The 113,816-nt window shown below is 51.6% G+C and carries 113 protein-coding genes, 2 tRNA genes, 1 other RNA gene and 5 pseudogenes; 51 read left to right on the forward strand and 70 right to left on the reverse strand.

The annotated features are described in order from the left end of the window. Positions 1-135: 135 nt before the first annotated feature. From fabF to yceD, 8 genes are all read right to left on the reverse strand, one after another. A complete protein-coding gene (gene fabF / locus ACLJRU_RS17530; RefSeq protein ID WP_000044664.1) occupies positions 136-1,377 on the reverse strand; it encodes a beta-ketoacyl-ACP synthase II in 1,242 nt (413 codons plus the stop codon). An 85-nt stretch (positions 1,378-1,462) separates the two neighbouring features. Further along, positions 1,463-1,699, reverse strand: coding sequence for an acyl carrier protein (acpP, locus tag ACLJRU_RS17535; protein WP_000103754.1), 237 nt, complete (start codon positions 1,697-1,699; stop codon positions 1,463-1,465). Between the two features lie 155 nt (positions 1,700-1,854). Then, positions 1,855-2,589, reverse strand: a complete 735-nt coding sequence (gene fabG, locus ACLJRU_RS17540; RefSeq protein ID WP_000007236.1) for a 3-oxoacyl-ACP reductase FabG — start codon at positions 2,587-2,589, stop codon at positions 1,855-1,857. A 12-nt stretch (positions 2,590-2,601) separates the two neighbouring features. Continuing rightward, the gene (gene fabD, locus ACLJRU_RS17545; protein WP_000191343.1) at positions 2,602-3,531 is read right to left on the reverse strand and encodes an ACP S-malonyltransferase; all 930 of its coding nucleotides are present in this window, start codon (positions 3,529-3,531) and stop codon (positions 2,602-2,604) included. Between the two features lie 15 nt (positions 3,532-3,546). Continuing rightward, on the reverse strand, positions 3,547-4,500 hold the full coding sequence (fabH, locus tag ACLJRU_RS17550) for a beta-ketoacyl-ACP synthase III (protein ID WP_000288148.1): 954 nt from the start codon (positions 4,498-4,500) through the stop codon (positions 3,547-3,549). A 79-nt stretch (positions 4,501-4,579) separates the two neighbouring features. Continuing rightward, positions 4,580-5,659 carry a phosphate acyltransferase PlsX gene (gene plsX / locus ACLJRU_RS17555; RefSeq protein WP_001518286.1) on the reverse strand — a complete coding sequence of 360 codons (1,080 nt, stop codon included), beginning with the start codon at positions 5,657-5,659 and terminating at the stop codon, positions 4,580-4,582. A gap of 133 nt (positions 5,660-5,792) precedes the next feature. Next, positions 5,793-5,966, reverse strand: a complete 174-nt coding sequence (gene rpmF / locus ACLJRU_RS17560; protein WP_000290727.1) for a 50S ribosomal protein L32 — start codon at positions 5,964-5,966, stop codon at positions 5,793-5,795. A gap of 51 nt (positions 5,967-6,017) precedes the next feature. Beyond that, positions 6,018-6,539, reverse strand: a complete 522-nt coding sequence (yceD, locus tag ACLJRU_RS17565; RefSeq protein ID WP_001174492.1) for a 23S rRNA accumulation protein YceD — start codon at positions 6,537-6,539, stop codon at positions 6,018-6,020. 197 nt (positions 6,540-6,736) lie between these two features. Here yceD and ACLJRU_RS17570 point away from each other — a divergent pair, with 197 nt between their 5' ends. After that, positions 6,737-7,321, forward strand: coding sequence for a Maf family protein (locus ACLJRU_RS17570; protein WP_001137607.1), 585 nt, complete (start codon positions 6,737-6,739; stop codon positions 7,319-7,321). A gap of 71 nt (positions 7,322-7,392) precedes the next feature. Here ACLJRU_RS17570 and ACLJRU_RS17575 read toward each other — a convergent pair whose 3' ends face one another. The 3 genes from ACLJRU_RS17575 to rluC form a co-directional block, all read right to left on the reverse strand. Then, positions 7,393-7,617: a hypothetical protein gene (locus ACLJRU_RS17575; RefSeq protein WP_000528428.1), complete on the reverse strand. Its 225-nt coding sequence runs from the start codon at positions 7,615-7,617 to the stop codon at positions 7,393-7,395. Positions 7,618-7,822: 205 nt separating this feature from the next. Continuing rightward, entirely contained in the window at positions 7,823-8,566 is a 744-nt protein-coding gene (locus ACLJRU_RS17580; protein WP_077905922.1) for a DUF3053 domain-containing protein, read from the reverse strand. A 155-nt stretch (positions 8,567-8,721) separates the two neighbouring features. Continuing rightward, positions 8,722-9,681 carry a 23S rRNA pseudouridine(955/2504/2580) synthase RluC gene (rluC, locus tag ACLJRU_RS17585; protein WP_038393978.1) on the reverse strand — a complete coding sequence of 320 codons (960 nt, stop codon included), beginning with the start codon at positions 9,679-9,681 and terminating at the stop codon, positions 8,722-8,724. 573 nt (positions 9,682-10,254) lie between these two features. On the opposite strand from rluC, the gene rne reads away from it, so the two are divergent. Then, positions 10,255-13,461, forward strand: a complete 3,207-nt coding sequence (rne, locus tag ACLJRU_RS17590; protein ID WP_000827455.1) for a ribonuclease E — start codon at positions 10,255-10,257, stop codon at positions 13,459-13,461. Between the two features lie 256 nt (positions 13,462-13,717). On the opposite strand, the gene flgL is transcribed toward rne, so the two are convergent. The 11 genes from flgL to flgB all read right to left on the reverse strand — a co-directional run bounded on the left by flgL (position 13,718) and on the right by flgB (position 23,568). Then, complete coding sequence (gene flgL / locus ACLJRU_RS17595; RefSeq protein WP_001223032.1) at positions 13,718-14,671, reverse strand: flagellar hook-associated protein FlgL; 954 nt, start codon at positions 14,669-14,671, stop codon at positions 13,718-13,720. Positions 14,672-14,685: 14 nt separating this feature from the next. Beyond that, complete coding sequence (gene flgK / locus ACLJRU_RS17600; protein WP_000096425.1) at positions 14,686-16,347, reverse strand: flagellar hook-associated protein FlgK; 1,662 nt, start codon at positions 16,345-16,347, stop codon at positions 14,686-14,688. A 64-nt stretch (positions 16,348-16,411) separates the two neighbouring features. Beyond that, positions 16,412-17,362 (reverse strand): flagellar assembly peptidoglycan hydrolase FlgJ, encoded by a 951-nt coding sequence (gene flgJ, locus ACLJRU_RS17605; protein ID WP_000578685.1) that lies wholly within the window; start codon positions 17,360-17,362, stop codon positions 16,412-16,414. Next, complete coding sequence (locus tag ACLJRU_RS17610; protein ID WP_023234863.1) at positions 17,362-18,459, reverse strand: flagellar basal body P-ring protein FlgI; 1,098 nt, start codon at positions 18,457-18,459, stop codon at positions 17,362-17,364. Before ACLJRU_RS17610 ends, flgJ begins: the two co-directional genes overlap by 1 nt. Positions 18,460-18,470: 11 nt before the next feature. Beyond that, positions 18,471-19,169, reverse strand: coding sequence for a flagellar basal body L-ring protein FlgH (flgH, locus tag ACLJRU_RS17615; RefSeq protein ID WP_001174897.1), 699 nt, complete (start codon positions 19,167-19,169; stop codon positions 18,471-18,473). 54 nt (positions 19,170-19,223) lie between these two features. Then, the gene (flgG, locus tag ACLJRU_RS17620; protein ID WP_000625851.1) at positions 19,224-20,006 is read right to left on the reverse strand and encodes a flagellar basal-body rod protein FlgG; all 783 of its coding nucleotides are present in this window, start codon (positions 20,004-20,006) and stop codon (positions 19,224-19,226) included. A 13-nt stretch (positions 20,007-20,019) separates the two neighbouring features. Then, entirely contained in the window at positions 20,020-20,775 is a 756-nt protein-coding gene (locus tag ACLJRU_RS17625) for a flagellar basal body rod protein FlgF (RefSeq protein WP_000349278.1), read from the reverse strand. Positions 20,776-20,795: 20 nt separating this feature from the next. After that, complete coding sequence (gene flgE, locus ACLJRU_RS17630; protein ID WP_000010567.1) at positions 20,796-22,007, reverse strand: flagellar hook protein FlgE; 1,212 nt, start codon at positions 22,005-22,007, stop codon at positions 20,796-20,798. A 26-nt stretch (positions 22,008-22,033) separates the two neighbouring features. Continuing rightward, positions 22,034-22,732: a flagellar hook assembly protein FlgD gene (gene flgD, locus ACLJRU_RS17635; RefSeq protein WP_001539703.1), complete on the reverse strand. Its 699-nt coding sequence runs from the start codon at positions 22,730-22,732 to the stop codon at positions 22,034-22,036. 11 nt (positions 22,733-22,743) lie between these two features. After that, complete coding sequence (flgC, locus tag ACLJRU_RS17640) at positions 22,744-23,148, reverse strand: flagellar basal body rod protein FlgC (protein WP_001196448.1); 405 nt, start codon at positions 23,146-23,148, stop codon at positions 22,744-22,746. A 3-nt stretch (positions 23,149-23,151) separates the two neighbouring features. Further along, positions 23,152-23,568, reverse strand: a complete 417-nt coding sequence (flgB, locus tag ACLJRU_RS17645; protein WP_000887043.1) for a flagellar basal body rod protein FlgB — start codon at positions 23,566-23,568, stop codon at positions 23,152-23,154. A 156-nt stretch (positions 23,569-23,724) separates the two neighbouring features. On the opposite strand from flgB, the gene flgA reads away from it, so the two are divergent. From flgA to flgN, 3 genes are all read left to right on the forward strand, one after another. Further along, a complete protein-coding gene (flgA, locus tag ACLJRU_RS17650) occupies positions 23,725-24,384 on the forward strand; it encodes a flagellar basal body P-ring formation chaperone FlgA (protein ID WP_001539702.1) in 660 nt (219 codons plus the stop codon). Between the two features lie 91 nt (positions 24,385-24,475). After that, positions 24,476-24,769, forward strand: a complete 294-nt coding sequence (gene flgM / locus ACLJRU_RS17655) for a flagellar biosynthesis anti-sigma factor FlgM (RefSeq protein ID WP_000020893.1) — start codon at positions 24,476-24,478, stop codon at positions 24,767-24,769. A gap of 4 nt (positions 24,770-24,773) precedes the next feature. Then, a complete protein-coding gene (gene flgN, locus ACLJRU_RS17660) occupies positions 24,774-25,196 on the forward strand; it encodes a flagella biosynthesis chaperone FlgN (RefSeq protein WP_000197547.1) in 423 nt (140 codons plus the stop codon). Between the two features lie 81 nt (positions 25,197-25,277). Here flgN and murJ read toward each other — a convergent pair whose 3' ends face one another. The 4 genes and pseudogenes from murJ to rimJ all read right to left on the reverse strand — a co-directional run bounded on the left by murJ (position 25,278) and on the right by rimJ (position 29,310). Then, positions 25,278-26,813, reverse strand: coding sequence for a murein biosynthesis integral membrane protein MurJ (murJ, locus tag ACLJRU_RS17665; RefSeq protein ID WP_023236505.1), 1,536 nt, complete (start codon positions 26,811-26,813; stop codon positions 25,278-25,280). Between the two features lie 303 nt (positions 26,814-27,116). Beyond that, positions 27,117-28,041, reverse strand: a pseudogene (locus ACLJRU_RS17670) (Gfo/Idh/MocA family protein). A gap of 1 nt (position 28,042) precedes the next feature. Beyond that, on the reverse strand, positions 28,043-28,690 hold the full coding sequence (locus ACLJRU_RS17675; RefSeq protein WP_000873046.1) for a YceH family protein: 648 nt from the start codon (positions 28,688-28,690) through the stop codon (positions 28,043-28,045). 35 nt (positions 28,691-28,725) lie between these two features. Beyond that, positions 28,726-29,310: a ribosomal protein S5-alanine N-acetyltransferase gene (gene rimJ / locus ACLJRU_RS17680; protein WP_000468204.1), complete on the reverse strand. Its 585-nt coding sequence runs from the start codon at positions 29,308-29,310 to the stop codon at positions 28,726-28,728. 236 nt (positions 29,311-29,546) lie between these two features. On the opposite strand from rimJ, the gene mdtH reads away from it, so the two are divergent. The 10 genes and pseudogenes from mdtH (at position 29,547) to ACLJRU_RS17730 (ending at position 36,957) form a co-directional block, all read left to right on the forward strand. Beyond that, the gene (gene mdtH / locus ACLJRU_RS17685) at positions 29,547-30,755 is read left to right on the forward strand and encodes a multidrug efflux MFS transporter MdtH (RefSeq protein ID WP_023234860.1); all 1,209 of its coding nucleotides are present in this window, start codon (positions 29,547-29,549) and stop codon (positions 30,753-30,755) included. Positions 30,756-30,818: 63 nt separating this feature from the next. Beyond that, a complete protein-coding gene (grxB, locus tag ACLJRU_RS17690) occupies positions 30,819-31,466 on the forward strand; it encodes a glutaredoxin 2 (RefSeq protein WP_000780893.1) in 648 nt (215 codons plus the stop codon). Between the two features lie 134 nt (positions 31,467-31,600). Beyond that, a pseudogene (locus ACLJRU_RS17695) lies at positions 31,601-32,152 on the forward strand (lipoprotein); the annotation flags it as partial. Between the two features lie 103 nt (positions 32,153-32,255). Next, on the forward strand, positions 32,256-33,302 hold the full coding sequence (pyrC, locus tag ACLJRU_RS17700; protein WP_000126597.1) for a dihydroorotase: 1,047 nt from the start codon (positions 32,256-32,258) through the stop codon (positions 33,300-33,302). Between the two features lie 73 nt (positions 33,303-33,375). Continuing rightward, positions 33,376-33,621, forward strand: coding sequence for a DNA damage-inducible protein I (gene dinI / locus ACLJRU_RS17705; protein ID WP_001217763.1), 246 nt, complete (start codon positions 33,376-33,378; stop codon positions 33,619-33,621). Positions 33,622-33,910: 289 nt separating this feature from the next. Beyond that, positions 33,911-34,165, forward strand: a complete 255-nt coding sequence (bssS, locus tag ACLJRU_RS17710) for a biofilm formation regulator BssS (RefSeq protein WP_000414441.1) — start codon at positions 33,911-33,913, stop codon at positions 34,163-34,165. Between the two features lie 112 nt (positions 34,166-34,277). Beyond that, positions 34,278-35,396 carry an N-methyl-L-tryptophan oxidase gene (solA, locus tag ACLJRU_RS17715; RefSeq protein WP_001539698.1) on the forward strand — a complete coding sequence of 373 codons (1,119 nt, stop codon included), beginning with the start codon at positions 34,278-34,280 and terminating at the stop codon, positions 35,394-35,396. 40 nt (positions 35,397-35,436) lie between these two features. After that, the gene (locus tag ACLJRU_RS17720) at positions 35,437-35,550 is read left to right on the forward strand and encodes a YceO family protein (protein ID WP_001253282.1); all 114 of its coding nucleotides are present in this window, start codon (positions 35,437-35,439) and stop codon (positions 35,548-35,550) included. Between the two features lie 262 nt (positions 35,551-35,812). After that, on the forward strand, positions 35,813-36,385 hold the full coding sequence (locus ACLJRU_RS17725; protein WP_001159779.1) for a cytochrome b: 573 nt from the start codon (positions 35,813-35,815) through the stop codon (positions 36,383-36,385). After that, the gene (locus ACLJRU_RS17730; RefSeq protein WP_000739886.1) at positions 36,382-36,957 is read left to right on the forward strand and encodes a YceI family protein; all 576 of its coding nucleotides are present in this window, start codon (positions 36,382-36,384) and stop codon (positions 36,955-36,957) included. Before ACLJRU_RS17725 ends, ACLJRU_RS17730 begins: the two co-directional genes overlap by 4 nt. Before the next feature lie 51 nt (positions 36,958-37,008). On the opposite strand, the gene ACLJRU_RS17735 is transcribed toward ACLJRU_RS17730, so the two are convergent. Next, the gene (locus ACLJRU_RS17735; RefSeq protein ID WP_001144626.1) at positions 37,009-38,061 is read right to left on the reverse strand and encodes a rhodanese-related sulfurtransferase; all 1,053 of its coding nucleotides are present in this window, start codon (positions 38,059-38,061) and stop codon (positions 37,009-37,011) included. Between the two features lie 219 nt (positions 38,062-38,280). Here ACLJRU_RS17735 and ACLJRU_RS17740 point away from each other — a divergent pair, with 219 nt between their 5' ends. The 3 genes from ACLJRU_RS17740 to ACLJRU_RS17750 all read left to right on the forward strand — a co-directional run bounded on the left by ACLJRU_RS17740 (position 38,281) and on the right by ACLJRU_RS17750 (position 41,026). Continuing rightward, positions 38,281-39,201, forward strand: coding sequence for a Kdo(2)-lipid IV(A) acyltransferase (locus ACLJRU_RS17740; protein WP_000163973.1), 921 nt, complete (start codon positions 38,281-38,283; stop codon positions 39,199-39,201). A gap of 154 nt (positions 39,202-39,355) precedes the next feature. Continuing rightward, the gene (gene mdtG, locus ACLJRU_RS17745; protein ID WP_000075053.1) at positions 39,356-40,570 is read left to right on the forward strand and encodes a multidrug efflux MFS transporter MdtG; all 1,215 of its coding nucleotides are present in this window, start codon (positions 39,356-39,358) and stop codon (positions 40,568-40,570) included. An 81-nt stretch (positions 40,571-40,651) separates the two neighbouring features. After that, on the forward strand, positions 40,652-41,026 hold the full coding sequence (locus ACLJRU_RS17750) for a MysB family protein (protein ID WP_000180050.1): 375 nt from the start codon (positions 40,652-40,654) through the stop codon (positions 41,024-41,026). Here the strand turns inward: ACLJRU_RS17750 and ACLJRU_RS17755 are convergent, their stop codons facing one another. The 3 genes from ACLJRU_RS17755 to mdoG all read right to left on the reverse strand — a co-directional run bounded on the left by ACLJRU_RS17755 (position 41,027) and on the right by mdoG (position 45,399). After that, on the reverse strand, positions 41,027-41,254 hold the full coding sequence (locus ACLJRU_RS17755; protein ID WP_001217832.1) for a YceK/YidQ family lipoprotein: 228 nt from the start codon (positions 41,252-41,254) through the stop codon (positions 41,027-41,029). Positions 41,255-41,327: 73 nt separating this feature from the next. Beyond that, positions 41,328-43,871: a glucans biosynthesis glucosyltransferase MdoH gene (mdoH, locus tag ACLJRU_RS17760; protein WP_023234858.1), complete on the reverse strand. Its 2,544-nt coding sequence runs from the start codon at positions 43,869-43,871 to the stop codon at positions 41,328-41,330. Beyond that, positions 43,864-45,399 (reverse strand): glucans biosynthesis protein MdoG, encoded by a 1,536-nt coding sequence (gene mdoG, locus ACLJRU_RS17765; protein WP_023236501.1) that lies wholly within the window; start codon positions 45,397-45,399, stop codon positions 43,864-43,866. Before mdoG ends, mdoH begins: the two co-directional genes overlap by 8 nt. Positions 45,400-45,670: 271 nt before the next feature. Between mdoG and mdoC the strand changes: the two genes are divergently transcribed. After that, complete coding sequence (mdoC, locus tag ACLJRU_RS17770) at positions 45,671-46,825, forward strand: glucans biosynthesis protein MdoC (RefSeq protein WP_000100071.1); 1,155 nt, start codon at positions 45,671-45,673, stop codon at positions 46,823-46,825. Positions 46,826-46,841: 16 nt separating this feature from the next. On the opposite strand, the gene ACLJRU_RS17775 is transcribed toward mdoC, so the two are convergent. From ACLJRU_RS17775 to csgB, 6 genes and pseudogenes are all read right to left on the reverse strand, one after another. Next, positions 46,842-48,329, reverse strand: a complete 1,488-nt coding sequence (locus ACLJRU_RS17775) for a phospholipase D family protein (protein ID WP_023234856.1) — start codon at positions 48,327-48,329, stop codon at positions 46,842-46,844. Continuing rightward, positions 48,265-48,772 (reverse strand): annotated as a pseudogene (ymdB, locus tag ACLJRU_RS17780) (O-acetyl-ADP-ribose deacetylase). Before ymdB ends, ACLJRU_RS17775 begins: the two are co-directional and overlap by 65 nt. A gap of 89 nt (positions 48,773-48,861) precedes the next feature. Further along, positions 48,862-49,182: a type 1 fimbrial protein gene (locus ACLJRU_RS17785; RefSeq protein WP_000111257.1), complete on the reverse strand. Its 321-nt coding sequence runs from the start codon at positions 49,180-49,182 to the stop codon at positions 48,862-48,864. 130 nt (positions 49,183-49,312) lie between these two features. Then, on the reverse strand, positions 49,313-49,639 hold the full coding sequence (gene csgC, locus ACLJRU_RS17790; RefSeq protein WP_000557258.1) for a curli assembly chaperone CsgC: 327 nt from the start codon (positions 49,637-49,639) through the stop codon (positions 49,313-49,315). A gap of 61 nt (positions 49,640-49,700) precedes the next feature. Next, complete coding sequence (gene csgA / locus ACLJRU_RS17795) at positions 49,701-50,156, reverse strand: curli major subunit CsgA (RefSeq protein WP_000771416.1); 456 nt, start codon at positions 50,154-50,156, stop codon at positions 49,701-49,703. A 41-nt stretch (positions 50,157-50,197) separates the two neighbouring features. After that, positions 50,198-50,653: a curli minor subunit CsgB gene (gene csgB / locus ACLJRU_RS17800; protein WP_000791655.1), complete on the reverse strand. Its 456-nt coding sequence runs from the start codon at positions 50,651-50,653 to the stop codon at positions 50,198-50,200. Positions 50,654-51,407: 754 nt separating this feature from the next. Between csgB and csgD the strand changes: the two genes are divergently transcribed. Genes csgD through csgG form a run of 4 tightly spaced genes read left to right on the forward strand, consistent with a single transcriptional unit; the run spans position 51,408 to position 53,761 of the window. Next, the gene (gene csgD, locus ACLJRU_RS17805) at positions 51,408-52,058 is read left to right on the forward strand and encodes a biofilm master transcriptional regulator CsgD (protein WP_000481517.1); all 651 of its coding nucleotides are present in this window, start codon (positions 51,408-51,410) and stop codon (positions 52,056-52,058) included. Between the two features lie 4 nt (positions 52,059-52,062). Then, entirely contained in the window at positions 52,063-52,458 is a 396-nt protein-coding gene (gene csgE / locus ACLJRU_RS17810) for a curli production assembly/transport protein CsgE (RefSeq protein ID WP_000833307.1), read from the forward strand. A 26-nt stretch (positions 52,459-52,484) separates the two neighbouring features. Continuing rightward, positions 52,485-52,901 carry a curli production assembly/transport protein CsgF gene (gene csgF / locus ACLJRU_RS17815; protein WP_001264073.1) on the forward strand — a complete coding sequence of 139 codons (417 nt, stop codon included), beginning with the start codon at positions 52,485-52,487 and terminating at the stop codon, positions 52,899-52,901. 26 nt (positions 52,902-52,927) lie between these two features. Further along, the gene (gene csgG / locus ACLJRU_RS17820; RefSeq protein ID WP_001137620.1) at positions 52,928-53,761 is read left to right on the forward strand and encodes a curli production assembly/transport protein CsgG; all 834 of its coding nucleotides are present in this window, start codon (positions 52,928-52,930) and stop codon (positions 53,759-53,761) included. A gap of 37 nt (positions 53,762-53,798) precedes the next feature. Here csgG and ACLJRU_RS17825 read toward each other — a convergent pair whose 3' ends face one another. From ACLJRU_RS17825 to ghrA, 4 genes are all read right to left on the reverse strand, one after another. After that, positions 53,799-54,281 carry a DUF1097 domain-containing protein gene (locus ACLJRU_RS17825; protein ID WP_187790665.1) on the reverse strand — a complete coding sequence of 161 codons (483 nt, stop codon included), beginning with the start codon at positions 54,279-54,281 and terminating at the stop codon, positions 53,799-53,801. 100 nt (positions 54,282-54,381) lie between these two features. Further along, positions 54,382-54,936, reverse strand: coding sequence for a molecular chaperone (locus ACLJRU_RS17830; RefSeq protein ID WP_001001883.1), 555 nt, complete (start codon positions 54,934-54,936; stop codon positions 54,382-54,384). A 23-nt stretch (positions 54,937-54,959) separates the two neighbouring features. After that, entirely contained in the window at positions 54,960-55,697 is a 738-nt protein-coding gene (locus tag ACLJRU_RS17835; protein ID WP_000283643.1) for a phosphatase, read from the reverse strand. A gap of 84 nt (positions 55,698-55,781) precedes the next feature. Beyond that, positions 55,782-56,720, reverse strand: coding sequence for a glyoxylate/hydroxypyruvate reductase GhrA (ghrA, locus tag ACLJRU_RS17840; protein WP_000402556.1), 939 nt, complete (start codon positions 56,718-56,720; stop codon positions 55,782-55,784). Positions 56,721-56,955: 235 nt separating this feature from the next. On the opposite strand from ghrA, the gene ACLJRU_RS17845 reads away from it, so the two are divergent. After that, positions 56,956-57,043 (forward strand) — tRNA-Ser (locus ACLJRU_RS17845). Positions 57,044-57,092: 49 nt separating this feature from the next. After that, positions 57,093-57,229: non-coding RNA, RtT sRNA (locus tag ACLJRU_RS17850), on the forward strand. A 151-nt stretch (positions 57,230-57,380) separates the two neighbouring features. On the opposite strand, the gene ACLJRU_RS17855 is transcribed toward ACLJRU_RS17850, so the two are convergent. The 4 genes from ACLJRU_RS17855 to ACLJRU_RS17870 form a co-directional block, all read right to left on the reverse strand. Continuing rightward, positions 57,381-58,487, reverse strand: a complete 1,107-nt coding sequence (locus ACLJRU_RS17855; protein WP_077916178.1) for a Gfo/Idh/MocA family protein — start codon at positions 58,485-58,487, stop codon at positions 57,381-57,383. Positions 58,488-58,497: 10 nt separating this feature from the next. Next, positions 58,498-59,778: an MFS transporter gene (locus ACLJRU_RS17860; protein ID WP_000560758.1), complete on the reverse strand. Its 1,281-nt coding sequence runs from the start codon at positions 59,776-59,778 to the stop codon at positions 58,498-58,500. Positions 59,779-60,060: 282 nt separating this feature from the next. Continuing rightward, positions 60,061-60,753, reverse strand: a complete 693-nt coding sequence (locus tag ACLJRU_RS17865; protein WP_000700610.1) for an oligogalacturonate-specific porin KdgM family protein — start codon at positions 60,751-60,753, stop codon at positions 60,061-60,063. A gap of 45 nt (positions 60,754-60,798) precedes the next feature. Next, positions 60,799-61,959, reverse strand: coding sequence for an N-acetylneuraminate epimerase (locus ACLJRU_RS17870; RefSeq protein ID WP_000525756.1), 1,161 nt, complete (start codon positions 61,957-61,959; stop codon positions 60,799-60,801). A 505-nt stretch (positions 61,960-62,464) separates the two neighbouring features. Between ACLJRU_RS17870 and ACLJRU_RS17875 the strand changes: the two genes are divergently transcribed. From ACLJRU_RS17875 to ACLJRU_RS17885, 3 genes are all read left to right on the forward strand, one after another. After that, positions 62,465-63,145 carry an N-acetylmannosamine-6-phosphate 2-epimerase gene (locus ACLJRU_RS17875; RefSeq protein WP_000054241.1) on the forward strand — a complete coding sequence of 227 codons (681 nt, stop codon included), beginning with the start codon at positions 62,465-62,467 and terminating at the stop codon, positions 63,143-63,145. A gap of 336 nt (positions 63,146-63,481) precedes the next feature. Then, positions 63,482-64,978, forward strand: coding sequence for a sodium:solute symporter (locus ACLJRU_RS17880; protein ID WP_000628085.1), 1,497 nt, complete (start codon positions 63,482-63,484; stop codon positions 64,976-64,978). 285 nt (positions 64,979-65,263) lie between these two features. Continuing rightward, complete coding sequence (locus ACLJRU_RS17885; RefSeq protein ID WP_000433673.1) at positions 65,264-66,145, forward strand: MurR/RpiR family transcriptional regulator; 882 nt, start codon at positions 65,264-65,266, stop codon at positions 66,143-66,145. A gap of 105 nt (positions 66,146-66,250) precedes the next feature. Here ACLJRU_RS17885 and phoH read toward each other — a convergent pair whose 3' ends face one another. Both phoH and putP read right to left on the reverse strand, forming a co-directional pair. Further along, positions 66,251-67,039, reverse strand: coding sequence for a phosphate starvation-inducible protein PhoH (phoH, locus tag ACLJRU_RS17890; RefSeq protein ID WP_023234850.1), 789 nt, complete (start codon positions 67,037-67,039; stop codon positions 66,251-66,253). 892 nt (positions 67,040-67,931) lie between these two features. Continuing rightward, positions 67,932-69,440, reverse strand: a complete 1,509-nt coding sequence (gene putP, locus ACLJRU_RS17895; RefSeq protein WP_001018463.1) for a sodium/proline symporter PutP — start codon at positions 69,438-69,440, stop codon at positions 67,932-67,934. A 421-nt stretch (positions 69,441-69,861) separates the two neighbouring features. Between putP and putA the strand changes: the two genes are divergently transcribed. Together putA and ACLJRU_RS17905 are read left to right on the forward strand one after the other, a co-directional pair. Then, a complete protein-coding gene (gene putA / locus ACLJRU_RS17900) occupies positions 69,862-73,824 on the forward strand; it encodes a trifunctional transcriptional regulator/proline dehydrogenase/L-glutamate gamma-semialdehyde dehydrogenase (protein ID WP_038393977.1) in 3,963 nt (1,320 codons plus the stop codon). A 58-nt stretch (positions 73,825-73,882) separates the two neighbouring features. After that, complete coding sequence (locus tag ACLJRU_RS17905) at positions 73,883-74,278, forward strand: lysozyme inhibitor LprI family protein (protein ID WP_000821059.1); 396 nt, start codon at positions 73,883-73,885, stop codon at positions 74,276-74,278. On the opposite strand, the gene rutR is transcribed toward ACLJRU_RS17905, so the two are convergent. Together rutR and ACLJRU_RS17915 are read right to left on the reverse strand one after the other, a co-directional pair. Then, complete coding sequence (gene rutR / locus ACLJRU_RS17910; RefSeq protein WP_000083128.1) at positions 74,275-74,913, reverse strand: HTH-type transcriptional regulator RutR; 639 nt, start codon at positions 74,911-74,913, stop codon at positions 74,275-74,277. The two genes, ACLJRU_RS17905 and rutR, sit on opposite strands and share 4 nt — an antisense overlap. Before the next feature lie 136 nt (positions 74,914-75,049). After that, the gene (locus tag ACLJRU_RS17915; RefSeq protein WP_001273663.1) at positions 75,050-75,217 is read right to left on the reverse strand and encodes a general stress protein; all 168 of its coding nucleotides are present in this window, start codon (positions 75,215-75,217) and stop codon (positions 75,050-75,052) included. Positions 75,218-75,601: 384 nt separating this feature from the next. On the opposite strand from ACLJRU_RS17915, the gene wrbA reads away from it, so the two are divergent. Together wrbA and ACLJRU_RS17925 are read left to right on the forward strand one after the other, a co-directional pair. After that, a complete protein-coding gene (wrbA, locus tag ACLJRU_RS17920) occupies positions 75,602-76,198 on the forward strand; it encodes an NAD(P)H:quinone oxidoreductase (RefSeq protein ID WP_001062899.1) in 597 nt (198 codons plus the stop codon). Positions 76,199-76,218: 20 nt separating this feature from the next. Next, entirely contained in the window at positions 76,219-76,446 is a 228-nt protein-coding gene (locus tag ACLJRU_RS17925) for a YccJ family protein (protein ID WP_001143125.1), read from the forward strand. A gap of 33 nt (positions 76,447-76,479) precedes the next feature. On the opposite strand, the gene agp is transcribed toward ACLJRU_RS17925, so the two are convergent. The 5 genes and pseudogenes from agp to ACLJRU_RS17950 form a co-directional block, all read right to left on the reverse strand. Next, positions 76,480-77,721 (reverse strand): bifunctional glucose-1-phosphatase/inositol phosphatase, encoded by a 1,242-nt coding sequence (gene agp / locus ACLJRU_RS17930; RefSeq protein WP_000749201.1) that lies wholly within the window; start codon positions 77,719-77,721, stop codon positions 76,480-76,482. Positions 77,722-77,853: 132 nt separating this feature from the next. After that, positions 77,854-78,360, reverse strand: a complete 507-nt coding sequence (locus ACLJRU_RS17935) for a protein disulfide oxidoreductase (protein WP_000907522.1) — start codon at positions 78,358-78,360, stop codon at positions 77,854-77,856. Further along, positions 78,350-78,973 (reverse strand): DsbA family protein, encoded by a 624-nt coding sequence (locus ACLJRU_RS17940; protein ID WP_023234848.1) that lies wholly within the window; start codon positions 78,971-78,973, stop codon positions 78,350-78,352. The genes ACLJRU_RS17935 and ACLJRU_RS17940 overlap by 11 nt, the downstream gene beginning before the upstream one ends. After that, a pseudogene (locus tag ACLJRU_RS17945) lies at positions 78,970-80,856 on the reverse strand (protein-disulfide reductase DsbD family protein). The gene ACLJRU_RS17940 and the pseudogene ACLJRU_RS17945 overlap by 4 nt, the downstream one beginning before the upstream one ends. Before the next feature lie 48 nt (positions 80,857-80,904). Then, positions 80,905-81,267 carry a copper resistance protein gene (locus ACLJRU_RS17950; protein WP_001118902.1) on the reverse strand — a complete coding sequence of 121 codons (363 nt, stop codon included), beginning with the start codon at positions 81,265-81,267 and terminating at the stop codon, positions 80,905-80,907. A 235-nt stretch (positions 81,268-81,502) separates the two neighbouring features. Between ACLJRU_RS17950 and cbpA the strand changes: the two genes are divergently transcribed. The 3 genes from cbpA to ACLJRU_RS17965 all read left to right on the forward strand — a co-directional run bounded on the left by cbpA (position 81,503) and on the right by ACLJRU_RS17965 (position 83,744). Then, the gene (gene cbpA / locus ACLJRU_RS17955) at positions 81,503-82,423 is read left to right on the forward strand and encodes a curved DNA-binding protein (protein WP_001539671.1); all 921 of its coding nucleotides are present in this window, start codon (positions 81,503-81,505) and stop codon (positions 82,421-82,423) included. Further along, complete coding sequence (gene cbpM / locus ACLJRU_RS17960; protein WP_001284251.1) at positions 82,423-82,728, forward strand: chaperone modulator CbpM; 306 nt, start codon at positions 82,423-82,425, stop codon at positions 82,726-82,728. Before cbpA ends, cbpM begins: the two co-directional genes overlap by 1 nt. 653 nt (positions 82,729-83,381) lie before the next feature. After that, positions 83,382-83,744 carry an anti-adapter protein IraM gene (locus tag ACLJRU_RS17965; protein WP_001537781.1) on the forward strand — a complete coding sequence of 121 codons (363 nt, stop codon included), beginning with the start codon at positions 83,382-83,384 and terminating at the stop codon, positions 83,742-83,744. A 407-nt stretch (positions 83,745-84,151) separates the two neighbouring features. Here ACLJRU_RS17965 and ACLJRU_RS17970 read toward each other — a convergent pair whose 3' ends face one another. The 9 genes from ACLJRU_RS17970 to hpaG all read right to left on the reverse strand — a co-directional run bounded on the left by ACLJRU_RS17970 (position 84,152) and on the right by hpaG (position 93,191). After that, on the reverse strand, positions 84,152-85,090 hold the full coding sequence (locus ACLJRU_RS17970) for an MBL fold metallo-hydrolase (protein WP_000976561.1): 939 nt from the start codon (positions 85,088-85,090) through the stop codon (positions 84,152-84,154). 13 nt (positions 85,091-85,103) lie between these two features. Continuing rightward, positions 85,104-86,000 carry a 4-hydroxyphenylacetate catabolism regulatory protein HpaA gene (gene hpaA, locus ACLJRU_RS17975; protein ID WP_000336602.1) on the reverse strand — a complete coding sequence of 299 codons (897 nt, stop codon included), beginning with the start codon at positions 85,998-86,000 and terminating at the stop codon, positions 85,104-85,106. A gap of 9 nt (positions 86,001-86,009) precedes the next feature. Then, positions 86,010-87,386: a 4-hydroxyphenylacetate permease gene (gene hpaX, locus ACLJRU_RS17980; protein WP_001539666.1), complete on the reverse strand. Its 1,377-nt coding sequence runs from the start codon at positions 87,384-87,386 to the stop codon at positions 86,010-86,012. A gap of 71 nt (positions 87,387-87,457) precedes the next feature. After that, positions 87,458-88,249 carry a 4-hydroxy-2-oxoheptanedioate aldolase gene (gene hpaI / locus ACLJRU_RS17985; RefSeq protein ID WP_000785083.1) on the reverse strand — a complete coding sequence of 264 codons (792 nt, stop codon included), beginning with the start codon at positions 88,247-88,249 and terminating at the stop codon, positions 87,458-87,460. Positions 88,250-88,259: 10 nt separating this feature from the next. Further along, positions 88,260-89,063: a 2-oxo-hept-4-ene-1,7-dioate hydratase gene (gene hpaH / locus ACLJRU_RS17990; RefSeq protein WP_000884795.1), complete on the reverse strand. Its 804-nt coding sequence runs from the start codon at positions 89,061-89,063 to the stop codon at positions 88,260-88,262. A gap of 132 nt (positions 89,064-89,195) precedes the next feature. Then, positions 89,196-89,576, reverse strand: a complete 381-nt coding sequence (locus ACLJRU_RS17995; RefSeq protein ID WP_001119849.1) for a 5-carboxymethyl-2-hydroxymuconate Delta-isomerase — start codon at positions 89,574-89,576, stop codon at positions 89,196-89,198. Positions 89,577-89,585: 9 nt separating this feature from the next. Further along, positions 89,586-90,437 (reverse strand): 3,4-dihydroxyphenylacetate 2,3-dioxygenase, encoded by an 852-nt coding sequence (gene hpaD / locus ACLJRU_RS18000; protein WP_001539663.1) that lies wholly within the window; start codon positions 90,435-90,437, stop codon positions 89,586-89,588. Position 90,438: 1 nt separating this feature from the next. Then, on the reverse strand, positions 90,439-91,905 hold the full coding sequence (gene hpaE, locus ACLJRU_RS18005) for a 5-carboxymethyl-2-hydroxymuconate semialdehyde dehydrogenase (protein WP_000723524.1): 1,467 nt from the start codon (positions 91,903-91,905) through the stop codon (positions 90,439-90,441). Further along, entirely contained in the window at positions 91,902-93,191 is a 1,290-nt protein-coding gene (gene hpaG / locus ACLJRU_RS18010) for a 4-hydroxyphenylacetate degradation bifunctional isomerase/decarboxylase (RefSeq protein ID WP_001539661.1), read from the reverse strand. The genes hpaE and hpaG overlap by 4 nt, the downstream gene beginning before the upstream one ends. A 274-nt stretch (positions 93,192-93,465) precedes the next feature. On the opposite strand from hpaG, the gene hpaR reads away from it, so the two are divergent. From hpaR to ACLJRU_RS18025, 3 genes are all read left to right on the forward strand, one after another. Next, on the forward strand, positions 93,466-93,906 hold the full coding sequence (gene hpaR / locus ACLJRU_RS18015; RefSeq protein ID WP_000543920.1) for a homoprotocatechuate degradation operon regulator HpaR: 441 nt from the start codon (positions 93,466-93,468) through the stop codon (positions 93,904-93,906). 217 nt (positions 93,907-94,123) lie between these two features. Then, positions 94,124-95,686: a 4-hydroxyphenylacetate 3-monooxygenase, oxygenase component gene (gene hpaB, locus ACLJRU_RS18020; RefSeq protein WP_001539660.1), complete on the forward strand. Its 1,563-nt coding sequence runs from the start codon at positions 94,124-94,126 to the stop codon at positions 95,684-95,686. Positions 95,687-95,703: 17 nt separating this feature from the next. Beyond that, positions 95,704-96,216 carry a 4-hydroxyphenylacetate 3-monooxygenase reductase subunit gene (locus ACLJRU_RS18025; protein WP_001195556.1) on the forward strand — a complete coding sequence of 171 codons (513 nt, stop codon included), beginning with the start codon at positions 95,704-95,706 and terminating at the stop codon, positions 96,214-96,216. A gap of 332 nt (positions 96,217-96,548) precedes the next feature. Here ACLJRU_RS18025 and hiuH read toward each other — a convergent pair whose 3' ends face one another. Further along, on the reverse strand, positions 96,549-96,959 hold the full coding sequence (gene hiuH / locus ACLJRU_RS18030; protein ID WP_000833188.1) for a hydroxyisourate hydrolase: 411 nt from the start codon (positions 96,957-96,959) through the stop codon (positions 96,549-96,551). Between the two features lie 135 nt (positions 96,960-97,094). On the opposite strand from hiuH, the gene hprR reads away from it, so the two are divergent. The 5 genes and pseudogenes from hprR (at position 97,095) to sigE (ending at position 102,351) form a co-directional block, all read left to right on the forward strand. After that, positions 97,095-97,775: a response regulator transcription factor HprR gene (hprR, locus tag ACLJRU_RS18035; protein WP_000698207.1), complete on the forward strand. Its 681-nt coding sequence runs from the start codon at positions 97,095-97,097 to the stop codon at positions 97,773-97,775. After that, the gene (locus ACLJRU_RS18040; RefSeq protein ID WP_000240026.1) at positions 97,768-99,132 is read left to right on the forward strand and encodes a heavy metal sensor histidine kinase; all 1,365 of its coding nucleotides are present in this window, start codon (positions 97,768-97,770) and stop codon (positions 99,130-99,132) included. Before hprR ends, ACLJRU_RS18040 begins: the two co-directional genes overlap by 8 nt. 172 nt (positions 99,133-99,304) lie before the next feature. Next, positions 99,305-100,201, forward strand: a pseudogene (locus ACLJRU_RS18045) (C69 family dipeptidase); the annotation flags it as partial. 106 nt (positions 100,202-100,307) lie between these two features. Further along, positions 100,308-101,993 carry an SPI-1 type III secretion system effector inositol phosphate phosphatase SopB gene (sopB, locus tag ACLJRU_RS18050; RefSeq protein ID WP_001166946.1) on the forward strand — a complete coding sequence of 562 codons (1,686 nt, stop codon included), beginning with the start codon at positions 100,308-100,310 and terminating at the stop codon, positions 101,991-101,993. Positions 101,994-102,009: 16 nt separating this feature from the next. Further along, on the forward strand, positions 102,010-102,351 hold the full coding sequence (gene sigE / locus ACLJRU_RS18055; RefSeq protein WP_000444724.1) for a type III secretion system chaperone SigE: 342 nt from the start codon (positions 102,010-102,012) through the stop codon (positions 102,349-102,351). Between the two features lie 9 nt (positions 102,352-102,360). On the opposite strand, the gene ACLJRU_RS18060 is transcribed toward sigE, so the two are convergent. Beyond that, positions 102,361-102,684, reverse strand: a complete 324-nt coding sequence (locus ACLJRU_RS18060) for a hypothetical protein (protein ID WP_077905920.1) — start codon at positions 102,682-102,684, stop codon at positions 102,361-102,363. A gap of 214 nt (positions 102,685-102,898) precedes the next feature. Between ACLJRU_RS18060 and pipB the strand changes: the two genes are divergently transcribed. Further along, positions 102,899-103,774, forward strand: a complete 876-nt coding sequence (gene pipB, locus ACLJRU_RS18065; RefSeq protein WP_001123044.1) for an SPI-2 type III secretion system effector PipB — start codon at positions 102,899-102,901, stop codon at positions 103,772-103,774. Between the two features lie 221 nt (positions 103,775-103,995). Further along, positions 103,996-104,676 carry a type III secretion system effector protease PipA gene (pipA, locus tag ACLJRU_RS18070; protein WP_023236455.1) on the forward strand — a complete coding sequence of 227 codons (681 nt, stop codon included), beginning with the start codon at positions 103,996-103,998 and terminating at the stop codon, positions 104,674-104,676. 136 nt (positions 104,677-104,812) lie between these two features. Here the strand turns inward: pipA and ACLJRU_RS18075 are convergent. Beyond that, positions 104,813-104,900, reverse strand: a tRNA-Ser gene (locus tag ACLJRU_RS18075). A gap of 394 nt (positions 104,901-105,294) precedes the next feature. Between ACLJRU_RS18075 and yccA the strand changes: the two genes are divergently transcribed. Both yccA and tusE read left to right on the forward strand, forming a co-directional pair. Continuing rightward, positions 105,295-105,954 carry an FtsH protease modulator YccA gene (gene yccA, locus ACLJRU_RS18080; RefSeq protein WP_023234843.1) on the forward strand — a complete coding sequence of 220 codons (660 nt, stop codon included), beginning with the start codon at positions 105,295-105,297 and terminating at the stop codon, positions 105,952-105,954. 86 nt (positions 105,955-106,040) lie between these two features. Then, on the forward strand, positions 106,041-106,370 hold the full coding sequence (gene tusE / locus ACLJRU_RS18085; RefSeq protein WP_001539655.1) for a sulfurtransferase TusE: 330 nt from the start codon (positions 106,041-106,043) through the stop codon (positions 106,368-106,370). Here the strand turns inward: tusE and yccX are convergent. From yccX to ACLJRU_RS18100, 3 genes are read right to left on the reverse strand one after another with little or no spacing between them, the layout of a single operon-like run. Beyond that, positions 106,367-106,648, reverse strand: a complete 282-nt coding sequence (gene yccX, locus ACLJRU_RS18090; RefSeq protein WP_000072884.1) for an acylphosphatase — start codon at positions 106,646-106,648, stop codon at positions 106,367-106,369. The genes tusE and yccX overlap by 4 nt on opposite strands. Before the next feature lie 48 nt (positions 106,649-106,696). Beyond that, positions 106,697-107,476, reverse strand: a complete 780-nt coding sequence (locus ACLJRU_RS18095) for a helix-turn-helix transcriptional regulator (RefSeq protein WP_000548082.1) — start codon at positions 107,474-107,476, stop codon at positions 106,697-106,699. Between the two features lie 25 nt (positions 107,477-107,501). Further along, positions 107,502-108,050, reverse strand: coding sequence for a YbhB/YbcL family Raf kinase inhibitor-like protein (locus tag ACLJRU_RS18100; protein ID WP_000859416.1), 549 nt, complete (start codon positions 108,048-108,050; stop codon positions 107,502-107,504). Between the two features lie 214 nt (positions 108,051-108,264). Between ACLJRU_RS18100 and rlmI the strand changes: the two genes are divergently transcribed. Together rlmI and hspQ are read left to right on the forward strand one after the other, a co-directional pair. Then, positions 108,265-109,476, forward strand: a complete 1,212-nt coding sequence (gene rlmI, locus ACLJRU_RS18105) for a 23S rRNA (cytosine(1962)-C(5))-methyltransferase RlmI (protein WP_023234842.1) — start codon at positions 108,265-108,267, stop codon at positions 109,474-109,476. Positions 109,477-109,533: 57 nt separating this feature from the next. Beyond that, positions 109,534-109,851 carry a heat shock protein HspQ gene (gene hspQ, locus ACLJRU_RS18110; protein ID WP_001539653.1) on the forward strand — a complete coding sequence of 106 codons (318 nt, stop codon included), beginning with the start codon at positions 109,534-109,536 and terminating at the stop codon, positions 109,849-109,851. A 44-nt stretch (positions 109,852-109,895) separates the two neighbouring features. Here the strand turns inward: hspQ and ACLJRU_RS18115 are convergent, their stop codons facing one another. Next, complete coding sequence (locus ACLJRU_RS18115) at positions 109,896-110,309, reverse strand: CoA-binding protein (RefSeq protein WP_001537782.1); 414 nt, start codon at positions 110,307-110,309, stop codon at positions 109,896-109,898. 173 nt (positions 110,310-110,482) lie between these two features. Between ACLJRU_RS18115 and ACLJRU_RS18120 the strand changes: the two genes are divergently transcribed. After that, entirely contained in the window at positions 110,483-111,145 is a 663-nt protein-coding gene (locus ACLJRU_RS18120; RefSeq protein WP_000847732.1) for a DUF2057 family protein, read from the forward strand. A 94-nt stretch (positions 111,146-111,239) separates the two neighbouring features. After that, positions 111,240-111,698, forward strand: a complete 459-nt coding sequence (gene mgsA / locus ACLJRU_RS18125) for a methylglyoxal synthase (protein ID WP_000424187.1) — start codon at positions 111,240-111,242, stop codon at positions 111,696-111,698. 35 nt (positions 111,699-111,733) lie between these two features. Here mgsA and helD read toward each other — a convergent pair whose 3' ends face one another. After that, complete coding sequence (gene helD, locus ACLJRU_RS18130) at positions 111,734-113,788, reverse strand: DNA helicase IV (protein ID WP_001539652.1); 2,055 nt, start codon at positions 113,786-113,788, stop codon at positions 111,734-111,736. Between the last annotated feature and the right edge of the window lie 28 nt (positions 113,789-113,816).

Genomic DNA, 113,816 nt, shown 5'->3' on the forward strand with positions numbered 1-113,816 from the left:
GGCGTTTGAACTCAGTCATCATTACGTTCTCCGGATTTAAGTCTGGAACGTGTCAACGCTATTCAGGACGGGTCATGCCTGATAAAAAAGGCCCGACAAGCGGACCTTTTTATTAATGTCTGTCTCTGGCTTAACTTAGATCTTTTTAAAGATCAAGGAACCGTTAGTTCCGCCAAAACCAAAGGAGTTACACAGAGCGTACTCCAGATCGCTGACCTGGCGCGCTTCATGCGGCACGAAGTCCAGATCGCAACCTTCATCCGGGTTATCCAGATTAATGGTTGGCGGAATGGCCTGATCGCGTAGCGCCAGAATAGAGAAAATAGACTCTACTGCGCCTGCGGCGCCCAACAGATGGCCGGTCATCGATTTGGTCGAGCTCACCATCACTCGGCTTGCAGCATCGCCAAAGACTGACTTAACCGCCTGCGTCTCAGCTTTGTCGCCGGCAGGCGTCGACGTGCCGTGCGCGTTGACGTAGCCAATCTGAGCAGGCTCAATCGCGGCATCACGCAACGCGTTAACCATCGCCAGCGCAGCGCCTGCGCCATTTTCCGGCGGCGACGTCATATGGTAAGCATCGCTGCTCATACCAAAGCCGACGATTTCGGCATAGATTTTCGCACCACGCGCTTTTGCATGTTCGTACTCTTCAAGCACCAACATACCGGCACCGTCGCCCAGTACAAAACCATCGCGTTCTTTATCCCACGGACGGCTCGCCGCCTGTGGGTTATCGTTGCGGGTCGACAGCGCGCGCGCTGCGCCAAAACCACCTACGCCCAGCGGCGTACTGGCTTTTTCTGCGCCACCTGCCACCATCGCGTCCGCATCGCCATAGGCGATGATACGCGCGGCATGGCCGATGTTATGCACGCCTGAAGTACAGGCAGTCGCAATAGAGATGCTTGGCCCACGCAGGCCATACATGATAGTCAGATGGCCTGCTACCATGTTAACAATCGTCGACGGGACAAAGAACGGGCTAATCTTACGCGGTCCGCCTTTTACCAGCGAACTGTGGTTTTCTTCGATCAGACCGAGACCACCGATACCGGAGCCGATAGCGGCGCCAATACGGCTTGCGTTCTCTTCCGTCACTTCAAGGCCAGAATCCTGCATGGCCTGTACGCCAGCGACAATTCCATATTGAATGAAGGCATCCATCTTGCGCTGTTCTTTGCGCGAGATAATGTCATCACAGTTAAAATCCTTTACTAAGCCAGCAAATTTCGTTGCATAGGCGCTAGTATCGAAATGGTCGATCAGGCTGATGCCACTCTGACCGGCAAGGAGAGCTTTCCAGGTAGACTCTACGGTATTGCCGACAGGAGACAACATGCCCAGTCCGGTCACAACTACACGACGCTTAGACACGGTTGTCCTCCAGGGAGGGAAAATGATTCTAGTGGGACAAAAAGATAAAACTCAGGCGGTCGAACGACCGCCTGGAGATGTTCACTTACGCCTGGTGGCCGTTGATGTAATCAATGGCAGCCTGAACGGTGGTGATTTTCTCAGCTTCTTCGTCCGGAATCTCAGTATCAAACTCTTCTTCCAGAGCCATTACCAGCTCAACGGTGTCAAGAGAATCTGCGCCCAGGTCTTCAACGAAAGAAGCATTGTTGGTTACTTCTTCCTGCTTAACGCCCAGCTGTTCGCCGATAATTTTCTTAACGCGTTCTTCGATAGTGCTCATACTCTTAAATTTCCTATCAAAACTCGCTTTCGCGATGGTTTTCGTAGTGTATAAAATGTTGAAAAATTTGCAACTAAATCCCGGCAGGTCTTACCACGATTTTACGTTATTTTGCGGCCTTTCGCCCTAATAACGCAAATATTTTTCAATCGTGATTAAACCATGTACATTCCGCCATTGACGTGCAGAGTCTCACCAGTGATGTAACTCGCTTCGTCAGAGGCTAAAAATGCAACCGCACTGGCGATTTCCTGAGCGCCGCCGAGGCGACCCGCAGGCACCTGCGCCAGGATACCCGCACGCTGATCGTCAGACAGCGCACGCGTCATGTCCGTTTCAATAAAACCCGGAGCCACAACATTGACAGTAATACCACGGGACGCAACTTCACGCGCCAGTGATTTACTGAAACCGATCAGGCCCGCTTTCGCCGCAGCGTAGTTTGCCTGACCTGCATTTCCCATGGTACCAACCACAGAACCAATAGTGATAATGCGACCACAACGCTTTTTCATCATAGCGCGCATTACCGCTTTTGACAGGCGGAAAACGGATGATAAATTGGTTTCGATAATATCGTTCCACTCATCATCTTTCATTCGCATCAACAGATTATCACGAGTGATACCGGCATTATTAACCAGGATATCCACTTCACCAAATTCTGCGCGAATATTTTCCAGAACAGATTCAATAGATGCAGGATCGGTCACATTCAGCATCAAACCTTTCCCGTTAGCACCTAAATAGTCGCTAATGTTCTTCGCACCATTTTCACTGGTCGCAGTCCCGATAACTTTCGCGCCGCGGGCAACGAGAGTCTCTGCAATTGCGCGGCCTATGCCACGGCTTGCACCAGTCACCAGCGCAATCTTTCCTTCAAAGCTCATGGTTTTCCTCTTTTATTGCGTAAGTGCCGCAGACAGCGCCGCCGGCTCGTTCAGCGCCGACGCTGTCAGGGTGTCGACAATACGTTTCGTCAGACCAGTGAGGACTTTACCTGGACCCACTTCATAAAGATGTTCAACGCCCTGCGCCGCGATAAATTCCACGCTCTTCGTCCACTGTACCGGATTGTACAACTGGCGAACCAGCGCATCACGGATAGCGGCGGCATCGGTTTCACATTTCACGTCAACGTTGTTTACTACCGGCACCGTTGGCGCGCTAAAGGTAATTTTGGCTAATTCAACCGCCAGCTTATCTGCCGCTGGTTTCATCAGCGCGCAGTGCGACGGTACGCTCACCGGCAGCGGCAGCGCGCGTTTCGCGCCAGCGGCTTTACAGGCTGCGCCCGCACGTTCTACCGCCTCTTTATGCCCGGCGATAACCACCTGTCCCGGCGAGTTAAAGTTAACCGGCGAAACAACCTGCCCTTCGGCAGATTCTTCACAGGCTTTAGCAATAGAGGCATCATCCAGCCCGATGATCGCAGACATGCCGCCAGTGCCTTCCGGAACCGCTTCCTGCATGAATTTACCGCGCATTTCCACCAGACGAACGGCATCAGCAAAGTTGATGACGCCAGCGCAAACCAGCGCGGAATATTCGCCCAGGCTGTGACCTGCCATTAACGCAGGCATTTTACCGCCCTGCTGCTGCCAAACGCGCCAAAGCGCGACGGAAGCGGTTAATAACGCCGGCTGCGTCTGCCAGGTTTTATTCAGTTCTTCCGCTGGACCTTGCTGGGTGAGCGCCCACAGATCATATCCCAGAGCCGCAGAAGCTTCAGCAAACGTTTCTTCTACGATAGGGTAATTTGCCGCCATTTCGGCCAACATCCCAACGCTCTGAGAACCCTGACCGGGGAACACAAATGCAAATTGCGTCATGTTTAAATCCTTATACTAGAAACGAATCAGCGCGGAGCCCCAGGTGAATCCCCCCCCGAAGGCTTCAAGCAATACCAGCTGACCGGCTTTAATTCGCCCGTCACGCACGGCTTCATCCAGCGCGCACGGCACAGAAGCCGCGGAGGTATTGCCGTGCCTGTCCAGCGTGACGACGACATTGTCCATCGACATGCCGAGTTTTTTCGCTGTCGCGCTAATGATACGCAGGTTAGCCTGATGCGGCACCAGCCAATCGAGTTCTGAGCGATCCAGGTTATTAGCCGCCAGCGTCTCATCGACAATATGCGCCAGTTCAGTGACCGCCACTTTAAAGACTTCATTGCCCGCCATTGTCAGGTAAATCGGGTTATCCGGATTTACGCGATCGGCATTCGGCAGGGTCAGTAATTCACCGTAACGGCCATCGGCATGAAGATGAGTGGAGATAATACCCGGTTCTTCAGAAGCGCTCAGTACGGCCGCGCCTGCGCCATCGCCGAAAATAATGATCGTACCGCGATCGCCAGGATCGCAAGTGCGGGCTAATACATCGGAACCGACCACCAGCGCGTGTTTAACCGCGCCGGATTTAACGTACTGGTCGGCGATGCTTAACGCGTAGGTGAAACCTGCGCACGCTGCCGCGACATCAAACGCCGGGCAACCTTTAATACCGAGCATACTTTGAATCTGACATGCCGCGCTTGGAAATGCATGCGTTGCTGATGTGGTAGCCACCACAATCAAGCCAATTTGGTCTTTATCGATCCCCGCCATCTCAATCGCGCGATTCGCAGCGGTAAAGCCCATCGTCGCGACAGTTTCATTCGGCGCGGCGATATGGCGTTCACGAATACCTGTACGAGTGACAATCCACTCGTCAGAGGTCTCAACCATTTTTTCCAGATCGGCGTTAGTCCGCACTTGTTCGGGCAGATAGCTGCCAGTACCAATAATCTTCGTATACATGTACGCTCAGTCACTTTTCGGTTATATACCGTTACCTGTAAACGTCTGGCACGCTGGCGGCGCCGGGGAGACAACGATATTATCTGTGCGCCCGCAGGTTTACGCCTTTGCCATCGTCCAGCGGTTCAAATCCGGCTGGGTATACAGATTCCAGGCGAGCGGCAATTCGCTGAGGAACTTGTCGCTGCACCGCCTGCACTGCCTGTTCAATCGCGACTGCAAATGCTCGCTGATTGGCCGCACCATGACTTTTTATCACCGTGCCGCGCAATCCTAACAGACAGGCGCCATTATACTGGTCGGGGTTGAGGTGACTGAATCGCCTCGTCAGGCTTTTTTGTAACCAACGTTTTAATAACAGCAGCCACCACGACCGTTTTTTCCCCTCGCCCTGTGATTTCAGCAGTGAAAGGAACATTCTGACAACCCCCTCCATCGTTTTAAGTGTGACATTGCCTGTAAAGCCGTCACACACCAGTACATCGGTTTTTCCCGTCAGTAACTCATTCGCCTCAAGGTAGCCGATGTAATTGATGGTTGGGACTGTTTTTAACATTAAAGAGGCTTCGCGAATACTGTCGAGGCCTTTGGTTTCTTCTTCCCCGATATTGAGTAGCGCCACGCGGGGATTTTTGATCCCGACGACCTCTTCCGCCAAAACGGCGCCCATCACGGCAAACTGCACCAGCATGGTACTGTCACAGTCGACGTTGGCACCCAAATCAAGCACTACCGTTTTGCCCTTTTGCTGGTGCGGTAATACCGTCACCAACGCCGGACGCTCAATCCCCTCAAGAGGCTTGAGCAATAATTTCGCCAGCCCCATCAGCGCCCCGGTATTACCGGCGCTAACGCAAGCTTCGGCTCGGCCTTCTTTCACAAGCTCTAGGGCCACACGCATGGATGTCCCGCGACTGGCGCGGATCGCCTGCGAAGGCCGGGCATCACTGGCAATAACTGACTGTGCAGGGATAATCTGCAGACGCGAACGTTGTTCAAAGTCAGCTTTGGCAAGTAATGGCGTGATAATATCGGGATTCCCGACTAAAAGAAGAGTGAGCTGCGAATTAGCGTTCAGTGCCTGCAATGCCGCAGGCACCGTCACGGAAGGACCAAAATCGCCCCCCATGACATCTAACGCCAGGGTTAGACGTGTCAAGGTATCGTCGCTGCCTGGTTCGGTGTTCTCCGCTTACGCGGAGAAATCCTCACTAAGCTTTATCACGCTTGTACTCTTCGGCTTTTACACCACAGGCACGCCTGTGATGCAAAAGGCATCGAGTATCGCGCGATTACTTAGCGATGACCTTACGGCCGCGGTAGTAACCGTCGGCAGTGATGTGGTGACGCAGGTGTTTTTCACCAGAAGTTTTGTCTACAGACAGGCTGGTGACTGCGGTCAGAGCGTCATGGGAACGACGCATGCCACGTTTGGAACGGGTTGGTTTATTCTGTTGTACGGCCATGGACCTTACTCCTCAATTACGGTTTATCCCTGCGTCCGCGGGGAAGACCTATTACTTACGCTTTAAGCTGGCTAATACGGCAAATGGGTTTGGCTTTTGCGCTTCATCAGGCAGTTCGCCAAAGACCATGTCCGCCTCGGACACTTCACAGTGTTCAGAATCATGCACCGGAACTACCGGCAAGGCGAGGATGATTTCATCTTCAACCGTCGCCAGCAGATCGATTTCGCCGAATTCGTTTACCTCAATCGGCTCATACGCTTCCGGCAGTGCTTCAGCCTGCTCGTCAGAACGGACAGGGCTAAAACAATACGTTGTGTGAACCTGATGGGTAAACGGTTTCCCGCAACGCTGGCATTCGAGCGACACCGTAACGACCGCATCGCCGGTTAAAACGGCGAGACGCTGGTTATCGATAGCGAACGACATGGAGCATTCCACATCACTGTCCACACTGACTACAGATTCGGCAACGCGCTCAACCTGATCGGGGGTATAGATACCCTGGTAATCAAGGCGTTTTTGAGCGGTACGAACCGGATCAAGAGTCAGGGGTAATTTTACCTTTTGCATAGGGCGCGCATATTAACTTCGTAACGTCATATAGTCAAAGAAAAAGGCAGCCTGCGGTTGCCTTTTGCCAATAATTCGCACACATTGCGGGTTACAGACTTATTTTCGCTCAAGACGAGTCAGTATGACAGGCTTGAAGACCGAAGAGCATAGTTTAAGATGGCTCTCATCATTACGCTATATCTGAGGGAAAAAATATGCCCCGTCTCATCCTTGCGTCTACCTCTCCCTGGCGTCGCGCGCTGCTGGAAAAGCTGACGATTCCTTTCGAATGCGCCGCGCCGGATGTTGATGAAACCCCCATGCCGGGCGAAGCGCCGCGTCAGTTGGTGCTGCGGCTGGCGCAGGCGAAGGCGCAATCACTCGCCGCGCGTTTCCCGAATCATTTGATTATTGGCTCCGACCAAATTTGTGTTCTGGACGGCGAAATCACCGGCAAACCGCTGACGGAAGAAAAAGCGCGTCAGCAATTAGCCAAAGCCAGCGGAAATATTGTGACGTTTTATACCGGACTGGCACTGTATAACTCCGCCTCCGGGCAATTACAAACCGAAGTGGAGCCTTTTGACGTTCATTTTCGCCATTTAAGCGAAGCGGAAATAGACGACTATGTCCGTAAAGAGCATCCGCTGCACTGCGCGGGAAGTTTTAAAAGCGAAGGTTTAGGCATTGCATTATTTGAGCGCTTAGAGGGCCGCGATCCGAACACGCTGATCGGCTTGCCGCTTATTGCCCTGTGCCAGATGCTGCGACGGGAGGGCTTCAACCCGCTACAGCAGTAAACGGCCTACTCTGTAGGCTTTTCAAATACCCCTAAAAGCCGTTTCTGCACGTGTTGGTAGTTATCTCCCGTTTATTGGGGAGCAGTTTCGACCGCTTCCAGTTCTAACCAACTGGAAAGCGCTTGTTGTGAACAATTTAGCGCCTGCCGATCTTCACTCTCTTCGTGCGGGCCCGTTTCCTGGTCAATCCATTCACCGACCAGAAAAAAAGCATTGGCATTACGAACCGATGTACGGTGCGTTTTATCCCATAGGGTATCAACAGCGGTATACGTGCGCGTTAATGAATTCCCCATCTCAGTTCAGTTTTGTAAAAACACGTGTTCTCAATACTCGCCTGACGCGCTCTACGGCGTCAAAAGCGGCTTACGAACTTATTCTCGCGAACAACTCTCAGGACGTTTACTGTCCTGAAACCTTCCCTTTGCGACTCGTTAAATTCCATCTCGCGATGAGTTTACGCCCTCCCCCGAACATTGCTTCACCTCACGACACATTCCTTTAATTAACGCCGCCAGCATCAGCCGCATCTTGTTGACTATTTATAAATTCAACCATCTGCTGAGTAAGATGGTTTATATCATTCTGCGTAATGAAAAAATTAAATTGTTGATCCTGAAAGTGTTCTTTTGCTGCCAGGTCGGCAAAAACCGCTTTTCCATTCGTTTCAAAGCGGACTTTATTTCCCTGTTTTTGCAGAAACTCGCCCATTGCGACCAGTTGGTCGAGCCGCTTTCCGCGCAGAAAATAATAGCGAGTCATCGTCTCATCCAGCGGTGTTACGGTTTTATTCCACGCAGCGTCAAAGACAGGCTTCACATCAGCGGGGAGCTTTAAAGCAGAATATTTTTTTCTGTTTTCACTACTCACATTTTTCAACCGAAGGATAAATCGATTGTTTACGTCACGAGCCACACGTAGCTCGTTCAGGAAAACCAGATTATCACGCTCAGACTGGATAACACCGGTGATCTTATCCTCCTGGCCAGTCTCATACACCACAGCAAAGATTTGCCCGTAGGCAGCTAATAGTACATCGTAGTCATCGGCGTAATGACCAAAAGCCTGACGTTGGGCTGGCGTCAACTCACAGACGCCCACCACGGGAGACGTAATGACTTGCGTATTCAAATACTCAACGAAAGCCCGTCGTGAACTATCGCCCTTCCCTTCGCAACCGGTCAGCATCGCGATCACGAGCGGCACGATAACGTATTTTCCCCAACGCTGAGTAAATGAGCGCATCCAGCTAGTATTGGCCATCTGTTCGTCCTTAAACGCGCCGAAATCCGGATCGCAAGAATAAACAGTGCACAACGGTAAAAATGCGTCGGATACAGCAAAACAAAAATATTATGAGAAAAGTGAGATTCGGGCAGATAACCTGCCCGAGAGAGGAACTATTTTGCGTTACGCAGCACCTGCAGACAGCGCTTCAGGGCGTTATCCATTGGCGCTTCAATGCGCATGACATCGCCCGTTCCCGGATGCGTGAACTTCAGCGCCGCGGCGTGCAGAAAGAGACGTTTAAGACCGGTTCCCGCTTCGGTAAGCTGTTGATCAAACTCACTGTCGCCGTAGCGATCGTCGAACGCAATAGGGTGACCGGCATATTGGGTATGTACGCGAATCTGATGCGTACGGCCCGTGACCGGGCTACAGCGCACCAGCGTGGCGAAGGCATAGCGCTCTTCCACCTTGAAGCGCGTTTCTGACGGTTTGCCTTCCTGGCTCACGCGAACAATGCGTTCGCCGCTTTGCAGAATGTTCTTTAATAATGGCGCCTGTACGGTTTTAACGTGTGATTGCCACTGGCCGCGCACCAGCGCCAGATAATCTTTCTGCATTCCCTTTTCGCGCAGTTGCTCATGCAGCGAACGCAGCGCGGAGCGTTTTTTCGCCACCAACAGCACGCCGGAGGTATCGCGGTCAAGACGATGCACCAGTTCCAGGAATCGCGCTTCCGGACGCAACGCCCGCAGCCCTTCGATGACGCCAAAACTTAACCCGCTCCCGCCGTGTACGGCGGTGCCGGAAGGCTTATTCAGCACCAGAATATGGTCGTCTTCATACAAAATGACGTCCGCCAACGCCGCCACTTTTTGCAAATGCGGCGACACGGCCTCTTCTTCGCGTTCAGCAACGCGAACCGGCGGAATGCGGACTTCATCGCCCGCTTCCAGTTTGTATTCCGGTTTAATGCGTTTTTTGTTCACCCGCACCTCGCCTTTACGCAAGATGCGATAAATCATACTTTTTGGTACCCCTTTCAGTTGGGTGCGCAAAAAGTTATCAATGCGTTGCCCCGCTTCGTCAGCGGCGATAGCAACAATTTTTACGGATGGCGTTTCTGTTTTCATGGGGGGCGATTCTAAATAGCCTGTGAGATTCGCGCCACACATTTTTCTATGCTTATAGAGACGTCTACGCCAGTGGATGAACATTTTTCACTGCGGTTTTGCTGGTTATTAAAGCGATTGGCTCACGCTGGTGAAAAAACTGTGAGTAAGCGGGTGATAAATGGTAAAAGTCATCTTGCTATAACAAGGTTAGCAGTGGAATAATGATGCGGTTTCCGCACCGAAACTTGTTAAAACAAAAAGTTTAGCGGAATAACCCATTTTGTCTGACCGATCATCAACGCAGCAATGGCGTAAGACGTATTGATTTTTCAGACAGTTAGCGGGCTGCGGGTTGCAGTCCTTACCGGTAGATAGGATCTTCTCTGGAGAGTAATGCCCAGGCTGCTTCCCTGATAATTGCGCTGTGTTTCCGTATGAAATACAGGCAACCGACACTCTGCGCCTCTTTGAGCTGACGATAACCGTGAGGTTGGCGACGCGAAATAGTCACGAGGCCATCGGTTCATGCCCGGTAAGGCGTCACCATGCCCGCAGCTTAGTCGTCAACGTAAGAATAATGAGTAAGTTACGATGAAAAGAATGTTAATCAACGCGACTCAGCAGGAAGAGTTGCGCGTCGCCCTTGTAGATGGGCAGCGTCTGTACGATCTGGATATAGAAAGCCCCGGACACGAGCAGAAAAAAGCGAACATCTATAAAGGCAAAATTACCCGTATTGAACCGAGCCTGGAAGCGGCTTTTGTTGATTACGGCGCAGAACGCCACGGTTTCCTCCCGTTAAAAGAAATTGCCCGCGAATATTTCCCCGCTAACTACAGCGCTCATGGTCGCCCGAACATTAAAGACGTGTTACGCGAAGGCCAGGAAGTCATTGTTCAAATCGATAAAGAAGAGCGCGGCAACAAAGGCGCGGCGTTAACCACCTTTATCAGTCTGGCGGGCAGCTACCTGGTGCTGATGCCGAATAACCCGCGCGCGGGTGGTATCTCCCGTCGCATTGAAGGCGACGATCGTACCGAGTTAAAAGAAGCGTTGGCCAGCCTGGAACTTCCTGAAGGGATGGGGCTTATCGTACGTACCGCGGGCGTGGGTAAATCCGCCGAAGCGTTGCAGTGGGATTTAAGCTTCCGCCTGAAACACTGGGAGGCCATTCAGAAAGCCGCTGAAAGCCGTCCCGCGCCGTTCCTGATCCATCAGGAAAGCAACGTCATCGTACGCGCGTTTCGCGACTATCTGCGTCAGGATATCGGTGAAATCCTGATCGACAATCCAAAAGTGATGGAAATGGCGCGTCAGCATATCGCCGCGTTGGGCCGCCCGGATTTTAGCAGCAAAATTAAGCTGTACACCGGTGAAATCCCGTTGTTCAGCCATTACCAGATCGAATCGCAGATCGAGTCAGCGTTCCAGCGTGAAGTGCGCCTGCCCTCCGGCGGCTCCATCGTCATTGACAGTACCGAAGCGTTAACCGCCATCGATATCAACTCCGCCCGCGCGACTCGCGGCGGCGATATCGAAGAAACGGCGTTTAATACCAACCTGGAAGCGGCCGATGAGATTGCCCGCCAGTTGCGTCTGCGCGACCTGGGCGGCCTGATCGTTATCGACTTTATCGATATGACGCCGGTACGTCACCAGCGCGCGGTAGAAAACCGTCTGCGTGAAGCGGTGCGTCAGGACCGGGCGCGTATTCAGATTAGCCATATTTCCCGCTTCGGCCTGCTCGAAATGTCGCGTCAGCGCCTGAGCCCGTCTCTGGGCGAATCCAGCCATCACGTGTGTCCGCGCTGTAGCGGTACCGGCACCGTGCGCGATAACGAATCTCTGTCGCTGTCCATTCTGCGCCTGATTGAAGAAGAAGCGCTGAAAGAGAATACGCAGGAAGTCCATGCCATTGTTCCGGTGCCGATCGCCTCTTATCTGCTTAACGAAAAACGGACGGCAGTGAACGCTATTGAGACGCGTCAGGATGGCGTCCGCTGTGTCATCGTCCCGAACGATCAGATGGAAACGCCGCACTATTCCGTGCTGCGCGTACGCAAAGGGGAAGAAACGCCGACCCTGAGCTACATGCTGCCAAAGCTGCACGAAGAAGCGATGGCGCTGCCTTCTGAAGAAGAGTACGCCGAGCGTAAACGCCCGGAACAGCCTGCGCTGGCGACATTCGCTATGCCAGATGTGCCTCCGGCGCCGACGCCTGTCGAACCGGCGGTTAGCGTCGCCACGGCGAAAAAGGATAATGTTGCCGCCGCGCAGCCTGCCCAGCCGGGTCTGTTTAGCCGCTTCCTTAACGCGCTGAAACAACTGTTCAGCGGTGAAGAAACGAAAGCCGTCGAAACAGCCGCGCCGAAAGCGGAAGAAAAAGCGGAGCGTCAGCAGGATCGTCGCAAGCCACGGCAGAACAACCGTCGCGATCGTAACGAACGCCGCGACACCCGTGATAACCGTGCCGGACGTGACGGCGGCGAGAGCCGCGACGATAATCGTCGTAACCGTCGCCAGACGCAGCAGCAAAATGCGGAAGCGCGCGATACCCGCCAGCAGGAAACGGCGGAAAAAGTGAAAACCGGCGATGAACAGCAACAGACGCCGCGTCGCGAACGCAGCCGCCGCCGCAATGATGACAAGCGCCAGGCGCAGCAGGAAGTAAAAGCGCTTAACCGCGAAGAACAGCCTGTCCAGGAGACCGAGCAGGAAGAACGCGTTCAGCAGGTTCAGCCGCGCCGCAAGCAGCGTCAGCTTAATCAGAAAGTCCGCTTTACCAACAGCGCAGTGGTTGAAACGGTTGACACGCCGGTCGTCGTCGACGAACCACGCCCGGTTGAAAACGTTGAACAGCCCGTTCCAGCGCCGCGTACCGAGCTGGCGAAAGTTGATTTACCTGTCGTCGCCGATATCGCGCCGGAGCAGGATGATAGCGTAGAACCTCGCGATAATACCGGTATGCCGCGTCGCTCCCGCCGTTCTCCGCGCCACCTGCGCGTAAGCGGTCAGCGTCGCCGTCGCTATCGTGACGAGCGCTACCCGACACAATCGCCGATGCCGTTAACCGTCGCCTGCGCGTCGCCGGAAATGGCGTCCGGTAAAGTCTGGATCCGCTACCCGATTGTCCGTCCTCAGGAAACGCAGGTTGTTGACGAGCAGCGTGAAGCAGATCTGGCGCTGCCACAACCGGTTGTCGCTGAACCGCAGGTTACCGCTGCGACCGTAGCGTTAGAACCACAAGCGTCGGTACAGGCGGTAGAAAACGTTGTCGTTGAGCCGCAGACTGTCGCCGAACCACAGACGCCGGAAGTCGTCGAGGTCGAGACAACGCATCCGGAAGTGATTGCCGCGCCGGTTGATGAACAGCCGCAACTGATTGCCGAAAGCGATACGCCGGTGGCGCAAGAGGTTATTGCTGACGCCGAACCGGTAGCAGAAACCGCCGACGCGTCCATTACGGTGGCTGAAAACGTAGCTGATGTTGTCGTTGTCGAGCCAGAAGAAGAGACAAAAGCGGAAGCGGCTGTTGTGGAGCACACGACAGAAGAAACCGTTATCGCACCGGCCCAGGTGGTGGAAAAGCCGCAGGACGTTGTCTGCGTTGACGACGACCATAACCACGCCAGCGCGCCGATGACGCGTGCGCCAGCGCCGGAATATGTGCCGGAAACCCCGCACCATAGCGACTGGCAGCGCCCTTCCTTCCACTTTGAAGGTAAAGGCGCGGCAGGCGGACACAGCGCTACACGTCATGCCAGCGCCCCGGCGACACGCCCACAGCCGGTAGAATGATGTAAATACCGATACAAAGCCGACCGCCAGGTCGGCTTTTTTATGCCCCTTACAGGGCGATGCCTCACTCCATGGCGTCTTTTAGTCACTCCAGGCGTTTATGAGATTGGGCGGGATAATACGTACGGATGGCGTCGCTACGGGCGCGACAATATGACCACTAACTCAATGACGACTAAAAAAATGCCCGCGCCGGGGTCGATGGCGCGGGCAGACAAAACATATCCAGTTTCGTGATATGTTTCAAAAAAAGGTGTTACCGGTTCAACTGGAAAAGCGACATTCCCTGCATGTCGGTAAACGTTTTATAGGACGCCTGTAATGCCGCCTGTTGCATGACGTAGGAGGAAATGACCGAGTTCCAGTCCACATCTACCAGGTTGCTCATCTGTAGCTTCTGTCCCAGCGCACGGTCGCTTCCCAGTGAATCCAGCGTACTGAGTTCGCTCAGTTGCGTTCCCAGTTCCGCACGAACGGTCAGGACGTTATTAAGCGAATTTTTTAAGCCGCGATTGGTTTTATCAATGGCGGCAGCGGCCTTTTCTTTTTCCACGTCATTGCCTTCCACCGGGGTCTTGAGTGCGGCAATTGCCGTATCGAGCATGACAAACAGATTCTTTTCGGAGTCCGAGCCATCCGGTTCCGGCACCGCATTGCTGGTGATGCTATTAAAAATTTGCGCTCCCGTATGGCCAATTACCATCGTGCGTGCGGAATCCACCTGCTGGGTAACACTTTTCTCGCCGCCATGATAACCACCTGTCGCCTGGTCGAATGGCGCCGCTTCCGTTTTATACCCGGCAAAGATATAGCGACCATTGCCGTCAGTGCTGTTTGCCAGGTTCATCAGCTGATCGCGGATGCCCTGTAAATCCGTCGCCAGCGACGCGCGGTCATCGTCACTTAACGTGCCGTTTCCGGCATAGACGATTTTTTCCTGCGCGGTTTGAATCGCCGTCGTCACCTGACTGAGTACGCTTTCTTCCAGCGACACTTTTTGGGTGGCAAACGTACGCGCCAGGGCGTACTGGCTATTCTGCGCCTGCGCCTGAGAGAGTACTACCGCCTGCGACGCGGCGATCGGATCGTCAGATGGGTTGGTAACGCGCTTACCGGTAGACATCTGCTCGCCCAGCTTCATCCATTCGGCCTGAGAATTAGTGATGCCGCTCATATTTTGTTCGTACATCATCTGGGTACTGATACGCATGTCATCCTTCTCCTTTAGCGAATATTCAGTAACGCATCAAACAGCGCATTCGCGGTCTGCAATACTTGCGCATTCGCCAGATAATACTGCTGATAACGCTGCAAATTGCCGTACTCTTCGTCGAGGTTAACGCCGGAAACCGACTGTTGCTGTTTATAAAGCTGTTTAACCACATTCGCCTGCGTGGTGCTGCTGGTTTTCAGCGTTGACGTTTTGTTACCCACATCGCTGACCAACGTGGCGTAAGCATCGTTAAAAGTTTTGTTGCCGCCCACTACATTGCTGTTTTGTAAGTCCAGCAATGCCTGACCATTGCGGTTATCGCTGTCGCCGGTATCCACGTCAGGATCGAGTTTTGACTCAGACGCCATCGCAATCTCGGCTTCATTCGTCACTTTAACGTTCATGTCGACGATAGCATTGCTGACCGGCTTGAGAAGAAAACTGTCGTTTTTCTGTGCGCCGGTCCCTACCGTCACTTTCAGACCGTCAATCTCCAGTTTTCCGTCAGCATCTTTTGTCGCCGTGAAGGTGGTGTTATCCGCAGTGCGAGTAACCTGCCAGTCTGTACCGTCAAAAACAATCTTATAATCCGTTGCCTGAACCTTCGTGCTGTCGACCACCTTAGCGGTTAGCGATACCGTTTTATCGGCATTATTACTGTTGCTATATACCACCGGCGAGCCAATGCTAAAGAAGTCTTTCCCTTTATTGCCGTCGGCGTCATAACCTTTGGTATGCTGCGCGTTAAACGCATCGGCAAACGCCAACGCCAACTGGCCCAGCGTATTACGAGTCTGATCCAGATCCTGAGAACGGAACGTCAGTAGCCCGCCGAGCGAACCGGTGTTCAGCAACTTTTCCGGAATTTCGATGTTACCGGCGGCCTCATCGACATAAGCGACAGTCGTTCGCGTCGGGTCGGCGCTGGAGGGAACCGCCGCCAACTGACGCGCCGTCGACCCCTGCACCAGCGTATAGCCATTGGCCATCGTCAGGTTATAGGTGCCGCCGTCCTGTACACTCACCTCGACGCCAACGATCTTGTTAAGCTCGCTGACCAACTGATCACGCTGATCGAGCAGGTCGTTCGGCGATGCGCCCGCGCCTACGCCCGTCATACGGGAGATTTGATCGTTCAGGTTAGCTATCTGCTTCGCGTAATTGTTGATTTGCGCCACGCTGGAGCCAATCGCGATATTGACCTGTTTATCCTGATCGCGCAGATACTGATCGGTGGTTTTGAACTGGTTTACCAGCCCTTCCGCTTTACCAATCAGCGCCTGACGCGCCGCAGGATCTTCCGCGTTACTGACTAACGTTTGCAGGCTGGTAAAAAAACTCTGCAACGAACCAGACAGTGAGCTGGATTTATCGGCCAGCAGGTTGTCGATTTTCGACATTTGTTCATAGCGCGTGGTTAAGCCGCTGCTCTGGTTTTGCGCGCCGCGTAGCTGATTAGTGATAAACGCATCATATTCGCGCTGTACGCCTGAAACGTAAACGCCATTACCTATCCAGCCGCCAGCCCCTAACGTACTGTTTGCCTGCGCCAGAATAGTTGTCTGCCGGGTATAACCCGCAACGTTATAATTGTTGATGTTATTACTGACCGTATTTAACGCGGCCTGCGCGGCGTTAAGTCCGCTCATGGCGTGATTAATCAAGCTGGACATGATGGTTCCTTTTAATCCTTCAATACTCGTTGTTATCGGCAGCGACTACGTGGACTTGAGCAATTTAAAAGAGATTGTCGAGATTCGCGCTGTAGGTTTTGCTGACCTTTTCACTCATCGCTTTCAACTGCTGAATCATGCTGGTCAATTTACGCGCGTAATTCGGGTCAGTGGCGTATCCGGCGTTTTGCAGAGCCACTGCGCCCTGCTCTGCCGTGGCGGCAGTGGTCACGGCAGCGTAGCGTGGGTTACGCGTTAACAGCGCGACATAATCCGATAATGCCTCCAGATACGAGCTATAGACGCGGAATTTCGCTTTCACTTTTTTCGCTTCGCCATTTTCGTATTCAGTGGTGGTGATTTCCGTCACCGGCCCTTTCCAACTGGCGGTCGCTTTCACGCCAAATACGTTATAGCTGGGTTCGCCATTCTCCCGCAGGATTTGCCGCTGCCCCCAGCCGGACTCCAGCGCCGCCTGCGCCAGAATCAGATGATGCGGCACCCCGCTTTGTTCGCTGGCCAGCCTCGCCGGGAGCGAAAGCCGGGCCAGAAAGTCTTTACTGTCGCCGGAGAGCGGCGCATCGCTGCTGTCCGGCGTTTTCGGTATGGCTTTGCGCACCAGTTGGGTCAGCGCCTGATTTTGATAGCTGTTTACCGTCTCCAGGGAGAATTTAAGCGGTACTTGCGGCGCATCATCCGCAGGCATCGTCTGCCCGCCCGTCATCTGTTTAACCATCATATCCGCCAGCCCCAATCCCTTACCGGCGGTCATCTGCTGGGCGATCTGTTGGTCATACATGCTGGTATACAGACGCGTCTGATCGCTGCTGAATAAACCATCTTTGGGTAAAGCCTCGCGCATACTTTTCAGCATCATCTGCACAAACATCCCTTCCACCTGACGGGCCACAGGACGGATATTCGCCGCCGGGTCCTGGCCCGCTTTCGCTTTCAGTTCGTTCAGAGATTGCGCATCCCAGGCCGCGCTGGCCAGCAATTTACCGTCTCCGATCATCAGATGATTTCCAGTTTGGCGCGTAGACAGCCCGCGCTCTGCATGGACTGCAAAATCGACATCAGGTCCATCGGCGTCGCGCCAAGCGCATTCAGCGCACGCACTACGCTGTTCAGATTGGCGCTGGAACGCACGCTCTGTAGCGATCCGCCGCTCTGACGCAAATCTATCTGAGTCTGTGGCGTCACCACGGTCTGCCCGCCGCCAAATGGCGTATTCGGCTGGTTGACGTTGAGCTGGCGATTGACTGTCACTGACAAATTGCCCTGCGCCACAGCGCAGCTATCCAGCGTGACTTCCCGATTCATGACCACCGAACCGGTACGCGAGTTGATCACAACTTTTGCATCCTGCGGCGTCACGTTGACTTCCATATTTTGAATGTCCGCCAGAAAACGCACCTGCGAGCTGTTGCCGCTGGGCACGCGTACCTGTACCGTTCGCGCATCAAGCGCAGTGGCGCTGCCGTAACCGCGGGCGCGGTTGATGGCGTCGGTAATTTGCTGCGCCATCGTAAAATCTTCGTCGTTCAATTGCAGATTAATGGTGTTGCCAGCGCCGAACTGAGTCGGCAACTCGCGTTCGATAATCGCGCCATTAGTGATGCGCCCGCCATTAAGCTGGTTAACCTGCACGCTACTGCCGCCTGCGGAAGCGCCCACGCCGCCGACCAGAATATTGCCCTGCGCCAGAGCATACACCTGGCTGTCCACCCCTTTTAACGGCGTCATTAATAACGTCCCGCCACGCAGACTTTTAGCGTTCCCCATTGAGGAAACGACGACATCGATCGTTTGTCCCTGTCGCGCAAAAGGCGGATACGACGCCGTCACCATCACCGCCGCCACGTTTTTCAACTGCATGTTGGTGCCGGTGGGGACCGTAATCCCCAGTTGTGACAGCATGTTATTCAGCGTCTGGGTGGTAAATGGCGTCTGGGTCGTCTGGTCGCCCGTACCGTCCAGCCCGACCACCAGCCCGTAGCCGATCAGCGAGTTTTCCCGTACTCCCTGGACACTGGTCAGATCCCGGATACGCTCGGCGTGCGCCAGAGTGGCAACCAGTGCCAGAACGATTCCTGCAAGAGCTTTAAACACATACACCTCGCTTACATCGGCGACAAATTAAGGAAGAAACGTTGCAGCCAGCCCATATTTTGCGCTTCGTTAATATAGCCGTTCCCGACATATTCAATCCGCGCATCCGCCACCTGTGTCGAGGGAACGGAGTTGCTGCCGCTGATGGTGCGTGGATTTACCACGCCGGAGAAGCGGATGAATTCCGTTCCCTGATTAATCGCGATCTGTTTTTCCCCCACGACGTGTAAATTGCCATTGGCCAGAACCTGATCGACGGTCACGGTCAGCGTGCCGCTAAAGGTATTGCTGGCATTCGCGCCGCCTTTGCCGTTAAAAGAGTTGCCGCCGGAGGCCTCCATATCCGCGCGGGAATTACCGAATAATCCCTGCAGATAACGCGGTACCGTATCAAAACCAAAACTGGTTTTGCCGTCGCGACTGGCATTTGCCGACGAGCTTTTACTGGCGCTGACGTTTTCCTGTAACACAATCGTGAGCGTATCGCCGATATTACGCGGTCGACGATCTTCAAAAAGCGGCTGATAGCCATAATTAATCGGCTGCGCAGACTGAAATATGGAGCCATTCGCCACCGGTACCGGGCCAGGTATCGGCTGCGCCGTGGTCGCCCCCTGCACGAGCGGTTTAGCGGGTATCCAGGCGCATCCTGTCAGCGTCGCGACCATCAGGGCCATAACTGGGTAAGCGTGAAGCGCGTATTTTTGCATTACCTTCATCTTCAAAATCAGGGAGCCGGTGGCGTATCCCCCACCGGCGGCCCCTTAGAGTTGCGTCAGTTTCTGCAGCATCTGATCGGTCGTCGATACTGCTTTACTGTTAATTTCATAGGCGCGTTGAACCTGAATCATGTTCACCAGCTCTTCCGCCACGTTAACGTTCGACGTTTCGACATACCCTTGATACAACAACCCCGCGCCGTTGAGCCCCGGCGTGCTTTCGTTCGGCGCGCCGGACGATTGCGTTTCGATATAGAGGTTCTCGCCGATGCTTTCCAGCCCGGTGTCGTTCATAAAGGTGGTCAGGTTAAGCTGCCCGACCTGAACCGGCGCGGCCTGCCCCTGCTGGGTCACGCTGACCACGCCGTCGCGGCCAATCGTGATGCTTAACGCGTTGGCCGGAATGGTGATTGCCGGCTGCACCTGAAAACCGCCCGCCGTCACCAGTTGACCATTCTGATCCACCTGGAAAGAGCCATCGCGGGTATAAGCAGACGTACCGTCCGGCAGCATGACCTGGAAAAAGCCCTGCCCTTTAATCGCCACATCTTTACTGTTGTTGGTCTGCGACAGGTTCCCCTGACTGTGCAGACGCTCCGTGGCGACCGGACGCACGCCGGTACCGATTTGCAGCCCTGAAGGCAGCGTCGTCTGCTCGGACGACTGCGCGCCCGGCTGGCGGATGGTCTGATACAACAGATCTTCAAATACCGCGCGCTGACGCTTAAAACCATTGGTGCTGACGTTTGCCAGGTTATTGGCAATCACATCCATATTGGTTTGCTGCGCGTCCAGACCTGTTTTGGCGATCCATAATGAACTGATCATAAAATGTCCTGTATTAACTCATCGACAGCAGTTGGTTAGCTCGCCCTTCGTTCTCATCTACGCTGGTGATAACCTTCATCTGCATTTCAAAACGACGTGCGTTGGCGATCATGTCGGTCATCGCTTCAACCGGCTTGACGTTACTGCCCTCCAGCACGCCCGACATAATGCGAATTGACGGGTCGGCGGCCAGTACCGCCCCGCGTTCAGCCTGTGCCTCGGCGGTAAGGCGGAATAAACCGTCATCGCTCCGCTGCACCTCATTGCCTTCCGCTTTGACCAGCTTCAGTCGCCCAACGGGCGCCACCGTGTTTGGCGGGTCGCCGGGATTGAGCGCGGAGATCGTGCCGTCTGCCGCAATGGTGATTTCCGACCCTTCAGGAACGGTAATCGGGCCGCCTTCGCCGATAACCGGATGTCCCTGAATGGTTAACTGCCCGGTCGGGCCCACCTGGATATTCCCGTTACGGGTATATCCTTCAGCGCCATCCGCCGCTTGCACTACCAGCCAGCCGTCCTGCTGTAACGCGACATCCAGCGGACGGGAGGTGTAGTCCAACTGACCCGGGGTCATATCAGCCCCGGGCGTCGACGCCGTAACCAGCGTGCGCGTTGCTAAAGAGAGGCCATCAACGGGCACCGCGCGTAGCGCGTTAAGCTGCGCGCGAAAGCCCGGCGTTGAGGCATTAGCCAGGTTGCTGGCCGTTACCGCCTGCTGGTTAAGCGTCTGGCTGGCCGCCCCCATGGCGGTATAAATTGCGTGATCCATTAAGCTATCCCGTCAGGCGCTTAGCGCAGGTTAACCAGCGTATTGAGGATCTGGTCCTGGGTTTTGATGGTCTGCGCATTCGACTGGTAGTTACGCTGCGCGACGATCATATTCACCAGCTCTTTACTCAAATCCACGTTAGAGGCTTCCAGCGCGCCGTTCGTCAGCTTACCGAAGTTGCCGGAACCGGCAGTCCCCAGCAGCGCAACCCCGGAAGCCTGCGTCGCCGCCCAGACGTTATCGCCCTGGGATGCCAGACCTTCGTTGTTGGCGAAGTTAGCCAGCACAATCTGCCCCAGCACCTGCTCCTGCTCGTTGGAGTAGTTGCCAACTACGGTGCCGTCGTTGTTAATCTGGTAGCTCACCAGGTCGCCCGGCTTATAGCCGTTCTGATTGGTGGCGACGATGTTGTTAGCCCCGGTGTTCTGCTGCATGGAGTTAAGGAAGCTGAGGGAGAAGGTGGCCGCTGTCGCGCCATTAATCGTACCGGTGGTGATGTTCACCGTACCGCCAGACTCCAGAATCCCGTTTTCATTGAATTTCAGCGTAGTGGACGCCGTTGTTGGCGCAGTGGCTGCAGGATCGCTGCTGTCATGGGTGTACACAGCCCATTCATTATCTTTGGTTTTCACAAAATAGACGTTCATGTCATGGGCATTACCCTGGCTGTCATAAACGGTGACGGTGCCTTTTTTGTTATACGAATCCGCATCACTCACGCTAAAGGGCGTTTTAGACGGTACAGGGTCCGTTGAGTTCAGGTTGATCTGCATTGACGCGGTGGTGGTCGATTTCGCCGCCATCAGCGTGTTCGGAATGGTGATCGGTGCAGGATTCGCCCCCTGCTGAATGGTCGGCGGCGTACCGGTGGCCGGATAGCCGGTCAACTGCATCCCCTGCATATTGACCAGGTTACGGTTCTCGTCCAGTTTGAACTGGCCGTTGCGGCTATAGAACACGGAACCGTTGCTGTCTACCAGGCGGAAAAAACCGTTCTGGCTAATCGCGACATCCAGCCCGCGCCCGGTGTTCGTTGTCGTACCGTCGGTAAAATCCTGGGTAATCCCCGCCACTTTTACGCCCAGCCCCACTTTGGAACCGGCGAACATATCGGCAAATGATGCCGTACCGGACTTAAAGCCATAGGTGGCGGAGTTGGCGATGTTATTACCGATAACATCAAGGTTGGTGGCCGCAGCGTTCAGGCCGCTAACCGCTTGAGAAAAAGACATGACTGACTCCTGATAAGTGTAAGGGCTTAGATTATTTGCCGAACTTCGTCGAGTGTGGTGGTGCCGTAGGTACCCAAATCCAACAGGTTGCCGTTACTGCCCTTCGTCACGCCCTGTACCAGAGCGAATTGCAGCGGCTGCGCCACCAGTTGCGTTCCGCCATTGCTGGCGGTAATCGCAATGTTGTAAGAACCATTCGGTACCGTTGTTCCGTCCGTTTGCTTACCATCCCAAGTAAAGGTGTGTACCCCGGCTCGCAACTCACCGATCTCCAGCGTCCGTACCACCCGGCCATCTTTATCGGTAATGGTTGCCGTCACTTTGTCCGCAGGCTGTTGCAATTCCACGCCAAACGGCGTCGTGGACGTCACGCCCCCTTCTTCCGCGCCTTTACCCGCCAGAATTGTGGTGCCAGGCACCATAACGCCATGTCCAATCAGCGTGGTCGCCTGTAGGGACTGACTATTATCGATTTGCCCAGAAATAGCCCCCAGCGTCGTATTCAGTTTTTCAATGCCGCTCACGGTACTGATTTGCGCCAACTGTGTCGTTAACTCATTATTTTGTAATGGGTTAGTCGGGTCCTGGTTCTTCAATTGCGCGACCAGTAAGGTCAGGAAACTGCTTTGCAGATCGGCAGCGTTGCTTCCGGTCATCGACCCGCTGCCGGTCGTCGTTTTGACGCCCGTGTTGGTCGGGTCATTCATATTTACGGCAATAGACATACGCGCCTCCTTTACTGGCCTAATGTCAGCGTCTTAAGCATCATGCTTTTTACGGTATTCAGGACTTCGATATTTGCCTGATAGCTGCGCGAGGCTGACATCGTGTTGACCATTTCGCCGACCACATCGACGTTGGGCATTTTGACGTAACCATTAGCGTCCGCCAGCGGGTTGCCTGGCTCATAAACCAGCTTTTCCGGTGCCTGACTTTCAATCACGCTGGCGACCTTTACCCCGCCAGTGGCTTGACCCGGCGCGGCGTCCACCTGAAAAACCACCTGTTTGGCGCGATAAGGCTGTCCGTCCGGGCCGGTGACGCTATCCGCATTCGCCAGGTTACTGGCCGCAACGTTCAACCGCTTGGACTGCGCGGCAAGCGCCGATCCGGCAATATCAAAAATGTTTAACAGCGCCACGAATTAGTTTCCTCCCTGTAGCACATTCATCATGCCTTTGAGTTGGCTACCCAGAACGGTAAGCCCCATCTGATATTTGAGGCTGTTATCCGCAAACTGCGTACGTTCCCTGTCCATATCTACGGTGTTACCATCCAAAGAAGGCTGATCGGGTACGCGATAAAGAAGATCCACTGCGGGAGAAGAGACCGCCTGGGCGGGAATATGGTGAGAGGAAGTCAACGTTAACGCGACGCCGCCGGTTTCTTCCCGTCCACGCACCATCACCTTTTTTAACTCACTGGCAAAATCAATATCGCGCGCCTGATACCCCGGCGTATCGGCATTGGCGATATTCGCCGCTAATATTTCCTGACGTTGCGCGCGCAGATTTAGCGCTTCCTGCTGAAATCGTAAGGCGGCATCGAGCCTGTCGAGCATATCTCCTCCGCAAATGGCAAAATTCAGCCGACAGCTTAAATGCCTTCACGCGCGCGTTATCGCCGGAATAAACGCAAAATGCGTCGCTATTTATTGCGTTGATGCTTGCTTCACACGGGTAGAATCCTGTCATGACATCAACCAGGGGGAAGTACCATGCAAACGTTAAAACGAGGATTCGCCGTGGCGGCTTTGCTGTTCAGCCCCCTGACAATGGCGCAGGACATCAACGCCCAGCTGACCACGTGGTTTTCCCAGCGTCTGGCTGGCTTCAGCGACGAGGTGGTTGTCACGCTCCGTTCATCGCCCAATCTGCTACCGAGCTGCGAGCAGCCAGCCTTCAGCATGACGGGCAGCGCGAAGCTGTGGGGCAACGTCAATGTGGTGGCGCGCTGCGCCAATGAAAAACGTTATTTGCAGGTGAATGTGCAAGCGACCGGCAATTATGTCGCCGTTGCCGCGCCCATCGCGCGCGGCGGAAAATTGATGCCGGCCAACGTCACGCTAAAACGTGGCAGGCTGGATCAGTTACCGCCGCGGACGGTACTGGATATCCGTCAGATTCAGGATGCCGTCAGTTTGCGCGATCTCGCTCCCGGGCAGCCGGTACAGCTTACGATGATACGTCAGGCCTGGCGCGTCAAAGCGGGGCAACGAGTACAGGTCATCGCCAATGGCGAGGGGTTTAGCGTCAATGCGGAAGGTCAGGCGATGAATAATGCCGCCGTCGCGCAAAATGCGCGCGTACGCATGACATCGGGTCAAATCGTGAGTGGAACCGTCGATTCTGATGGGAATATTCTTATTAACCTATAATTGTGTAAAGATTTTGTCGCGGCTGCCGATGAGATATTCAACCATGATGGTAGCTGGCCGCTACAACGTAACCCTCGATGAGGATAAATAAATGAGCATTGACCGTACCTCACCTTTGAAACCCGTTAGCACTGTCCAGACGCGCGAAACCAGCGACACGCCGGTACAAAAAACGCGTCAGGAAAAAACGTCCGCCGCGACGAGCGCCAGCGTAACGTTAAGCGACGCGCAAGCGAAGCTCATGCAGCCAGGCGTCAGCGACATTAATATGGAACGCGTCGAAGCATTAAAAACGGCTATCCGTAACGGTGAGTTAAAAATGGATACGGGAAAAATAGCAGACTCGCTCATTCGCGAGGCGCAGAGCTACTTACAGAGTAAATAAGCGTATGACTCGTTTGTCAGAAATACTTGACCAGATGACCACCGTCCTGAATGACCTGAAGACGGTGATGGACGCCGAGCAACAACAGCTTTCCGTAGGCCAGATTAACGGCAGCCAGCTACAGCGTATTACAGAAGAAAAAAGCTCGTTGCTGGCGACGCTGGATTATCTGGAACAACAGCGCCGTCTGGAGCAGAACGCGCAGCGTAGCGCAAACGATGACATTGCAGAGCGCTGGCAGGCGATTACCGAAAAAACGCAGCATCTTCGCGACCTCAACCAGCACAACGGCTGGCTGCTGGAAGGGCAAATCGAGCGTAATCAACAGGCGCTGGAGGTGCTGAAACCTCACCAGGAGCCGACCTTGTACGGGGCTGACGGTCAGACTTCCGTCTCTCACCGCGGCGGTAAAAAAATTTCTATCTAATCATTGCCGGATGGCGACGTTGCGCCTTTCCGGCCTGAATGCCTTGTAGGCCTGATAGCACAGCGCTATCAGGCACTGAATTTACGCCGTCCGGCGAACAAACTCTTTCACTTTAAAGCCCAGCACGGCAAGCGCGGCGAAATAGGCCGCGATACCCGCGATCACTACCGCCATCAAACGCAGCAAACGCCATAGCATCGACCCTTGCGACCACTCCGGCATAATATGCAACACGCCGAACAATACGGCGGCCATCACCAATACGGAAATGATCAGACGCATCAGGAACCACATCCAACCCGGTTGTGGCGTAAAGATACTCTGTTTGCGCAGTTGCCAGTACAGCAGCGACGCATTGAGACATGCCGCCAGACCAATAGAGAGCGACAGCCCGGCGTGTTTCAGCGGTCCAATAAACGCCAGGTTCATTAACTGCGTCATGATTAACGTCACTATGGCGATTTTCACCGGCGTTTTAATATCCTGGCGAGAATAGAAGCCCGGGGCCAACACTTTTACGACGATCAAGCCAATCAGCCCCACCGAATAGGCGATTAACGCCCGCTGCGTCATCGCCGCATCAAAGGCGGTGAATTTACCGTACTGAAACAGCGAGACCGTCAGCGGCTTCGCCAGAATGCCTAACGCTACCGCGCTCGGCAACGCCAGTAAAAAGCACAAACGCAGCCCCCAGTCCATCAGGCGGCAGTACTCATCATGATTGCCGCTGGCAAAACTTTTCGACAATGACGGCAACAGGATGGTCCCCAACGCCACGCCCAGCACGCCGGACGGGAACTCCATCAACCGATCGGCATAGTACATCCATGAGACCGAGCCGGAGGCCAGAAACGAGGCGAAAATGGTATTGATGATAAGGGAGATCTGACTGACGGAAACGCCCAAAATCGCCGGCCCCATCTGTTTGACCACCCGCATCGCCCCGGTGTCGCGAAAGTTAATGCGCGGCAGCACCAGCATACCGATCTTTTTCAAATACGGAAGTTGATACACCAGTTGCAGCACGCCGCCGACGGTGACTGCCCAGGCTAACGCCAGCACCGGCGGATTAAAGTATGGCGCGGCGAATAATGCAAAACCGATCATGCTGATATTAAGAAATGTCGGCGCAAAAGCGGGAATAGAGAAGCGATTCCAGGTGTTGAGAATGGCGCCAACCAGTGAAGCCAGCGAGATCAGCAGAATATAGGGAAACGTAATCCGCAGCAGTTGCGTCGTCAGCGCGAATTTATCCGCAGTATCGGCAAAACCCGGCGCGGTTACCATAATCACCCACGGGGCGGCCAGCATACCGGCCACCGTCACGACGGCCAATGCCAGCGTCAACAGGCCGGAAACGTAAGCGACAAAGATCCGCGTCGCTTCTTCACCCTGCTTGCTCTTATATTCCGCCAGGATAGGCACAAAGGCCTGAGAAAAAGCGCCTTCGGCAAAGATCCGGCGTAGTAGATTGGGGAGTTTAAACGCCACAAAAAAGGCGTCGGTCGCCATCCCTGCGCCAAAAATTCTGGCGACAATCGCATCACGGGCAAAGCCCAACACGCGTGAAAACATAGTCATCGAGCTGACGGCAGCCAGCGATTTCAATAAATTCATTTCTTTTGTATTCCAGACCCTGGCGTAAAACTCCTGCATGGCTGATCCATCGACCGGATAACGCAACTTCTGCCGTATCCGGCTGTATCACCGCGCCTGACGGCGACGTTAAAACGTCTTATCAGGCCTTACAGACTCCCCACGGTTTGCCATTATTCACTGTGAAAAGAGGTATTGTGTAGAGTGGGCATATATACCCGCCATACTTCGAGCTGCATGTGCGTTAGCTTTTCTGCAACTCGAATTATTGAGGGTATAGTACCTGGATTACGATGAATTACTACCGCCAGATGTTACAGAGGGTTATTCGCTGATGGCGTCCCGCCACAGCGCCTCCACGACGCGCTGGGCCAAAATCGCCTGCTCCCCCGCCGTTTCCGGAACCGTCTGATTTTGTACGCAGTCAATGAAATGCCGCGCGCATCCGACAAAACCACGCTGTTCAAGCGTCGTTTGCCAACCCGGAATGGGTTTGATGAAAATACCCTGCCCGCGCTCTTCGCGCCATTCACGCATATCCGTCACGTCATACAGCCCGCCGTCGGTGACGGCCTGGACCGATTCACGCTGACTTCCGGCGCGCCGGTGCATACTGGTGGTAATTTGTAGTTTGTCGGCGGAAAAATGATGTTCCGCATAGCACATTTCGCCGGACTCGCTAGTGAGCAACGTGCCGCTGGCAAGGCGCGCCTCGCCGCCCGCCAGCCACAGAGCGGTATCCACGACATGCAGATAGTCATCGAGCAAAGTAAAACGTAAGTCGTGCGGCCCGATGCTATCGGTACGATGTTTATCCATACGCAGTGACGCCGCAGTGCTGAGGCGCGTCTTCAGTTCGCGGTACAGCGGCGCGAAACGGCGATTAAAGCCAACCATCAGCGTCAATTTTTTTTTGCGCCGCCAGCGCCACCAGCCGTTCGGCATCACGTAGATTTTCCGCCAGCGGTTTATCCACGCAAACATGGACGCCGGCATTAAGAAGTTCGCTGACCACGGCATAATGGCTTGCGGTACTGGAGTGGACAAAGACCGCATCGCAGCCGGACGCTAAATTCGCCAGCGAATCCACATACGGTATGCGCCAGCTTTCGCAAATACGTAAGGCTTTATCCCGCGAAGGAGACCAGGCGCCCTGTAACGTCCATCCGGCGGTGTTGGTTAATACCGGCAGCCAGGCCTTCTGCGCAATACCGCCTAACCCGACAATGCCAATCCGTAATGTTCTCACATTACTCTCCCAGGTGAGCTAACAAAGAATCCAGCCGCTGCTTTAACTCCGCCACTTCGCTTTCCAGCGCTTCGACGCGCGACTGAATATCGCCCGACGCACTTTCCGGCGCAGACGTCTGGAGAGACAGTTCATCGACGTCGCCGCAAAAAAGGTGCATATAGCGGCTTTCGCGCTTACCCGGTTCACGCGCCAGACGGACGACATACGGGCCGTCCTCACGACTGGCAAGCCGTTCCAGCGTGGATTCAACTTCCGCCATATCGCTGAATTCATGCATCCGCGACGCCCGGCTACGCAACTCGCCGGGCGTTTGCGCGCCGCGCAGCAGCAGCGTAGTGACAAGCGCCACTTCCGCCGCGCTAAGTTTCAGATCGCCAAATTCGGAATTACAGAAACGCTGTTCATATTTGGTGACGCGATTGCCAAACCCGCTGACCGTACGCAAAAAGTGGCGTTTCACCAGGTTATCGAGCTGTTCTTGTACCTCTTGTTCCGTCAGGTTCATCACCGGTTCACGGTTGGTTTTCTGATTACAGGCTGTCACCACCCCGTTGACGGAAAGCGGATACTGTTCCGGCGTTGTCACCTGCTTTTCCAGCAGACAGCCAATCACTCGCGCTTCAGTGGCGGTTAATTCATATTTCATCGTTTTCTCCCTTTGCCTCTCATTCCGTAAGCCGCTCAACGCCCCGGCGTCCATAACGGCGTGGTTAACGCCGTCAGGACATGGTCGCGCCATTGTCCATCAATCAACAGGTAATCTTTCGCATAGCCTTCTTTTTCAAAGCCAAGCCGCGCCAGCAACGCGCCGCTACGTTTGTTGTGCGGCATATAGTTCGCCATGATACGGTGGATATGCTGAGTGCGCTGCATATAGCGAATCGCAGCGGTTAAGGCTTCAAACATCAGCCCTTGCCCCTGCCACTTCTGCGCAATGGAATAGCCCAGATAACAGGCATGAAAAGAACCGCGCACCACATTGGAAAAATTCGCCACGCCGATAATTTCTTTTTCTTCCGGATCAAGTAGCGCGAAATAGAAGGCGGAGCCCTGTTTGTGAAATTCACCGATCATTCCCAGACGCGCCTGCCATCCTGAAGGATAACAATGACTTTCATCACGGACCGGTTCCCAGGGTTTTAAAAAATGACGATTTTCCGCGTAATAATCGGCCAGACGCCAGGCATCACGCTCATGCACTAAACGTACCACCAGACGATCGGTGGTTAAGCGCACTTTTGGCACGTTACTACGATAGCCAAACATTCTATACCTACTCCTTCCTGTAACGTCTTCAGCACGCCAGTAACATTACTATACCTGCGCAACCAGGCTCTGTGAAAAGCGCAAATCGTCATTTTTTGAATTGCTGCCACATTTTGATGAAAACTCTCGATTAAAAAGGACTTTTGATAAAAAAATATTGTCCCGCTAACGGTAGGAAAAAACGAAACGCCGCCGCAGAATAGAAGACGCTCATCTTTTATTTCCCGGGAGGGGAAATGTCGCGCGTCTCGCAGGCGAGGAACCTGGGTAAATATTTTCTTCTCATCGATAACATGTTAGTGGTGCTGGTTTTTTTCGTCGTCTTCCCGCTCATCTCTATTCGTTTTGTCGATCAAATGGGGTGGGCTGCCGTAATGGTAGGGATCGCGCTCGGCCTGCGTCAGTTTATTCAACAAGGTCTGGGCATTTTTGGCGGCGCCATCGCCGATCGCTTTGGCGCGAAACCGATGATTGTCACCGGTATGCTGATGCGCGCCGCAGGCTTTGCCACCATGGGTATCGCGCATGAGCCCTGGCTCTTGTGGTTTTCCTGCTTTCTTTCCGGTCTCGGCGGTACGCTTTTCGACCCGCCGCGTTCAGCGCTGGTGGTCAAATTAATTCGTCCGGAGCAACGGGGCCGCTTCTTCTCTCTGTTGATGATGCAGGACAGCGCGGGCGCGGTGATTGGCGCGCTGCTGGGAGGCTGGTTGCTACAATACGATTTTCGCCTGGTCTGCGCGACGGGCGCTATTTTGTTCATATTATGCGCCCTTTTCAATGCATGGCTGCTTCCGGCCTGGAAGCTATCAACGGTCAGAACGCCGGTGCGTGAAGGAATGCGCCGCGTCATGAGCGATAAAAGGTTTGTCACCTACGTGCTGACGCTGGCGGGCTACTATATGCTGGCGGTACAGGTCATGTTAATGCTGCCGATTATGGTAAACGATATCGCCGGTTCGCCTGCTGCCGTGAAATGGATGTACGCTATTGAGGCGTGTCTCTCGCTGACGTTGCTCTACCCGATTGCCCGCTGGAGCGAAAAGCGTTTTCGGCTGGAGCATCGGCTGATGGCCGGTTTGCTCGTCATGTCGCTGAGCATGATCCCCATCGGGATGGTGGGCAATTTACAGCAGCTTTTTACGCTTATTTGCGCTTTCTACATCGGCTCGGTTATCGCCGAACCGGCGCGCGAAACGCTCAGCGCGTCGCTCGCGGACGCGAGGGCGCGGGGAAGCTATATGGGCTTTAGCCGTCTGGGATTAGCCATTGGCGGCGCGATTGGTTATATCGGCGGCGGCTGGTTGTTTGATATGGGTAAAGCGCTTACGCAGCCTGAACTACCGTGGATGATGCTCGGTATTATCGGTTTCATCACCTTTTTGGCTTTAGGCTGGCAATTTAGTCATAAACGCACGCCGCGCCGGATGCTGGAACCCGGCGCCTGATTTGATACCTGTCGCTATCTCCTCCATACTGGTCAGATACCGACAGTCAAATGGAGGAGAAACGTGAAGCTTTATATTTACGATCATTGCCCTTTCTGCGTTAAAGCCCGCATGATTTTCGGCCTGAAGAACATCCCCGTTGAACTTAACGTGTTACAAAATGACGACGAGGCGACGCCCACCCGGATGATTGGTCAAAAGATGGTACCCATCCTGCAAAAAGATGATAGTCGCTACCTTCCTGAAAGTATGGATATTGTACATTATGTCGACAACCTCGACGGCAAACCGCTGTTAACCGGGAAACGCAATCCAGCCATTGAAGAGTGGTTGCGCAAAGTTAACGGTTACGTTAATCAGCTATTGCTGCCGCGATTTGCAAAATCCGCTTTCGATGAATTTTCTACCCCTGCGGCGCGCCAGTATTTTATCCGCAAAAAAGAAGCCTCATCTGGCAGTTTTGACAACCATCTTGCGCACTCTGCAGGACTGATTAAAAAGATCGGCGATGATTTACGTTTGCTGGATAAACTCATCGTACAGCCTAACGCCGTTAACGGCGAATTATCAGAAGATGATATTCATCTGTTTCCGCTTCTGCGTAATCTGACGCTGGTCGCCGGTATCCACTGGCCGACAAAAGTCGCGGACTATCGCGATAATATGGCAAAGCAGACGCAAATTAATTTACTCTCCTCAATGGCTATCTAACTCCCGCCAGGCGGCAACCCTTTCTTGCCGCCTTTTTCAGCTTTTTCTAGTGGCGCCATGTCCGCTGGCGCGACATGCTGCTTTGTGTCAAGATTAGGGCACAGGCAACATGCTAAGGAACGCCATGAAAAAGTTTTTTTTTTGCCGCTGCGCTGGTAGTTAGCGGCCTGTTAGTGGGTTGTAATCAACTTACGCAATACACCATTAGCGAACAAGAAATCAATCAAGCGCTTGAAAAACGGAATAATTTCTCAAAAGATATTGGTCTGCCCGGCATTGCCGACGCGCATATCGTATTGACTAACCTTGTCAGCCAGATTGGTCGGGAGGAACCTAATAAAGTCACCCTTACTGGCGATGCCAGGCTGGATATGAATTCCCTGTTTGGCAGTCAAAAAGCGACGATGAAACTCAAGCTAAAAGCCCTGCCGGTCTTTGATAAAGAAAAAGGCGCCATCTATCTTCAGGAGATGGAAGTAGTAGACGCCACCGTGACGCCGGAGAAAATGCAATCGGTGCTACAAACGCTCCTGCCCTATTTAAATCAGTCTTTACGTAGCTACTTTAACCAGCGGCCAGCTTACGTGTTGCGTGAGGACAGTAGTAAAGGCGAAGCGTTAGCGAAGAAACTCGCGAAAGGCATTGAAGTTAAACCTGGTGAAATCGTTATTCCTTTCACCAATTGATTTCGGAGGGCGCGCTCGCGCCCTTTTTTTACGTGCAAACGAAAACGTTTCCGCTTATCCTTTGTTTCCGGCAAAAAGACTATTCCTCAGCCGGAGCTTATTAATGACTGCACCATCCCAGGTTTTAAAGATCCGCCGCCCGGACGACTGGCACGTTCACCTTCGCGATGGCGACATGTTAAAAACGGTCGTACCCTATACCAGCGAAATTTATGGTCGCGCTATCGTGATGCCGAACCTGGCGTCCCCCATCACGACCGTTGATGCAGCGATCGCCTACCGCCAGCGTATTCTCGATGCGGTGCCCGCCGGGCATGATTTCACACCGTTAATGACCTGCTATTTAACGGATTCGCTCGATGCCGATGAACTAGAGCGTGGTTTCCATGAAGGCGTATTTACTGCGGCTAAGCTTTACCCGGCCAATGCCACCACTAACTCCAGTCATGGCGTAACGTCAGTCGACGCTATCATGCCGGTACTGGAGCGGATGGAAAAACTCGGAATGCCATTACTGGTCCACGGGGAGGTGACCCATGCGGATGTTGATATCTTCGATCGCGAAGCGCGTTTTATCGACACTGTAATGGAACCGCTACGCCAGCGTCTGACCACGCTTAAAGTGGTCTTTGAGCACATCACGACCAAAGATGCCGCGCAGTATGTCCGTGACGGCAACGACTACCTGGCGGCTACCATTACGCCTCAACATTTAATGTTTAACCGTAATGATATGCTGGTCGGCGGCATTCGTCCTCACCTGTACTGTCTGCCGATTCTGAAACGCAATATTCACCAGCAGGCGTTACGCGAACTGGTTGCCAGTGGTTTTACGCGCGCCTTCCTGGGGACGGATTCAGCGCCGCATTCACGTCATCGTAAAGAGACCAGTTGCGGCTGCGCCGGTTGTTTCAACGCCCCCTCCGCCCTTGGCAGTTATGCCGCCGTGTTTGAGGAAATGAACGCGCTGGCGCACTTTGAAGCGTTCTGTTCACTGAATGGCCCGCAATTCTATGGCCTGCCGGTGAATACGGGGTGGGTGGAACTGGTTCGCGATGAACAACAGGTACCGGAAAATATCGCGCTGGCTGATGATTCGCTGGTGCCTTTTTTAGCGGGTGAAACAGTACGCTGGTCAGTAAAAAAATAAAAAATGCGCTTACCTATTGCTATATATTGGATTTAACTGTATATATATCCAGCATATTCAACAGGGGGCCATTATGCGTATTGAAGTCACTATAGCCAAAACGTCACCTCTGCCTGCCGGTGCGATTGATGCGCTGGCGGGCGAACTCTCCCGCCGTATTAGCCATCATTTTCCGGAGAATTTGGGTAACGTCACCGTGCGTTACGCTACCGCCAACAACTTGTCCGTCATTGGCGCATCAAAAGAGGACAAAGAACGCATTAGCGAGATTCTCCAGGAGACCTGGGAGAGCGCTGATGACTGGTTCATCAATGAATAAAAAATGATATGCAGTGATGTATGTTTGCCGGGTCGCCCCGGCTTTTTTATTTGCGCAACTGATGAATATTTCGCCTGACCGTCAAAATAATTGCACAACATCCTAAAAAAATATGAATGAACTGCCGCTTTATTGTTCATATAATTCTTAAAAAGAGAAATTTATCCTCCGGTCTCTTTAAAAACGCAGTGAATAGCCTTATTAATTGGTATACTGAAGTTGCTTCAGAAGAAAAACACGCATTGAACCTCGAGAACCGTTGTCTTATAACACGTACCAGGGGGGCATGATGGAAAAGAATAATGAAGTCATTCAGACCCATCCGCTTGTAGGATGGGACATCAGCACCGTCGATAGCTATGATGCGCTGATGCTGCGTTTACACTACCAGACCCCAAATCGTCCGGAACCGGAAGGGACTGAAGTTGGTCAAACGCTCTGGTTAACGACAGATGTAGCCAGGCAATTTATTTCAATATTAGAAGCCGGCATCGCCAAAATAGAATCAGGTGATTACCAGGAAAACGAGTATCGTCGCCATTAGCGTGACGCGCTCCCCCTTTCTCAGGCACCGTAAGGTGCCTCACTTATTTCTGGCTTGTATATCTCAGCGCAGTTATTTACCCTGAAATCATCGCGATAGCAGAGAGAAGCTGATGAAATACGACCTTATTATTATCGGCAGCGGTTCGGTTGGCGCCGCCGCTGGTTATTACGCCACCCGCGCCGGGCTAAAGGTCCTGATGACCGATGCGCATATACCGCCTCATCAACAGGGCAGCCACCACGGCGATACCCGTCTTATCCGCCACGCTTATGGTGAAGGCGAAAAATATGTCCCGCTGGTGCTTCGCGCCCAGGCGCTTTGGGATGAACTCTCCACACACAATGAAGAGCCTATTTTTGTCCGCTCCGGCGTCGTTAACCTCGGCCCGGCCGATTCCGCTTTCTTAGCCAACGTCGCACGAAGCGCGCAACAGTGGCAATTGAACGTCGAGCGCCTGAACGCGACGGCCCTCATGACGCGCTGGCCGGAAATTCGCGTGCCCGAAAATTATATCGGGCTGTTTGAAGCTGACTCCGGTTTCCTGCGCAGCGAATTAGCCATTACCACATGGCTTCGTCTGGCCCGAGAGGCTGGCTGCGCACAGCTATTCAACAGCCAGGTAAGCCATATTCATCATGATGATAACGGTGTGACGATAGAGACGAGTGAAGGCAGCTACCACGCCAGCAAGGCGCTAATTAGCGCGGGCACCTGGGTCAAAGCGCTGGTACCGGAGCTGCCCGTTCAGCCCGTACGTAAAGTTTTTGCCTGGTTTAAGGCGGATGGACGTTACAGCACTAAAAACCGCTTTCCGGCCTTTACCGGCGAAATGCCCAACGGCGATCAATATTACGGCTTCCCGGCGGAGAACGACGAGTTAAAAATCGGCAAACACAATGGCGGACAGCTAATACAGGCTCCGGAAGAGCGCAAGCCCTTTGCCGCCGTTGCCAGCGATGGCGCGGAAGCATTTCCTTTCCTGCGTAACGTACTGCCGGGTATCGGCGGTTGTTTACATGGGGCGGCATGTACCTATGATAATTCGCCGGACGAGGATTTTATTATCGATATGCTGCCTGGCCATGAGAATACGCTTGTCATCACTGGACTCAGCGGACATGGTTTTAAATTCGCCCCGGTGTTAGGAGAAATCGCTGCGGATTTTGCGTTGGGAAAAACATCCTCCTTTGATCTGACGCCGTTCCGGCTTTCCCGTTTTAGCCAATAATTTGTCGGCCCCGTAAAGGGGCTGTTTATTAAGGTAAGCTATGCGCCGTCTCTTTCATTTTCTGATGAATAATATTCGCGAACATTTCATGCTTTACGTTATTCTTTGGTCACTGCTGGCGGTGATGGATATTGTTTATCTCCTTTTCTTCTGATTGCTTTTCATTGACGTTAACTGACACTTCCTGAAAGTTCCTCACTTTTTATTTCATAACGTTGAAGCACGACAATAATGCTAGTTCCTGCCGTTGCGCGGTTATCAGGGGGAAATATCTCGAAACTTCTGAAGCTGAACCGCAAACAACATCAAAATTATTGAAATAAAAATAAATATCATTCAAATTCTTATTTATAAGTTGCATTCGGCGCTTTTCCACGCCATTTTCATTCTCTCGTGAAATATTCATTGGTGTGTTTATGCAATTTAAAAATACTCCACAGCGTTATGGCGTGGTTTCCGCCGCGCTCCACTGGCTGACCGCCCTGGTGGTCTATGGCATGTTTGCGTTGGGCTTATGGATGGTCACGCTCAGTTATTACGACGGCTGGTATCACCAGGCACCGGAAATACATAAAAGTATTGGCATATTACTGATGATGGCGCTGATCGTGCGTATTATCTGGCGGCATTATTCTCCGCCGCCCGTTGCGTTGACCAGCTATTCCCGTTTAACGCGCGCTGGCGCCGCCGCGGGTCATCTCCTCCTGTATCTCCTGCTCTTTGCGATAATCATTAGCTGCTACCTGATTTCCACCGCCGATGGTAAACCGATTAGCGTCTTTGGCTGGTTTGAGATTCCGGCCACGCTTACGGACGCGGGCGCGCAGGCTGACATCGCCGGAACGCTGCATCTGTGGTTTGCCTGGTCGCTGGTCATTATCTCGCTCTCGCATGGGGTTATGGCGCTAAAACACCATTTCATCGATAAAGACGACACACTGAAACGTATGACAGGAATGTCGTCATCTGACTATGGAGCTCAAAAATGAAAAAAAACCTGCTGGGATTCACCCTCGCATCCTTGTTATTCACGACCGGTTCCGCCGTGGCGGCGGAGTATAAAATTGATAAAGAAGGCCAACATGCGTTCGTCAATTTCCGCATCCAGCATCTGGGCTACAGCTGGCTGTACGGCACCTTTAAAGATTTCGACGGCACGTTCACTTTTGACGAAAAAAATCCGTCGGCCGACAAAGTGAACGTGACCATTAACACCAATAGCGTCGACACTAACCATGCCGAACGTGACAAACACCTGCGTAGCGCGGAATTTCTTAATGTTGCGAAATTCCCGCAGGCAACCTTCACCTCTACCAGCGTGAAAAAAGAGGGCGATGAACTGGATATTACCGGCAATCTGACGCTCAATGGCGTGACTAAACCGGTGACGCTGGAAGCGAAGCTGATGGGCCAGGGCGACGATCCGTGGGGCGGTAAGCGCGCGGGCTTTGAGGCCGAAGGAAAAATTAAGCTGAAGGATTTCAATATAACTACCGATCTCGGCCCGGCCTCACAAGAGGTTGAGCTTATCATCTCAGTAGAAGGCGTTCAGCAGAAGTAACGCCTGGCGAAATGCCGGATAGCGGCCTTTACGCCGCTATCCGGCAAAATATTACTCAGCCGGATCGGGAATGCTCAGTTTGCTATTAAGCCGACCACGCGATTTATTAAAAATTTTGTTGCCGTTCTCGCGACCCGCACGACGTCGGCGCTGTTCTTCCTCCGGCAAGGCCAACTCTTCACAGCATTGTTCACTACAGCAGCCGTTAAATTTACTGGCGCACTGCGGACACTGGATAAACAGCAGATGGCAACCGTCATTTTTGCAGTTGGTATGGCTGTCGCAGGACGCGCCGCACTGATGGCAATGCGCGATAACCTCATCCGAGATTCGTTCGCCCATTCGCTCATCAAATACAAAGTTTTTGCCGATAAAGCGAACGGGAAGCCCCTGCTCGCGCGCGCGACGGGCGTACTCAATGATGCCACCCTCAATATGCCAGACTTTATTGAAACCGTTGTGTTTCATCCAGGCGCTGGCTTTCTCACAACGAATACCGCCGGTACAGTACATCACTATCTTTTTATCTGCATGTTCCCGCAGCATTTCAACCGCTTTTGGCAACTGTTCACGAAACGTATCCGCCGGGATTTCCAGAGCATTTTCGAAATGGCCAACTTCATACTCATAATGGTTGCGCATATCAATAAAGACCGCGTCAGGATCGTCCAGCATCACATTCACATCTGCCGCCTTCAGATAATCGCCGACATTACTGGCGTCAAAACTTGGATCGTCAATTCCGTCAGCGACGATACGGTCGCGAACTTTCATACGCAGCACCCAAAATGACTTTCCGTCATCCTCCAGCGCGATATTTAAACGCAGCCCGTCCAGCGCGGGATCGAACGTATAAAGCTGTTGACGAAAGGTCTCGAGCTTGCTTTGCGGCACGCTGATTTGCGCATTGATGCCTTCATGCGCCAGGTAAACGCGACCAAAAACGTCCAACGCCGTAAACACCTGATACAACGCGTCCCGCGTCTGTTGCGGAGAGGCGATAGTGAAATATTTATAAAAAGAAATTGTCGTACGCGGCTCGCTTTCCGCCAGCATTTTGGCTTTCAGCTCGTCATTAGAGATGCGGTTGTGTAACACTGGCATGGTGTACGTATCCTGCAATCAGCAAAAAATAAAGTGGGCAGGCATGATAAGGCAAGTCTCGCCAATTTACATCCACACATTTTGCGCTACATTTCCTGCTTTACACTAAATAATTAACAACAATTGTCGATTTAATCGCCACTCTCCTGCTACATATTTTTGCTCAACGCAAAAAGATGCGAGAATACGGGGAATTGTTCGTTGAAAGACAGGATAGAAATGACGAAGTTGCCTAAGTTCTCCGTGGCCTTACTGCACCCGCGCTATTGGTTAACCTGGTTGGGTATAGGCGCGCTTTGGTTGGTCGTGCAACTCCCCTACCCGGTCATCTATAAATTGGGTTGCGCATTGGGCCACCTGGCGCGACGCGTAATGAAACGCCGCGCGAAAATCGCCTATCGCAACCTTGAATTATGCTTTCCGGAAATGAGCGCGCAGGAACGCCACACCATGGTGGTCAAAAACTTTGAATCCGTCGGTATGGGCGTGATGGAAACCGGCATGGCCTGGTTCTGGCCCGATCGGCGAGTGAACCGCTGGATGGAAGCGAGCGGTCTGGAGCATATCCGTGAAGTTAAGGCGCAGGGGCTGGGGTTCATTCTGGTAGGAATACATTTCCTTACCCTTGAGTTTGGCGCCCGCATGTTTGGTATGCATAACCCGGGTATCGGAGTTTATCGCCCGAATGATAATCCGTTGCTCGACTGGTTACAGACCTGGGGACGCTTACGCTCCAATAAATCAATGTTGGATCGCAAAGATCTGAAAGGCATGGTTAAGGCATTGAAAAGCGGCGAATTGATCTGGTATGCGCCGGATCACGATTATGGCCCGCGCGCCAGCGTTTTTGTACCATTATTCGCTGTCGACCAGGCTGCCACGACCTCCGGTACCTGGATGCTCGCGCGCATGTCTAAAGCCTGTATTATCCCCTTCGTGCCTCGCCGTAAACCCGATGGGAAAGGCTACGAACTGATCATTCTTCCTGCGGAATATTCGCCTCCGCTGGAGAGCGCAGAAGCGACTGCCGCATGGATGAATAAGATTGTTGAGCAGTGCATTATGATGGCGCCAGAGCAGTATATGTGGCTGCATCGCCGCTTTAAAACTCGCCCTGAAGGCGTACCGTCGCGCTATTGACAGGATTGCAGCCGTCAGGCTGCAATTTTTCCCCTCTTTTAGCTTTAAAAGCTCCCCACATTGCGAGGCTGGTAAGGTCGGCGCATAATTATAATTAGTACGCTCATAATTAAATTGATGATAGCGCAAACCGCGCATCATACTGTGGAACGCTATGTCGCCCTCTGATGTCCCCATAAACTGGAAACGCAATCTAACCGTTACCTGGCTGGGCTGTTTTTTAACCGGCGCGGCATTCAGCCTGGTCATGCCTTTTCTCCCTCTCTACGTTGAGCAACTCGGCGTAACAGGCCATAGCGCGCTCAACATGTGGTCCGGGCTGGTCTTTAGTATTACGTTCCTCTTTTCAGCTATCGCTTCCCCTTTTTGGGGCGGTCTGGCGGATCGTAAAGGGCGTAAGATCATGCTGTTGCGTTCCGCTCTCGGCATGGCCATTGTGATGCTGTTAATGGGCATGGCGCAAAATATCTGGCAATTTCTGATCCTCCGCGCGTTATTAGGCCTGCTGGGCGGATTTATTCCCAACGCCAATGCGCTCATCGCCACTCAGGTGCCGCGCCATAAAAGCGGCTGGGCGTTAGGGACGCTCTCTACTGGCGGCGTCAGCGGCGCTCTGCTTGGCCCACTTGCGGGCGGTCTGCTCGCCGACCATTACGGCCTTCGCCCGGTCTTTTTTATTACCGCCAGCGTTTTGTTTATCTGTTTTCTGCTCACCTTCTTTTTTATTCGCGAGAATTTCCTGCCAGTGAGCAAAAAAGAGATGCTTCACGTTCGGGAAGTGGTCGCCTCGTTAAAAAATCCCCGCCTGGTGTTAAGCCTGTTTGTCACCACGCTGATTATTCAGGTGGCGACGGGGTCTATTGCGCCCATCCTGACGCTCTATGTGCGCGAACTCGCGGGAAATGTCAGTAATATTGCATTCATTAGCGGGATGATAGCGTCCGTTCCCGGCGTGGCGGCATTACTTAGCGCCCCCCGACTCGGCAAGCTCGGCGACAGAATTGGCCCGGAAAAGATTCTTATCGTCGCGCTGATTATTTCCGTACTGCTGCTGATTCCAATGTCTTTTGTGCAAACGCCGTGGCAGCTCGCGCTATTGCGGTTTCTGCTTGGCGCGGCGGATGGCGCGCTGCTGCCAGCCGTTCAAACTCTGCTGGTTTACAACTCTACCAACCAGATAGCCGGGCGCATATTCAGTTACAACCAATCTTTCCGCGATATCGGCAACGTCACCGGCCCTCTCATGGGCGCCGCAATTTCCGCGAGCTATGGCTTCCGCGCCGTATTCTGCGTCACGGCAGGCGTGGTGTTGTTCAATGCTATCTATTCATGGAACAGCTTACGACGGCGCAGACTGGCAATAGAATAATTTTTGCGCTTTCATACTTGCAATATTACAGAATCAGCTATTCTTTCCCTAAATACCTCGTCAAATCAAAGGGAGACACTGATGACCATGTATGCCACGCTGGAAGAAGCTATCGATGCAGCCCGGGAAGAATTTCTGGCTGACCATCCAGGCCTCGAACAAGACGAAGCGAATGTGCAGCAGTTCAACGTTCAGAAATATGTACTGCAGGATGGGGACATCATGTGGCAGGTCGAATTTTTCGCCGATGAAGGTGAAGATGGCGAATGTCTGCCGATGCTGAGTGGTGAAGCCGCGCAGAGCGTGTTTGACGGCGATTATGATGAGATAGAGATCCGCCAGGAGTGGCAGGAAGAGAATACTTTGCATGAATGGGATGAAGGGGAATTCCAGCTTGAACCCCCGCTTGATACCGAGGAAGGCCGTACTGCGGCAGACGAATGGGATGAGCGTTAATTACTCATAAGGCCCGTGGTGAATATCGAGCGGCAGTAGCAGTGTATCGAAGATCAGTGAGAAGGGCAGATCGAGGATAGTGATATAGCGCCATGCGGAATCACGCATATCCCACTGCACGCCAGGGTAATACTGGTTGCCGTGTCCTTGTCCGGGGATCGTTCTGCTGATAATACTGCCGCAGCCGCTCAGGGTAATCACCATTATGCTCACCGCGAATATACGCACCTGATACCTCATTTCACTATAAAAATACCGGCATCACGCCGGTATTTTTCACCTCACTCCAGACCTGAAGACCTTATCCCGCTGACGATGTTCGTCCCTGCAACGCCTGCGGATTCAGGACGAGAGACTGATAATGGTTTACCCAGGAAGAGTATCTCTCTGGCGCATTCCAGACCCGATAGTGTAAACGCGCCATCGTCACCGGATCGCTGAGCAAAACCAGACGCCGATCGCGGTTCAGTTTCTCCGGCGTTTCGTTTAGCGCCTGCTCCACATGACGATCGCGGGCTATTTCCAGCACCTTACTGGCGCGGTGACGCGCAGTGGCCATCGCGGTCGCCAGCGCATTAAGCGACGGGTTAAATACCGCATGCATAAAGCCATCGTCCAGAATACGGCGGCGATTCATCTCCAGATATTTATCGGTATCGACCAACACCTGAGGCGGCGAATACTCTTCCGGGATCAGGAACAGCTTCCAGCGTTTGGTGCGTAATCCTACCGTTGAACGACTGGAGATCACCGAAACAAATGGCGACAGAATCAGCGAAAAGACAATCGGCGCCAGCCAGAACAGAAAGCGTAAATCCAGCCACGCCATACCCACCGCCCAGACCAGCCCCAGCAGCAGTTGAGAGCCGTGATGCATAAAGGCTTCTCCCCACGGCGTAGAATCATCGTCGCGTTGCGGTGAGTTCCAGACCACTTCCCAGCCGAGGAACGCGCTGACCACAAACACGGTATGAAACAGCATACGCACCGGCGCCAGCAACACGGAGAACAGCACTTCCAGCAACAGCGACAGCGTAACGCGCCAGAAACCACCATACTCTTTGGTGCCTTTACACCAGATCAGCATAATACTGAGCAGCTTCGGCAGGAACAGCAGCACCATCGTTGACGCAAACAGCGCGATTGCCAGTTCCGGACGCCACTGCGGCCAGACCGGAAAAAGCTGGCGCGGCTGAAGGAAATATTGCGGCTCTGTTAACGCATGAACGACCTGCAGCGCGGTAGAAAGCGCGAGGAACATAAACCATAACGGCGCGGACAGGTATGACATTACCCCCGTCAGGAACACGGCGCGATGCACCGGGTGCATTCCTTTCACCAGGAACAGACGAAAGTTCATCAGGTTGCCGTGACACCAGCGGCGGTCGCGTTTAAGCTCATCCAGCAGGTTTGGCGGCAGCTCTTCATAGGAGCCGGGGAGATCGTAGGCAATCCAGACGCCCCATCCTGCCCGACGCATTAGCGCCGCCTCCACAAAGTCGTGGGAAAGAATCGATCCGGCGAACGAACCTTCTCCCGGCAGCGGCGCAAGAGCGCAGTGCTCGATAAACGGCTTCACGCGGATAATGGCATTGTGCCCCCAGTAGTGCGACTCCCCCAACTGCCAGAAGTGCAGCCCGGCGGTAAACAGCGGCCCATAGACGCGGGTCGCGAACTGTTGGCAGCGGGCATACAGAGTATCCATCCCCGACGCTTTCGGCGAAGACTGGATAATCCCGGCGTTTGGATTCGCTTCCATCAGGCGCACCAAGCCGCTCAGACACTCGCCGCTCATCACTGAGTCCGCGTCCAGCACCACCATATAGCTGTACTGATTGCCCCAGCGGCGGCAAAAATCGTCAATATTGCCGCTTTTGCGTTTCATACGGCGGCGGCGGCGACGGTAAAAAATTTGGCCTTCGCCCTGCACTTCCGCGATAAGCTCCATCCACGCCTTTTGCTCCGCCACGCAGATATCCGGGTTATAACTGTCGCTAAGGATATAGACGTCAAAATGCGCGGCGTTGCCTGTGGCTTTAACGGACTCCCAGGTCGCGCGCAGACCGGCGAAAACGCGGCTAACGTCTTCATTACAGATAGGCATGATCAGCGCCGTCCGGTGTTCCGGATTGAGGGGCTCATCGCCAACCGTAGACGCGGAGATGCTGTACTTATCGCGCCCGATAAGCAGTTGCAGGAAGCCCATCAGCGCCGTCCAGAATCCGGCTGACACCCAGCAGAACAGCACGGCAAACAAAATCAGGATACCGGTTTGCAGCATGTAGGGCAGGAGCTGCATAAAAGAGACCCAAATATCCTGCCCCACCATATCCATAGGATTGATGAGCGCCCATCCCTGATAAGGCAGAATGGTCTTCATATACCAGGTCGCGACGACGGTTTGCGCCAGAGTCAAAATTAACAAAATATAGCGGCGTATAGTGCCGACGGTACGCCATTTTTGCTCGCTCGCCTGCTCTTCTTTTGTCAGACGAGAAACATAGCGCGGCGTTACATCCCGCCCACGCAGACGATCCCAGAAACGGCCAACCGGGTTGGTTCGCCAGGGATCGGGAAACATCGAAGAGCGCGTCGCTTTTGGCATAGCCTGCAACTGATCGCGCCCTTCATCATCTTTAATTAACTGCCCCTTCGCCAATGAATCCGGCCAGGCGTGTTCAAGGCGGGCTTTTACGGAACCCTGCGGTGAATCGTCTTCTCGCGAGTAAGTCCGATGCTCGGCATCCAGCGCCTGATGCACGGCGCGGATGTCAGTTTTCGGCAATGCCGCTTTCTCACGTTCAGAAAGCAGCAGTGCGTCAATATACTCAGTTGTTTTATTCATTGGCAGGTAACTGGTAGCTCCAGGTTTCACTTAGCGTCTGATCGGCATTCACCAATGCGGCACGCATTTCCGTGGTTTTCTTCGCGTCTTTGACTTTCACGCGCAGCATTAAACGCCAGCCTTTAGTGACTGGGTTATAGCGTACATTACTGTCAACGATTTCACCGTTATCGCCAATGCTGGTTTGCGCAGCGACGGGCGTATCCGGCGGCCGTTTTTTCATGTCGGCGCCAACGAAATCCACCACAAAGGCAATAGTGCCGTCGGGCTGGCGAATCAGATTTGACTGTTTAACGTCGCCCGTTGAGCGGCGTGTTTGCAGCACCCAGGCATTATCCGGCGCATGAAGTTTATCTTCATCGCGGCTGAAGGTCAGAGTGTACTTGAAGTTCATCTCTTTACCCGGTTCCGGCAGTTGATCCGGAGTCCAGTAAGCGACGATGTTATCGTTGGTTTCATCATTGGTCGGAATTTCAACCAGTTCAACCTTACCTTTGCCCCAGTCGCCTTTCGGGGTAATCCAGGCGCTTGGACGCAGGTCGTAGCGATCGTCTAAATCTTCAAAGCGCGAGAACTCGCGACCACGCTGCAACAGGCCGAATCCCTGAGGGTTTTCCATCGCATAGCTGCTCACAGCGAGGTGTTTTGGATTGTTCAGCGGACGCCAAATCCACTCGCCATTACCCGCATGAATGGATAAGCCGTTCGAGTCATGCAGTTCCGGACGATAGTTGGTCGTCGGCGACGGCTGGTTTGGCCCAAACAGGAACATACTGGTTAATGGCGCAACGCCCAGCTTGCCCACTTTATCGCGCAGATAGACTTTTGACTGCACGTCCACCACGGTATCGCGGCCAGGAATGATCACAAAACGGTAAGCGCCGGTCGCGCGCGGAGAATCGAGTAATGCATAGACGGTCAAACGCTTATCGGTGGGTTTTGGACGCTCAATCCAGAACTCGCGAAAGCGGGGAAACTCTTCACCAGATGGTAAGGCGGTATCAATCGCCAGGCCGCGCGCAGATAAGCCATATACCTGGCCTGCGCCGATAACGCGGAAATAGCTGGCGCCAAGCATACTGACGATTTCGTCGTTCTTATCTTTACTGTTAATGGGGTACAGGACTTTGAACCCGGCGAAGCCTAAATCTTTTACCGTGTCTTTATCGTGCTGAACATTGCCAAAATTGAAGTAATCCGGGCTGTATTTGATTCTTTTGACCGTCGTCGCCGTCACTTCGTTAATCTTGACCGGCGTATCGAAGTACATCCCCTGATGGTAAAATTCGAGCTTAAAAGGGGTCTTTAAGTTGTTCCAGTAGGCTTTATCGCTGTTAAACTGGATCTGCTGATAATCCGCATATTTCATGTCGCGGAAAACGGAGGGCAAGTTGCTTTTAGGCGCCTCATAGCCTTTCCCGGCTAAAGATTGAGCTTGTTTTGCCACGTCATCAATGCTGAACGCCCAGCTCGATGATGCGTAGAGCGTTAACATAATAGCTGCGCCCAACCAACGCATTTTCATCATTTGTCGTTTATGTTTCATAATAAGTAAGCACTTCCCCCTTTGTGTGCTTATATCGATCCGATCCATTTTAATGGATAATCAGGCATTACGACAACTGAATCCAGGCTTTGTTCAGCGCGCTGGCTCATGGATTAAGCACCTCCCGCGCCTGTTTTCACTTTGCGTGCTTATCCTGGAGACAGGTTGTCGGAGTTGGTGTAGGGTTGCTACCGAATGTAACTATAATTCGCCTTATGGATAAGGTGAAAAATCTGAGAATACGTGACCTTATATGAGCTCTGTACCCGCGCCGCGTGAATATTTTCTTGACTCTATCCGCGCATGGTTGATGTTGTTAGGGATTCCCTTTCATATCTCGTTGATCTATTCCACTCACAGTTGGCATGTCAATAGCGCCACGCCATCGTGGTGGCTAACCCTGTTTAACGATTTTATCCACGCTTTTCGTATGCAGGTATTTTTTGTTATTTCTGGTTATTTTTCGTACATGTTGTTTTTACGTTATCCGTTAAAACGCTGGTGGAAAGTACGGGTAGAACGTGTGGGTATTCCCATGCTTACCGCAATCCCTTTGCTTACCTTGCCGCAATTTATCCTGTTGCAATATGTCAAAGAGAAAACAGAGAACTGGCCTACACTCTCTGCCTATGAAAAATATAATACGTTAGCGTGGGAACTCATTTCACATCTGTGGTTTTTACTGGTGCTGGTGATATTAACCACAGTTAGCATCGGGATTTTTACCTGGTTCCAAAAAAGGCAGGAAACAAGCAAGCCTCGTCCCGCCGCTATTTCACTGGTCAGGCTTTCGCTTATTTTTTTCCTGCTGGGGATGGCTTACGCCGCTATCAGGCGCATTATTTTCATCGTATATCCAGCAATCCTCAGTGACGGCATGTTCAATTTTATTGTGATGCAAACGCTATTTTATGTGCCGTTTTTTATTCTCGGTGCGTTGGCCTTCATTCACCCCGATCTGAAAGCGCGCTTCACCACGCCCTCACGCGGATGCACTTTAGGCGCTGCCGTTGCTTTTATCGCGTATCTGCTGAATCAACGTTATGGGAGCGGCGACGCCTGGATGTACGAAACCGAATCCGTGATTACGATGGTAATGGGGCTGTGGATGGTGAACGTGGTATTCTCACTGGGGCATCGCTTGTTAAACTTCCAGTCCGCGCGTGTCACCTATTTCGTGAATGCTTCGCTGTTTATCTATCTGGTGCATCATCCCTTAACGCTTTTCTTTGGCGCGTATATTACGCCGCATATCTCCTCCAACCTGATCGGGTTCTTGTGTGGGCTGATATTTGTCATGGGTATTGCGTTAATTCTGTATGAAATTCATTTACGCATCCCGCTCCTGAAATTTCTCTTTTCAGGTAAACCGCCGGTAAAACAAGAAAGCCGCGCCGCGATCGGGTAGTTTTCCGCGCGCGGGTTCACAGCAACCATTCCACAGGTAAAATTGCCGCCAACCGTACCAGAACTCGCTGCCAGAAACGCGTAGCGGGTTCTTTCTTTAACACCTTTTCCTCTTCTTGCTGACGATCGATCCAGTTAATTCGTCCCCAGCGATCCAGCCGCAGTTGCCAGGCCGCATCGCGTTGGCTCTGCGTAAAATGCTTATGAATAAGCGTCGCCAGCGTTTCACTTTCAATGACAAAGCCCATTTCGGTATTTAAAAGCGTTGAACGGGGATCAAAATTAAGCGACCCGATAAACACCTTACTACCATCAATACTGAACGTTTTAGCATGTAAGCTGGAACCTGAGTTCCCGGTGAGTCCGCGATCATGTACGGCGGTTTCATGTTCGCGGGTCGGTTTCAGTTCGTAGAGCTCCACGCCATAGCGCAGTAATTTCTTGCGCCAGCGCGCGTACCCTGCGTGAACGACCGCCACATCGTTGGCCGCCAGAGAGTTAGTTAAGATGGCGATCTTCACGCCTTTCCTGACCAGATTAAGCAACTGCGCCACGCCTGCGCGCGTAGGGACAAAGTAAGCGGAAATAATGTCGATACGCTCCGTCGGCGACCCCATCACGTCAAATAATCGCTGCGGAAGAAGCGAATGGCGCTGCGCCTTCCCCTCGCCTTTAGAAGGGTCATCGCTAAGCAAGCGTGTTTTTGCCCAAATCAGCGGCAACCTTCCGCGATCGAGATCCGCCATAAACTGGCTGGTTTCCAGCTTATGCAGATAACGGCGGGTGATCTCATCGTTATACCAGGATTCGGGAAGTTCGATACGCTGCGTCAGTTCCTGCTCAGAAAGGGATAATACTTGCTGCAATGTCGACACTGAACTACAGCGCCAGTAACGTTCAAAATCATTGGCGACATCATTGACCACCGGGCCAATGGCCATCACGTCCAGATCGGAAAATAGCGGCTCCTCGCCAGCGCCGAAATAGGCATCGCCGATGTTGCGCCCACCGACCAGCGTCACTACGCCGTCAGCAGTGTAACTTTTATTGTGCATCCGCCGATTCAGCCGCGCAAAATCCGTCAAATATCCCAGAGCGCGTAGCGTACGAAAAGAGAAAGGATTAAACAGACGAACTTCGATATTAGGATGGCTATCCAGCAAGCGCAACGTATCATCCAGACCAGGCGTATTGTTATCATCCAGCAGCAGACGAACATGAACGCCGCGCTTCGCCGCCGACAGCAGTACCGAAAAGAGCAGCCGCCCGGACATATCGTCTTCCCAAATATAATACTGCACATCCAGCGTCCGCGCCGCCGTTTCGGTCAGGCGGTAGCGGGCGGCAAAAGCGTCCAGACTGTTATCCAGCGCGAGAATGCCGCACTCTCCGGGATGGCGCGCGCATAGCGGTTCAACGGCACGCTCCAGGCGTGTTTTATCAGGCAGGGTCGTCGCCTTGCTGAGTAAGTAATCTTGCGTAAAGCCGGGCAGTTTCTTCATCATAACAGACAAAGTATACCTGTTCAGGCAGAGCGTAACGGGTAATAAAATCTGAAACCGTCCTGACGGCGACTTCAGCGGCCTAGGCGCGTGGATAGCCATAAACGCCGGTACTGATTGCCGGAAAAGCGATGGAACGAAAGTGATTCGCCTCGGCAAGCAGCAAACAATTCCGGTATGCCTCTTCGAGTAGCTCAGCTTCCTGGTGTTCGCCGCCTCGCCAGACGGGCCCCACTGTGTGAATAACCGCCTTTGCCGAAAGCTTGCCAGCAGGCGTGATAACCGCATGTCCCGTCTGACATTCGCCCTGTTGCTGACGGATGAGTTTACAGGCGTCCAGCAATGCCGGCCCCGCCGCCCATTAATGATGCGTTAGCGGCATTCACAATCGCATCGACGCTAAGTTGAGTGATATCACCCTGTATGACCTGAAGACGTGATGTCATAACCCCCCCCCCCTTTGTCTCACCTTATCTGCAAAGTGTACAGCAGGGCTTTCAACAGAGTCGCTCTTTTTATATCTATGACACCGCCGTTAACGGTACTCAATATTCATCACCGCCAGGCTTTTTTGCGCATCGAGATAATGCAGCCGTACCGTCGCAATGGACTGAATATCCTGCGGTAATCCAGATGCCTGCCGAAGGTCAATCCGGTGCATTTGCTTTTTACCTTCGCGTAGGCAGGTTAAATCAATATTTTCGGCGTGAGTAGAAATATCGCACAGTGGCTCAACAATCGCGCCGCGAAAATGGATAACGCCGCCCTGTACCGTTTGTTGCCCTACCGCAGAATGGATAAAAAAAGCGCAGATACACAGGCCTATGCCAGGGATATTTTTCTTGATTACGGACATGTTAACTCCTCAATGATTAGTCATCCTCGAGGGTTCGGCGTTACCTTATAGCGACATGCCGAGACGATGAGACGCTTTTATCGCCTCTTTATACCCAGGTCAGCCAATCCATTTCCGCCACCATCAAAAACTACTGTGCAGAAGGCGGCCATTGTTGTGATAAATGCAGTGATTGTCCGTCCGAAACAGTAACAATAATTTTAACCGAGTCCTCTGAAGATATATTTACACTAAGACGAGACAACTCAATCGGTTGATTAGCAGGTAAAGATAGCGTTTGTTTTTGCTGTGTATGGCTTTGTCCCCCGACGCCGTCGCGCACAGAGAGAATTTGCACCTGACAGACGCAGGGTTCGTTTAATGTGACCTGAGGGATCACCGTGTAAATATCGCCTTGCTGAGTCGTGGTAAACGTAATCTGATTTGAAAGTACGGCAAGGAGCAATAAAGTATGCATAATTTCCTCCCGAAAAAAAACAGGGCTTATGCCCTGTTTTTTTATTAGCGCAGACGCTAAATTAATACTGGTTAGCCGTGGCGTTGTTGCCAAAACCAACCTGACGCACCATTACGCTGGAATCAGATGCGGTCTGATTAACCAGCGCGGCGTTATTACCGCCGTATTGGCCGACAGTAATATCGGAGTTTTTAGCGTTCCACTGGTCGATGGTGGCATTATTTCTGAAACCATTCTGAGTCAGTTCAATAGTACTATTATCCGCACCCTGGCCTACATCGGCGCCGTTACCATAACCGCTCTGGGTAATGGTCGTTTCAGATTTACGGGCATCGCTTTGCAGAGCAAGCGCAGCGTTAGCGGAACCGTACTGATAAATGCTCAACGTTGAGTCCGGGCCGGAACTATTGCCGCCGCCGTTATGATTACCGCCGCCGCCCCATTGTGGAACGACGCCAGCCAGAGCACTGCCAGAAACTACGATTGCTGCGAATGCTGCCACTTTTAAAAGTTTCATGGTAAAACCCCCATCGGATTGATTTAAAAGTCGTAACGGTATTAGCGTTGGGTGACGCGAATAGCCATATGCGACTGTTTCTGCACTACAACTGCTGTTTTCTGCGTACCGTACTGGGTAATATTGGCCTTATTTCCAGAACCTTTCTGGATAATAGCCGCACTATTACCGTAAGCGCTTTGCGATATACTGGCATCGTTGGCATTGCCCGTTTGCTCAATATACGCAAAGTTATAATTCCCTGCCTGGTCGACTTTCGCCCGATTATTTCCTCCTTCTTGTGAAATAACGGACAATAGTTTTGATCCTTCCTGGCGTACTCTGGCACTATTATCCGTGCCGACTTGACCAATAATGGCCGCCTGATTAAATGAAGACTTGCTTAATTCATTTACCGCAAAATTATATTCTGAACGAGCCAGATCATAATTTGTCGCGGTTGCAATCCCAGGCGCACCCAGTATTGTCAACATCATAAATAACAATTTGTTTTTCATGCTGTCACCCTGGACCTGGTCGTACATAGCGAAAATTATCTATTACCTTGTTAGCGACATGCGTTTTTTGTTAACGCGTCGTTACGATGAAGAGTATGTCCGTGGAAAAATTTTTAATAACTCACCCACGCGTGGTATTTTGTTATTTAAGCTCATACCAAAGTGCTAATAAAACGATAGCCATGTGATTTTTTATAATTGATTTTTGGCCATAGAAGATAGTGTATCGCGAACCCAAAAAATGAAGTGTTGGTGTGTGTTATGCCGCCATGGGGATGTTCTTATGCTTCCTATGGGGGGCAATACGCACAAGACGTGACACACTTCGTTTTTTTTGTCTTTGTGCTGTCCAGGTTAATGCCATCTCTCAAATTTTAAGAAAAAATAAAATCAAAACATGACACACAATAATTAAAATGATTAAAAATCAATGAATTATTATAATTTGTATGATTTTTTAAATCTATGCAATAACAGCGAAATGTACAACTTTACTATCAAATCTAAACTTCAAAAAAACCCAAAAACAACATTTTAATATATATTTTTATATATTGTTACAAGTTTAACACTTGCTTTAAGATTTGTAATGGCTAGATTGAAAACAGTTAAAAGTATTTTCGTAAATATTTTTCTCTTTCTGGATAATGGGCTATTTCAACCCACAGCAGTGCAACATCTGTCAGTACTTCTGGTGCCTTTATTTTATGGGGGCAGCTGTCAGATGTGCGATTAAAAAAAGTGGAGTTTCATCATGTTTAATGAAGTCCATAGTAGTCATGGTCACACACTATTGTTGATCACAAAGCCATCTCTGCAAGCTACGGCATTATTGCAACATTTAAAGCAATCGCTGGCCATAACCGGAAAACTGCATAATATTCAACGTTCTCTGGAAGATATCTCAGCCGGTTGCATTGTTTTAATGGATATGATGGAAGCGGATAAGAAGCTTATCCACTATTGGCAGGATAATTTAAGCCGCAAAAACAATAATATAAAAACATTATTGTTAAATACCCCTGACGATTATCCCTACCGTGAAATTGAAAACTGGCCTCATATTAACGGCGTGTTTTACGCCACTGAAGACCAGGAACACGTGGTCAGCGGATTACAGGGTATTCTGCGTGGCGAATGCTATTTTTCACAAAAATTAGCCAGTTACCTGATTACGCACTCAGGAAATTACCGCTACAACAGCACCGAGTCCGCATTACTCACTCATCGCGAAAAAGAGATCCTCAATAAGTTACGTATTGGTGCCTCTAATAATGAAATCGCGAGGTCGCTATTTATCAGCGAGAATACGGTTAAGACACATCTTTATAATCTTTTCAAAAAGATAGCTGTCAAAAATCGCACCCAGGCAGTTTCATGGGCAAACGATAATCTCAGGCGGTAAGGCCATGAAACGCTATCTGACCTGGATTGTAGCAGCAGAGTTACTGTTCGCTACCGGAAACCTGCATGCCAATGAAGTTGAAGTCGAGGTTCCCGGATTGTTAACCGACCATACCGTCTCTTCGATAGGACATGAATTCTATCGTGCATTCAGCGACAAATGGGAAAGCGAATACACCGGCAATCTGACCATTAATGAAAGACCCAGTGCGCGTTGGGGAAGCTGGATCACCATAACGGTAAATCAGGACGTTATTTTCCAGACCTTTTTATTTCCAATGAAAAGAGACTTCGAGAAAACCGTCGTCTTCGCATTAGCGCAAACAGAGGAAGCATTAAATCGCCGACAAATAGATCAAACGCTATTAAGTACGAGTGACTTAGCGCGTGATGAATTCTAAAACATGATTTTTATCCGGAGGCTGTCATGCGTGTTAAACATGCAGTAGTGCTGCTCATGCTTTTTTCGCCATTAACCTGGGCTGGAAATATGACGTTCCAGTTCCGTAATCCTAACTTTGGTGGAAACCCCAATAACGGTTCCTTTTTATTGAATAGCGCCCAGGCGCAAAATTCATATAAAGACCCCGCTTATGATAACGATTTTGGTATTGAAACCCCCTCAGCGTTGGATAACTTTACGCAGGCTATTCAATCGCAAATTCTGGGCGGCTTGTTGACCAATATTAATACCGGGAAACCAGGACGTATGGTGACCAACGATTTTATTATCGATATCGCTAATCGCGACGGACAGCTCCAGCTCAACGTCACGGACAGAAAAACGGGAAGAACCTCGACCATCGAAGTGTCAGGTTTACAAACTCAGTCAACTGATTTTTAAGCTACAGTCACTAAAGGATATAAATCATGCCGCGCTTACTTATTTTGGTTGCCGTTTTATTGTTGAGCGGATGCTTAACTGCCCCGCCGAAACAAGCTGCGAAACCGACATTAATGCCCCGCGCACAAAGTTACAAAGATTTGACGCACTTACCTGCTCCCACCGGTAAGATCTTTGTTTCGGTATATAACATTCAGGATGAAACGGGCCAATTTAAACCTTACCCGGCAAGTAACTTTTCTACGGCTGTGCCGCAGAGCGCCACCGCTATGTTGGTCACCGCGCTGAAAGATTCGCGCTGGTTTATCCCGCTGGAACGACAAGGCTTACAGAATCTTTTGAATGAACGGAAAATTATTCGCGCAGCCCAGGAAAACGGCACCGTGGCGATGAATAACCGTATCCCGCTTCAGTCGCTGACGGCGGCAAATATTATGGTGGAAGGTTCTATTATTGGTTATGAAAGTAACGTCAAATCCGGCGGGGTCGGCGCAAGATATTTCGGTATTGGCGCCGATACGCAGTATCAGCTGGATCAGATTGCTGTCAACCTGCGCGTGGTTAACGTCAGTACGGGCGAGATCCTTTCTTCGGTGAACACCAGTAAAACGATCCTTTCCTATGAAGTACAGGCAGGCGTGTTCCGTTTTATTGATTACCAGCGCTTACTGGAAGGCGAAATCGGCTATACCTCGAACGAACCGGTGATGCTGTGTCTGATGTCAGCCATTGAAACCGGCGTTATCTTCCTCATTAATGATGGTATCGATCGCGGACTGTGGGATTTGCAGAATAAAGCGGACAGGCAAAATGATATTCTGGTGAAATACCGTGAGCTGTCAGTACCGCCAGAATCCTGATGAATACGACAAAGCGTGGGGAAGAACCCCACGCTTTTTATTTTGTGACCGCCGTATTCGCTGAATGTTGCTCGCGGCGTGATGCCAGCCATAGCCCACTACTTTTCATGGCATAGCCAAAGATTAGCCCCAGCGCCAGCGACGGTAATACCAACCGCCAGTCACCCTGCCCTACAAATGTCGCACAGGCGCCGATAAATGTTCCCGGGACAAAAGAAAGCAATAGCTGCTTTGCCTGGATACACATCAGGAATGCCACGATCCCCGTCAACACGTAACTGACAATTTCCAGATGCGGCGCCAGCGCGCTACCGTGAATAATGACCAGCGCCCACACCATACCGCTTAACAGCGTACAGGCGGAAATCAACAATCCCTTAAAGCCGCCCTGCGGACAGGCGAAATAAGCCGTACAACCTAAAAAACCGGCCCAGCTTAGTAACCCCAGGGAGACGGCCACCCATCCCCATATTCCAGAAAGGATGCCCGTCGTGATAGCAATAGAAAGAAGTATGTTCATGGCGCGCATCATAGCAGAAAAGCGGCACATTAATGAGATCGCGCACACATTTTATGCAATGATGTAAAACCAGTTGCAGTTAATGGTGATTTACATCACATCATTCTTCATCTTCTTCCTGAAGTTCATCCCACATGGCCCCTATCGCATCACGCGTTAGCGGCGCCAGAGTGCGCCAGAATGGCGTAACGGCATGGGCTTCAACTTTACCGAGGAAGGTATTGCACCAGGGAAGCAGATAATCGGCAAATAAGGTCTCCAGCGCTTCACTTTCATCTTCGGCAGACTGATCTTCCAGCCAGGAGGCCGCGAGCAATAAAGTGCCAATGTGATCGGCAGGCGTATCGGCCAGCGGCATCCCTCGCGACGTTAAAAAAGCGCGCACCTCAGACTCTTCCGCGCCTTCGACCCACGCACTGCGGTATGGCGCTACCGCGCACTCTTCCCCAACAAATAACGCATTGTAATCAGTGGAAATCTGCGTGATATCGCAGCTTTTCTGTAAACGCGCCAGCATGTCATCCTGCTCCAGCGGCCAGTTTGCCGCCAGTTTACCTTCACGGATTAACGTAAACAGCGGAACCAGTAAAGGATCTTGCGGTTGGCGGTAAAACAACGATCCCAGCACACGGCACAGGATTGAAAACTCATTCATTGATATCTTCCCGTAAATAACGATTAAAGTTCGGCAAATTCCGGTACAGGCGCCATACCGCGTGATTCGAGAAAGGCCAGTAAGCGCTGCGGAGAGACGTTCAGGATTCGATCTTCCGGAAAATTCACCGCATCCAGAATTTTCCGGCATTCGGTGAAATCGCCAAGCGTAAAGGCCGTATGGGAATCAGAGCCTAACGCTACCCAGCCTCCCGCATCGCGTACGGCGGCAGCGACCGCGCGGCAATTATCTTCGCTTCCTTTACGCGAATGCAGAAAAGAAGAGTTGTTGATTTCCAGCGCTACATGGTGTTTCGCCGCCGCCTGCGCGATGGCTTTAACCTCCACTGGATACTTTGGATTTCCGGGGTGACTAATTATATGCACCTTGCCGCTGGCGATGGTCGCGATCATCGCCTGAGTATTGGTTTCTTTATCATGCGGCGCAAAAACGGGCTCATGAAAGCCTGCGATAATCAGATCCAGCGAGTCGAACATCTTTCCGGAACAATCAATTTCACCGTTAATATTCTTGATATTCGCCTCAATGCCACGCAGTATCCCCACGCCGTCAACCAGACGCGGCCAGATGCGCATGTTAATAAAATGCCAGTGATGCGGCGCATCTTCCATGTCCGGACCATGATCGGTAATCGCAAAAAGTTTAATGCCTTTGCGTTTGGCTTCCGCGATATAATCGCTCAGAGTACTGTAGGCATGAGTGCTGGCGACGGTATGCATATGCAGGTCAACGGGATACATTGCTCTCTCCTGTAGTCATTTCCGACAAGGATAGCAGGTATCGCCAGCGTTTTTTAGCGAAACCCGGCCCGCGCCGGGTTGATATCAATATCCTCTCGCCCGATCCACCTGCCCCGTCACCGGCTCTCCCTTCTCCAGCTGGGTAATGGTGCGGCTAATATAATCGATGGCTTCCGCCGGACGGGTGACTGCCGCAATGTGCGGCGTCATGGCGACTCGCGGATGGCGCCATAATGGACTTTCCTGCGGTAACGGTTCCTGGCTAAAGACATCCAACATCGCGCCTTTTAGCTTACCGCTATCAAGTGCAGCCAGCAGATCCGCCTCCTGAACATGCACGCCGCGCGCGAGGTTCAGCACGTAAGCGCCATCCGGCAATTGATCCAACAATTCGCTATTAATAATTCCTACCGTTTGGGCCGTATTCGGCAGCAGATTAATCAGCACCCGCGTCTGGTTCAGGAAAGCGCGCAGCTCTTCACGCCCTACATAACTTTCCACGCCAGGCCAAGATTTGCGGCTACGACTCCAGCAACGTAACGGGAACCCCCACGCCTGTAGACTTTCTGCCACTTTTGCGCCCAGTACCCCTGCGCCCATGATACCGACGCTAAATTCTTCGCGGGTATATTCCGGCAACGGTTTCCATAGCGCCTGATTTTTCAGCGCCTGATAATCATCGAAACGGCGGAACCAGTGTAATACCTGGCTGACGGCATACTCCTGCATTTGCAGGCCCATTCCGGTATCTTCCAGACGGAATAGAGGAATGGAGGCGTCCAGCATTTCCGGATGCGCATTTAATTTACTCAGAATTGCATCCACCCCCGCGCCCAGCACAAAGACGGCTTTTAAGCGTCTTCCGGCCAGCATTTCAACCGGGGGCTGCCATACAAGCGCATAGTCTGCGGGGTTGTTATCACCGACCTTCCATTCACGAACGCGCGCATGTGGGAGAGCCTTCTCCAGCGCATTTACCCACCAGGCGGCGTTAAATGTCGGGTGATAAAAAATTATCTCCATGTTATCTCCTGAGCAGTATTGTGCGGAATGTGATTGCGCCTGTTATCAGCGTTTTCAACGGGATGTGCAGCATAGCAAATTTCCCGGCGCGGGCAAAAAAAGCAGTTTTCGCTTATTAAAACCACAGATTGGTGGAAGTTTGTATAAACGCGCTTTTTTTTAAAAAAGTTGATTGACGTAGAAAAGATATTTCCCTACATTAGCGCCCGTTCCAGTAATGCTGGAGCGACAATTTGGTGAGGTGTCCGAGTGGCTGAAGGAGCACGCCTGGAAAGTGTGTATACGGCAACGTATCGGGGGTTCGAATCCCCCCCTCACCGCCATATTTAAGTTGAGAGCCTGTACAGAAGTACGGGCTTTTTGCTTATATGGTATCCCCCAAACCAAGGGGGGATGAGAACCACCGACCGGGGTTCGACAACTGGCGCAGCCAGTTGGACAGACCGGGCGCGCAGCGAACGGGCTGCCCGAAGGGCGAGCACAGCGAGTCAATCCCCCCCTCACCGCCATATTTAAGAAAGAGCTCGTACGAATGTACGGGCTTTTTTTCGCATTAAGCCCCCGTCCATTGCCGGATGGCGGCACAGTTCACGGGCGCCTTATCCGGTCTACATAAGCGCAGCGCCACCGGCCAATAACACCACCATCCGGCTTTCAATTTTAGCCAAGAATTTCAGTGAGTTTAACTTTGCGCCCCTCGTTTGAGGAAAGCGTCGCAGCATCAGCGGTAGCAATAGCATTTGTCGCCGCTTCTCCCGTTAGCAATTTAGCAAACTCCTCGCCTGGCTCCAGACCGTTTATCACATCATGCAAGTACTGCATCTCCAGTTTCATAATTGATGAGAGCCACATCGGCGTACGTTTACCGGGTTTACCATAAGCGATTGCGCCATCCATCTCGCTGGATATGTTACCGTTGCGACGATCATCATCCTCCGCCTGGCTTTCATGCACAAGAAAGTGTGTTTTTTTGCCCGCTTTTATTAGATAACCCGCCGTGTTTTGCATATCAATGAGAATTGCACCTGTCGTGCCCTCAATTAATACATAGTGCTCAGGGTAATGGAACGATGATCCCCACTGAAGTGTCGCGAAACGACCGCTTTCAAACTCAAGGGTGATCAGGACAACATCATCTTCATCACCAAATTTTTCACCTTTGTGCGCAACATTCCCCGCCGCCATTGAAACCAGGGATGGGGTTTCATCCATGATGAACAGTGTACAATCTAGCTCGTGAATGTGATGGTACAGATGCCCACCTGACTTTGCGCGAATCTTCTTCCATGAGATCTCATCCTGCACGTCTTCAAAACCATTACGTTTAGTGTGAACTTGTGTAACTTCACCGATTTCACCGGCTTTGATGAGCGCTTTAGCGTGGCGAACCCCGTGAAAAAAGTTCATAACGTGACCCGCCATAAAGGTAACACCAGCTTCTTTGCAGGCATCAACCATATCCTTACAATCCTGGTAATTTAAGGCGATAGGTTTTTCACAAAACACGTGTTTACCCGCTTTAGCCGCCGCAATGACCGGCGCTTTATGTAAGTAATTTGATGAAGCAATAATTACGCAATCCACATCAGGATGGGTACAAAGCGCCTCCATCGTTGCAGTGGCGACACAGTTCAGCTCTTTCGCTATCGGAGCCGCATTTACCGGATCGTAAATCGCAGTGATTTTCGCCCCTTCAACCTTAGACATAAATCGCACCAGTTCAGCGCCAAAATAACCTGTACCTACAACACCGTATTTCGTCATCATTTATCCTCTATTAAAATTCTTTTGTTGATTGAAAACTTTCACGACGTGCTTTTAGTCTATCCGGAATGGATAGGCCAATAATGAGTAGAATTGTTGCGGTCCAGAAAGCAACAATGAACGTTAGCGCAGCGCCTAGCCCCATTGTTATTCCAAGCCAGGTCGCCGCCATTGAATTGAATGTGCCTGATGTCGCAGCAAGATTATAAATCAGCCCGGTACCCAAACCACGAACCTCAAGAGGAAAGTAGTCGTAGAGAAATTTGGGAACCAACCCGCCAACACCTACGTTAGTCGCCATTAAACCGAATAAACATGCGCCCAGCAGTAAATAATTATCTTGCGGAATTCTGAATAACGGGAAAATGAATAAAAAGGACATGAGAAGACCAATGCTGAACGTTTTCTTCAAACCAATTCTATCTGCGCACAGACCCCAAACGATATTTCCCAATACAGTGCCGAATGCCGCCGCCGTCATTAAATTAGAGACCACACCCGTATCAAAGCCCTCTCCCGCCAAATATGTAGGCAGTAGACCAAAGATCGGCCAGTTTGCGCCGAAAATAGAGAACAGAACAATAAATACACATAATGTCAGTGGAAATTGAGCTCGATTAAATAGCCCTTTCATTGACAAAGAGAAAACTGACCAGGCACTTTGTGAATGCTTTCCGGGACCACTGAGTTTAGCTTCTTCCCACTCTTTAGATTCAGGAGCCCTGGCCCGGATGTAGATTACTAAAAGAACGGGTAGCAAACCGACAAAAAAAGCAGCACGCCAACCATACGCTTCGGCAAATGACGGCATAAAATAGGCTGCTATGATGTTACCAATACCGAAACCTGAAACCAGAAATGCGCTCGCTTTAGATTTTAAATGCTTTGGCCAACTTTCCACGGCATAAGTAGAAGCGCAAGCATACTCCCCCGCCATCCCCATACCGACAATGAAGCGACTAAGCGTCAGCATAATTACACCGGAAGCCAGGCCACTTAACCCTGTACCTACAGAATAGGCAACTATCGACCACATCATCAACGGCTTACGGCCAAATTTGTCTGCCAGCAGACCAAATAGCGCCCCGCCAAATGGTCGCCCAATAAAGGCCGCTGTGGCAAGGAATGCGCCCTCCATATCTGTCAATCCTAAGTCAGCCTTGATCAGATACATAATGTAGAAAATCAGCATAAAGTCGAAGCCGTCAAAAACGTAACCCAGCCATGCTGAAAATAAAGCATTTTTTTGTGGACGAGTTATCTCGCTATACCACGGGAAGAATTTTGCTATCACAATAAAACCCTTATTTGCTGTTACCGTCTGAAATGCTTACGGAATTAATTTTTAAGTCATATCAATTGCCGAATAAGACACAATCAACCGGCACTTTCCGACAACCGCCTGAGATCGTAGCTATGTAAGACGTATATTCATTGTTTATCATCCTTATTCGTAGCTACGTTAAGGACGTGAATACTCAAGACAAAGTCTAACGTTCTGTAACGTAGCCACGGGCTATAAGATTATCGATATGAATACTAAGCAAAGATTAGTACAGTAACTCTTTAACCTTTCTCAAAAGTGGTATTGTAATCCAACGCGATAACGGGTCTGTCTCTCATCGGTATTATTTCTCACCGCTACATTTCCGACCTCAACGTATGGTGTAAATGACTTATTCAGTTTCCAGGCTAAAGCCACATTATGTTCATAGTTTGTTTTTTTGTTATCAAATTTAATTTGATCGCTATCCATCCAGGTAAAGTTATATTCTAATTTCAACTCATCAAAAACATAACCTATATAAGTATCAAATCTATTCGTTTTCTCATCATCACTATAGTTAGCTGTCTTCCTTGCATAGTCATAACGGTAACGACCAGCCATATAAACACCAGAATCAAAATTATATTGCCCCCTTAAATAAGGCTTATAAATTGAAGTGTCTGGACCGCTTTCAAATATAAATCCAGGCTGCAAAACAAAATTGTCCGTAACTTTATAATTATAACTTACGCCCAGTTCTATAGCGTTTGCGACGAGATCGCTTAAATGCTTATCCTGCTCACCATCTACTCCTCCCGATTTAACGCTGGCATCGACATAAAAACCAATGCCGTTAGGAAGCTTTTCAATTATAGCAATACGATCTTTATTAATTCTGGTTCTATCAGCATATTCATGCCGATAATCAAGGGTTGCCGCTTGTAGATATGATGAAAATGCTATAAACGAAACCATACCCAGAAGATATTTGTTGATTTTCATAAAATACTCCGCTCATAAATTAACTTTATTTTTGTATTTAAAAAATTATTTTATTAATAAATTACCATCACGCATGGTAAAGGAGGTTACAGACGAAACAGGTTTCCCTTTAGCATTTTCACCACCAATAAGGAAAACTTCATCACCATAACTTACTGATACACCATAGCCGAGAGGTTGTTTCATTTTACCCATATATTGCCAATGGCCATTAACCAAACCATAGACTTCATCTCGCCATTTTTTATTTATTCCTTCGTGGGAGTAAAACTTTCCATTGGTATAATTTTGTTTTGCTCCCGGAAAATTCGCGCCACCACCGACAAGCAGGACACCGTGACTATAGCCCGAAAATGCTCCGGCCAACCCTTCTTGCTGTTGTTCTCCAGGCGATGGCGGTAACTGGCTGTTCTTCAACCATGTTAGCTTGTCGTTATCCCACATGGCGCGGTAAATCACATCGGTACGTAAACCCGGTTTGAGCTCACCATTAATCAGCATCAGGAAATTATTTTCCATTACCGATGACGATCCTGCCGTCCCCGCGTCTGGCAGCTCACCGGCATTCTTCCATGTGTTCTCTTTAGCATTGTAGATAAATACGATTTTATTAAAAAAATAATCTTTGGCAGGTTTATTAAAATAATTATAGATGACTTTATTTTTTTCACTTTCATCCGCAGCCGCAGCCGCTATATCAATAAAATACTTATCAAAGATATGCTCATTAACCCCTCCGGTAATAAGTACCATCGTTTCGTTTAATTTTACTCCCGTATGCCCTGTTAATCCAACTGGAGATATAGTGTCAACTTTTTGCCATGTATTTTTCACCGGTGAGTATTTGTACACATCGCTATAAACCTGCAACGGTGATTCACTGTTTTTTTTCCCTACGCCACCAAAAACATAAAGCTCATCATTTAAAAATACCGACACGGATTGCTCACGAGCTCCACCAGGAAACGACTTTATACGCTCCCAGTCTTTATGTTGCTTTTTAAGATCAATTTTATACCAGGATGTCCCTGCGGTACCTAAGCCGACATAAATCACGCCATTATTATCAATAGCGCCAGTACCATTTTTCAGTGGTTCTGGTATATCAGGAAGCGTCGTTGCATATCCTGATGTGGTGATAGCAACTGATAAACATAGCGCCATTAGCGTCATCATTTTCTTAAAATTTTTCATCTGCATCCCCATGCGAAGAAATACAACTGGAGTAAAGCTTCATCATTAGTGGTCTTATAGTGCACAATTTCAACAATGATAATGACAAAATGTGACCAAGCGCTAAAAATAATTACATGGGGTTATCATGTGCGAGGTAAAAGCACACCATGGTGATGTTAGAAGTGATTATGGGTGACCTGTTATGGTCAAACTCATTAGTGATAGCATTCGAATAAATACAACAAGAATTATGTGATGCATTTCATACTGGCTATCCCGTGGCGTATAAGCTCCTTCTGAGCATTTTATCTTTATGCCGGAAGCAGTTAATAAAATACAGCATGCTGCCGTCAGAGTGAATTGTATTTGTCTTGTAGCTTCAGGTTATAGCCTCAAATCCGCTGGCGCAGTAATTGAATAACAAACATACCTTATGACTGTGTTCACATTTTTCTATCTTTTTGCTTGATGCAGCAACACTCCACAACATAACATAAAACGGAGCAAAACTTCAAAATATATAAGGCGGAACTGGATGTCACTATTAGCCAGGCTGGAACAAAGTGTACACGAAAACGGTGGGCTGATTGTCTCATGCCAACCGGTACCAGGCAGCCCTATGGATAAACCTGAAATTGTGGCTGCAATGGCACAGGCAGCGGCTTCGGCGGGTGCGGTCGCTGTGCGCATTGAAGGCATTGAGAATCTGCGGGCTGTTCGTCCCCATCTTTCTGTTCCTATTATTGGGATAATTAAACGTGACCTTACAGGGTCGCCAGTCCGTATCACTCCCTATTTACAGGATGTTGACGCCCTGGCGCAGGCAGGTGCCGATATTATCGCTTTTGATGCCTCATTCCGCTCTCGCCCGGTTGATATTGATAGTTTACTGACACGTATTCGCCTGCATGGATTACTGGCGATGGCAGACTGTTCAACCGTGAATGAAGGCATAAGTTGCCATCAGAAAGGAATCGAATTCATTGGTACAACACTGTCTGGCTATACCGGCCCCATCACGCCGGTTGAGCCAGATTTGGCAATGGTGACACAACTGAGCCATGCAGGTTGTCGTGTTATTGCCGAGGGGCGCTATAACACGCCTGCACTGGCGGCCAATGCTATTGAGCATGGTGCCTGGGCAGTTACCGTTGGTTCCGCTATCACCCGTATCGAGCATATCTGTCAGTGGTTCAGTCACGCAGTAAAACGCTGAACAGGAAAAGAAAATGAACACGCTTACTATTGATATTTATGTCTCAGAGAATAATCCGACGTTAATAATGCTATCGGCAAATACGATCCCCAGGCCTGAAGCCTGTTTGAACGCAATATCGGATATCTGCTATTTCAGGTATCCGGCAGGACATACGTCTGGGCATCACCATTGGTGGAGCATAAATGCTCTGCCTTTTACATCTCATGATTACCGTCATTGAGAGTAACAAAAACTATTACTTGATCTGAATATCGTATCGTCTGAATGATGGGAAGATAAAAATACACAGACGATGACCGCAACTCTACTCAAAACCATAAGCAGGAAAGAACTATGATTACACATTCTTTCGGCATCGTTAACTATCTTGTATTATTTGGCTACCTCCTGGCCATGATGTTAGTCGGTGTCTATTTTTCCAGACGGCAAAAAACAGCAGACGATTATTTTCGCGGTGGTGGCCGGGTTCCTGGTTGGGCGGCTGGGGTCAGTGTATTTGCTACTACGTTAAGCTCAATTACATTTATGTCAATTCCTGCCAAAGCGTTTACTTCCGACTGGACGTTTATCATTGGTCAGTATCTGGCTATCGCAATTTTACCGCTGGTTTTTTATTTCTATATTCCGTTTTTTCGGAAATTGAAAGTCACATCAGCCTATGAATATCTCGAAGCACGGTTCGATGTGCGCTGCCGTCTATTCGCCAGCATGTCATTTATGTTGTTTCATATCGGACGTATCGCCATTATCACTTTCCTCACCGTGCTGGCCTTGCGCCCCTTCATCGCTATAGACCCGGTGATTTTGGTACTGTTGATTAGCGTGATGTGTATCATTTATACTTGGATGGGTGGAATTGAAGGAGTAATATGGACTGATGTTATTCAAGGCCTCTTACTTTCTGGCAGCGCGATACTGATTTTTATAGTGATATGTCTCAAAGTCCAGGGCGGCATTGGTGAAATTTTTACGGTGACGCAGCAGGCGGATAAATTCTTTCCGGCTACGCAGTTCCACTGGAGCTGGACGGAAAGCACAGTACCTGTATTGATGATTGGTTTTCTGTTTGCTAATATTCAGCAATTTACTGCCAGTCAGGATGTGGTCCAACGCTATATCGTGACTGACTCCATAGAGGAAACGAAGAAAACATTACTTACAAATGCCAAACTGGTTGCTGTGATCCCTGTTTTCTTTTTTGCTATCGGCTCGGCATTGTTTGTCTACTATCAGCAACATCCACAATTATTACCGGCGGGATTCAACACTGGCGGCATTTTGCCCTTATTCGTGGTCACCGAAATGCCAGTCGGCATTGCAGGGTTGATAATCGCCGCTATTTTCGCTGCTGCGCAGTCCAGTATCTCCAGCAGCTTAAACAGCATTTCCAGTTGTTTTAATTCCGATATCTATCAGCGTTTGAGTCATAAAAAAAGAACGCCTGAAAACCGTATGAAAATAGCTAAGTTAGTTATTCTGGTCGCGGGCCTGATAAGTAGCGCGGCCTCAGTATGGCTGGTCATGGCCGATGAATCAGAAATCTGGGATGCATTTAATAGTCTGATAGGTCTGATGGGAGGGCCAATGACCGGTCTGTTCATGCTGGGCATTTTCTTTAAACGAGCAAATGCCGGGAGTGCGGTTTTAGGAATTATTATCAGCGTCATTACCGTGCTGGGCGCACGCTATGCCACTGACCTTAACTTCTTCTTTTATGGGGTCATTGGCTCGCTAAGCGTGGTGATCAGCGGCGTTATTTTCGCCCCGTTATTTGCCCCGGCACCGCCATTGACGCTGGATGAAAAACCTGAGCCAAAGGTGACATTATGATTTCATGATACCACGCTATACCGACACAGCACACGGTGACGCCAACGCGCGGGGCGACAATACCGGGCCAGATATAAACCATCCGTCAGATGGCGCGCTATAAACACCGTAAGAGCAAACAGATTACTCTCCAGTGATGTTCTGTCATAAGTTGGCAACGCGATGTAAATACTCCCCCTCCTTTACTTACATCGCGCTTTTTTTCATGCCGCAGACTTGATAGGCTCTGCTCTGTTCGATATTGCAGGCTTTGTGCCGCAATCAGCCCTCAAGAGCAGGAACTATATGGAGCCTCAACCCCCACGTCTTAAACCCGGAAAAATCCTTGACACTCTGGGTGCTATGCAAAAAAGCCTGACACGTGCCTCCCAGCGTATTGCGCAATATATTTTAGCCTTCCCCAGACAGGTGACACAGTCATCTATTGCCGATTTGTCGCGCGACACACAGGCCGGAGAAGCCACGGTTATTCGCTTTTGTCGCACCCTGGGCTATAAAGGTTTTCAGGATTTTAAAATGGACCTGGCCATTGAACTTGCCACTACCGAGTCTGATGACAGTAGTCCTCTACTGGATGCCGAAGTTAGCGAATCCGACGATGCCCACGCCATTGGTTTAAAATTGCAGAACACCATTAGTAATGTATTGTCTGAAACGCTAAATCTGCTTGATATGCAACAGGTTCTCGGTGTCGTGGACGCCCTACGTCACTGTCACTCAGTTTATATCTTTGGTGTGGGCTCATCGGGGATCACGGCGCTGGATATGAAACACAAGCTAATGCGTATTGGTTTACGGGGCGATGCGGTAAGCAATAACCATTTTATGTACATGCAGGCTACGCTATTAAAAGCAGGCGATGTCGCGATGGGTGTCAGTCACTCGGGCACATCGCCAGAAACAGTGCATTCACTCCGATTGGCCCGACAGGCTGGCGCCACCACTGTCGCCATTACCCATAATCTGGGTTCTCCATTATGTGAAGAGGCCGATTTTTGCCTGATCAATGGTAATCGGCAAGGAATGTTGCAGGGTGACTCGATCGGTACGAAAGCCGCGCAGCTTTTCGTCTTTGACCTGCTCTATACCCTTCTTGTACAGTCCTCGCCGGAACAGGCCCGAGAAAGCAAATTACGGACAATGAATGCCCTGGACATGACAAAATAATTCCCTTCACGTACAGGCGTCATTTTCCTTTTTTGTCCATGAGTCTGCTGGACGCTTTATAGACAACAAAGCCCGGTCTCCCGGGCTCTGAAAGTCAATGCTATATTAGCTGTATGCGTGGAGCGTTCGCTGACAAAGCGCCGAGCGCACGCAGTCGTCTTTGTTGAAATGCACAATCCCTACCATTTCATCTTCTTCAAAGCGTTCCAACGCATCGCTCAATCCGGAACGCACGCCGCGCGGCAGGTCGCATTGCGTAATATCGCCATTGACAATGACCGTGACATTTTCGCCTAATCGCGTCAAAAACATTTTCATTTGCGCCGCAGTCACATTTTGCGCCTCGTCGAGGATCACGACCGCATTTTCAAAAGTACGCCCACGCATATAGGCGAACGGGGCAATTTCTACCTTACCGATTTCCGGGCGCAAACAATATTGCATAAAGGACGCGCCCAACCGTTTAAGCAGGACATCGTAGACGGGACGAAAATAAGGCGCAAATTTTTCAGCGATATCACCGGGCAAAAAACCAAGATCTTCATCAGCCTGCAATACCGGACGCGTCACAATGATCCTCTCGACGTCCTTATGAATCAATGCTTCTGCCGCCTTTGCCGCACTGATCCATGTTTTTCCACAGCCGGCTTCGCCGGTCGCAAAAATAAGCTGTTTACTGTCGATAGCGTTCAGATAATGCGCCTGTGCTTCATTTAGCGCCTTAACAGGAGAGGTATCGCGACTATCGCGCGCCATGCCAATGGCTTCTACTCCGCCCATCTGTACCAGTGACGTGACCGATTCTTCTTCACGTTGCTTATGACTACGCGAATCTCGTCTCAACACACGCTTTGCTTCACGACGAGCTTTGATCACTGCTTTTTGTCTTCCCATGGATAGCACCTTGAGTTGTAGGTATACATCACCCGCGTTCTCTTGAACGCGATTATGCGCACACACATCTGAGGGTTGGCTTCCTTGTAAGCCTTAGCTTGCTTTTTGAAACGACGCCACACACGGCTACGCGCACCACATATGACGTCATGGGTATGGACAGTAAGAGAAATGATGAGAGCTTTTAAGGTGACAAGACCACCACCGGAGAGAGAATGTCCGTACAGGGTGTTGTAACTACTGTAAACAATGTGTCCTGGTGCGGACATTACCATTCGCGATCTCCATAGTGAGTGACCATCACTGCCGGGGAACTACCGCTATTACTACTAAGTACAACACAAAACATCAATAATGCAACAATATATTCACCATGCATTAACCAAAAATTATTGCGTCATTGTCAGTCTCTTACAGAAAGATTACACGATTATTTCATCGGCAGGAGACTAAAAAAGATAATCATTAGCTACTATGGGTATTAATGGTGAAACCACCCATAACCCATTGAATATTAAACATATAAAAGATTAAAATAGAGTAATTAACGTGTCCTCTCTCCCATCGCTAAAACGGCATTATTTATGCAAAATTTTGTGCGGCATACTTACGCCGGTAACGCTAACTCGTTTTAATTTTTGTCATTACTCTATTGCGCCAAGGCTATTGGTACCATTAACAGGCGATTTCATATATGGCCAGTTAGTGATTACTCGAGACGTATTACGCCCGCGTTAACGGCGCTCAAGGGCTAAAAATAGTTTGAGAGTGCGTCCTCATTTACCTGAACATCTTCAGTCAATCGGTACGGGACTTATCAGAGGACCAGGCAGGCGTATAACGCCGCCTGGTAAAATATGTCCGATGGCAATAATGCTATCGGACATGTCGGTTATTCCGCCTGTAGCTTCGACGGCGGCGCGGAATGATAATGCGCGTCCGCTTTTGCAAAGCGTTCCTGCATCGCTGCTGTCGGCGCTTTGCCTAGCAGGCTAAAGATTACGATCCCCAGGCTGCCGAAAATGAAGCCAGGGATAATCTCATACAGATCCAGCCAGCCATATTGTTTCCAGACGATAACCGTCACCGCGCCAATAATCATTCCCGCCAGCGCGCCGTTACGTGTCATACGCGACCACATCACAGAAAACAGGACAACAGGCCCAAATGCCGCGCCGAATCCAGCCCAGGCGTAGCTCACCAGCCCCAGCACACGGTTATCGGGGTTCGCCGCCAGCGCAATGGCGATCAGCGCTACCACCAGCACCATCACTCGCCCTACCCATACCAGCTCTTGCTGGCTGGCGCTTTTACGCAGAAAAGCCTTATATAAATCTTCTGTAATCGCGCTGGAGCATACCAGCAACTGACAGCTCAACGTCGACATCACCGCCGCCAGGATAGCAGACAGCAAAATACCGGCAATCCACGGGTTAAACAGGATCTGCGCCAGTTCAATAAATACGCGTTCTGAGTTTTGGTTCACCGCCCCGGCCAGCGCGGGGTTGTTGTTAAAGTACGCAATGCCAAAGAAGCCCACCGCCACCGCGCCCGCCAGACACAGAATCATCCAGGTCATACTGATACGACGCGCATGAACAATACTGTGATGGGAATCCGCCGCCATAAAGCGCGCCAGGATATGCGGCTGACCGAAGTAACCCAGTCCCCAGCCCATCAGGGAAATAATAGCGACAAAATTCAGCCCCTTGAGCATGTCGACATTCTCGATGCTCTTTTGCTTGATCACCTCCAGCGACTCGCTAAAACCGCCTACGCCGACAATAACCATCACCGGCGTCAGGATTAACGCAAAAATCATCAGGCTGGCCTGAACGGTATCCGTCCAGCTAACGGCAAGAAACCCGCCGATAAAGGTATAAATAATGGTTGCCGCGGCCCCCGCCCACAGTGCGGTTTCATAGCTCATACCGAAGGTGCTTTCGAACAGTCGTGCTCCAGCGACAATACCTGACGCGCAATAGATGGTGAAAAACAGCAGAATAACCAACGCGGAAATAATACGCAGGACTCGGCTCTTATCCTCAAACCGACCGGTAAAATAGTCCGGCAGCGTGAGCGCGTTATTGTTAAATTCGGTATGCACGCGCAGGCGCCCGGCCACCAGCTTCCAGTTAATCCATGCGCCTAACGTCAGGCCAATGGCGATCCAGCTTTCAGAGATCCCCGACAGAAAGATAGCGCCAGGCAGCCCCATTAACAGCCAGCCGCTCATATCCGACGCGCCGGCTGATAAAGCCGTAACAAACGGCCCCAGGCTGCGACCGCCAAGAATATAGTCATCAAAGTTTTTGGTTGAGCGCCAGGCGATAAACCCAATCAATATCATGCCAAAAATATAGACACAGAATGTCACCAACATCGGTGTGCTAATAGCCATCAAGGTTCTCCAAATTTATTTATTGGCACTACCGTAGCGTGCCGTTTTGTACCCTGCCGGAACGTGGCAAGGGTGTTATGTTTACCAGGGCGACCGTATCCTGCCGGAAGCGGTGGTTATTCACAATCGATTTAACACACCATTTACATCAAATTTGATTGCAGAGGGATACTATTTTTCTCCAGGTTGCACTCTCTCACATTTTTTGCGGTTGCACCTTTTAAAAGTGTTAACTACCGCAGAGAAAATAAATCCAGATGGTTTTCCCCGTCAGACTCCCTCTTTCTTTTTTTAACAATTTATTCATTTTTAAGCTTGCAACGCAGGTCACATTTAACGCGGTTGCACAAAGTTGCAACATAGTGGATATTTTCCGCTAACTATTGGTTAGCAGACAGAGCGAATAACAGGAGTAGAGGGTATGGGAACCACCACGATGGGGGTTAAGCTGGACGACGCCACGCGCGAACGGATCAAAATGGCCGCGTCGCGTATCGATCGCACGCCGCACTGGTTAATAAAACAGGCAATCTTTAGCTATCTGGACAAGCTGGAAAATAGCGATACGCTACCGGAGCTACCTGCGCTGTTTGCCGGCGCGGCAAATGAAAGCGAGGAGCCGGTCGCGCCGCAGGATGAGCCGCATCAGCCCTTTCTGGAGTTTGCCGAACAGATTCTTCCCCAATCCGTCTCTCGCGCCGCCATCACCGCCGCCTGGCGCCGCCCGGAAACCGATGCGGTGTCAATGCTAATGGAACAGGCGCGCCTGTCGCCGCCTGTCGCTGAGCAGGCGCATAAACTGGCGTATCAACTGGCGGAGAAATTGCGCAATCAAAAATCCGCCAGCGGTCGCGCGGGTATGGTGCAAGGCCTGTTGCAGGAGTTTTCCCTCTCTTCGCAAGAAGGCGTAGCGCTGATGTGTCTGGCGGAAGCGCTGCTGCGTATTCCCGACAAAGCTACGCGCGATGCGTTAATTCGCGACAAAATCAGTAATGGCAACTGGCAGTCGCATATTGGCCGTAGCCCGTCGCTGTTTGTAAACGCCGCCACCTGGGGGCTGCTCTTTACCGGCCGACTGGTCTCAACGCATAACGAAGCCAATCTTTCGCGCTCGCTGAACCGCATTATCGGCAAGAGCGGCGAACCGTTAATCCGCAAAGGCGTCGACATGGCGATGCGTTTAATGGGCGAGCAGTTCGTGAGTGGCGAAACCATTGCTCAGGCGCTGGCGAATGCCCGAAAACTGGAAGAGAAAGGGTTCCGCTATTCTTACGATATGCTGGGCGAAGCCGCGTTAACCGCCGCCGATGCGCAGGCCTATATGGTTTCTTACCAGCAAGCGATTCATGCCATCGGCAAAGCGTCTAACGGTCGCGGTATTTACGAAGGGCCAGGCATCTCGATTAAGCTGTCCGCCCTGCATCCACGCTATAGTCGCGCACAATACGATCGGGTAATGGAGGAGCTTTATCCACGCCTGAAATCCCTGACGCTGCTGGCGCGCCAGTATGATATCGGTCTCAATATCGACGCCGAAGAGGCGGATCGTCTGGAGCTCTCGCTCGATCTGCTGGAAAAACTCTGCTTCGAACCCGAACTGGCGGGCTGGAACGGCATTGGCTTTGTGATCCAGGCTTACCAGAAACGCTGCCCGCTGGTCATTGATTATTTAGTCGATCTGGCCTCCCGTAGCCGCCGTCGGCTGATGATTCGTCTGGTGAAAGGCGCCTACTGGGATAGCGAGATCAAACGCGCGCAAATGGAAGGGCTGGAAGGCTATCCGGTTTATACCCGCAAAGTGTATACCGATGTCTCTTATCTGGCCTGCGCGAAAAAACTGCTCGCCGTTCCTAATCTGATCTACCCGCAGTTCGCGACCCATAACGCACACACACTGGCAGCGATTTATCATCTGGCCGGGCAAAATTACTATCCGGGTCAGTACGAATTCCAGTGCCTGCACGGCATGGGCGAACCGCTGTATGAACAGGTCACCGGTAAAGTAGCGGACGGAAAACTTAACCGTCCCTGCCGTATTTACGCGCCGGTGGGAACACACGAAACCCTGCTGGCCTATCTGGTACGACGCCTGCTCGAAAACGGCGCCAACACCTCTTTTGTCAACCGCATCGCCGATGCCACCCTACCGCTCGATGAACTGGTGGCCGACCCGGTCGAGGCCGTGGAAAAACTGGCGCAGCAGGAAGGTCAGGCTGGCATACCGCATCCGAAAATTCCGCTGCCGCGCGATCTGTACGGCGAAGGTCGGATAAACTCCGCCGGACTTGATTTAGCGAATGAACATCGCCTCGCCTCGCTTTCTTCTGCCCTGTTAAGCAACGCCATGCAGAAATGGCAGGCCAAACCTGTGCTGGAACAACCGGTGGCCGACGGTGAGATGACGCCGGTTATCAACCCGGCGGAACCGAAAGATATTGTCGGCTGGGGACGCGAAGCGACAGAAAGCGAGGTTGAACAGGCATTGCAAAACGCGGTCAATCAGGCGCCGGTTTGGTTTGCGACGCCGCCGCAAGAACGCGCCGCCATTTTGCAGCGGGCGGCGGTATTGATGGAAGACCAAATGCAGCAGTTGATTGGCCTGTTGGTGCGCGAAGCGGGGAAAACGTTCAGCAACGCCATTGCCGAAGTGCGCGAAGCGGTAGACTTCCTCCATTATTATGCCGGTCAAGTGCGTGACGATTTCGATAACGAAACGCATCGCCCGTTAGGGCCGGTAGTCTGCATCAGTCCGTGGAACTTCCCGCTGGCCATTTTCACCGGCCAAATCGCCGCCGCGCTGGCGGCAGGTAACAGCGTTCTGGCGAAACCGGCAGAGCAGACATCGCTGATTGCCGCCCAGGGCATTGCCATTTTGCTGGAAGCGGGCGTACCGCCGGGCGTCGTGCAACTGTTGCCGGGACGGGGAGAAACCGTCGGCGCCCAGCTTACCGCCGATGCGCGTGTACGCGGCGTGATGTTTACCGGTTCCACGGAGGTCGCGACGTTGTTGCAGCGCAACATCGCCACGCGTCTTGACGCCCAGGGCCGCCCTATTCCGTTGATTGCGGAAACCGGCGGTATGAACGCTATGATTGTCGACTCTTCCGCGCTCACCGAGCAGGTGGTCGTGGATGTGCTGGCTTCCGCTTTCGACAGCGCCGGACAACGCTGTTCCGCGCTCCGCGTGCTGTGTTTGCAGGACGATATCGCCGAACATACGCTGAAAATGTTACGCGGCGCGATGGCGGAGTGTCGGATGGGGAATCCAGGCCGTCTGACGACCGATATCGGGCCGGTGATTGATAGCGAGGCCAAAGCCAACATCGAGCGTCATATCCAGACGATGCGCGCCAAAGGCCGCCCGGTTTTCCAGGCCGCGCGTGAAAACAACGATGACGCTCAGGAATGGCAGACCGGTACGTTTGTTATGCCCACGCTTATTGAGCTGGAAAACTTCGCAGAACTGGAAAAAGAGGTCTTCGGGCCCGTGCTGCATGTCGTGCGTTATAACCGTAACCAACTGGCGGAGCTTATCGAACAGATTAACGCTTCCGGCTACGGGCTAACGCTGGGCGTACATACCCGTATTGATGAAACCATTGCGCAAGTCACCGGTTCCGCCCATGTCGGCAACCTGTACGTTAACCGTAATATGGTGGGCGCGGTCGTCGGCGTCCAGCCGTTTGGCGGCGAAGGACTGTCCGGTACCGGGCCAAAAGCGGGAGGGCCACTCTATCTCTACCGCCTGCTGGCACACCGCCCGCCCAATGCGCTCAATACGACGCTGACTCGTCAGGATGCGCGTTACCCGGTGGATGCGCAGCTTAAAACCACGCTACTCGCGCCGTTGACCGCCCTGACGCAATGGGCGGCGGATCGCCCGGCGCTACAGACGATCTGCCGACAATTCGCCGATCTGGCGCAGGCCGGCACGCAGCGCCTGCTACCGGGACCGACCGGCGAGCGTAATACCTGGACGCTGTTACCGCGTGAACGGGTATTATGCCTGGCTGATGACGAACAGGACGCGTTGACGCAGCTTGCCGCCGTTCTCGCCGTCGGCAGTCAGGCGCTATGGTCAGACGACGCCTTCCACCGCGATCTGGCGAAACGTCTCCCCGCCGCCGTTGCGGCGCGTGTCCAGTTTGCGAAAGCGGAAACGCTGATGGCGCAGCCGTTTGACGCGGTGATTTTCCACGGCGACTCCGACAAGCTGCGAACCGTGTGCGAAGCCGTCGCCGCCCGCGAAGGCGCGATAGTGTCGGTACAGGGGTTCGCCCGCGGCGAAAGCAATATACTGCTGGAACGGCTCTATATTGAACGTTCGCTGAGCGTAAACACTGCCGCCGCTGGCGGTAATGCCAGCCTGATGACAATTGGCTAATACTGTGGTTAATTAAGGCTCCGTCAATGGAGCCTTTTTACTCGCGTCAGAGGACCGTATGAAACGAATTTTCCTTACCTGCGCGGCGTTGTTGTTCAGCAGTCAGGCGTTGGCCGATGAATGTGCCAGCGCCAGTACGCAGCTGGAAATGAATCGCTGCGCCGCCGCGCAATACCAGGCGGCAGATAAAAAGCTGAACGAAACCTATCAAAGCGCGATTAAGCGTGCGCAACCGCCGCAGCGCGAGCTGTTGCAAAAAGCGCAGGTGGCATGGATTGCCCTGCGGGACGCCGATTGCGCTCTGATTCGCTCAGGTACGGAGGGCGGCAGCGTGCAACCCATGATCGCCAGCCAGTGCCTGACCGATAAAACGAACGAACGCGAAGCGTTTTTAGCCTCGCTGCTGCAATGTGAAGAGGGTGATTTGAGCTGCCCACTGCCGCCAGCCGGTTAACGCACGCGAATCCCTTCAATAATAATGCGCTGAACGCTTTCGACCGTTTGGTTGAAAAAGGCTTCATCGCGAAGCGTCGCGCCGGTTACCGCCTCAACCTGAGGGGCAAAATCGGCGTAATGTTGCGTGGCGGCCCAAATCATGAAGATCAAATGGTGCGGGGAGACGGGCGCCAGTTTCCCGCTGTGCACCCATCCGGCAATCAGCGCGGATTTTTCATCTATCAACGCTTTTAGATCGCCGGTCAGTTCCTCCATTAAGAGCGGCGCGCCCGCCAGCATCTCCATGCAGAAGAGCCGCGACGCCTGCGGATAATCACGCGAAACCTCCAGCTTGAGACGGATATACTCTTTGATGGCCTCCAGAGGGGAAAATTCTGCGCGAAACGCCTTGAGCGGCGCCAACCAGACATCCAGAATCTGTCGCATTACCGCGACATACAGCGCCTCTTTCGAGGGATAATAATAAAGCAGATTGGTTTTGGAGACGCCTGCCCGCTCGGCGACCTGCTCAAGACGCGCGCCATGAATGCCATACTGGGAAAAAACAGCAAGCGCGGCAGTTAAGATAAGCTGCCGTTTTGCACCGGTGGCCTGCGAGCGTTTCCCGATTTTTTTCTCTGTGCGTTGCGACATGCGCCCTCTCCTTTTTGTCAGGACGCAAGCATACCAAATCCGGCTTATAAACAAAAAAACCGCCGGAAATCCGGCGGCGGTGGCGCATGACGCTTTTTAGCGCGAAACGCTCAGCGTCTTGCTGTTGTGACGCAGGCTAGCTATTACGGTTACTGCTTTTGCCCCCTTTTTTGCCTGCTTCGGATGCACGCTGCGGGTCATTCTTAAAATTGCCCCCGCTGTGCTGACCACCTTTACGACCTGCTTCTGATGCTCTTTCGCGGTCTTCCGCAAAATTACCGGAACCGCCACGATGGTTTGCCATTACTGACCTCCGTCATAGATTAGACATCATATTGCATAGGTAATGAGGAGTATCTCCTCGCGCAGCGTATGAACGATATCATCAGTAACGCCACGTAACATTAAGCATAGTGAAAAACGCCGTGGTAGGCCGCTTACCGAAATATTCTGCAACATCGGAAGCCGAATACGCAGAATAATAACAATAAGAAATAAATAAGTTATTCTTATATTTAGAAAAATCAAAGCGCTTAAAAATGTATCATTTTGCAACAAAGGTCACTAAATTAATTATTGTTATAAATCAAAGAAATGGCGCTGAAATTTGCACTCTTCACAGGAGGGCATATCTTTAAATAGACGTAGCGAATCGCTACACACCTGGTTAATCTGAGGAGTAGTACAAATGGCAAAGATTCTGGTGCTCTATTATTCCATGTACGGACACATTGAAACCATGGCGCATGCGGTGGCGGAAGGGGCAAAGAAAGTCGACGGCGCAGAGGTCATTATAAAGCGTGTGCCAGAAACAATGCCGCCTGAAATCTTCGCAAAAGCTGGCGGTAAAACACAAAACGCACCGGTTGCCACCCCACAGGAGCTGGCGGATTACGATGCCATTATTTTTGGTACGCCAACCCGGTTTGGCAATATGTCAGGCCAGATGCGTACCTTCCTGGATCAAACCGGTGGACTGTGGGCATCCGGCTCGCTATACGGCAAGCTCGGCAGCGTGTTCAGTTCTACCGGAACGGGCGGCGGCCAGGAGCAGACCATCACCTCGACCTGGACTACGCTTGCCCATCATGGGATGGTGATCGTCCCGATAGGCTATGCCGCACAGGAACTCTTTGACGTCTCCCAGGTTCGCGGCGGCACGCCTTACGGCGCAACGACTATCGCCGGAGGCGACGGTTCACGTCAACCAAGCCAGGAGGAACTCTCTATCGCTCGCTATCAGGGGGAATACGTCGCCGGTCTGGCAGTCAAACTCAACGGCTAATCTTCAACAGGAGGATTCGAATGCCAACTCAAGAAGCAAAAGCGCACCGCGTCGGCGAATGGGCAAGCCTGCGTAATACGTCGCCGGAAATTGCCGAAGCCATTTTTGAAGTCGCTCACTATGACGAGAAACTGGCAGAAAAAATATGGGAAGAAGGTAGCGATGAGGTGCTGATCAAAGCCTTTGAGAAAACGGACAAAGACTCGCTCTTCTGGGGCGAACAAATCATCGAACGTAAAAACGTATAACACAAACGCCCCCGCTTGCGCGGGGGCATATGGCTATTTTGCAGCAGTGTTCATGACGTTATCGAACTTATCCAGCGGACAGAAGCCGTTCGCATCCACCGGACATCCTTTCAGTTCCAGGGTTACCCTTTGCGCGGGCGATTTGAGCGTTAACGCTTCCGCGTTACGTAACTGCCGGGCGCTCTGGTAGACATACTCGATTTTCATCAAATCCCGGTTAGCGTTGCCGTCATGCCAGCGTTGGAAGACAAGCTGACCGCCAATCGGCGTTCTCTCATACTGGTCATGGAGCTGATAGGGTTTAAAATCCAACGCCGTCAGCAGCGACGCGATATTGGAATCATGCCCCACCAGCACGGTAACCTTCGGCGCGCTAACGCGATCGGCAACCAGCACCTTATCGATATATTTCACCAGCGGCGCAGCGACATTGCGCGCCACCGTGGGTGAGGTAAACAGGCTGTCCTGATAGCCGTTTTTCAGTTTTGACAGCACCTTCCACTGCCGATCGGTGTGGATCCCGCCCCAGGCGACCTGATCCATCGGAAACCCTTCGTAATATTGCAGGGTAAACGCATCCACCAGCGAGTTCCCTACTTTAAGCGGCCCCTGCACACCAGGCTCTTGCTGATAGTTCGCGCTGAAGGTATCTTTCGCGTCGATTAGCGAACACTGATGCTTCTCTTTGCAGGACGGCGAGTCCTGATAATGCGTTATCTGCTCAAGCAGTTTATAACTCTCATCAAGATGTAGCTGACTACGCGCCTTTTCCATCGCCTGTACAGCCTGTTGCCGGAACGCGGCGGAATCATCGGTAATCACCGGATTGAAGGTAGGATCCATAGTGCCCATTTTTTCCTGATGATGAACAGGAATATCACAGCCGGGGAAAGCGCCGGTAATGAAAAATTGCGCGGTGGCGACGGTGCGCTGCAAACTATTCGCATAGGCATATACCGTGTCGGGCGCCGGACATTCTCCCGACGGTATCAGCCCCTGCGCGACCAGCCATTCACGTGTGTAGTGTCCCATATAGACTTCCAGCACGCCGCCTTTCGTCGTCAGTTGCCCGCCGGGAACGTCCCACGCCGGCCAGGCGTTCGGCGTCGACTGCGCCAGTACGCTGCCATTATTCGCCAGCGGCGCCCGCAGATTATGGCGGCTCATCATCAGCACCTGTTGTAATTGATAACCCTCCGGCGTTGTCTGCGCCTGTACGGCGGATGACAACAAAACAGCCCCTGCCACAGCAACAGCGAGTAATGATTTTTTCATCCCTATGACCTCTTGTTGTTATCAAATCGTTCTGAGTGTGACAGAAATGGATCATTTTTCCGGGAACGATTTCGCAAAACGGGGGTTTTTCTTACAGTAAACGCGTTAGCGCCGGGAAACCCCGGCGCATATTCAGAACGTTTTTGCCCACCACAGCCGAAGCTTCATGCCCCAATAGCTGGTCCAGCCGCTGGTGGTGAACACAACCCGACCTTGTGAAACCACCACCAGCGTTGGTGTCACGCTGATTTCCCAGCCAGCGGATAAGGCGCCTTTAGCATCATTGACGACCGGGAAGTCAACGCCCTTGCGCGCCAGCCAGCGGGCAACCTCAGCGTCATCGCCGGAGCGGAGCGCAACGGTCATGACGTTTTCCCCTTCAGCCGCCAGGCGAGCGACCGCAGGCGTAGTAAAGCGGCATACCCCGCACCAGCTGGCCCAAAAATAGAGCAGTACGGGGCGTTCCTCGCTCAAGGTCGCCAGAGTTGTCGACTCTCCCGTCAGCGTATGTAACGGTGTCGCGGCAAACGCCGGAGGCGCCTGCGGCGCGCGCCAGACGTCCATGACCACCATTATCGCGATGAGGAGCGCCAGAAAAACCGCGGCTTCACGCAGCCAACGCCGCAGTTTACCCGCCATTGGCAGCCGCCAGTTTTTCTTTCACCACCGCTTCCAGCGTATCCCAGGGCACTGCGCCCGGAATCAGCTCGTCGCCAATGATCGTCGCTGGCGTTCCTTGCACGCCGACCAGCCTTGCCAACTGCAAATTAGTGCGTATCGTTTCCATGCTTTTTTCATCCAGAGTCACTGGCGTAGCCCCTGCTTTCTGCTGGGCCTGTTTAATACTGTCATCCGTATGGTAACCGCGCTTTTGCATGAGTTTTTCATGTAGCGCGAGGAACTGTTGCGGATGCTCGCGCCAGGTGGTCAGCGCAATACGCGCCGCCAGTATGGAACTCTCTCCTTTAAATGGCATCGGTTTAATAATGACCGCAACGTCAGGATATTTCTGCACAATCTTTTCCAGCATCGGATCGAGCTGTTTGCAGTACGGGCAGTTGTAATCCGTAAAGTTCACCAGCGTCAGCTTAGGGTGTTTAGCGCCTATCCGCGGGCTGGCAGGATCGTTAAACAACGCCGCATGGATCAGATTTTCAATCTGCTTTTCCTGATCCGGCGTAAAAGGGGCGGTTTCTTGCGCGATGCTCAGCGTTGAAAACAGCGCCAGCAGTAAAACAATCATGTATTTCATTGGGTTATTCCTTTCGCTTTTTTCAACGTTTGTAATACCGCATCGCGGGTCAGCAAAGTGGGCAATGCCTCCCCTTCCGGCAAGCCGGGGCCATATACCTGATTAAACGGCACGGCGACCTGGCCACGCGTTTTCAGAAAATCTGTAATGGCATCGGACGGCAGCGTCCAGTCTCCCCGCAGCGCCACAACATCCGGCTGTTGCAAGGCGGCCTGCACATCCTCTTTTTGCAGGACGTTGTATTTATTCACTTTACAGGTAATACACCAGTCCGCAGTGACATCGACAAATACCCGCTTATGCTGCGCCAGCGCCGACTGGATTGCCTGTTCACTCAACGGTTGCCACTGAACCGTGTCTTGCGCGCTCTTTGACGCAGTGAAGCCGAAATGCGGCAGGAGTAACGTCGCCAGCCAGATAGCCGACCCCAGCATCATCAGACCGAGGATCCTGCACAGGACATTCATCCAACGTCCGGGGCGCGGTAAACGTAGCGCAAGTCCTGGTCGTAGCGCGACCAGTAGCCACGGCGCGCTCATCCCCAGGCCAAGCGAAAGGAACAGCCCCCACAGCGTCGGCAGCGACGCCGTGAGCGCCACCGCGACCGCCGTGCCCAGAAACGGCGCGCTACAAGGCGTCGCCAGCAGCGTGGCGAATGCCCCCTGCCAGAAATGTCCCGACATACCGTTACCGCCGTAAGTGGCCAGTTTCGTGGTCATAGATGAGGGAAGCCTGAACTCAAAAAGCCCGAACAGGCTGGCGCTAAACAACAACATCACCAGCGCCATAAAACCAATAAACCATGCATTCTGGAACTGAACTCCCCAGGCCAGCGCATGGTTTGACAGGCGAAGGAGGGTCATAAACGCCGCCAGCGCCATAAATGACGCAATGATACCGGCGACCGAAGCCAAAAATTGTCGCCTGATGTGAGAGCGGCTTTTTTCCTCTACCAATAAAATAGAGCCAAGTTTCATGCCCAAGACCGGCAGTACGCAGGGCATTAAATTAAGAATCAGTCCGCCGATCAGCGCCATCATTACAACTTGCCAGAAAGGTAGCGCCGCATTGTCCGGCGTTTGCGCTGGCGCAGCACCAATGGTTTACGTGCTCTCCTGGGCGATAGCGCCATCGGCTAACACGAGGGTCAGCGATTTGTTGCGCAAATCGGGCGCCTTTTCGCCCCAACTGTCCGTCACCGGCACCGTCGCCTGTAACCTGTCGCCCTCTACGCGCAGGCGAGGCTTCGCAAAATCGACGTCATCTATGGTGTCAAGATAGAGCCCGGGCGATGACCAGCCCGCCGCTCGCGTAGCAGTGACCACCAGTTCTCCCGGGCGATAGCCGACGTCAAGCGAGTCCGTTAGTCCACTGCGGAGCGGAATTTTACCCATCGCCCGCGCATAGTCATGGGCAAAATCGGCATTCTGCACAGTGGGCGTCACGGAAAAGGGGTAATCGGTCAACAGACAAACATTGCTGCAGGTTGATAACGTCAACACACCGCGCAAGGTCGCCGGCGGCGTACCGCGCACGATCATCGGAAAGGTCACCTCGTCGTGATATCCCTGGGTGGTGATATTCGCCACATCGAAGCGCGAGGGGGTTGGTCAGAACCAGCTTACCTCAGGCATGTCGCCTTTCCAGGCGATAGAGGGCGCCACGCCCCCTTCCCCCGGCGCGCGCCAGTAGGTTTTCCAGCCGTTTTCCAGTTTGACATCCAGTAACAGCCGGGTCTCGCCGTTAGCGGACGTATCGGCACGTAGCCGTATGCTGGCATGGTCGTTATCGGGCGAACGCAGCCGGCCGCTTTCCGCCGCCCAGGAGACGGGCAGCCAAAGCCATAACAGGCAGAACAGTATCCGCCTGAACAAAATCATCATATTTTTTCTCCGTGAATGAGTAATTAACCGTTAGCAATAACCAGTCTGTCATTCACGGAAGACACAAAATCGTAGATGTACCCGTAATGTGGGCGGCGAAATAGCCCGTGGAGGCGAAAACGGCAGGCGCATGACCCGGACAGGCGCCAGTAAGGAAAGCAGTAGACAAAGCGCAAGGATAGCGCCTTCAAAGAGTACCGGAGGCGCCGCCAGCAGCGACTTGGCGCTTAATTCACAGGGAGTGACCGGCGAGCCGTCATCTGTCGAGGAGGGAGCGCTGACCACCGCAGCAGAGGCCGTCGCCTGCATCTGCAAGGCGTGCAGGCCCGCCATGCGTTGCGCGGTACAAACCATTACCACGACACATGCAAGGCAAAGAAACCACCAGCCCATCCGTTGTTGTTTCGCCATTGCGCCCTCACTGTTTAACGCGAGTTATCTTAGCCACTGGCGCGGTTTTGGCAACCTTTCCCCTGTAAAGTTATGTCGGCGCGCTGCGCAACCTTCTGATAGTCGAACAACGTAATTTATTCTTACTAATGATATAACTGGTGTTTTCATACGCACTTTTCAGGTTTACCCTACACTTAGTGGAGAAACCTTTTTGGGGTCCCTTCTGTATGTATTGATTTAGCGAGATGATGCTATGGAACTTAAGGATTATTACGCCATTATGGGCGTGAAACCGACGGACGATCTCAAGACGATTAAGACCGCCTATCGCCGACTGGCCCGCAAGTACCATCCAGATGTCAGCAAAGAACCCAATGCCGAAGCCCGTTTCAAAGAGGTTGCTGAAGCATGGGAAGTGCTGAGTGATGAGCAACGGCGCGCCGAGTATGACCAGTTATGGCAACACCGTAACGATCCACAATTTAATCGCCAGTTCCAGCAACACGAAGGCCAGCCGTATAACGCCGAAGATTTTGATGATATTTTCTCGTCTATTTTTGGTCAGCACGGTCGCCATTCGCACCACCGCCACGCCGCACGCGGTCATGATATCGAAATTGAAGTGGCGGTATTCCTGGAAGAAACGCTGGAAGAGCACCAGCGTACGATTAGCTATTCCGTCCCCGTTTATAACGCGTTCGGCTTGGTGGAGCGGGAAATTCCCAAAACATTGAATGTGAAAATCCCGGCTGGCGTCAGCAACGGGCAACGAATCAGACTGAAAGGCCAGGGCACGCCGGGGGAAAACGGCGGACCTAATGGCGATTTATGGCTCGTTATCCATATTGCCCCGCATCCGCTCTTTGATATCGTCAATCAGGATCTGGAAGTCGTCCTTCCGCTTGCCCCATGGGAGGCGGCGCTCGGCGCTAAGGTGTCTGTGCCAACGCTTAAAGAGCGTATTTTGCTGACCATTCCCCCCGGCAGCCAGGCAGGTCAGCGGCTGCGTATCAAAGGAAAAGGATTAGCCAGTAAAAAGCACACTGGCGATCTCTATGCCATCATCAAAATCGTTATGCCGCCGAAACCTGACGAGAAAACAGCTGCCCTGTGGCAACAACTGGCGGACGCGCAGTCGTCCTTTGACCCACGCCAGCAATGGGGGAAAGCATAATGGCTAACATCACTGTCACCTTTACCATCACCGAATTTTGTTTGCACACCGGCGTGACGGAAGAGGAGCTAAACGAAATCGTCGGACTTGGCGTAATTGAGCCTTACGAAGACGATAACGCCGACTGGCAATTCGACGATCGCGCAGCGAGCGTGGTACAACGCGCGCTACGCTTACGCGAGGAGCTGGCGCTCGACTGGCCTGGGATCGCGGTCGCGTTAACGCTGCTGGAAGAGAATTCACGGCTGCGCGAAGAAAATCGGTTACTGCTGCAACGCCTTTCTCGCTTTATCTCGCATCCCTAATCCACGATAAAGGCAATAAACCGAGGGTGGGCTTTCTGCCCACCCCGGATTTACATGCACCCGGTATAATACCAGAAGGCCTCTGACATACTTCCCCCAACGGAAGAAATATAGCCTTTCACCGCGCACAACCCGACCAACGAACCGCCAATGTCAGCCATTAATGCGCCATTGCGAAGATCATCGTTTAAATAAAGACCAGCCACACGTTCACATTTTTTAGATACTTCGGTTATTTTTACACGTTAGCGATCATTTATTGCCTGAAGAATATATTCTTTCACTGTTTTGTACTCTCTGGTTGATACGTACCTTCTCCCTATCAATGCCGGGTAAAATGTACCGCTGCGCTTACAGGTTGAGGTATTTATAAATAAGAAATACAACAGTCACTTACAGTTTAATAATTGAGCGTTATAGCATCCACTGCCGCCCAATATTTACACCACGTATAAAATACAAAAATGTAATAGAATGTAAACAAAATAAGAGCATAAAATAAATAACTTATTAAAAAATCAATATAAATAGAGTGGTCAATAAAAAACGATCGTTTTCAACGAGTTATGTTTCTCAGATTTTCATCTATCCTGAATAGGCTTGCGGAAAATGTAATTTACACCATTGACTATTTCACTTAAAAGGTTTCTGTAATGGAATGGAAGGTCGTTGATACAGTTATAAGTCCCTCTACCGGAGTGTCGTTCTCATGCATACATAGCCTAAAAAATCTTAGATTGACCTTATGGTATCAGGCAGATGTTTACATGCCTCCAGGTAGCATTATCATCCCCTTTAATAAGGGGGTCTTAATAAACGATAAACTTTATCCCGTTACTGTTTACAACGTTACCAGGTTTAATCCTGTTCTATGGAAATCGCTTAAAGAAAATAGCCACTGTCCTGGTAACTGCAATCCTAAACCAGAAGCCTGCAGTTATCCTTTCGAGTGTCTGGTATCCGTTTGTCCATTTGGTTTAACCAGAAATATTCAAATAGATAATAAGAAAGTTTAGGAAATAAAGTATGCATTAGCCATACTACTGATTAAGGGTATTCGCGCACGTTTGCAGTATTTTGCAGTTAAATATGTTTGATATAAAAATTGTACAGTTCGGATATTTTTTGATTCGTTTAATCTAACCTTCACTTTGGCAACGAGGAGCCGGTACAGAGGATATTACTGATGGCCGGCAGACAAAGAAACGCATTGCTTTTAACACTGTATAAATTCCATCCGTGACATTCTTATTTAGTGATATTTCACCAGAGCAATCATCTTACCTTTATTGTGCATAAAAATCAGCAAGTAGTGTTTAGAAAAAATAATGTTTTAGACAAAAGCTCTGCGCGTCATGCTGATCGCCAAAAGCATAACGGGCTGACATCATGTCAGCCCGTGGGTTTATCCCTGCTCTGATACCTACGGTACGCTTATCGTCATATTGTCATGACCGACAATGACAGGGCCCGGGTAATTTTTCATGGCTTCCTGTTGCCAGACGTCATCCGCAACCGTCGCAGGCACCAGATGACTTAACACCAGTTTTTTCACGTGGGCCTCGCGAGCAATCTTACCGACATCTTCAATCGTGGTGTGATGCGACGCAATCGCTTCAGCCAGCGTTTTTCCGTTGCCAATACTATTAGCCAGTTTTGCTACCGAGGGGACATGTACCGCCTCATGTACCAGGATATCCGCCCCCTGGGCAAACGTTGCAAGCGGCGGAAACCAGGACGTATCGCCAGAGAAGACGATTCGCTTACCCTGGGTATCAAAACGGTAAGCAAACGCTTCACCGTCCGGGAAAGGGGAATGAGGCACTTTCAGCGCGCTTATTGTGACCAGTTCATCTTTATAGATGACGCCCTGGCCAATATCGGTCGCCTTAACCAGGTTGCGCGGATCGGGTTTCCCCTCTTCTTCCATGCGTAGCGTGATATCCCTGTCAAAGACCTTCCAGCTAGCCTTCGTCATCGCCTGGGTTCCCGGCGGGCCATAAACCTGTATGGTATGGTCTTTCAGACCACTCGCCCAGGCATTCATCAGCAAGGAAGGATAATCCAGTATGTGGTCGCTGTGCAGATGGGTGAGCAAAATAGTATTGATGTTGCGCAGTGGAATGCCATTTTTCACCAGTTGCAGACTGGCGCCGTAGCCGGCATCTATCAGCCATATTTTATCGCCGATAGTAAGCGCCGTCGCTTGCGGTAGTCTGGCTGTATTGAGCAAAGAAGGCCCGCCTTTGGTGCCCAGTAAAACAATGTTGATCTCTTGAGGCGCAGGAGTACCGGCAGCAATGGCAAGGTGGCTTTGCGCCAGCATACACACCGCCAGCATAGCGACGCTTTTTTTCATCATGTTTTTACTCTTCTTAGTTGAGAAAAGAGGGAACTTCACGTTGGCGAAACTGCGAAGGAGAACAGCCAGCAAGGCGATTAAAGAAACGGGCGAAATAAGCCGGATCTTTAAAACCTAATTGCCAGGCGATCTCGTTGACAGCATTGTCGGAAAAAAGCAGCAGTCGTTTCGCCTCGCGTAATTGCCGATCAAAAATCAGGCGTTTAGGCGGGCGATTAGCAAAACGGCGGCAAATATCGGTCAAACGAGATTCGGTAATATGCAACTCGCAGGCATAATCGGGCACCGTCCAGTGCTGATGGAAGTGGTTGTCAATTAACAGGGTAAAGCGCTGAAAAAGTTTCAGTTCACCGCGCATCCCGGTTGCGGCGTGATCGTCCAGCTTCGCATTACGCAACAGCAAGGTAAATACCGCCTGCGCCAGTAGCACCAGGGTATGTTCGCAGCCAGCCAGTTGTTCCGTGGACTCCCGCTCAATTAGCTGCCAGTAATGTTTGAGCGCCGCCAGCTCGTTGGGTTTATCCGCCAGCGACAGACAGATTCCCGGCAGGCCGAAGGCCTCTCTGGTGCCGGGATAAAGCACTTCCAGCAGCGGCCAAACCAGCTCTTCGCGTACCGTCAGAACATGACCATCGCTATCCGATTCGGTAATAAAAGCATGCGGCACCGAGGGCGGCGTAAGCACAAATAGCGGCGCCTGCACCGAATAGCGATGATCGTCGAGCTGTAGCTCAATCTGCCCGGTATCAAGAAAGTGCATTTGAAAAAACTGGTCGTGGCGATGCGCCTGCATATCACGACCAAAGAAATCCGCCATACGAGCAAACGACTGATAATGCACATCGTTACTGCCCATGCTTTCGTCATACTCTTTGCTGATATCAATATTGGCGATCGCACGTTGGCACATAGTTTCTCCTCAAGGGGTGGCGCGCGGACGCGATGCTTTCATGGGAATGAGCCAGATAATGGCGGCGCCGACGACTAACAGAGAAGCGACAAACCAGAGTCCGCTATTGAAGCTACCGGTGATATCTTTTAGCCAGCCAATCATAAACGGGCTGAGCGCGGAGCCAATATTGCCGGTGGCATTGATGACCGCAATGCCTATCGCCCTGGCGCGTAAACTGATCGACTGATCCGGCGTGGTCCAGAAGATCGCCATCGCGCTAAAGGAACCCGTGGATGCCATCACGATCCCCAGGAGCTGGATCAGGTTATGGTCGGTCGCCGACGCCAGCAGCCAGCCCGCGGCGGCAAACAGGAACGGTAACGCAGTGTGGTGTTTACGCTCCTGATGTTTGTCCGAATGGCGGCTCCAGTAAATCATGCCCAGAATAGTACAAATCTGCGGGATCGCCGCCAGCAGGCCGATGGTGATATTGCTGCTGCCTTCATTAAAACTTTTCAGGATTTGCGGCGTCCAGATACTAATGGCGCTAAGCGTATTGGTAAGGCAAAAATAGGCCAGCGTATACATCAGTACAATTGGCGTGAATACTTCGCGCCACAGACTACGCTGCTGCATGGCGTTATGGCTGATGGCCCCCTCCGGCTGAACCAGCGTCAGGCGGTCATTATCCATCATCTCCTGCAAACATTTTTTATCCTCTGCCGTCAGCCATTTGGCTTTTGCCGGGGTATCATCCAGGTAAAACCACACCATAATGCCTAACAAAACTGACGGAAATCCCTCCAGCAGGAATAACCACTGCCATCCATGCAGATTGAATATGCCGTCCAGCGATAAAATATAGCCGGAGACAATCGACCCCAACGCGGTAGTGGCTGGCATGGCAATCATAAATAATACGTTGGCGCGGGCGCGGAAAAATGCCGGAAACCAGTAAGTTAAATAGAGCAATATTCCTGGCAAAAAGCCCGCTTCGGTAATGCCCACCAGCATTCGCAGCACATACAGGCTTTTCGGTCCCACCGCGAACATCGTAGCGGTAGATGCAATCCCCCATAGCACCATAATGGTCGCAATCCAGCGGCGGGCGCCAACGATGCTCAACATCACGTTGCTGGGAATGCCGAAAATGACGTAGGTGGCGTAAAACAGCGTCGTGGCAAGACCAAACATGGTGGCGCTTAACCCCAGATCCTGCCCCATCGTCAACCCGGCAAAACCGATGTTGATACGGTCTAAAAACGAGAAGATAAACAACACGAATAAAAATACGATCAGTCGGCGGAACAGTTTATTTATGACGGTTTGTTGACCCGTGCTGAGCGCGTTGTGCGAACGGACAGACTCGGGGCTTTCCGGAAGTGCAGATGATGTGTCGCTCATTTTTTTTCCTCTGATGGGAATTTTGTAGGGTACTACGGTTGCCCGGTAGCGCTGCGCTTACCGGGCCAGGCTTAATAGACGCCGGACGCACCGGACAGGTTTTTTTCTACGCCAAAGCGCGCCGCCAGCGCCTCCGCTCCGCGCGCCAGCAGCGTGGTGTCAACGCCGACGGCGACAAATAGCGCCCCCAGTTCCAGATAACGTTTCGCCAGTGGCTCATTGGCCATCAGAATCCCCGGCGCTTTCCCCGCCGCGCGTATCTGCACGATGGCGTTCTCAATCGCCGCCTGCACTTCCGGGTGCTGCGGATTGCCGGCAAAGCCCATATCGGCGCTGAGATCCGCCGGGCCAATAAACACGCCGTCAATGCCATCCACGTCGAGAATTGACGCCAGATTGCTCATCGCCTCACGCGTTTCAATCTGCACCAGTACGCACATGGCGTCGTTGGCCTGGTGGAGATAGTCCGGAATGCGGTTCCAGCGCGATGCCCGCGCCAGCGCGCTGCCCACGCCGCGAATACCGGCAGGCGGATAACGCGTAGCCGCCACGGCGTTTCGCGCTTCATCGGCATTCTGCACCATCGGTATCAGCAGCGTTTGCGCGCCGACGTCGAGCAGTTGCTTAATCTGTACCGGATCGTTCCATGACGGACGCACCACCGGCTGGCTGGGATAAGGCGCAATCGCCTGCAACTGGGTCAACACCGTCTGCACGTTGTTTGGCGCGTGTTCACCGTCAATCAGTAGCCAGTCGAAGCCGGCGCCCGCTAACAGTTCAGCGCTGTAACTGTTGGCAAGCCCCAGCCACAAACCGATTTGCGGACGCCCCGCTTTTAACGTGTCTTTGAAAGCATTTTTCATCGTTTTTTCCTTACACAAACCGGCAACTGATCGCGCCCATGTTGCCGTAATCGACATGGAAGGTGTCGCCCTTGCGCGCCGGCACCGGGCGGGTGAACGAGCCGCCGAGGATGATCTGCCCGGCTTCAAGCTGGACATCGTAGGGGGCAAGCTTGTTCGCCAGCCACGCCACGCCGTTGGCCGGATGATTCAGCACGCCTGCGGCGACGCCGGTTTCTTCGATCACGCCGTTGCGATAGAGCAGCGCGGAAATCCAGCGCAGATCCAGCTCGTCTGGTTTGATGGGACGACCACCGAGGATCACCCCGGCGTTGGCGGCGTTGTCGGAAATGGTGTCGAACACTTTGCGCGGGCGCTGGGTTTCCGGGTCGATGTTGTGGCTGCGGGCGTCAATCAGTTCCAGCGCCGGAATCACATAATCCGTGGCGTTGTAGACGTCGAACAGCGTGCAGTGAGGGCCGCGCAGCGGTTTCGCCAGCACAAACGCCAGCTCCACTTCAATACGCGGGACGATAAAACGGTCGGTGGGGATATCGCCGCCGTCATGGAAGAACATATCGTCAAGCAGCGCGCCGTAATCCGGTTCGCTGATTTGCGAGCTGGCCTGCATCGCTTTTGAGGTCAGGCCGATTTTGTGGCCTTTGAGCGTGCGCCCTTCGGCGATCTTGATATTGACCCATTCACGCTGTACGGCATATGCATCTTCAATAGTGATGTTGGGATAATCCAGCGACACTGCGCGAATCTGTTCACGCTGTTTTTCAGCCTGATTAAGTCGCTGGGCGATCAGGGTATGGGTCTGTTTATCGAGCATAGTTGCTTCCTGTTACGTCATTCGGTGCTGCTGCGCCGGGTAGCGACGCGGGTGCGTCTTACCCGGCCTACGGTTCGGTATTGCTTCGTGCATCGTTTTTTTTAGCGCAACGCCACCGGGCGAAAGAGTGTGCTATTTAAATAACGCGTGTACGTTGTTTTGTTTGTAATTGAGCGTTGGATGTAACTCGGCAATCTCAAACGACAGCGCCAGATAGCGGTTCTCCATCAGGTCGGCGAAGTGGGCTTTAATCAGCCCGAACAGCATTTCGCCGACTTCCTGACGGCTCTCCAGGCTGCGCCCGGCGCCGATTTTCAGCGTCATATGCACAAACGCGTAATCATGCTTACCGTCAGCCATCTGCCAGGTATCCAGCCAGTGGGCGCGACTGCGGATACCGCCGATGGGGAAAATCCCGCTGGCGGCCAGCGCCTCGTTTACCTTGCTGAACAGGCCGGGTAAATCAGCCTGCTCGCGAATATTTTCAGTACATTCAGCAATAAAGTGCGGCATAAACACCTCTTACGCAGGCAGCGGGAAAACAGCGTTTACCTGGCCGGTACCGGAGCTGGCGAACAGGTCGGTGATGAACTCCACCTTGCCGTCGTATTTGTCCCAACCCAGCATTCCCAGCAGCATGACCGTGTCGTGCATGTTGCCTTCGCCGTAGCAGTAGTCGGCGTACTCCGGCAACATGGTGCAAAACTCCTTGAATTTGCCTTCGCGCCACAGCTTGACCACGCGCTCGTCCATCTGGTGATCGAACTCGCGGGTGTAGCTGTTCATCCCCTCTTCCGCCCGTTGGTCGTCAATAAAACGGTGCGACAGAGAACCACTGGCGAATACCGCTACGGTACCGTCATATTTCTCAATCGCCTTGAGAATGGCTTCGCCCAGTTTGCGGCTGTCGGCAAAATCATGCACAGTGCAGAACGCCGAGATGGAGACCACTTTGAAGTGCTTGTCGCTGTTCATGTAGCGCATCGGCACCAGCGTGCCATACTCCAGCTTCAGGCTCGGGATGTTATGCGCTTTAGCGCGCACGCCCAGTTTGACCGCCTCGTCGGCGCTCAGATGGCCGAGCGCCGGATTACCGTCATAGTCATAGGTCATGTCGCGAATAAAGTGCGGCAATTCGTTGCTGGTATAGACGCCCTGGAAATGGTCGGCACAATTAATGTGGTAAGCGCTATTCACCAGCCAGTGGGTGTCGAATACGATAATGGTGTCAACGCCCATTTCGCGGCAACGCTTGCCAATTTCAATATGCCCATCAATGGCTGCCTGACGACAACCGTGATTTTTTCCTGGCAGTTCAGAAAGATACATCGACGGCACGTGGGTAATTTTTGCTGCTAACGCTAACTTGCCCATATCAAACTCCCCATTTTGGGATAGGATGGTCGCCCATTGAGATGCAGACGTTTTTCATTTCCGCAAACACTTCGAAGCTATATTCGCCGCCTTCGCGCCCGGTACCGGAGGCTTTCACGCCGCCGAACGGCTGGCGCAGGTCGCGGACGTTCTGGGTGTTGACGAAGACCATGCCGGCTTCAATCCCACGCGCCAGGCGCAACACTTTGCTCACGTCCTGGGTCCAGATATAAGAGGCCAGACCGTATTCCACGTCGTTCGCCAAACGTAACCCTTCCGCTTCGTCTTTGAATGGCAGCAGACAGGCGACTGGCCCAAAGATCTCTTCCTGCGCGACGCGCATACGGTTGTCGACATCGGCCAGCACGGTTGGGCGCAGGAAGTTACCGCCTTTCAGATGCGCAGGCAGGTCAGTGGGTTTTTCCGCACCGCCCGCCAGCAGCGTTGCGCCCTCTTCAATGCCGAGGCGGATATAACCGGAGACTTTTTCCCAGTGCTGTTGGCTAATCAGCGCGCCGACCTGGGTGTTCGGGTCGGTCGGATCGCCGACACGCAGTCGATTCGCGCGTTCGGCAAAGCGCTTCACGAACTCAGGGTAAATGCTCTGCTGGATAAAGATGCGCGACCCGGCGGTGCAGCGTTCGCCGTTGATCGAGAAGATGGTGAACAGCGCGGCGTCCAGCGCGCGCTCAATGTCGGCATCTTCAAAAATCAGCACCGGCGATTTGCCGCCCAGCTCCATCGAGTATTTTTTCAGGCCGGCATTTTTCATGATATTGCGACCGGTGGCGGTACCGCCGGTAAACGACACCGCACGCACGTCATGGTGGCGTACCAGCGCATCGCCCGCCGTCGCGCCGTAGCCCTGCACCACGTTCAGCACGCCTGCCGGAATTCCTGCCTCCAGCGCCAGCTCGCCCAGCCTGTCGGCAGTCAACGGCGACAGCTCGGACATTTTGAGCACCGCGGTGTTGCCCAGCGCCAGGCACGGCGCGACTTTCCAGGTCGCGGTCATAAACGGCACGTTCCACGGCGACACCAGCGCGCAGACGCCGACGGGCTGCACCAGCGTATAATTGAGCATTTTATCGTCAACCGGGTAGGTCTTGCCGTTCATCTGCTGGCACACTTCGGCGAAGAATTCGAAGTTATGCGAGGCGCGCGGGATCAGCACGTTTTTAGTCTGGTGAATAGGCAGGCCGGTGTCGGCGGTCTCCATCGCCGCGATTTCCGGCACATGCTGGTCAATCAGGTCGCCAAGGCGGCGCATCAGGCGCGCGCGCTCTTTCATCGGCAGGTTGGCCCATTTCGGGAACGCCTCTTTTGCCGCCGCGACAGCCTGGTTCACCTCTGCTTCACCGCCGGAGGCCACTTCCGCCAGCACGTCACCGGTCGCCGGGTTAGTGGTCTGGAAGTAGTCGTTACCTGCAACATTTTTGCCGTTAATCCAATGATTTATTTTCTTCATTTTGCGCTCTCCTCACTGACGATTCGGTTAACCAGGCGGCCCACGCCTTCTACTTCCACGACAACTTCATCCCCCGGCACCACATCGGACAGTCCTTTCGGCGTACCGGTGGCAATCATGTCGCCCGGTTGCAACGTCATAAATTCGCTCAGATAAGAAATCAGGAACGGGATGCTGAAGATCAGATCGGCGGTCGTCCCTTCCTGGCGCAGCTCACCGTTGACAAAGGTGCGTAACGTCAGGTTGTGCGGATCAGAAACCGCCTCTTTATCCACAATCCACGGGCCTATCGGCGTCAGGCCGTCGCGGCTTTTTACCCGCAGATTCGGACGGTAGTAGTTTTCCAGATAGTCGCGGATCGCGTAGTCGTTACAGACGGTGTAACCGGCCACATACTCCATGGCTTCGGCTTCGCTCACCTTACGCGCCATTTTGCCAATCACCACGACCAGTTCGGCTTCATAGTGCATATATTCGACGTTGTTCGGGCGCACCGACGTTTGGTGATGTTCGGTAAAGGTGTTTGGCGCTTTGATAAATACCAGCGGCTCTTTCGGCGGCGTAAATGCCAGCTCGCTGGCGTGATCGGCGTAGTTCAACCCCAACGCAAATAACGTACCCGTCGCTGACAGCGGCCACGTAAAAGTCTGGTGGCGGGCGAATTCATCTTCTGCGACAACCGGATTTTCCAGAGCGGGTAAACCTTTCGCCAGAATACGCACCCGATCGCCGGGACGCAGCGCAACGCGATTCTGCGGCGTACCGAGTAAGATCGCATCGCCAGGGTTAAGCGTAGCGAACTCACTTAACGCGCTAAGCAGTTGTGCGGCGCTACGCTGTAAATCAGCAGTATTCCAGTGGTCCGCTTCTCGTCCGTTGATTTCAGTGATAATGGTGAGGTTATCCACATCACTCAGCGGCGCCATTTCACCCAGCGGGCAAAAGCCATCGCGACATTTCGCTTTAATCGCCGGGCGATAAAAGCTCTCTTCCGGCAGGCTGACCTCGTTAGCCAGCGCATACCCGGCGATATAGTCCGCCGCCGCTTCAGGGCGTATCCGGCTGGCGGTTTTCCCCACAATGAGCGCCACTGTCGCGCCGCTCAGTACCTTTTCTCCCTGCGGATAAGGAATGGGTTCGCCGTGACGAATCACCGTATTACGCGGCTTGATGAACCACACTGCGGTTTTAGGCGGCGCATTATAGGGAGGCTGAGAGAAAGCCTCTCGCCAGGCATCAAGCTGGCTGCGATGGTTTAACGCAACGGCGAAAACAGTACCCTTCATACATAAACTCCTCAGGCCGATTTAACGGGCTGTGATTTCATTAATATATTAATGATTAGATTTATGCTTTCGCTGTACATTTAGCAAGGTGAAGTAAAGTATTTGTGATGTGATTAACAATATTTTCACAAATTCATTATTAAACACATATATATCAAATAGTTAAATAAAACCTCTTGTTTCTGTTAAACTTTGGACATAAAACAGATGTCATAGCTCACATCGGTAAACACGATTATTCAGGTATTAATAATTCTGCAAAAGAGAAACGCTTATGCATGATTCATTAACCATCGCATTGCTTCAGGCGCGCGAAGCGGCAATGACCTATTTCCGCCCCATCGTTAAAAGCCACAATCTGACCGACCAGCAATGGCGCATTGTGCGAATCCTGGCCGATAGCCCCTCTATGGATTTTCACGAGCTGGCCTTTCGTTCCTGCATTTTGCGTCCAAGTCTGACCGGAATATTGACGCGCATGGAGCGAGACGGACTGGTGTTGCGACTCAAGCCGGTTAACGATCAGCGTAAGTTATATGTCATGTTGACGGAGCAGGGACAAACGTTGTACGCCCGTGCCCGAAGCCAGGTAGAAGAGGCTTATCGAAAAATTGAGGCCGATTTCACGCCCGAAAAAACACAGCAATTGATGCTGCTGCTGGACGATCTTATTGCTCTGGGGCGCCAGCATCCTGATAGCGAAGCGGAAGCATAGTATTCTTACCTTCCCACGCCGCCGACACGGGAATCCCCTCCCGCTTACAACGTTGACGGCGATCGCATTTTACTCTTCTTCTTCGACGTTCATCTGAAAAGTACCCGCCGTTGTCCTGAAAGTCTCTTCACAGTTTACGCTTCTGCCTATTCAATTAAACAACAAATAAGAAACATATTATTAACAAAACATTCCGATTAACGAGGAAGAGGCCGCAATGAAACCTGAAGATTTTCGTACTGATAACAAGCGTCCGTTAACGGGCGAAGAGTATTTAAAAAGCCTGCAGGACGGGCGGGAAATTTATATTTACGGCGAACGCGTTAAAGATGTTACGACACATCCGGCATTCCGCAATGCCGCAGCCTCTGTCGCACAACTGTATGACGCATTACATAAACCGTCGATGCAAGATACCCTATGCTGGAATACCGATACCGGCAGCGGCGGTTATACGCATAAATTTTTCCGCGTGGCGAAAAGCGCAGACGATCTGCGCCAACAGCGTGATGCTATCGCCGAGTGGTCACGCCTGAGTTACGGCTGGATGGGACGCACACCGGATTACAAAGCCGCCTTTGGCTGCGCTCTGGGCGCTAACCCAGCCTTCTACGGCCAGTTTGAGCAGAACGCCCGCAACTGGTACACCCGCATTCAGGAGACTGGCCTGTACTTTAACCATGCTATCGTCAACCCGCCCATTGACCGCCACAAACCTGCCGACGAAGTGAAAGACGTCTATATCAAGCTGGAGAAAGAGACGGACGCTGGGATTATTGTCAGCGGGGCGAAAGTCGTCGCCACTAACTCCACCCTGACTCACTACAACATGATTGGTTTCGGCTCAGCCCAGGTGATGGGCGAAAACCCGGATTTTGCTCTGATGTTTGTCGCGCCAATGGATGCCGAAGGCGTAAAACTTATTTCACGCGCCTCGTATGAAATGGTCGCGGGCGCGACGGGCTCGCCGTTTGATTATCCACTCTCCAGCCGCTTTGATGAAAACGATGCCATTCTGGTGATGGACAAGGTGTTGATCCCGTGGGAAAACGTGTTGATTTACCGTGATTTCGATCGTTGTCGTCGCTGGACGATGGAAGGAGGCTTTGCCCGTATGTATCCACTGCAAGCCTGTGTTCGTCTGGCGGTTAAACTTGATTTCATTACCGCGCTGCTGAAAAAATCGCTCGAATGTACGGGTACCGTAGAGTTCCGGGGCGTGCAGGCCGATCTCGGCGAAGTCGTGGCCTGGCGCAATATGTTCTGGGCATTGAGCGATTCTATGTGTTCTGAAGCAACCCCGTGGGTAAACGGCGCCTGGCTGCCGGACCACGCCGCGCTGCAAACCTATCGTGTGATGGCCCCAATGGCCTACGCGAAAATTAAAAATATTATTGAACGTAACGTTACCAGCGGCCTGATTTACCTGCCTTCCAGCGCCCGCGATCTGAATAATCCGCAAATCGACCAGTACCTGGCGAAATACGTACGCGGCTCTAACGGAATGGACCATGTTGAACGTATCAAAATTCTTAAATTGATGTGGGATGCCATCGGCAGCGAGTTTGGCGGTCGCCATGAGCTGTACGAGATTAACTACTCGGGCAGCCAGGATGAAATTCGTCTGCAGTGCCTGCGTCAGGCCCAGAGCTCCGGCAATATGGATAAGATGATGGCAATGGTCGATCGCTGCCTCTCCGAATACGATCAGAATGGCTGGACGGTTTCGCATTTGCACAATAACGACGACATCAATCAACTGGATAAGCTGCTGAAATAACGCGGCAGGAGGTTCTCATGCAAGTAGATGAACAACGTCTGCGTTTTCGCGATGCGATGGCAAGTCTGGCGGCAGCGGTCAACATCGTAACCACGGCGGGTCACGCCGGACGCTGCGGTATCACCGCAACAGCGGTCTGTTCCGTCACCGATACGCCGCCCTCCGTAATGGTATGTATTAATGCCAATAGCGCCATGAACCCCGTTTTTCAGGGTAACGGCAGGCTGTGCATTAATGTACTTAACCATGAGCAGGAGCTGATGGCGCGCCACTTTGCCGGTATGACGGGGATGGCGATGGAGGAGCGTTTTCACCAGCCATGTTGGCAAAACGGGCCGCTGGGCCAGCCGGTACTTAACGGCGCGCTGGCCGGTCTTGAAGGCGAGATCAGCGAGGTACAAACCATTGGCACGCATCTGGTGTATCTGGTGGCGATCAAAAATATTATTCTTAGCCAGGATGGGCATGGCCTGATTTATTTCAAACGCCGTTTTCATCCGGTCAGACTTGAGATGGAAGCGCCTGTTTAACCGTCACTCATGCCCACAAGCGGGATAACCACCTCTTGTGGGAGAAGAGTCGATACGCTGAAGATTTTTATTCCCGCCGCGATGTTTGCTCGCCATAAATCGCGGCGATTAATACAATCTAAGAGCCTATCCCACCAGGCGTTATTGGCGCAGCCAGTTTGGACACGGACAGCGCGCAAAAACCGGAGCGTACACGTAGTACGTGAGGTTTGACTCGCTACACTCGCCCTTCGGGCCGCCGCAAGCGGCGTTCAAAACGCTAACGCGTTTTGGCGAGCACTGCCCAGGACCAAAATGGCAAGTAAAATAGCCCTAATGGGATAGGCTCTAAATTAGCTCCCGCGATAGGTTGAATAACCATACTGACTTAATAACAGCGGCACATGATAGTGCTCATTCGTTTTGCTGATATGAAACTCGACGGGAATCTCCGGGAAAAACGTATCCAGTTTTTTACTTTCAAAATACTGGCCGGTTTTAAAAATAACGCGATAATCCCCCGGCGCGGCAGCTTTTTCGGGCCACAGTGCTTTAATTCGTCCATCCTGGTCGGTATGCCCGGTGTTTAATTGCGTCCATCCGTTATCCTTTTTCTGCTCCAGTACCACCTCCACGCCGGGCGCCGGTTTGCCTGTTTGCTGATCGAGAATATGTACGCTGAGAATATTGTTGCCAGCGGCCAGCGCCATTGCCGGGGCTGCAACAAGAGATGCTATCACGGTAGCCAGTATATATCGTTTCATGCTTCACTCCTTTACGGTATTGATGCAGGAAAATATATCTGGCGCGTCCAGGATTAACCTTACACGGACATGACAATTATGTCATCTTGTTGGAGATTTACGGATTCGCTAACAAGCCTATGGCATACTGCGTTGATGAAGATTTTATTGATTGAAGATAACCAGAAAACCATTGAGTGGGTACGTCAGGGACTCACGGAAGCAGGCTATGTGGTTGATTATGCCTGTGATGGACGAGACGGATTACACCTGGCCCTTCAGGAACATTATTCATTGATTATTCTTGATATTATGCTGCCGGGGCTTGATGGATGGCAGGTTTTACGCGCGTTACGCACTGCGCATCAGTCCCCTGTTATTTGCCTGACGGCGCGCGACTCGGTTGAGGATCGCGTCAAAGGTCTTGAGGCGGGCGCTAATGATTACCTTGTTAAGCCTTTTTCCTTCGCCGAACTGCTGGCCCGGGTGAGAGCTCAACTCAGACAGCACGTCCCGGTCTTTACCCGACTGACGATCAATGGTCTGGACATGGATGCCACAAAGCAATCGGTGTCACGAAATGGCAAACCGATTTCCCTGACCCGCAAAGAATTCCTGCTCCTCTGGTTACTGGCGTCCCGGGCAGGAGAAATCGTGCCCCGAACCGCGATCGCCAGCGAAGTTTGGGGAATTAACTTTGATAGTGAAACCAACACCGTTGATGTCGCGATTCGTCGGCTGCGCGCCAAAGTAGACGATCCATTTGAAAAGAAGCTCATTATGACCGTCCGGGGGATGGGTTATCGATTACAGGCGGAAACGTCGCAGAATGGTTAAGTTATCAATGACGCTGCGCCTGACAATTTCTTTTATCGCCATCCTTATCCTCGCCTGTACCGGCATTAGCTGGACGCTCTATAACGCGTTGAGCAAAGAATTAACGTATCGGGATGATATGACGCTAATAAATCGGGCGGCGCAAATGCAGCAACTGTTACTGGATGGCGCCAGGCCGGAAAATCTGCCGCTCTATTTCAATCGGATGGTGGATACGAAGCAGGATATCTTATTGATCCATTCAGCAACAGGCCACAATGTTGCGATTAATCATAGCGGCATCCCCGACCAACGCTTTAACGAGATTCCGCTGGCTAAAAACATCACCCGCGAAACCTTATTTCGCCAGGCGGTACAAGGCACGGAACTTACCGCGGTACGAGTAAACGCCAGAAGCGGCGATGACCCGCTGACCCTTACTATTGCCAGGCTGGCGACGGAAAGGCGGCAAATGCTGGCGCAATATCGCCGTAACAGTTTGCTGATTAGCCTTATCGCGATCCTCGTCTGTTCGGCGCTCAGTCCATTAGTCATCAGAAACGGGCTGCGGGCCATTACGTCGCTCAGCCGACTCACCGCGGCGACAGATAGCGGCACACTTCGCCAGCCGTTGGCGGAACAGGCGTTACCCGTCGAGCTCAGGCCGCTTGGACAAGCGCTAAATACTATGCGCCAGAAGCTTTCCGACGATTTTGAACGCCTGAACCAATTTGCCGACGATCTGGCGCATGAGCTGCGCACGCCGGTTAATATTTTACTGGGGAAGAATCAGGTGATGCTGAGTCAGGAACGCAGCGCCGAAGAGTATCAACAAGCCCTTGTCGATAATATTGAAGAGCTGGAGGGACTGTCGCGACTGACAGAAAATATTCTCTTTCTGGCACGCGCGGAGCACCAGAATATAGCGGTAAAAAAACAGCCTGTTTCGCTCAATGCGCTGGTCGAAAATATGCTGGATTATCTTAGCCCCCTTGCCGAGGAGAAGCGCATCTGTTTTATAAATCAATGTCAGGGAACGGTATGGGCTGACGAAATATTATTACAAAGAGTGCTCTCAAACCTGCTGACGAATGCCATCCGTTATTCTGATGAAAACGCCGTGATACGTATTGAAAGCGCTTATGATGATAACGTTGCAGAAATTCGGGTCGCTAATCCGGGCAGCCACCCCGCCGATGCGGATAAGCTTTTCCGGCGTTTTTGGCGAGGAGATAATGCCCGCCACACTGCCGGTTTCGGCCTGGGGTTATCGTTAGTTAACGCGATTGCTCTATTACACGGTGGTTCGGCATCTTACCGCTATGCCGATGAACATAATATCTTTTCGGTTCGTCTGCCCGATAGCGGTGATAGCTAAGGTCAGTACAGGTTCTGTTCCCCTTCCCTGCCACAGGGCTGTGGTTATCAATACAACCTCAATAAAGAGAAAATAAAGGATGCCGGCAAAGAATATTGCTGGCTCGATCACTTTCTCGGTTTCCAATCCAGGGTCAATTCATCCCATAACGCGTTATTCAGTGGGAACCTTTATGAAAAAGTATCTTGCATTCGCCGTTACGCTGCTGGGTATGGGTAAAGTCATCGCCTGTACTACCCTTTTGGTAGGTAATCAGGCTTCGGCTGACGGCTCCTTCATTATCGCGCGCAACGAGGATGGCTCGGCAAATAACGCCAAGCATAAGGTTATTCATCCCGTCGCGTTTCATCAACAAGGCGAGTATAAAGCACATCGGAACAATTTTAGCTGGCCGCTTCCGGAGACAGCGATGCGCTATACGGCGATTCATGACTTTGATACTAACGATAACGCCATGGGTGAAGCCGGTTTCAATTCGGCGGGCGTCGGAATGAGCGCAACGGAAACCATTTATAACGGCAGAGCGGCGCTGGCTGCCGATCCTTACGTGACAAAAACGGGAATCACGGAAGACGCCATTGAGTCCGTGATCCTGCCAGTGGCGCAATCGGCGCGTCAGGGCGCCAAATTACTGGGAGACATTATTGAACAAAAAGGCGCTGGCGAAGGTTTCGGTGTCGCGTTTATTGATAGCAAAGAGATATGGTATCTGGAGACGGGAAGCGGTCATCAATGGCTGGCAGTACGACTTCCGGCAGATAGCTATTTCGTTTCCGCCAATCAGGGACGTTTACGCCATTACGATCCGAATGATAACGCGAATTATATGGCGTCACCAACGTTAGTAAGCTTTGCGAAAAAGCAGGGATTATATGATCCGGCCCGCGGCGAATTCGACTTTCATCAAGCCTATTCGCAGGATAACAAAAACGATATCACCTATAATTATCCGCGCGTCTGGACGCTACAACATCAGTTTAATCCGCATCTGGATACGGTCGTTAGCGAAGGGGAAACATTTCCTGTTTTTTTAACGCCAATAACGAAAATTAGCGTGGCAGCAGTAAAAAGGACATTTTTTTAAAGTTCCTGGTGCATAAAAGTCACATCCTTTTAAAGGGTTGTTAACCCTGTTGAATGTTCCCACTCCCCTATTCAGGAATATTAAAAACGCTATGCAAATACAGAGCTTCTATCACTCAGCTTCACTAAAAACCCAGGAGGCTTTTAAAAGCCTACAAAAAACCTTATACAACGGAATGCAGATTCTCTCAGGCCAGGGCAAAGCGCCGGCTAAAGCGCCCGACGCTCGCCCGGAAATTATTGTCCTGCGAGAACCCGGCGCGACATGGGGGAATTATCTACAGCATCAGAAGGCGTCTAACCACTCGCTGCATAACCTCTATAACTTACAGCGCGATCTTCTTACCGTCGCGGCAACCGTTCTGGGTAAACAAGACCCGGTTCTAACGTCAATGGCAAACCAAATGGAGTTAGCCAAAGTTAAAGCGGACCGGCCAGCAACAAAACAAGAAGAAGCCGCGGCAAAAGCATTGAAGAAAAATCTTATCGAACTTATTGCAGCACGCACTCAGCAGCAGGATGGCTTACCTGCAAAAGAAGCTCATCGCTTTGCGGCAGTAGCGTTTAGAGATGCTCAGGTCAAGCAGCTTAATAACCAGCCCTGGCAAACCATAAAAAATACACTCACGCATAACGGGCATCACTATACCAACACGCAGCTCCCTGCAGCAGAGATGAAAATCGGCGCAAAAGATATCTTTCCCAGTGCTTATGAGGGAAAGGGCGTATGCAGTTGGGATACCAAGAATATTCATCACGCCAATAATTTGTGGATGTCCACGGTGAGTGTGCATGAGGACGGTAAAGATAAAACGCTTTTTTGCGGGATACGTCATGGCGTGCTTTCCCCCTATCATGAAAAAGATCCGCTTCTGCGTCACGTCGGCGCTGAAAACAAAGCCAAAGAAGTATTAACTGCGGCACTTTTTAGTAAACCTGAGTTGCTTAACAAAGCCTTAGCGGGCGAGGCGGTAAGCCTGAAACTGGTATCCGTCGGGTTACTCACCGCGTCGAATATTTTCGGCAAAGAGGGAACGATGGTCGAGGACCAAATGCGCGCATGGCAATCGTTGACCCAGCCGGGAAAAATGATTCATTTAAAAATCCGCAATAAAGATGGCGATCTACAGACGGTAAAAATAAAACCGGACGTCGCCGCATTTAATGTGGGTGTTAATGAGCTGGCGCTCAAGCTCGGCTTTGGCCTTAAGGCATCGGATAGCTATAATGCCGAGGCGCTACATCAGTTATTAGGCAATGATTTACGCCCTGAAGCCAGACCAGGTGGCTGGGTTGGCGAATGGCTGGCGCAATACCCGGATAATTATGAGGTCGTCAATACATTAGCGCGCCAGATTAAGGATATATGGAAAAATAACCAACATCATAAAGATGGCGGCGAACCCTATAAACTCGCACAACGCCTTGCCATGTTAGCCCATGAAATTGACGCGGTACCCGCCTGGAATTGTAAAAGCGGCAAAGATCGTACAGGGATGATGGATTCAGAAATCAAGCGAGAGATCATTTCCTTACATCAGACCCATATGTTAAGTGCGCCTGGTAGTCTTCCGGATAGCGGTGGACAGAAAATTTTCCAAAAAGTATTACTGAATAGCGGTAACCTGGAGATTCAGAAACAAAATACGGGCGGGGCGGGAAACAAAGTAATGAAAAATTTATCGCCAGAGGTGCTCAATCTTTCCTATCAAAAACGAGTTGGGGATGAAAATATTTGGCAGTCAGTAAAAGGCATTTCTTCATTAATCACATCTTGAGTCTTGAGGTAACTATATGGAAAGTCTATTAAATCGTTTATATGACGCGTTAGGCCTGGATGCGCCAGAAGATGAGCCACTGCTTATCATTGATGATGGGATACAGGTTTATTTTAATGAATCCGATCATACACTGGAAATGTGCTGTCCCTTTATGCCATTGCCTGACGACATCCTGACTTTGCAGCATTTTTTACGTCTGAACTACACCAGCGCCGTCACTATCGGCGCTGACGCAGACAATACTGCTTTAGTGGCGCTTTATCGCTTGCCGCAAACCAGTACCGAAGAAGAGGCGCTCACTGGTTTTGAATTATTCATTTCAAACGTGAAGCAATTGAAAGAGCATTATGCATAATTTAATACGTCAACATACTTTCTTAATGAGATAAAACGCGATACGTATGCCCTTTACAAGAGACAAGACCAGAATCTTTGGTGGAAATGTAAGGGGCAAACGTTCATCTCTCTCATTTTGCTCTGTTTGCGGGAGCATTTTTAGTGTGTAAGTATTCCTGCTCATCAGGTTTTTACGCCATCTACGCACATTTATTCTGCTATAAGTTGAAATACTGCAAAAAATATTAGTGCTTATTATTTTTTCTTTAAGTAAATTTTCGCTCAACAAACTTAATTGTTTATTCAATGATAATGAAGCGTGAGTTATGCTGAAAATGAGGGAAACTAACAGCAAGGATAATCTTATTATTCACGGGTGATATTACTTCTGCTTCACCGTTATGGCAGATATCATCGCCTCTTGTCAGATGCCAGACACCTACTCATACTCAACCAAAGCTCTAAATACAAAAATCACCTTATATCTTTTTTTATTATTCCTTGTATAAATGTGACTTGACTCACACCTATAAGGAGTCGACTCACTTCCATAAGAAGGAATCAAAATGCCAATAACTAACGCGTCCCCAGAAAATATATTAAGATATTTGCATGCGGCCGGTACCGGTACGAAAGAAGCAATGAAAAGTGCAACTTCACCACGCGGTATACTGGAATGGTTTGTCAATTTTTTTACCTGTGGTGGAGTAAGAAGAAGCAATGAAAGATGGTTTCGGGAGGTAATTGGAAAACTGACCACATCATTATTATATGTAAATAAAAATGCTTTCTTCGATGGTAATAAAATATTTCTGGAGGATGTCAACGGGTGTACTATATGTCTGTCATGTGGAGCAGCATCCGAAAATACGGATCCCATGGTCATTATTGAAGTGAACAAAAATGGAAAAACTGTAACGGATAAAGTTGATAGTGAGAGATTTTGGAATGTATGTCGAATGTTAAAACTGATGAGTAAACATAATATACAACAGCCTGATTCACTTATAACCGAGGATGGTTTTCTGAACCTGCGCGGAGTAAACCTGGCTCATAAAGATTTCCAGGGGGAAGATTTGTCAGACATAGATGCTTCTGATGCAGATTTCCGTGAAACAAATCTATCTAATGTAAATTTAGTCGGTGCAAATTTGTGTTGTGCAAATCTACACGCTGTAAATCTAATGGGTTCAAACATGACTAAAGCAAACCTGACTCACGCAGACCTGACTTGCGCTAACATGTCCGGTGTAAACTTAACCGCTGCAATTCTATTCGGCTCAGACTTAACTGACACCAAACTAAATGGTGCGAAATTAGATAAGATAGCTCTAACTTTAGCGAAATCATTAACAGGAGCCGATCTGACAGGTAGTCAACATACCCCTACTCCACTCCCGGATTACAATGATAGAACTCTTTTCCCCCATCCGATATTTTAGTCGAGATAAAGGGATTTTATAAACAAGAAGTATTCAAACAGAGGCCCCCTTGTTTTATTAAATAAACCCCGCCCCTAAGTTTCATTATAAATAACATTTTCAGCGTATTACTTGTTGGCTTTGTCTGAATCATAGCGTTACCTGTATGTGACACATTAACTAAAAACACTATTATTGTTTAATTTAAATAATTCATAATTGTAGTCAGGAAATAAGAAGTTATGCTTCCGGTCACCTACAGATTAATACCTCAAAGCGGAGTATCCACATATAGATTAAATACCGCAGATACACCTGTTTTCCCCGATATTCCCGAACATGCACCAAACCCCTCACGGCTACGCCTTGCTCATGACAGCCTTGCCATAAACAGGGAATTCCGTCTGGAGCCAGAGTGTGTGGTGGAGTACCTTATCTCAGGCGCGGGTGGAATAGACCCTGATACAGAAATTGATGACGACATTTATGACGAATGCTACGATGAACTATCCTCCGTACTTCAAAATGCGTACACCCAAAGCGAAACATTCCGCAGACTGATGAATTACGCATATGAAAAAGAACTACATGATGTGGAGCAGCGCTGGCTACTGGGGGCCGGCGAAGCCTTTGAAACTACCGTGGCTCAGGAACACTTCAAACTTTCAGAAGGCAGGAAAGTTATTTATCTCAATCTGGACGATTCTGATGATTCATATACCGAACATTATGAAAGTAACGAAGGAAGACAACTTTTTGACACAAAACGTTCATTTATTCATGAAGTTGTACATGCACTGACCCATCTTCAGGATAAAGAAGAAAATCATCCAAGAGGCCCTGTTGTCGAATATACCAACATTATTCTGAAAGAGATGGGGCATCCTTCACCTCCCAGAATGGTCTACATCTTCAATAAATAGACACATCAGGAAACGAAAAGAAACTAAAAACCCACGTAGTCCCTTTTTTCGGGAAATATTCTAGCAGTATTTTCTAACTATATTCTAAGCGCCCAAAAAACAAAGGGGCTACCTTTCGGTAACCCCTTGTTTAATCTGGCGGAAGCGCAGAGATTCGAACTCTGGAACCCTTTCGGGTCGCCGGTTTTCAAGACCGGTGCCTTCAACCGCTCGGCCACACTTCCGGAATGAGGCGCACTATAAACATCCCGGTGCGTCATGTAAAGACCGAATGTGTTCGTTTGCGTGAAAAACAGGCAAAACTTTGTTAATTGCCTGAAATAGCAGCACATTGACCATTTCTTCAACACAAAACTGGCTGAATACGTATTGATCGCCTCCACTGTTTCACCGCTGTGATTAGCGATTTTTTTATCGGTAACGCGTGGTTGGCGCTGCCGCCTGTTTTATGGCGTAGCGCCAGGCATGAGAAGACTGTTTTAACGATGGTAATCACCTGAAATCTCTTAAGGAAACTAAACGTAAACGAATGCGTAAAGATGGGTAAAACCACTGGGTGACAGTGACTGTTTTTATTATTCTCCTTTATTAATTACATCTGTCATAAGAGAGTGACTAATGGATCGTATCATTACATCATCGCGTGATCGTAGCTCGCTACTGAGTACGCACAAAGTACTGCGCAACACCTATTTTCTGTTGAGCCTGACGCTGGCTTTCTCCGCAATTACCGCGACAGCCAGTACGGTACTGATGCTGCCCTCCCCCAGCCTGATTCTGACGCTGGTCGGTATGTATGGGCTGATGTTCTTGACCTATAAAACCGCCAATAAGCCGGTCGGTATCCTGTCTGCTTTTGCGTTTACCGGCTTCCTCGGGTATATCCTGGGCCCGATTCTTAACGCCTATCTGTCAGCAGGCATGGGCGATGTCATTGGCCTGGCGCTGGGTGGTACCGCGTTAGTATTTTTCTGCTGCTCCGCTTACGTTTTAACCACCCGTAAGGATATGTCTTTCCTGGGCGGTATGTTAATGGCCGGGATCGTCGTCGTGCTGATTGGTATGGTGGCGAATATTTTCCTGCAACTGCCTGCATTGCACCTGGCGATTAGCGCGGTGTTTATCCTGATTTCCTCGGGCGCTATCCTGTATGAAACCAGTAACATTATTCACGGCGGTGAAACCAACTATATTCGTGCGACCGTCAGTCTGTACGTTTCGCTGTACAACATCTTTGTCAGCCTGCTCAGCATTCTGGGCTTCGCCAGCCGCGACTAATCGACATTCCCCTCTTCCAGCCCTGCTTATGCAGGGCTTTATCTTTTGCTACACTGCCGTCCGTGTTGATTACGCAGTGAAACGTTATGTTGATCTTTGAAGGTAAAGAAATCAGTACTGATAGCGAAGGCTATCTGAAAGAGACGACGCAGTGGAGTGAAGCGCTGGCAGTCGCTATCGCCGCCAATGAAGGCATTGAGCTCTCTGCGGAACACTGGGAAGTCGTGCGCTTCGTGCGCGAATTTTACCTGGAGTTTAATACCTCTCCCGCCATCCGAATGCTGGTAAAAGCGATGGCGAATAAGTTCGGCGAAGAAAAAGGCAACAGCCGCTATCTACATCGTCTGTTCCCGAAAGGCCCGGCAAAGCAAGCGACCAAAATCGCCGGTCTGCCCAAGCCGGTAAAATGTATTTAATACCGAATACTAAAGCCTGTTAACGTCTCGCGAGGGCTGTGCGGTTCAGTGAGGATTTTGTCCACACGAGCAGAGCGCGGTCCGCCTTCTTTCAGCCACTTGATGAGCTTTTCCACCTGCGCCGCGTCGCCACAGGCCACCACTTCTACGCTTCCGTCATCCATATTCTTCGCATAGCCGGTTAACCCCAGCCGCTGCGCCTCATGCTGCGTGGTATAGCGAAACCCGACGCCCTGAACGCGACCATAAACCCAGGCGATAATGCAGACGTTCGACATGATGGTTCTCCTTTCATAATCAGTGGTGGAGGCTCATACAGGACATACTTAACGTACCTGACTGGGCAGACACCCATAATGTTGGCGGAATCTGGCCGTAAACCGCGACCCCGACAGGTAGCCGCACCGTAGCGCTATTTCGCCGATCGGCAGCGTCGTCGATTGCAGTTGAGAAAGCGCGCAGGACATGCGCACCTCTTCAACAATTTGTCGATAACTCTGCGATTCGCGCTGCAAACGCCGACGCAGCGTCGATGTTCCCATAGCAAGACGGCGGGCTATCTCCTGGGCTGTCCATAGCTTAGCAGGCGAGAGCATAATCAGTTGCCGCACCTGCTCCGTGAGGGTGTAACGCCGTTCAATAAGCAGTGGTCCCGCCGCGCCATCATGTAAAAGCGCTAACAGTAACCCCATCGCCTGATGTTCCTGTAGCCCAACGGGCAACCCCTGGCGCACAGCATCCAACACGTTCTCCCACATAAATGTCAGGCTACGGCTCATCGGGGTACACAGCGATGTCAGGTTTGCCGGTGGATAATCCTGAACGTACATCGTTTTAAAGCGAGCAATAATCTCCGGTGAAAGTAATAACAGGTCGGAGCGAAAACCGTTCTGCGCAGGCTGATTAATAATCTCCAGCGGCGTGTTCGCCGGGATAATAATCAACTCGCCAGGCCCGGCGACAAGGCGGCTATCATCCTGAATGATGACTTTACTGCCCTGCGTAATATGGCAGATAGCGGCGGAAAAAAGCGTAACACGATGCAAACGGTGCAGATGACTGGAACGCACCTCTGCCGTCGTAAGATCCTGATGTCGAATATGCATCTCCTGCACCGTGCCGTCCTCTGTTTTATCTTCCGTATGTGGCCGTGAATTTTGCTTTCGCAATCACATGCGCGTTAAGCATAAACCCTACCAACGCGCCACTTGACTCACTGTCGAGCGGCAGTGTTGCCGTATTCAGCGCCCACACAGTAAACTGATAGCGATGAGGCTTATCGCCCGGCGGCGGACAGGCGCCGCCAAAGCCAGCATAACCGAAATCATTACGTCCCTGCACCACTCCGGCGGGTAACGTTTTTTTATCAGCCCCCGTCGGCAGGTCGTGAATCTGCGCAGGAATATTCACCATCGTCCAGTGCCACCAGCCGCTTCCGGTGGGCGCATCAGGATCGAAGACGGTAATAGCGTAGCTTTTGGTTCCGGCAGGCGGATTACGCCAGCTCAGCTGCGGCGAAATATTTTCTCCGCTACAACCAAATCCTTTAAAGACGTGCTGTTGCGTTAAACGAAAATCCGCCGGAATATCCGCGCTACTGAGGCTAAACGCCGACGCGGCAGATACGCCGCCACTCAATGCCATCATTGCGGCTGCGGTCAAAGAGAAGACTGTTTTCATTGTATTTCCTTCTTCGTGTAAAGAAATAACACTATAAAAAGCGTCCGCTGAAGAAACTGTGCCTTTACGATTCTATTTTGTGCAGAAACGCTCACCGCCATACGCTGGTGATTGCCCCTCTCATCTGTGCTACCCTACGCGCCATTTCGTTTTCACGGTCCCAGGCTGGAACTATCATCCGGCTCGCGTCACTGTTTGTGAGAGGTTACTCCGCATGACTGAATCTACATTTCCGCAATATCCCCGTTTAGTCCTCAGCAAAGGGCGAGAAAAATCTTTACTCCGCCGCCACCCATGGGTCTTTTCCGGCGCCGTATCCCGTCTGGAAGGCAAAGCCAACCTCGGTGAAACTATCGATATCGTCGACCATCAGGGAAAGTGGTTAGCACGCGGCGCCTGGTCACCAGCCTCCCAGATCCGCGCGCGCGTCTGGACATTTGATAAAGCAGAATCCATTGATATTGCGTTTTTCACCCGCCGCCTGCGCCAGGCGCAGCAGTGGCGCGACTGGCTGGCGAAAAAAGACGGCCTGGATAGCTATCGTCTGATCGCCGGTGAGTCCGATGGCCTGCCTGGCGTCACTATCGATCGTTTTGGTCATTTTTTGGTGCTGCAACTGCTCAGCGCCGGGGCCGAATATCAACGTGCCGCATTAATTAGCGCTCTGCAAACATGCTATCCGGATTGCGCTATTTACGATCGCAGCGACGTCGCCGTGCGGAAAAAAGAAGGGATGGCGCTGACGCAAGGTCCGGTCACTGGCGAACTGCCGCCTGCGCTTCTGCCAATTGAAGAATACGGTATGAAATTACTGGTCGATATCCAGGGCGGCCACAAAACCGGTTATTATCTTGATCAGCGCGACAGTCGTCTGGCGACGCGCCGCTACGTGGAAAATCAGCGGGTACTGAACTGCTTCTCTTATACCGGCGGTTTTGCCGTGTCGGCATTAATGGGCGGTTGTCGCCAGGTTGTCAGCGTGGATACCTCACAGGATGCGCTGGATATCGCCAGGCAAAACGTTGAACTGAACCAACTGGACTTGAGCAAAGCCGAATTCGTGCGCGATGACGTGTTTAAGTTGCTGCGCGCTTACCGTGAACACGGCGAAAAATTCGACGTCATCATCATGGACCCGCCCAAATTCGTCGAAAATAAAAGCCAGTTAATGGGTGCCTGCCGGGGCTATAAAGACATTAACATGTTAGCGATTCAACTGCTCAATCCGGGCGGCATACTGCTGACATTCTCTTGCTCCGGACTGATGACCAGCGATTTATTTCAGAAAATCATTGCCGATGCCGCAATAGATGCCGGTCGTGATGTACAATTTATAGAGCAGTTCCGTCAGGCCGCCGATCACCCGGTGATCGCCACCTACCCGGAAGGGCTGTATCTGAAAGGGTTTGCCTGTCGCGTCATGTAACTTGAAAAGTGGAATAGTATCCTCATATAAAGGGTATCTATTTCCCGGGAGGTGACTATGATAGCCAGCAAATTCGGTATCGGCCAACAGGTCCGCCATTCCCTGTTAGGTTACCTCGGAGTGGTCGTCGATATCGACCCGGAATATTCGCTTGATGAGCCGTCGCCTGATGAACTGGCGGTTAACGACGAACTTCGCGCCGCTCCGTGGTACCACGTGGTAATGGAAGATGATGATGGTCAGCCAGTGCGTACTTATCTGGCCGAGGCCCAGTTGCGAAGCGAAATGCGGGACGAGCATCCAGAACAGCCATCGATGGATGAACTGGCGCGTACCATTCGCAAGCAGCTTCAGGCGCCGCGACTACGTAACTGATTGTATTTAAAAGGCCGGAAAGCGATATCCGGCCATTTAAACTTTTATTTCGCCAGCCCCAGGCGAGGGATCTCAATCGCCGGGCAGCGATCCATCACCACGGTCATGCCTGCATCCCGCGCCAGCACCGCCGCCTGTTCGTTGATCACGCCAAGCTGTAGCCACAGCGTTTTTGCGCCGATGGCGATAGCTTCCTGCGCGACGCCCCATGCAGCTTCAGAGTTGCGAAAAACATCCACCATATCGACTTTTTCGGGAATGTCAGCCAGCGTGGCATACCCCTGTTGCCCCAGCAATGTCTTACCCGCGACTTTTGGCGCAACCGGAATCACATGGTAGCCCTGTTCAAGCAGGTATTTCATTACCCGATAACTTGGACGATCGGGTTTATCGCTCGCTCCTACCAGCGCGATAGTGCGAGTGGACGTCAAAACATCAGCAATATCGGTCTCTTTCATCATCTTTCTCTTGGCTGTTTTGCAAAGTGTACGACAAACCTGACATAGCAACCATTCATCCCATACCGATGTATGAGAGCAAAACGCCAAAATATGTCTATATGTTAGTAAACATGATCTAAGAAAAATTTCGATACATTATTAGCCAGACGGCCTTTGGACAGGAGAACCTTATGAAAACCGGCGCGCTAACCACCTTCCTTGCTCTCTGTTTGCCGGTGACTGTTTTTGCCACAACGCTCCGTCTGTCTAATGAGGTTGATCTGCTGGTGCTGGACGGCAAAAAGGTATCCAGCTCTTTATTACGCGGTGCAGAGAGCATTGAACTGGAAAACGGGCCGCATCAACTCGTTTTCCGGGTGGAAAAAACCATCCGCCTACCCGGTAATGAAGAGCGGCTTTATATTTCTCCGCCGCTGGTGATAAGTTTCGATACCCAACTGATAAGTCAGGTCAATTTCCAGCTCCCGCGGCTGGAAAACGAGCGCGAAGCCTCGCATTTTAACGCGGCGCCGCGTCTGGCGCTTTTGGACGGCGACGCCATGCCCATTCCGGTAAAACTCGATATTCTGGCCATTACTTCTACGGCTAAAGTGGTCGATTATGAAATAGAGACCGAGCGTTATAATAAATCGGCGAAACGCGCCTCGCTTCCTCAGTTCGCCACGATGATGGCAGACGACAGCACATTACTTTCCGACGTCTCAGAGCTTGATACCGTACCGCCGCAATCACAAACCCTGACAGAACAGCGGCTGAAATATTGGTTCCGACTGGCCGACCCGCAGACACGCCATCATTTTTTGCAATGGGCGGAAAAACAGCCGCCCTCTTGATATGAGTTGTCCCAGCGCGCAATTTTTTTGTCTTTCTCTTGCAGCATCAAGCGCTTCCAGTAATCTGTAGACAGGTTAACTACGGAATCGAATTATGGAACTGACGACTCGCACCTTGCCGACGCGCAAACATATCGCGTTGGTTGCTCACGACCACTGCAAACAGATGTTAATGAACTGGGTGGAACGCCATCAGCCGTTGCTGGAAAAACACGTTCTTTATGCAACCGGCACCACGGGGAATCTGATCCAGCGCGCAACCGGTATGGACGTTAATGCGATGCTGAGCGGCCCGATGGGCGGCGACCAGCAGGTTGGCGCGCTCATTTCAGAAGGGAAAATCGACGTGTTGATATTCTTCTGGGACCCGCTTAACGCGGTACCGCACGACCCCGATGTCAAAGCGCTACTGCGTCTGGCCACCGTATGGAATATCCCTGTCGCCACTAACGTCTCAACGGCGGACTTTATCATCCAGTCCCCGCATTTTAATGACGCTGTAGATATTCTTATTCCGGATTATGCGCGTTATCTGGCCGAGCGCCTGAAATAACCGCTACGCGGGCGGGATGCTGTACCGCCCGCGCTTTAGGGCTTCCTCGCCACCGGCACATCCAGCTGTTTAAGCGCCTCCACAAAGCGCGAGGGATTATCTTTATTAAAAAGCAGCCAGACCCGCGCACGCGCGCGCGTCAACGCCACATATAACAAACGCCGCTCTTCAGCGTCCGGAAAATCCTCAACCTGAGGAAGAAGCGCACTTTCCATAATGGATTCTCGCGCCGGGGCGGGGAAACCGTCGTTACCCTCCTGCAATCCGACAAGAATCACGTAATCGGCCTGTTGGCCTTTGCTGGCATGGATAGTCATGAAGTCTATCTGTAACTTCGGCCAGCGAGTCGCCGCTTTTTGTAGACTCGCGGGTTTCAGATGATGATAGCGCGCCAGCACCAGGATACGTTCATCTTCCTTCGCATAGCCGGATAATTTATCCAGTAACGCGTCCAACTGGCTTTCATCCAATAACGTCACCGCTTTTTTATCGCCTGGGGTCAGACTATTTAACGGTTTTTTAAGTTGGTGCGGATTCTGCTGTACAAAGCGATTGGCAATATCGCCAATCCGACTGTTAAAGCGGTACGTGGTGTCCAGGTGGCAATGCTCGCCCTCGCCGAACGTCTGATGAAACGCCGTCGTTAAGGAGAGCTGCGCCCCGCTAAAACGGTAAATCGCCTGCCAGTCATCGCCAACGGCAAACAGCATAGTCTGGCTATTCTGCTTGCGCAGCGCCTCTAACAGCGCCGCCCGTTGCGGGGAAATATCCTGAAATTCATCGACCAGAATATGCTTCCACGGGCTGATAAAACGCCCTTTTTCGAGGATCACCATTGCCTGATGGATAAGCCCGGAGAAATCAACGGCATTTTCCGCTTTCAACGCGCTTTTCCAGGCCTTTAGCAGCGGCGCCATCAGCTTAATGCGTTTGCCAAACAGCTCGCGGCACTCCTCTGGCGCGCCAGCGATCATTTCTGACTGCGCGCCGCCGTGCATACGCATCAAACTGACCCAACGATCCAGGCGAGGGGCCAGACGCCGCTGTAATGTCTCATCGTCCCAGAAATTACCTTCCGGCACTACCCACTGCATCTCCTCTTCCAGCCACTGACGCCAGCCTTTGGCCTGCGCTTTTTTCTCGCTACACTGCTGACGCCAGGTGTGCAGAAATAGCTGATGCCGCGCGGTGGCGTCACTTTCCAGCTTACTGACAACCGGCGCTTTTTTACTGCCTTGCTGAATAATATACAGCGCCAGCGAATGGAACGTACGGGCAGTAATCTCTTCCGTATGTAAGCGCTCGCGGATACGCTCATCCATCTCCTCTGCCGCCTTGCGACCAAACGCCAGTAAAAGAATTTGCCCCGCATCTGCTTGTCCGCGCGCCAACAGCCAACCCGTGCGCGCCACCAGCACCGAGGTCTTACCGCTTCCCGCGCCCGCCAGTACCAGTAACGATGATTCGCCGTTAACCACCGCCCTGGCCTGGGAAGGATTAAGCGGAGAAGATTCTATCTGCGTAAAAAAGTCGGCATGCGCTTCCAGCATGGCATCAGCATACGCCTGATTATGCTGCTGCCGACTTCCCTCGCTATCCTGTAACCAGGCCAGACACTTACGCCATATCTCGCGACAGTGAGCAAACTCCTCCAGACGTGAGACCGGCAGCGGCAAAGCGGCAAACGTCTGGCGAATTTCGTGTTCCAGCCCCCGAACGCGTTCACGGGTAAGCCATTGGTTTTCGCCCGTTCGCTCACTAATACGCGCCCATTGCTCTCGTAATGCCTGCGCGGCGACATCACTCATCTCCTGGCTCCAGCGACGCCAGTGCGCGTCCAGATAGCGATGGAATTGCTGGGTTTCCGACCACTCGGTACCGTGCAAACGCACGACTTTATCCTCCGGGAGGACAAACTCCAGCTCGCCCCATACCAGCCCACGCTTACAGTGAATCGCCAATAACTGATTGAATGGAATAAGATATTCATGCCTGTCGCCAGACACTTTTACCCCAGCGTTGAGGATCACGGCACGATCATACGGGTGTTGCGCCAGACGTTTTCCAAGAGAAGTTGCTTTCAGTTCCATGACTCAGCGAATCCAGACGTAAAGATGT

It is taken from the genome of Salmonella sp. SAL00653 (assembly GCF_046552515.1).
Classification (GTDB): Bacteria; Pseudomonadota; Gammaproteobacteria; order Enterobacterales; family Enterobacteriaceae; genus Salmonella; species Salmonella enterica.

Coding starts and splice junctions, on each gene's coding strand:
- rpmF (WP_000290727.1), bottom strand. CDS start 5,966: ATGGCCGTACAACAGAATAAACCAACCCGTTCCAAACGTGGCATGCGT.
- murJ (WP_023236505.1), bottom strand. CDS start 26,813: ATGAATTTATTGAAATCGCTGGCTGCCGTCAGCTCGATGACTATGTTT.
- ACLJRU_RS17830 (WP_001001883.1), bottom strand. CDS start 54,936: ATGAATGAGTTTTCAATCCTGTGCCGTGTGCTGGGATCGTTGTTTTAC.
- ACLJRU_RS17915 (WP_001273663.1), bottom strand. CDS start 75,217: ATGGCAAACCATCGTGGCGGTTCCGGTAATTTTGCGGAAGACCGCGAA.
- ACLJRU_RS17825 (WP_187790665.1), bottom strand. CDS start 54,281: ATGAACATACTTCTTTCTATTGCTATCACGACGGGCATCCTTTCTGGA.
- hspQ (WP_001539653.1), top strand. CDS start 109,534: ATGATAGCCAGCAAATTCGGTATCGGCCAACAGGTCCGCCATTCCCTG.
- ACLJRU_RS18040 (WP_000240026.1), top strand. CDS start 97,768: ATGGTTAAGTTATCAATGACGCTGCGCCTGACAATTTCTTTTATCGCC.
- dinI (WP_001217763.1), top strand. CDS start 33,376: ATGCGTATTGAAGTCACTATAGCCAAAACGTCACCTCTGCCTGCCGGT.
- flgN (WP_000197547.1), top strand. CDS start 24,774: ATGACTCGTTTGTCAGAAATACTTGACCAGATGACCACCGTCCTGAAT.
- hpaR (WP_000543920.1), top strand. CDS start 93,466: ATGCATGATTCATTAACCATCGCATTGCTTCAGGCGCGCGAAGCGGCA.
- sigE (WP_000444724.1), top strand. CDS start 102,010: ATGGAAAGTCTATTAAATCGTTTATATGACGCGTTAGGCCTGGATGCG.
- ACLJRU_RS18095 (WP_000548082.1), bottom strand. CDS start 107,476: ATGCATATTCGACATCAGGATCTTACGACGGCAGAGGTGCGTTCCAGT.
- hpaA (WP_000336602.1), bottom strand. CDS start 86,000: ATGTGCCAACGTGCGATCGCCAATATTGATATCAGCAAAGAGTATGAC.
- ACLJRU_RS17905 (WP_000821059.1), top strand. CDS start 73,883: ATGAAACGAATTTTCCTTACCTGCGCGGCGTTGTTGTTCAGCAGTCAG.
- ACLJRU_RS17675 (WP_000873046.1), bottom strand. CDS start 28,690: ATGAAATATGAATTAACCGCCACTGAAGCGCGAGTGATTGGCTGTCTG.
- mdoG (WP_023236501.1), bottom strand. CDS start 45,399: ATGATGAAAATGCGTTGGTTGGGCGCAGCTATTATGTTAACGCTCTAC.
- mdoC (WP_000100071.1), top strand. CDS start 45,671: ATGAGCTCTGTACCCGCGCCGCGTGAATATTTTCTTGACTCTATCCGC.
- ACLJRU_RS17625 (WP_000349278.1), bottom strand. CDS start 20,775: ATGGATCACGCAATTTATACCGCCATGGGGGCGGCCAGCCAGACGCTT.
- flgA (WP_001539702.1), top strand. CDS start 23,725: ATGCAAACGTTAAAACGAGGATTCGCCGTGGCGGCTTTGCTGTTCAGC.
- ACLJRU_RS17740 (WP_000163973.1), top strand. CDS start 38,281: ATGACGAAGTTGCCTAAGTTCTCCGTGGCCTTACTGCACCCGCGCTAT.
- pipA (WP_023236455.1), top strand. CDS start 103,996: ATGCTTCCGGTCACCTACAGATTAATACCTCAAAGCGGAGTATCCACA.
- csgB (WP_000791655.1), bottom strand. CDS start 50,653: ATGAAAAACAAATTGTTATTTATGATGTTGACAATACTGGGTGCGCCT.
- wrbA (WP_001062899.1), top strand. CDS start 75,602: ATGGCAAAGATTCTGGTGCTCTATTATTCCATGTACGGACACATTGAA.
- ACLJRU_RS17720 (WP_001253282.1), top strand. CDS start 35,437: ATGCGCCGTCTCTTTCATTTTCTGATGAATAATATTCGCGAACATTTC.
- flgD (WP_001539703.1), bottom strand. CDS start 22,732: ATGTCTATTGCCGTAAATATGAATGACCCGACCAACACGGGCGTCAAA.
- ACLJRU_RS17885 (WP_000433673.1), top strand. CDS start 65,264: ATGGAGCCTCAACCCCCACGTCTTAAACCCGGAAAAATCCTTGACACT.
- flgH (WP_001174897.1), bottom strand. CDS start 19,169: ATGCAAAAATACGCGCTTCACGCTTACCCAGTTATGGCCCTGATGGTC.
- fabD (WP_000191343.1), bottom strand. CDS start 3,531: ATGACGCAATTTGCATTTGTGTTCCCCGGTCAGGGTTCTCAGAGCGTT.
- fabG (WP_000007236.1), bottom strand. CDS start 2,589: ATGAGCTTTGAAGGAAAGATTGCGCTGGTGACTGGTGCAAGCCGTGGC.
- ACLJRU_RS17970 (WP_000976561.1), bottom strand. CDS start 85,090: ATGATGAAAAAAAGCGTCGCTATGCTGGCGGTGTGTATGCTGGCGCAA.
- csgD (WP_000481517.1), top strand. CDS start 51,408: ATGTTTAATGAAGTCCATAGTAGTCATGGTCACACACTATTGTTGATC.
- phoH (WP_023234850.1), bottom strand. CDS start 67,039: ATGGGAAGACAAAAAGCAGTGATCAAAGCTCGTCGTGAAGCAAAGCGT.
- csgG (WP_001137620.1), top strand. CDS start 52,928: ATGCCGCGCTTACTTATTTTGGTTGCCGTTTTATTGTTGAGCGGATGC.
- ACLJRU_RS17965 (WP_001537781.1), top strand. CDS start 83,382: ATGGAATGGAAGGTCGTTGATACAGTTATAAGTCCCTCTACCGGAGTG.
- hpaE (WP_000723524.1), bottom strand. CDS start 91,905: ATGAAGAAAATAAATCATTGGATTAACGGCAAAAATGTTGCAGGTAAC.
- ACLJRU_RS17570 (WP_001137607.1), top strand. CDS start 6,737: ATGCCCCGTCTCATCCTTGCGTCTACCTCTCCCTGGCGTCGCGCGCTG.
- rne (WP_000827455.1), top strand. CDS start 10,255: ATGAAAAGAATGTTAATCAACGCGACTCAGCAGGAAGAGTTGCGCGTC.
- rutR (WP_000083128.1), bottom strand. CDS start 74,913: ATGTCGCAACGCACAGAGAAAAAAATCGGGAAACGCTCGCAGGCCACC.
- ACLJRU_RS17875 (WP_000054241.1), top strand. CDS start 62,465: ATGTCACTATTAGCCAGGCTGGAACAAAGTGTACACGAAAACGGTGGG.
- mgsA (WP_000424187.1), top strand. CDS start 111,240: ATGGAACTGACGACTCGCACCTTGCCGACGCGCAAACATATCGCGTTG.
- ACLJRU_RS17575 (WP_000528428.1), bottom strand. CDS start 7,617: ATGGGGAATTCATTAACGCGCACGTATACCGCTGTTGATACCCTATGG.
- ACLJRU_RS17775 (WP_023234856.1), bottom strand. CDS start 48,329: ATGATGAAGAAACTGCCCGGCTTTACGCAAGATTACTTACTCAGCAAG.
- cbpA (WP_001539671.1), top strand. CDS start 81,503: ATGGAACTTAAGGATTATTACGCCATTATGGGCGTGAAACCGACGGAC.
- mdtH (WP_023234860.1), top strand. CDS start 29,547: ATGTCGCGCGTCTCGCAGGCGAGGAACCTGGGTAAATATTTTCTTCTC.
- putP (WP_001018463.1), bottom strand. CDS start 69,440: ATGGCTATTAGCACACCGATGTTGGTGACATTCTGTGTCTATATTTTT.
- flgG (WP_000625851.1), bottom strand. CDS start 20,006: ATGATCAGTTCATTATGGATCGCCAAAACAGGTCTGGACGCGCAGCAA.
- csgE (WP_000833307.1), top strand. CDS start 52,063: ATGAAACGCTATCTGACCTGGATTGTAGCAGCAGAGTTACTGTTCGCT.
- hprR (WP_000698207.1), top strand. CDS start 97,095: ATGAAGATTTTATTGATTGAAGATAACCAGAAAACCATTGAGTGGGTA.
- csgA (WP_000771416.1), bottom strand. CDS start 50,156: ATGAAACTTTTAAAAGTGGCAGCATTCGCAGCAATCGTAGTTTCTGGC.
- ACLJRU_RS17925 (WP_001143125.1), top strand. CDS start 76,219: ATGCCAACTCAAGAAGCAAAAGCGCACCGCGTCGGCGAATGGGCAAGC.
- ACLJRU_RS17580 (WP_077905922.1), bottom strand. CDS start 8,566: ATGCGCTCATTTACTCAGCGTTGGGGAAAATACGTTATCGTGCCGCTC.
- cbpM (WP_001284251.1), top strand. CDS start 82,423: ATGGCTAACATCACTGTCACCTTTACCATCACCGAATTTTGTTTGCAC.
- ACLJRU_RS18120 (WP_000847732.1), top strand. CDS start 110,483: ATGAAAACCGGCGCGCTAACCACCTTCCTTGCTCTCTGTTTGCCGGTG.
- ACLJRU_RS17750 (WP_000180050.1), top strand. CDS start 40,652: ATGACCATGTATGCCACGCTGGAAGAAGCTATCGATGCAGCCCGGGAA.
- flgJ (WP_000578685.1), bottom strand. CDS start 17,362: ATGATCGGAGACGGTAAATTGCTGGCCAGCGCGGCCTGGGATGCGCAA.
- ACLJRU_RS17880 (WP_000628085.1), top strand. CDS start 63,482: ATGATTACACATTCTTTCGGCATCGTTAACTATCTTGTATTATTTGGC.
- ACLJRU_RS18100 (WP_000859416.1), bottom strand. CDS start 108,050: ATGAAAACAGTCTTCTCTTTGACCGCAGCCGCAATGATGGCATTGAGT.
- flgB (WP_000887043.1), bottom strand. CDS start 23,568: ATGCTCGACAGGCTCGATGCCGCCTTACGATTTCAGCAGGAAGCGCTA.
- ACLJRU_RS17995 (WP_001119849.1), bottom strand. CDS start 89,576: ATGCCGCACTTTATTGCTGAATGTACTGAAAATATTCGCGAGCAGGCT.
- bssS (WP_000414441.1), top strand. CDS start 33,911: ATGGAAAAGAATAATGAAGTCATTCAGACCCATCCGCTTGTAGGATGG.
- yccX (WP_000072884.1), bottom strand. CDS start 106,648: ATGTCGAACGTCTGCATTATCGCCTGGGTTTATGGTCGCGTTCAGGGC.
- pipB (WP_001123044.1), top strand. CDS start 102,899: ATGCCAATAACTAACGCGTCCCCAGAAAATATATTAAGATATTTGCAT.
- hpaG (WP_001539661.1), bottom strand. CDS start 93,191: ATGAAGGGTACTGTTTTCGCCGTTGCGTTAAACCATCGCAGCCAGCTT.
- rimJ (WP_000468204.1), bottom strand. CDS start 29,310: ATGTTTGGCTATCGTAGTAACGTGCCAAAAGTGCGCTTAACCACCGAT.
- flgE (WP_000010567.1), bottom strand. CDS start 22,007: ATGTCTTTTTCTCAAGCGGTTAGCGGCCTGAACGCTGCGGCCACCAAC.
- mdoH (WP_023234858.1), bottom strand. CDS start 43,871: ATGAATAAAACAACTGAGTATATTGACGCACTGCTGCTTTCTGAACGT.
- acpP (WP_000103754.1), bottom strand. CDS start 1,699: ATGAGCACTATCGAAGAACGCGTTAAGAAAATTATCGGCGAACAGCTG.
- ACLJRU_RS17735 (WP_001144626.1), bottom strand. CDS start 38,061: ATGCCAGTGTTACACAACCGCATCTCTAATGACGAGCTGAAAGCCAAA.
- ACLJRU_RS18025 (WP_001195556.1), top strand. CDS start 95,704: ATGCAAGTAGATGAACAACGTCTGCGTTTTCGCGATGCGATGGCAAGT.
- rluC (WP_038393978.1), bottom strand. CDS start 9,681: ATGAAAACAGAAACGCCATCCGTAAAAATTGTTGCTATCGCCGCTGAC.
- yceD (WP_001174492.1), bottom strand. CDS start 6,539: ATGCAAAAGGTAAAATTACCCCTGACTCTTGATCCGGTTCGTACCGCT.
- ACLJRU_RS17725 (WP_001159779.1), top strand. CDS start 35,813: ATGCAATTTAAAAATACTCCACAGCGTTATGGCGTGGTTTCCGCCGCG.
- hpaX (WP_001539666.1), bottom strand. CDS start 87,386: ATGAGCGACACATCATCTGCACTTCCGGAAAGCCCCGAGTCTGTCCGT.
- tusE (WP_001539655.1), top strand. CDS start 106,041: ATGTTGATCTTTGAAGGTAAAGAAATCAGTACTGATAGCGAAGGCTAT.
- hpaH (WP_000884795.1), bottom strand. CDS start 89,063: ATGCTCGATAAACAGACCCATACCCTGATCGCCCAGCGACTTAATCAG.
- ACLJRU_RS17785 (WP_000111257.1), bottom strand. CDS start 49,182: ATGTCCGTAATCAAGAAAAATATCCCTGGCATAGGCCTGTGTATCTGC.
- hpaI (WP_000785083.1), bottom strand. CDS start 88,249: ATGAAAAATGCTTTCAAAGACACGTTAAAAGCGGGGCGTCCGCAAATC.
- helD (WP_001539652.1), bottom strand. CDS start 113,788: ATGGAACTGAAAGCAACTTCTCTTGGAAAACGTCTGGCGCAACACCCG.
- ACLJRU_RS17935 (WP_000907522.1), bottom strand. CDS start 78,360: ATGGCGGGTAAACTGCGGCGTTGGCTGCGTGAAGCCGCGGTTTTTCTG.
- ghrA (WP_000402556.1), bottom strand. CDS start 56,720: ATGGAGATAATTTTTTATCACCCGACATTTAACGCCGCCTGGTGGGTA.
- putA (WP_038393977.1), top strand. CDS start 69,862: ATGGGAACCACCACGATGGGGGTTAAGCTGGACGACGCCACGCGCGAA.
- sopB (WP_001166946.1), top strand. CDS start 100,308: ATGCAAATACAGAGCTTCTATCACTCAGCTTCACTAAAAACCCAGGAG.
- pyrC (WP_000126597.1), top strand. CDS start 32,256: ATGACTGCACCATCCCAGGTTTTAAAGATCCGCCGCCCGGACGACTGG.
- flgK (WP_000096425.1), bottom strand. CDS start 16,347: ATGTCCAGCTTGATTAATCACGCCATGAGCGGACTTAACGCCGCGCAG.
- agp (WP_000749201.1), bottom strand. CDS start 77,721: ATGAAAAAATCATTACTCGCTGTTGCTGTGGCAGGGGCTGTTTTGTTG.
- solA (WP_001539698.1), top strand. CDS start 34,278: ATGAAATACGACCTTATTATTATCGGCAGCGGTTCGGTTGGCGCCGCC.
- ACLJRU_RS17940 (WP_023234848.1), bottom strand. CDS start 78,973: ATGAAATACATGATTGTTTTACTGCTGGCGCTGTTTTCAACGCTGAGC.
- flgM (WP_000020893.1), top strand. CDS start 24,476: ATGAGCATTGACCGTACCTCACCTTTGAAACCCGTTAGCACTGTCCAG.
- ACLJRU_RS17730 (WP_000739886.1), top strand. CDS start 36,382: ATGAAAAAAAACCTGCTGGGATTCACCCTCGCATCCTTGTTATTCACG.
- csgC (WP_000557258.1), bottom strand. CDS start 49,639: ATGCATACTTTATTGCTCCTTGCCGTACTTTCAAATCAGATTACGTTT.
- ACLJRU_RS17865 (WP_000700610.1), bottom strand. CDS start 60,753: ATGAAAATCAACAAATATCTTCTGGGTATGGTTTCGTTTATAGCATTT.
- ACLJRU_RS18115 (WP_001537782.1), bottom strand. CDS start 110,309: ATGAAAGAGACCGATATTGCTGATGTTTTGACGTCCACTCGCACTATC.
- fabH (WP_000288148.1), bottom strand. CDS start 4,500: ATGTATACGAAGATTATTGGTACTGGCAGCTATCTGCCCGAACAAGTG.
- ACLJRU_RS17835 (WP_000283643.1), bottom strand. CDS start 55,697: ATGTATCCCGTTGACCTGCATATGCATACCGTCGCCAGCACTCATGCC.
- flgL (WP_001223032.1), bottom strand. CDS start 14,671: ATGCGTATCAGTACCCAGATGATGTACGAACAAAATATGAGCGGCATC.
- rlmI (WP_023234842.1), top strand. CDS start 108,265: ATGACTGAATCTACATTTCCGCAATATCCCCGTTTAGTCCTCAGCAAA.
- hiuH (WP_000833188.1), bottom strand. CDS start 96,959: ATGAAACGATATATACTGGCTACCGTGATAGCATCTCTTGTTGCAGCC.
- ACLJRU_RS17870 (WP_000525756.1), bottom strand. CDS start 61,959: ATGGGGATGCAGATGAAAAATTTTAAGAAAATGATGACGCTAATGGCG.
- hpaB (WP_001539660.1), top strand. CDS start 94,124: ATGAAACCTGAAGATTTTCGTACTGATAACAAGCGTCCGTTAACGGGC.
- mdtG (WP_000075053.1), top strand. CDS start 39,356: ATGTCGCCCTCTGATGTCCCCATAAACTGGAAACGCAATCTAACCGTT.
- csgF (WP_001264073.1), top strand. CDS start 52,485: ATGCGTGTTAAACATGCAGTAGTGCTGCTCATGCTTTTTTCGCCATTA.
- yccA (WP_023234843.1), top strand. CDS start 105,295: ATGGATCGTATCATTACATCATCGCGTGATCGTAGCTCGCTACTGAGT.
- ACLJRU_RS17950 (WP_001118902.1), bottom strand. CDS start 81,267: ATGGCGAAACAACAACGGATGGGCTGGTGGTTTCTTTGCCTTGCATGT.
- hpaD (WP_001539663.1), bottom strand. CDS start 90,437: ATGGGCAAGTTAGCGTTAGCAGCAAAAATTACCCACGTGCCGTCGATG.
- ACLJRU_RS17855 (WP_077916178.1), bottom strand. CDS start 58,487: ATGATGACGAAATACGGTGTTGTAGGTACAGGTTATTTTGGCGCTGAA.